The organism is Streptomyces sp. NPDC043427 (assembly GCF_056436655.1).
Genome location: NZ_JBWKCC010000022.1, coordinates 1 through 113,325 on the forward strand (window position 1 = coordinate 1; position 113,325 = coordinate 113,325).

A 113,325-nucleotide genomic window follows, 5' to 3' on the forward strand; every position below is an offset into this window, starting at 1 on the left:
TGACGGTCTGCACGGCCACGGCCCTGGGATACGTGCTGGCTCCGCCTGCCCGAGACCCGGTGCCGCTGCTGGTCGGCGGAACGGCACTGCTGAGCCTGTGGGCTCGCCAGAGGTTCCTGCCGAGCGGGAACACCGGACACGACGACTGAGTCCTCGTGCGGCTGCCCTACCGGGCAGGGCTCTTGATCGTTTACTGGGCCGGCATCCACGGTCGGCCCAACTCCGGTTCGCTGAGGTTCTCGCGCGAACCTAGCGTCTTCCACGAGAGCCGGACGTCAGCTGGACGATCGGCTGACCGCCCAGGGCCTCGGTCAGGAGGAGCGCGATGAGCGGGCTCCCGAAGAGGCGTGGCGAACAAGAACCTGCCCCGACGCACGAAGAGATTCAGGCCAGGATCGGAAAGCGCCTCGACGACGTCGCCAAGATCCTGGCCGGTGCCCTCGTCGCCGTCGCCGGCGTCATGACCCTGCTCGGCCTCAGCAGCGATGTCGTGTTCGTCGCCCTCAACAACGACTCCTGGCCCATCTATGTGGCCTCCATCTGCGCCATCCTCGCCATCGTCTGCAGCATTGTGGCTCTGCTCGTGCACCCCACACGGCGGGGCAACCTGTGGGAGACCGTGGTGCTCATTGTCGGGGTGATCTTCTACATGGTGGCTCTGGGCGTGGCGGTGATCGGCGCCGCCAAGGCTGCTGGGGGAAACGGGCGGCCGACCATCACCGACATCAAAATCGACGGTCCCCGGTCTGCTCTGAGATTGAGTTTCGACGTCCATGCCGACGGCGTCGAGACGGGGGCCAGCATCGAAGTGTATGTAAACGCTGTACGGGCCGACTTGTCCCAGCCTGTCGATGACTCGGTCGACGGTTACTCAAGTGAGCTCAGACCCAACGACAAAGGCGTGGTCGAGCAGCGGGTCAGCATGCCGATGTCCCTTCCACCGCAGGCCGCGGGCATCAGCATCGAGGCCCTCAACGCGGGCGACGGGACCCACGACGAGTGTGGCTCGCTCACACAGCGCGGGCCAGCGTGCGCGAGGTTCCGGGTTCCCTGATCACTGTTTCCGGGACGGTGATCGCGCGCTCTCCGCCGATCGGTATGGGCTATTTGCAGCAGTACGAACTTTCGCTTCCCTTATGAACCGTTTAGCGTCACCGGAGAGAGCCACCGCGGGGGTCCGTCCCCGCGCACCGTCCCGGAAGCGAGGTGTAGAGCGCGTGCACCGGACGCGACGCCTGCGGGCGCTTGCCGTACTGCCGCTGCTTGCGTCGATGCTCGCCGCGTGCGGCAGCGACGAGGGCGGCGGACGGCCCACCCTCAACTGGTACAACTTCCCGGACGACTCCGGCGCGCTCCAGAAGGCGGCCGACCGGTGCAGCAAGGCGTCCGGCGGCCGGTACCGGATCAGCTACAACAAGCTCCCGCGCGCCGCCGACGGCCAGCGTCAGCAGATGGTCCGCAGGCTCGCCGCCGAGGACGACTCGCTCGACATCCTGGGCCTGGACGTCACCTGGGCGGCGGAGTTCGCCGAGGCGCGCTGGATCCGCGAGTGGACCGGGGCGGTGAAGCAGCGGGCCATCCAGGGCACCCTGCGGGTACCGCTGCAGACCTCGACCTGGAAGGGCAGGCTGTACGCCGTCCCCTACAACACCAACACCCAACTGCTCTGGTACCGCAAGGACCTGGTCCCCACCCCGCCCAAGACCTGGGCCGAGATGATCACCATGGCCCGCGCCCTCGCCCGGCAGGGCAAGCCGCACTTCGTGGAGATCCAGGGCGCCCAGTACGAGGGCCTCACCGTCTGGTTCAACACGCTGATCAACAGCGCGGGCGGCTCCATCCTCAACCGGAGCGCGACCGAGCCCTCCCTCGGCCCGCCGGCCGTGCGGGCCGCCGGCGTCATGCGGGACCTGGCGAGATCCTCGGCCGCGGACCCCTCCCTGTCCAACCAGATGGAGGACCAGAACCGCCTCGCCATGGAGTCGGGGACGGCGGCGTTCGAACTCAACTACCCGTTCGTCTATCCGTCCATGAAGGCGAACAACCCCGACCTGTTCAAGAACTTCGGCTGGGCCCTCTACCCCCGGGTCGACGCGAACCGCCCGGCCCGCCCCACGATCGGCGGCATCGACCTGGCCGTGAGCGCCTACTCCCGCCACCCCGACCTGGCCTTCGAGGCCGCCCTGTGCCTGCGCAACCGGGAGAACCAGCTCACCGCCGCGCTCGAGGGCGGACTGCCGCCCACCCTGCGCGGCCTGTACGACGAGCCGGAGTTCATGAAGGCGTACCCGTTCTCCCGGGAGGTGCTGGCCTCCTTGCAGGCGGCGAGCGTACGGCCGATCACTCCGGCCTACCAGAACATCTCGATCGCGATCTCCCACACGCTGTCCCCGCCGTCGGCGATCAATCCGGTGAGCTCGATCGAGACCATCGGGGACCAGATCGACGATGCCCTGCGATCCGAGGGTGTGATCCCGTGAGCATGCAAGCCGAACCGGCCGGAGCCCCGCAGCCCCCGGAGGCGGAGCCCTCGAAGCAGGACCGGGCGGCGGTCTCGGCAGGCGCCCGGCAGGAGCGACGGCTCGGCTGGCTGCTGTGCGCACCCGCCGTCGTCGTCATGCTCGCCGTGACCGCCTACCCCATCGGGTACGCCATCTACCTGTCCCTCCAGCGGTACGACCTGCGCTTTCCCGGGCAGGCGAAGTGGGTGGGCCTGAGCAACTACGGGGCCGTGCTGACCTCCCCGTTCTGGTGGGACGCGTTCTGGGTGACGCTGTTCATCACCGGCGTGTCCGTGGCCATCGAACTGGCCCTCGGCATGGGACTCGCGCTGGTCATGCACCGCACGATCTTCACGCGCGGTGTCGTGCGTACGTCGGTCCTCATCCCGTACGGCATCGTCACCGTGGTCGCCGCCTTCTCCTGGCAGTACGCCTGGACCCCGGACCTCGGCTACCTCGCCGGGCTGCTGCCCGAGGGAGATGCCCCGCTGACCGAGCAGTGGCCCGCCCTGTGGCTGATCGTCCTCGCAGAGGTGTGGAAGACGACGCCGTTCATGGCCCTGCTGCTGCTCGCGGGCCTCGCCCTGGTCCCCGAGGAGACTCTGAAGGCGGCCATGGTGGACGGCGCCACACCCTGGCAGCGGTTCACCAAGGTCATGGTGCCGCTGATGAAGCCGGCCATCCTGGTCGCGCTGCTCTTCCGCACCCTCGACGCGTTCCGGATCTTCGACAACATCTACGTCCTGACCGCGGGCGCCCAGGACACCGGCTCCGTGTCGATCCTCGGGTACGACAACCTGTTCACCGCGCTGAACCTCGGCATCGGGTCGGCGATCTCGGTCCTGATCTTCATCTGTGTCGGGATCATCGCCTTCACGTTCGTCAAGCTGTTCGGCGCCGCCGCACCGGGCGCGGAGGTGAAGCGCTGATGGCCGCCGTAGGAAAGACGCACGCCGCCCGATGGGCCGTCGTGAACATCGTGGTGGTGCTGTACGCCCTGTTCCCGGTGTGGTGGATCGCCGCGCTGTCGTTCAAGGACCCCAGCACCCTCACGGACGGCGACTACATCCCGAGGGACTGGACCTGGGAGAACTACTCGGGCATCTTCGCGACATCCGAGTTCACCAGGGCGCTGATCAACTCGATCGGCATCGCCCTGATCGCCACGGTCATCGCGGTGGCGCTGGGCACCATGGCCGCCTACGCAGTGGCCAGGCTGCGCTTCCCCGGCAAGCGGGTGCTCATCGGCATGTCGCTGCTGATCGCCATGTTCCCGCCGATCTCCCTGGTGTCGCCGCTGTTCAACATCGAGCGGATCATCGGGATCTTCGACACCTGGATCGGGCTGATCATCCCGTACATGACCTTCTCGCTGCCGCTGGCGATCTACACCCTGTCGGCGTTCTTCCGGGAGATCCCCTGGGACCTGGAGAAGGCCGCCAAGGTGGACGGGGCCACACCCGCGCAGGCGTTCCGGATGGTCATCGTGCCGCTCGCCGCGCCGGGCGTGTTCACCACGGCCATCCTCGTGTTCATCTTCTGCTGGAACGACTTCCTGTTCGCGATCTCGCTGACGTCCACGGAGTCCGCGCGGACGGTACCGGCCGCGATCGCGTTCTTCACCGGCAGTTCGCAGTTCCAGCAGCCGACCGGGTCGATCGCCGCCGCCGCCGTGGTGATCACCATCCCGATCATCTTGTTCGTTCTGTTCTTCCAGCGGCGGATCGTCGCCGGACTGACCTCCGGGGCCGTCAAGGGATGACCCGCAAGGCATGAGGCAAGGAGGCACCACCCATGGCCGAGATCGTCCTTGAGGGAGTCACCAAGCGTTTCCCCGACGGATCCCTCGCCGTCAAGGACGTGGACCTCGACATCGCCGACGGTGAGTTCGTGATCCTCGTCGGACCGTCGGGATGCGGCAAGTCCACCACCCTGAACATGATCGCCGGGCTCGAGGACATCACCGACGGCACGCTGCGCATCGGGGAGCGGGTCGTCAACGACCTCGCGCCCAAAGAGCGCGACGTCGCCATGGTGTTCCAGAGCTACGCCCTGTACCCGCACATGAGCGTCCGGGAGAACATGGGGTTCCCGCTGCGCCTGGCCAGGGTGGACAAGGACACCATCAACACCAAGGTCGAGGAGGCCGCGCGCGTTCTCGACCTGAGCGAGCACCTGGACCGCAAACCCGCCAACCTCTCGGGCGGGCAGCGCCAGCGCGTGGCCATGGGACGGGCGATCGTCCGTGACCCGAAGGCGTTCCTGATGGACGAACCGCTGTCCAACCTGGACGCCAAACTCCGCGTACAGATGCGCACCCAGATCTCCCGGCTGCAACGGCGCCTGGGCACCACCACGGTGTACGTCACCCACGACCAGACCGAGGCGATGACCCTGGGCGACCGTGTCGTGGTCATGCGGCAGGGGCTGGTCCAGCAGATCGGCACGCCCGCGCAGCTGTACGACCTCCCGCGCAACCTCTTCGTCGCGGGCTTCATCGGCTCCCCGGCGATGAACTTCCTGAACGCGACCCTGGAGCACGGAGCCCTGCGCTCACCGTTGGGCGAGATGCCCCTCGACAACCGCATGCGGCAGGAGCTGGAGCGGCAGAACGCACCCCGCGAGGTCATCATCGGACTGCGTCCGGAGGCCTTCGAGGACGCGGCCCTGTCCCGCGAGCGGGCAGGCGGCGGACCCGTCTTCACCGCCACCGTGGACGTGCTGGAGTCGCTGGGCTCCGACGTGTACGTCTACTTCTCCGCGGAGGGCGGCCCCGTGAAGACCGCCGAACTGGAGGAACTCGCCACCGACTCGGGCGCGCGGGACACCGGCGCCGGAGAGGGGGGCGGCCAGCAGATCGTGGCCCGCCTGGACGCCGCGACCCGCGCCCGCGAGGGCCACCAGGTGCAGCTGCAGGTCGACATGGCCAAGGCGCACGTCTTCGACCCGAGGACCGGCGTGAACCTCACGCACCCGGAGACCGCCGGCTGACCTCTTACCGGCTGATCCCGCCCCGGCCGACGCGCCGCGCCGATGCGCTCAGCGCGCTCGGCCGGGCCGGGGGGCCTCGTCCAGCGCCGGGGCGATGACCGCGAAGGCCCGGTCGGTCAGGACGACGGGATCCTCGGCGCCCTCGCTGGCGCTCCACCGGTGCAGGACCGTGTCGAACGCGGTGAGCGCCATCCCGGCGGCCAGCCGCGGATAGAGGTCGGTGTCGGAATCGAGCCCGAGCCGGTCGGCCAGTTCCGTCGACAGGTCGTCCCGCCACTGCGCCTGCCGCTCCAGGAAACGGGCGTGCAGGGCGGGCGTGCGCAGGATCAGCCGGACCACCCGCAGCGCCCTCTCGGCGTGGTCGGAGTGGTCGGCGCAGGCGGCGACGGGGACCTGGACGGTGTGCCGCAGCGCCACGGACGGGGGTTCCGCGGCGGGGCGCGCCGCCAGCTCGGCGCACATGTCGGCGCCCATCCCCGCCAGGAACTGGACGACCACGTCCTCCTTCGACGCGAAGTACCGGAAGAACGTCCGCTTGGACACCCCGGCCGCGGCCACGATCTCGTCGACGGTGACCCCGTCGAACCCCTTCAGCGCGAGCAGTTGCAGGGCAGCCTCGGTCAACTCGTCCGAGACGAGCTGGCGTTTGCGCTGGGCGAGGGTGGTGCCGGGTCGGGGGTTCACCGTTCCATCGTAGCGCGGTGTCAACGGAGGCACCAAGTGCCATCTTGACACTTTGTGTCATCAAGGGCACGGTGTGGCGCATGACCGAACGACAGCGGTGGACCGCCGAGCACATTCCGGACCAGAGTGAGCGCGTGTTCGTCGTCACCGGGGCCAACAGCGGCCTCGGCCTGGCGACCACGCGTGCACTCGCCCGCAGGGGCGGGCACGTGATCCTCGCGGTGCGCGACGAGGACAAGGGGCGGCGGGCGGCCGCGCGGATCACCGCCGGGCAGCCGGACGCCCACCTCGACGTACGCCGGATCGACCTGGCCGACCTGGACTCGGTCCGCGCCTTCGCCGACGGACTGCGTGCCGACCACGCGCGCCTGGACGTCCTCGTCAACAACGCCGGAGTGATGGCACCGCCGCGCACGCTCAGCGCGCAGGGCCACGAGGTGCAGTTCGCCGCCAACCACCTCGGGCACTTCGCCCTCACCGGCCTGCTCCTGGACCTGCTGGCCGCCGGACGCGATCCCCGGGTGGTCACGGTGAGCTCGATCAACCACCGGCAGGGGCGCCTGAACTTCGACGACCTGACCGCAGAGCGCCGCTACTCACCGATGGGCTTCTACAACCAGTCGAAGCTGGCCAACGCCGTCTTCGGCCGGGAGCTGGACCGCCGGCTCACCGAGGCCGGCAGCCCGGTGCGCAGCCTGCTCGCGCACCCCGGCTACAGCGCCACGAACCTCCAGTTCGACGGGCCGGTCGCCCTGTGGAGCGTGCTCTTCGGCCGCATCGGCGGCCCGCTGCTCGCGCAGTCCCCGGACCGGGGCGCGCTGCCGCAGCTCTACGCGGCCACCGCCTTGGACGTGGCGGGCGGCGACTTCATCGGGCCGGACGGCCTGGGTGAGCTGCGCGGTGCGCCGACGCGGGTGCGGCTGTCCCCGGCAGCCGAGGACGCCGACACCGGTCGCCGCCTGTGGGAGGTGTCGGAGAACCTGACGGGGGTGCGGTTCGTGTTTCCGACACCCGTGTGAGACGCGGGTCAGCGGCGCGCCCGGGACCGCGCCTTACGCGGCGGGCGGACGAACTGGAGCTCCAGGGTGATCGGGGGCTCGGCGAGGCCGGGGCCGCCGGCGTCGGCCCAGGCGATCAGGTCGTCCGTGCAGTCGTCGCCCATCGCGAAGCCGACCCAGACGGCACGGCCGCCGGCCAGCCGTCCGGCGGTGGAGGGCTGCACGACGACGACGTTGGCCTGGTCGCACGGGCCCAGACAGTCCGTCGTACGGACGGCGAACCGCCCGCCGGAGGCGGCCGCGCCGGCGCGCAGCCGGTCCAGCTGCCAGGCGTGGTCGGAGTCGGGGTACTTGCGGGGGTCGCCGCAGCAGCAGCCGCGGCACACCACGAGGGTGCACGGCCGCTGCCCGGCCCGTATCACCGGCACAGGTCAGGACGCCAGGCCGACGTGGGCCAGCGCCTGCCGCAGCAGGAAGCCGTGACCGCCCGGCATCTCGCTCTGCACACCCGGCGACAGGGCCTCCTGCGGGCTGAACCAGACCAGGTCGAGGGCGTCCTGCCGGGGCCGGCAGTCACCGGTCACCGGCACGATGTAGGCGAGGGACACCGCGTGCTGACGCGGGTCGTGGTACGGCGAGACGCCCTGCGTCGGGAAGTACTCCGCGACCGTGAAGGGCTGGAGGGAGGTCGGGACGCGGGGGAGGGCCACGGGACCGAGGTCCTTCTCCAGGTGGCGCAGGAGGGCGTCCCGGACGCGCTCGTGGTGCATCACCCGGCCGGAGACCAGGGTCCGGCTGACATTGCCGTCCTGTCCGATGCGCAGCAACAGTCCGATGCTGGTGACTTCGCCGCTGTCGTCGACGCGCACGGGCACCGCCTCGACGTAGAGGATGGGCATACGGGCGCGCGCCGATTCGAGCTCGTCGGACGTCAGCCAACCGGGCGTGGTTTCGGTCATGTCAGACATTGCTTGATCATACTTTCAGTCGTCTGCGGGCCAACGGTAGACCTGACGGGCGTTGTCCGCTCCCGCCCAGCGGGCGATGCGCAGCGCGTCGGGCAGACTCAGTTCGTCGTCGTCCACCCGGTCCTGGAGCAGATCGCCCAGTCCCCTGCGGAAGGCCAGCGCGCCGAGCCAGTGGAACTCGGAGACACCGTAGGCGTCGGAGCTGTACAGCAGTTTGCGGAACGGTGTGATCTCCAACGCCTCCTCCACCACCGCCCGGGCCCGGGCCGGCCCGACGTAGTGGAGGGTGAGACCGACGTCGAGGTACACCTGCTCGAACACCGCGGCCAGGTAGGCGGCCTGGCGCTGGTAGGGCCAGCAGTGCAGGAGCAGCACCGGGATCGTGCCCGCGGTCAGGTGCAGCCAGTCGGTGAGGTGGGTGGGGTCGGTCCGGTGCAGCCGGATGTCGTTGTCGCCGAAGCCGGTGTGGAGCTGGAGGGGCAGGCCCAGGTCGACGGCTGTCCACAGCAGATGCCGGACGAGCACCGGGTCGTCGAGGCGGCCGCCCCGGGCCAGCCATCGCCGGGCGGCCTGCGTGACGTCGGCCGGTGCGGGGCGGGCCGGGTCCAGCTCGAAGCCCGTGCGGTACGCGGCCACGGACTTCACCCCCACCACACCCGGCCGCGCCACGGCGTCCCGGGCGGCCCGCGTGAACGTCTCGGCGTACGCGTCCGGTTCGACGCCGACGGCCGCCACAGCCTCGGCGACGCTCTCCAGCCGGACGACTTCGTACGTCTCGTACGGTGGAGGCGTGTGACGGGGGAGCTCCGTGGGGCCGAAGCCCGTGTCGACGCAGAACACCTCCACCCCCGCGGCGGCCAGGAAGCGCCGGTTGACCTCCCGCCAGCCCAGTTCGGCCCGCCGGGCCAGGTACGCCTCGGCGGGGGCGTGGCGGGGCAGGTCGAGCAGGGGTGCGCAATGGCGGCGTACGGCCACGCCCACTGGGCTGTCGAACGGCGAGATGCCGCTGCCGGGCCACCTCTCACCCTCGGTGATCAGGGACTCGAAGCCGGCCCGGTCCAGGTCTTCGGTGGCCACGCCGTGGCAGTGGTGGTCGACCAGCGGCAGCGCGTCGAGGGTGTCGTGGACCGCCCCCATGTCAGTACTTCCAGCGGTACGCCGCCGCCACCCGCTCGTCGTCCAGGCCGTGCACCGCGGCGATCTCCCCTTCGCGTACGGCGACGACGGCGTCGGCGAGGACCGGTCCCAGCGCGCCGCGCAGCAGAGCGTCCGCGCGGAACTGCTCGACGGACTCCGCCAGCGAGGTGGGCAGCCGGCGCACTCCCCGGGCGGCCGCCTCCTCGGCGGCGAGCCCGGCCGGATCGCCGGAGACCTCCTCGGGCAGAGACACGCCCGACGCCAGGCCGTCCAGGCCCGCGGCGATCAGGCAGCCGAGGGCGAGATACGGGTTGGCGGCCAGGTCCACGGGCTTCACCTCCAGGTTCGCCTGCTGGTCGCGCAGCCCCGCCGTGCCGGTGACGACCCGGATCGCGGTCTCGCGCGTCTCCAGGCCCCAGCAGGCGAACACCCCGGCCCACTGGGAGGGCTTGAGGCGCAGATGGCTGGCCGGGCTCGGTGCGGTCACCGCGGTCAGGGCCGGGAGGCGGGCGAGCACGCCGGCCGCGAAGGACTCGGCGTCGGCCGTCATGCCGTGGCGGCCCCCGCCACCGGAGTGCAGGTTCCGCCCGTCGCGCCAGGCGGAGAGATGGACGTGGCCGCCGTTGCCGACGCCCCGCGCGAGGACGGCGGGGGAGAAGGAGACCCTCAGCCCGTGGCGCCGCGCCACCGCCCGGACGGTCTGCCGCACCAGCACACTGCGGTCGGCCGCCGCCACCGGATCGAGCGCCCCCACCGACACCTCGAACTGCCCCGCCGCGTACTCGGGATGGATCTGGTCGACGTCCACGCCCTGCGCGACGAGGGCGGCCAGCAGCTCGGCCAGGTAGTCGCTCAGCTCCACCTGCCGGGTGGCACCGTACGCAGGACCGGACGTTGCGGGCACGAACTCCGTGTCGGGGGCCGAGTCCAGCCCCACCGCCCACTCGATCTCGATGCCCGCGCGGAAGGTGAGCCCGTGCTCGCGGGTCGCGTCCGCGACGATCCGGCGCAGGAAGGTGCGGGAGCACCCCGGGTGACGGTCGCCGTCCTGCGTGATCCGGTCGACGGGCGCCCAGGCCCAGCCGGGCTGTCCGGCCAGCACCACCAGCTGGTCGAGGTCGGGGTAGAGACGCAGGTCGCCGTCCGGGGAGCCGAGCACATCGGTGGTGACGATGTGGTCGTTGGCCAGGAACGTGTCGAACACCGGGGACATGCCGACACCCCAGGCCACCGCCGAGGCCAGCTTGGCGGTCGGGACCGTCTTCACCCGCCCGATCCCCGCGGTGTCGACGTACGCCAGCACGATCCCGTGCACGCCCTGCCCGGCGAGGCTCTCACCGAGCGAGGTGGCTCGGTCGACGTCACCAGGGCGTCCGCCGGGGACGGGATCGGCAAGGGTGGTCATACGTCCTCCACAATCGACGTCCGCCGGTTCGGCATGTCCGTCCGGCTCGGCATGTCGTCCGTCAGGGTTTCACGGCCACCGCGCCGAACTGCGGTACCACGGCCGGAGAGCCGGGCTCCGCCCGCCACCGCGAACACGACACGAGCCCGGGTTCGAGCAGCTCCAGTCCCTCGAAGAACGCGGCGACGTCCGCGCCGCTGCGGGCGGTGATCGGCGGAGTGGCGTTCTCGTTCCAGAACTCCATCGCCGGGATCTGGCCCTCGCCGCCCAGATCGGGCTCGAAAGTGGGGTGGGTGAGGACCAGGAAGCTGCCGGAGGGGACCGCGGCCATGACCCGCCGTACGATCTCCCGCGCCTTTTCCGTGTCCAGCACGAAATTGAGAATGCCGAGGAACATGACCGCGACGGGTCGGCTCAGGTCGAGGGTGCCCGCGGCGCGTTCGAGGATGGCGTCCGGGTCGTGCACGTCCGCGTCGACGTAGTCGGTGACGCCCTCGGACGTCCCGGTCAGCAGGGTGCGGGCGTGCGCCAGCACGATCGGGTCGTTGTCGACGTACACGATCCGCGACTCAGGCGCGATCCGCTGCGCGATCTCATGCGTGTTGTCCCCGGTCGGCAGCCCCGTCCCGATGTCCAGGAACTGCCGCACCCCGTGTTCCTCCGTCAGAAACCGCACCGCCCGGCCCAGGAACCACCGGTCGGCGCGAGCGATGTCCCGGATCAACGGGAACATCCCGGCCACGTGCGCACCGACCTGCCGGTCGACCTCGTAGTTGTCCTCGCCGCCGATCCAGTAGTTCCAGACCCGCGCGTTGTGCGCCACACCGGTGTTGAGCCGCGCCTTGTCGGTCACGATCGGTCTCCTCCAGGTCCGGGCCGACGTAGTCGTCATTGTGCCGTCAGATGATCAGCATGTCCCGGGTTAGGGTGACAATCGGCCCGCCCCCCTACAGAAAGCAGGACATGCCCTACTCGCCCTCGCCCCTCGCCACGCCCGATTCCACCGCCCCCGCCTCCGCCGACATCCGGCTGGTCGTCACCGACATGGACGGCACGTTGTTGGACGACGACAAGCGGGCCCCGGAGGCGCTGCGGGAGGTGTTGGGGTGGCTGCGGGAGCGGGGCGTGTTGTTCAGCCCGGCCAGTGGGCGGCAGTACGCCACGCTGGCGCGGGAGTTCGCGGATGTGGCCGAGGGCATGGTGTTCATCGCGGAGAACGGCACGTACGTGGTGCGCGACGGGGTGGAGCTGAGCTCCGATCCGCTGGCACCCGGGGTCGCCGCCCGAGTCGCGGCGTCCGTACGGCAGTTGGTGGCGGACGGCGTCGACGTCGGGGCCGTCGTGTGCGGGAAGCGGTCCGCGTACGTGGAGCGGACCGACGAGGCGTTCCTGGCCGAGGTGCGCAGGTACTACGTCGAGCACCGGATCGTCGAGGACGTCGCCGCCGTCGACGACGAGGTCATCAAGGTGGCCCTGTTCGACTTCGGGTCGGCGGAGCGGACCACCGCGCCCGCTCTGACGGACTTCGCCGCGACCCACAAGGTGGTCGTCTCCGGCGAGCACTGGGTCGACGTGATGAACCGCACCGCCAACAAGGGCGCCGCCCTGCGCCGGCTCCAGCGGGAGCTCGGCATCACGCCCGCGCAGACCCTGGTGTTCGGCGACTACCTCAACGACCTGGAGATGCTGGACGCCGCCGAGTGGTCTTTCGCCATGGCCAACGCCCATCCTGACGTCGTCCGCCGGGCCCGCCACATCGCCCCCTCCAACAACGACAACGGCGTCCTGCGTACCGTCGCACGCCTTCTCGACCTGCCGGTGAAGGGCCTTTGATCCGTCCGACCCGTCGCCTCACGGACGGGGCTGCGCGTGCCCGTGCTGCCAGGCCCAGGCCGCGATCTCGACGCGGTTGCGGGCGGCCAGCTTGATCTGAACGCTGGACAGGTGCGTCTTCACCGTGGAGAGGGAGACGTACAGTTCGGCGGCGATCTCCGCGTTGGTACGGCCGAGCGCGACCAGGCGGACCACGTCGAGCTCACGGTCGGTGAGAGCTTCGGTGAGCCGTGCCGGGCGGGGTGCCGCGGCGGCCGCCTGTGGTGCCGTGAGGTGCTTGAGCAGGCGGACGGTGATCGACGGGGAGACCAGGGAGTCTCCGGCCGCCGCGGCCCGGACCGCCTCCGCGAGCAGCGCCGGGCCGGCGTCCTTGAGCAGGAACCCGCAGGCGCCGCCGCGCAGCGCGCCGTAGACGTACTCGTCGAGGTCGAAGGTGGTCACCACGACCACCCGCATCGGGTCGGCCACCTCGGGCCCGGCCAGCAGCCGGGTCGCCTCCAGGCCGTCCAGCTTCGGCATCCGGATGTCCAGCAGGCACACGTCCGGCCGCACCCGGCGGGCCAGCGCCACCGCTTCCTCGCCGTCGACGGCCTCGGCGATCACGGTGATGTCGGGCTGCGCGTCCAGGAAGAAGCGGAAGCCGGTGCGGACCATGTCCTGGTCGTCGGCGATGAGGACACGGATGGGAGCGGCGCCGGAAGCGGGGGTGGGCGTGGGCGCTGGGGTGGTCATGGCTCGATCATGCCTCAGGATCGAGTGGTGGGGAGGACGGGGCATCGAAGGAGCGGCCCCGTGGGGGCCGCTCCTTCTGGTCGTGTCCCTGCCGCCTCTCGGTCGTGCGGTCCGGTGGGCGGCCCCGTCCGCAGGTCGTGTCGGTGCTGTGGTCAGTCCGCCGATTGCGCCGGGTCCGCGGTCACCCTGCGCAGCAGGGGCCTGCTCGCGCTGATCGCCGCGAACATGGCCAGGGCGCCGAGGAGTACGCAGGCGAGCAGGTGCAGGGTGCCGGTGGTGTCGATCGTGGAGCCCAGCGCCTTGTTGAGCTTGAAGGAGCCGTAGACGCCCATGGCGGTGGTTCCGCCGGCCAGCACGACGAGGGGGAGCACCGTCTCGCGGAGCCTGGCCCGGTCCAGCTCCTTCAGCGGGGTGCCGGCCAGCCGCAGCAGGCCGTAGACGCGGCGCCGGTCGAGGACGTTCGCCGCCGCGGTCAGACCGGCCGAGGCGGTCGCCACGAGGAAGCTCAGGGCCAGTGTGGCGGTGCTGACCTCGGCGATGCGGCCGATGACCGTGCGGTCGACCGCGGTCGCGTAGTCCTGGGTGTACGGCGCGCCGATCGCGGAGACGGACGTGAGGGCGGTGACGGCGGTGTCGATCTGTTCCGGACCGCCGGAGACACGGGCGACCACGCCCGGGCTGCCGCCCAGCAGACCGTCGTAGTCGTCCTCGCGCCCGACGGTGACGGTCGCGGTGACGCCCGCCCGGTCCAGCAGCGTACGGGCCTCGGTGGCGGCGTGCCGGGCGCCGGCCGCGTCGGCGGTCACCACGGCGACCTGGTCCCGGTACTGCGAGCCTTCGGTACCCAGCTGGCTGACGGAGAAGAAGCCGGCCGCGAACCCGGCGAGCACCAGCCCGCTGACGGTACGCCAGGCCCCGCGCGGGTCGTCGCTGAGCCTGCGGGCCGCCAGCAGGGTCGCCGGGCGGCGCGCGAAGAGGCCCACGATCCGGCCCAGCCGGTCCACGACCCACGGACCGAACAGCCAGAACGCCCCGTAGAACAGCAGCAGGAGGGCGAGCGCCTGACGGCTCGACAGTTCGCCGGCGCTGAACTGGAAGACGCACAGGAGGGCCACCACGAAGAGCACCATCCGGATCATCCGGGTGCGGCGCGGGTTCGCCTGCTGGGCGACCCCCAGCGGCGAGGACGCCACCTGGCGCAGCATCGACACCGCGCTGACGGTGATGAGCGCGGTGACCGCCGCGACCACGGCCGCGAACCAGGGCAGACCCACCCACAACTGGTGGGTGTACCAGCTGCCCACGCCGTACGGCACCTGCGCCAGCAGCGGCAGCAGCGCCACGTAGGCGAGCGCGCCCGCGAGGGCGCCGGTCGCGCCGACGGCCGTGGCCTCGGCGGCGGTCATGGCGATGATCTGCCGCGGGGTCGCCCCGGCCAACCGGAGCGCGGCGAGTCGCTGCTCGCGGCGGGCCGCGCCGAGCCGCCCGGCCGCCGAGGACAGCACGACCACGGGCATCGCGAGGAGCACGACCCCCACCAGCGCCGTCACCTGGTCCGTGGCCGTGAACATGCTCGCCTTCGTCCCGGAGAACCCGGAGATCTCGGCCCGCGCGGCCTGCCCCATGGCGAACCAGTTGCCGGCGTCCTCCACCGCCTTCGACATCGGCGGGTCGGTCGGCGCCCGGCCCACCACGGCCACCAGCTCGTCCGGTGAGGCGAGTCCGGCGGCGCCGATCGTGCCGTACGACGTGCCCTTGGCGGATGGGGGGAAGCGGTCGGCCAGTTGGCCCGGGGGCAGCTCATGGACCAGCTCGGCGAGGGCGGGGGAGAGGTACAGCTCGCCCTTCTTCGGGAAGGCGTCGAGGCCGGGCGGTGCGGGGGTCTGCGCGCGGCCGGGCAACTGGGCCAGCGAGACGACGGTGACGGGTTCGTGGCGGACGTAGGTCGTGGCGAGCGCCTGGACGGCGGTGCCGTGCTTCGCGGGCTCGGGGGTGCGCCAGGCGGTGCGGTCGGCGCGGGCACCCGAGCCGAGGCTCGCGGCGATCAACACCAGCATCACGAACGCGCCGACAGCGGCGGCCCCGGCCGCGAGCAGCTGACTCTGCAGGCCGCGACGGCCGGAGGACCGGGCGAGGTGCCAGGTCAGGGGCAGGACGGGGGAACGCATGGGGTCTCCGGGGCTCTGGGTGCGGGGCCGGGGCGGGCGGCGAAACGCGGGGTGGGTTTGGCGTGAGCGCGGGCCGGCGGCGGTGTGCCGGGTGTGCGGGCCGGGGCGGGCGAGCCGCTCTGTTCGGCTGGGGCGGGCGGTGGTGTGTGGTGTGGGTTCGGCTGGGTCAGGCGGTGAGGTGTGGTGTCGTGTGGGAGGGCCGGGTCAGGCAGTGAGTGGGGTGTGGGAGGGCTGGGGCGGGCGGTGGTGTGGGTTGGGCCGGTCTGGACGGCGGTGTGTGGTGTGGGCTGGGCAGCGGTGAGTCGGGTGTGGGTGGGCTGGCGCGGGCCGCGGTGTGTGGTGTGGGTTGGGCCGGTCCGGACGGCGACTTGCGGGTCGGGGCAGGCGGTGATGTGCCCCCGTGGGCGTGGCCGCGGCACGCGATGTCGTGTCAGGTCGGCGGGGCCCGGGCGCGCGGCGGCCCGTCGGGTGTGCGGGGCCAGGGCACGCGGACGACGTGTCGGCGCGGGTGCCGACCGAGCGCTCAGCTGACCGTGTACTGCGTGTGGCCGCTGATCCGGCCGTCGCGGACTTGGAGGATGCGGTCGCAGTGGGCGGCGACGTCGGCGTCGTGGGTGACCATGACCAGGGCGGCGCCCTGCGCGCGGGTGACGGAGGTCAGCAGCCGGACGACCTCCTCGCTGGTGGCCTGGTCCAGCGCGCCGGTGGGCTCGTCGGCGAAGACCACGTCCGGCTCCACGGCCAGGGCACGGGCGATCGCCACCCGCTGGGCCTGGCCGCCGGAGAGCTGACCGGGGCGGCGCCCCTCCAGGCCGTCGAGGCCCAGCGGCGCGAACCAGCGGCGGGCCCGCTCGACGGCTGTCCTGCGCGGGGTGCCCTCCAGCATCAGCGGCAGGGCGACGTTCTCCTCAGCGGGCAACTCGGGCAGCAGCTGACCGAACTGGAAGACGAACCCGAACCGCTTGCGGCGCAGCGCGCTGAGCCGGTTCTCGCCCAGCGCGTCGATGCGCTCGCCGCGCAGCAGGACCTGCCCGCCCTCGGGCCGGACGATTCCGGCCAGGGCGTGCAGCAGGGTGGACTTGCCGGACCCCGAAGGACCCATGATCGCCAACGAGTCGCGCTCGCCGACCTCGACGTCCACCCCGGCCAGCGCGGTGGTGGAGCCGTACTTTTTGACGAGGCCGTGACCGGCCAGGACGGTGCTCATGATCTGCCGTGACTCCTTCTTCAGTGCGCCAGTGCGCCCAGTGCGCTCAGCGCTCTCAGCGGTCGAACTTCCACGTGACGGAGGAGTCCGTCGCCCTGGTCACGGCCACGCGGATGTCGATGGTCTTCCCGTCGCTCGTCCTGCCGGTGCACGTGAGGGTGGCGCCCGCCACCGCCTTCAGCCCGGTCGGGCAGGCCACGTCCTGGACCTTCCGCCCGACCCAGGGCAGCGGGTGGTACTTGCCCTGCGTACGGCTCGCGACGATGTCGGGGGCCAGCGCCTCGTGTCCGCCGACCAGCACCGTGCTGTGTTCGTCCAGCTCGGTGGTCGACTCGGTGTCGGCGATGAGATGGGTGACGAGCGTGCCGAGGGCGACCACCACGGTGGCACCCCCGACCACCCCCACGACGAACCTGCTGGGCTGCATCACGTGCTCCCGAAAGGCTGATGGGCAAAAGGGCTGGGAAGTGGCTCCACCCTCGCCCGCGCGGCGCCGCGCGCGCCTCGGCCATACGGCCAGGGTTCACGGACCGGCCCCTCGACCGTTCGGCCGATCCGGCCGCCCGGGGGCTCGCATACGGTGACCGGCATGAGATCCGTTGCCGGCCGGGGCTGCGCCCGGGGAGTCGCCGTGGGCGCCCTGCTCGGTGCCTCCGTCTACGACGTGGCCATCGCCGGCGCCAACTCCCAGGCGCTGTGGCCGCCCGTCCTGGTGCTGCTCGCCGGCCTCGCCGCCGTGCTCTGGCCCGCCCCGCGACGGCCGCGATGGCTCACCCCGCAGCTGCGCACCGCCGTGCCCGCTCTGCTGTCCGTGGCGTACACGGCGGTGGCGCTCCTCACCGACCGGCCGACGTTGTTCGGGCCGGCCGAGGTGGTCGTCCTGCTGTGCCTGCTGTTCATCGCCGTACGGCACTGCCCGCAGCCCTGGGCCGTGGTGTGCGGTGTCCTGGACGGCGCGGCTCTCCTCGCCCTGTCGGTGCGCTACTTCCAGTCGGTCCGGGCCGGCGAGGCACAGGGCGGGATGGTCGTGGGTCTCGCGCTCATCGGCCTGGTCGGCGGGCTCGCCGGCTATCTGCGCTCCCTGGACTACCGTCGCGAGGTGGCGGTCGGTGAGACGCGCCGGGAGGAGCGCCTGGCCATCGCCGCGGACCTGCACGACTTCGTCGCCCACCATGTCACCGGCATCCTCGTGCAGACCCAGATGGCCCGCATGATGGCGACCACACAGCCGCAGGACCTGGACCCGGTCCTGGCCGGCATCGAACGGGCCGCCACGGAGGCGCTGGCCTCCATGCGCCGTACGGTCGGCGTGCTGCGGGACACCGGCCCGGACGCCGCCGACCGCCGCCCGGTCGGCGATCTGGCGGGCATCGCCGAACTGACCGAGGGCTTCGCGACCCCGGGCCAGCGCGTCACCCTCCACCGCGACCCCGCCGTCTCCGACCACCTCCCGCACGAGGTGCAGGCGGCGGCCTTCCGGGTGGTCCAGGAGGCGTTGACGAACGTACGGCGGCACGCGGCCGACGCCGGCGAGGTCGCCGTTTGGCTGCGGCGCGACGGGGACCGGCTGGAGGCGGCGGTGACCGACGACGGCCGCGGCGGCACCCAGCTCCCCGACGCCGCCCACGGCGGCGGCTTCGGCCTCGTCGGCCTGAAGGAACGGGTGACCGCGATCGGCGGCGAACTGCACGCGGGGCCGCGGACCGGACACGGGTGGGAGGTACGGGCGGTGTTTCCGGTGGGGAAGCACGAGAGCTGAGGGACGTGGTCTGCCCGTGCGAACGGGATCGGCCGGGGATGGGCATTCCCGGCAGCCGGGCGGGCACGCGCTGAACGAAGCGGCGTACCGTGCGGCCGTGTCGAGCAGAGGGACCCCAGCGTGGTCGAGGAGAGGGAAGCAGCATGAGTGAACCGGCCGTCGTCGCCCGTCTCACCCAGGACCTGGCCGCCGGGCTGAAGACCGGCGACCTGGAGGACTTCTACCGCGACCTGCACCGCCACCCCGAGCTCTCCTTCCAGGAACACCGCACCGCGGCCAGGCTCGCCGGACGGCTGCGCGCGGCCGGGTACGAGGTGACGGAGGGCGTGGCCGGTACCGGGGTCGTCGGGGTGCTCGCGAACGGGGAAGGGCCGGTGGTGTGGCTGCGCGCCGACATGGACGCGCTGCCGGTGCGGGAGGCCACCGGCCTCGACCACGCCTCCACCGTCGACGGCGTCATGCACGCCTGCGGCCACGACCTGCACGTCGCCTGGCTGGTCGGCGCCGCCGAGGCGCTCGCCGCCGCCCGTGCGACCTGGTCGGGCACGCTGGTCGTGGTCGGGCAGCCCGCGGAGGAGGCCGGCGGCGGAGCGGGGGCGATGGTCGCGGACGGCGTCCACGAGCGCTTCCCGCGCCCCGACGTGGTGTTCGGGCAGCACGTCGCGCCCGGGCTCGCCGGTTTCACTTCCCACACCTCGGGCCTGGTCATGTCGGCGTCCGACGACATCGACGTCGTGGTGCACGGCGTCGGCGGCCACGGCTCGCGCCCGGAGTCGACCGTGGACCCGGTCGTGACGGCCGCGTACGTCGTCACCCGGTTGCAGTCCGTCATCTCGCGGGAGGTCGCGGCCAAGGAGGCGGCGGTGCTGACGGTCGGTCAGTTCCACGCCGGGACCAAGAACAACGTCATTCCCGCCGAGGCCCGGCTCGCGTTGAACCTGCGCACCCAGTCGTCCTGGACACGCGAACGTCTTCTCGCCGCGGTCCGGCGGGTCGTCGAGGGCGAGTGCCTGGCCGCGGGCTGCCCGGTGCCGCCGGAGGTCACCGTACTGCCCGGCTACCCGAACACCGTCAACGACACCGCTCTCGACCGGGAGATCGCCGCCGTGCACCGCGAACTCCTCGGCGCGGACAGGGTGCTGGACTTCGGCCCGGTGATGGGCAGCGAGGACTTCTCCCTCCTCGCTCCCCAAGGCGTGCCCTACGACTACTGGTTCGTGACCTCGACCCCGGCCGACGTGTGGGAGGCGGCGCCGGGCGAGGACCTGCCGGGGAAGCTCGACAACGTGCCCGGCAACCACAGTCCGCTGTTCGCCCCCGACCTGTCGGTGCTCGTCCCGGGCGTACGGACGCTGGTGTCGGCCGCGTTGAGCCGCCTCACCTGAACACGCCGTCACCGCCGGTCAGTCAGACCTTGCGGCCGACCGCCCCGTACAGCGACACCGGCCCCGGGCCGAGGGCCGACTCGCCCTCCGCGAGCTCGGGGCGCCAGTCCGCCACGGAGACGATCCCCGGTTCGACGAGGTCGAGTCCCTTGAAGAAGCGGCCCACTTCCGCCTGCGAGCGGGCCACCAGGGTCACGCCCCCGGCCGCGTACGCGGCGATGCCCTGCCGTACCTCCTCCGGCTCGAAGTCGGCGGTCATCGCGGACAGCACCAGACAACTGCCCGGGGCCAGCGCGTCGACCAGTGTCTCCACCACGTCGTACGCGCCGTCCTCGTCGGCGATGAAGTGCAGCAGGGCGATGAGCGACAGGGCGACCGGGCGGTCGAAGTCCAGGACTTGGGCGGCCTGTTCGAGGATGGCGCGGGGATCACGCGCGTCGGCCTGGACGTACTCCGTGGCGCCTTCCGGTGTGCCGTGCAGCAGAGCGGCCGCGTGGGCGAGGACGATCGGGTCGTTGTCGACGTAGACGACCCGCGCGTCCGGCGCGGCGGACTGGGCGATCTGGTGGAGGTTCGGCTCGGTCGGGATGCCCGAGCCGATGTCGAGGAACTGGCGGATTCCCGCCTCCCGGGCGAGCAGGCGCGTGGTGCGGTGCATGAACCAGCGGTTGGCGCGGGCGGCCCGGGGCGCTCCCGCCTCCATCTGCCGCCCGAGTTCCTCGTCGACCGGGTAGTTGTCCTTGCCGCCGAGGAACCAGTCGTACACCCGGGCCGGATGCGGCCGACTCGTGTCGATCCGTCGGCCGGCCGACTCGGTCCCGGTCACACGCTGCTCCTCTGCTCGATGGCTGGACACGCCGTACGAGACGTACAAGCCGTACGGGTGTGCGATGCGTTCGAGCAGTCTTACATGATCACGCGGCCCGGCGGAGACTGTCTTCGGCCACGTCCTTGTCCAGGGCCGCACGCACCAACGCGGCCGCGAGCACGGCCGGTTCGGTGTCGCCCGCGAGCGTGACCAGGCGGTCGGGATCCTTCGGCAGCCCGAGCCGCTCCGCGCCCGACAGCGCCTTGGGGTCCAGACGGGGCGCGACCTCCGGCCACACCCGCTGCACCTCGCGCAGGAAGATGTCGGCGCCGGCCGGGCCCATCCCGGGGATCTCCTGGAGCAGCCTGTGCAGCGCGGCGACGTCACCGTCCGCTTCCGCGCGCAGCCGTCGCAGATCACCGCCCCACCGCTCCGTCAACAGCGTGGCGCCGTCGCCGAGTTGTGTGGCCGTCCGCTCGTCGTAGCGCCGGTAGCCGCCCCGGCCCAGCGCGTCCACCCGCCGCTGCCAGTCGGCCTCGGCCATCCGGCGTGGATCACGCAGGCCCGCCTCGTACAGGGCCCGCGCCGCGGCGACCGCGACGGAGGCGCGGATGCGGGCGCTGAGCAGCACGGCCAGCACCAGCAGTCGGTACAGCGGCTGCGGGGTATCCCGCAGCCGGATGCCCGCATCCTCCGCGTACGTCCGCCCGTGTGCGCCGACGAGAGCCCGTACGACGCGCTCCTGGTCGCTCATGGCTTCTCGCTCACGGCTTCTCGCTCATGGCCTGAGCGGGTCGTGCCCGATGGTCATCAGCCGGTGGCGCCGCCGGGTCTCCTCCGGCTCGGGCTCGTTCTCCACGTCCGCCTGGGCGGTGACCGTGTCGACGACCCGGTACATCACCCGGATGTCGTCGTCGGTGAGGTCGGTGCGCCGCTTCTGGAGGATCGCCAGGACGTGCTGCCCGGTGGGCGAGCCGGCCTCCTCGGGCAGCGGCTCCGCGTTCTCGTCGGCGTCGCGGACCCGCAGCCAGGCGGCGAGCTCCTGCGAGGTCATGTTCACCGCGCGGTGGAAGTCCTCCCACAGCGCGTCGAGTTCGAGGGCGTCGGTCATGGGTGCCCCTTCTCTGTGTGGGCCTTCTCTGCGTGGGTCTTGTCTCGGCCCCGCCCGGTCAGCTGTCCGGCGACGCGTTCTCGGCCTCGAACATCCACCGCTGCTTCTCCAGATCGGCGGTGATGCCGATGAGCAGGTCCTGGGTGACCGGATCAGCCTTCTCGGTCGCGTCGATCCGCTCGCGCAGCCGTCCGATGGCCGCGTTCAGCGTCTCGGCGATCACCTGGACGACGTCCGAGTCACGCAGCCAGCCGTCCTTCGGACTCGGCAGGGTGAACGCCGAGGCGATCGTCTCGGGGCGACCGTCCGGCGGCAGACCGAGCGCCGAGGAACGTTCGGCGACCGTGTCGGCGTACGACCGGGCCGTCGAGACCACCTCGTCGAGCTGGAGGTGGATCGAGCGGAACCGCGGACCCACGATGTTCCAGTGCGCCTGCTTCCCGATCAAGGAGAGCCCGAGGAGATCCACGAGAGTGCTCTGCAGCGCGTCCCCGGTGACCTGACGGGCCTCTTCGGGAAGCGGGCTCTTCACGACGGTCATACCGTGCTTCTCCTTTGTTTCCGTTGCCTCGCGGTACGGAGCAGTTCCGCGCGCTCCTCCTCGCAGGTCCCGCCCCACACGCCCGAGGCCTGTCCGCTGCTCAGGGCGAAGGCGAGACATTCGGTGATCACCGGGCAGCGGGCGCAGACGCGCTTGGCAGCCGCGATGTCCCGCAGACTCGGTCCTGTCGAGCCAACGGGGAAGAACAACTCGGGGTCCTCTCCCACGCAGGCGGCACTGCGCAACCACTCCATGGGGGCGCGGGTGCCCCTGGCGAACCGGTGCAAACAGGCCTGTGCGGCGGGCTCGTTCTTCCCCGTGCCCGTACGTCGGTCTATAGTCTAAAACTAGCAGCGCTAATTAACGTGGTCGTCCCCCGTGATCAGGAGTCCTGTCGTGCGCCCCGTCCACTTCGCGGCCGCCCGCCGCACCCCCATCGGCAAGCTCCGCGGCGCTCTCTCCGGCGTGCGGCCGGACGATCTCGCCGCCGCCGTGATCCGTGGCCTGGTCTCCGACGTGCCCGCGCTCGACCCGGCTCGCGTCGACGATGTCTACTGGGGTGCCGCCAACCAGGCCGGCGAGGACAACCGCAACGTCGCCCGCATGGCCGCGCTCCTCGCCGGCCTCCCCGAGTCCGTGCCGGGCGCCACGGTCAACCGGCTGTGCGCCTCCGGCCTGGAGGCCGTCACCACGGCCGCCCGTACCATCGCCGCCGGCGAGGCCGACATCGTGATCGCGGGCGGCTCCGAGTCGATGAGCCGCGCCCCCTTCGTCCTGGCCCGCCCCGACGAGGCCCTCCCGCACCGCGTCGAGACCGTCGACACCCGGCTCGGCTGGCGCCTGGTCAACCCGGCGATGAGGGAACTCCACGGTCTGCTCTCCATGGGTGAGACGGCGGAAGAGGTCGCCGCCCGGTACGGCATCCCCCGCGAACGCCAGGACGAGTTCGCCCTGCGCAGCCACCAGCGCGCCGCCCTCGCCCGCAAGAACGGCCACTTCGACGACGAGCTCCTGCCCGTGGAGCGACCGGACGGCGTCGTCGTCGCCGCCGACGAATGCGTACGCGAGGACACCTCGCACGAGAAGCTGGCCAGTCTGAAGCCCGTCTTCCGCGAGGGCGGCACGGTCACCGCGGGCAACGCCTCCCCCATGAACGACGGCGCCGCCGGCCTCCTCCTCGTCAGCGAGGAGGCCCTCAACCACTTGGGCCTCGAGTCCCTCGGCCGCTACGTCGCCGGCGCCTCCGCCGGCGTCCACCCCGACGTCATGGGCATCGGCCCGGTCCCCGCCACCCACAAGGCGCTCGCCCGCGCCCAGTGGAACGTCGCCGACCTCCAGGAGGCCGAGTTCAACGAGGCCTTCGCCGCCCAGGCCCTCGCCTGCGTCGACCAGCTCGGCATCGACCCCGACCTCGTCAACCCCAGTGGCGGAGCGATCGCCCTCGGACACCCGCTGGGCTGCTCGGGCGCGCGCATCCTGACGACACTGCTGCACCGGATGCGGCGCACGGGGTCGGAGCGGGGGCTGGCGACGATGTGCGTGGGGGTGGGGCAGGGGAGCGCGGTGCTGGTGGAGAGGCACTGAGGAGCGCTTCGTACGCGCCGGCCGCGATGCCGTCGGCGGCAAGCCGGGCGACGTCGTCGGGGGGGGGCGGTCCAGCGCCGGTCGAGATCCGCTGAGGGGGGCGGCAGCCCCCGGCGAGGCCCACAGCAACACCGGCAACCACCAGGCGAGACGGCGCTTACAACCCCCGCTCACCTGCGCTTAGCATCAGAACCCGCATGGACACGATCACACACCTCACCGCCTGGAACTTCGCCGCCCTCGCCTTCGCCGCCCTCCTCGTCGGCTTCTCCAAGACCGCCGTCAGCGGCGCCAACACCGTCAGCCTGGCGATCTTCGCGGCGGTCCTCCCCGCCCGCGCCTCCACGGGCGTCCTGCTGCCGATCCTGATCGCCGGTGACGTCCTGGCCGTCCTCACCTACCGTCGGCACGCCCACTGGCCCACCCTGTGGCGTCTGTTCCCGGCGGTTGCCGCCGGTGTGGTCGTCGGGGCGGTGTTCCTGATGTGGGCCGACGACGAGATCGTACGGACGTCGATCGGTGCGATCCTGCTGCTGATGGCGGCGGTCACGCTGTGGCGGCGACGGACGGCCGACGCCGAGGACGAGCCGGACTCGGTCAGCACCCGCACGGGCCGCGTCAAGGCCCGCTCCTACGGCGTCCTCGGCGGCTTCACCACGATGGTCGCCAACGCGGGCGGCCCGGTGATGTCGATGTACCTGCTGTCGGCGGGCTTCCGGAAGCTCGGCTTCCTGGGCACGTCGGCGTTCTTCTTCCTGATCGTGAACATCTCCAAGGTGCCCTTCAGTGTCGGCCTCGGCCTGATCGACGGCCCCTCGCTGCTCCTGGACGCCGCGCTCGTCGCGTTCGTCGTTGCCGGGGCACTGTTCGGCAAGTGGGCCGTGAACCGGATCAACCAGCGCCTGTTCGAGCAGTTGGTGATCGCGGCGACGGTGGTGGGCGGCGTACAGCTGCTACTTCGCTAGGGCCCTTCTGATGGATCTCCGCGGGAGAAGGAGCGGCGTCCGGTGCGTGCTCTCGGCGTGCCGTGCGGAAGCCCTCGTACTGGGCGTACTCGGGCTTTCGCACGGGGCGGCGAGAGTGCGTGCCGGGCGTCGCGACGCCGCGGAGATCCATCAGAAGGGCCCTAGCCCCAGGAGGGCGGGCAGATCGGCGAAGGAGTCGACCACGTGATCAGGCGTGCCGCCGGCCGTTTGATGGGTCTTCGGCAGGTACTTGCCCGTCTTCACCAGTACCCCCGTGATCCCGGCCCGCTGCGCCGCCAGTACGTCGGACTCGATGTCGTCGCCCACCATCAGCGCCTCGTCCGCGCCGACCCCGAGATGCCCCAGCGCGGCGGCGAAGAACGCCGGCGACGGCTTCCCGGTGACCTCGGCCTCGACCCGCGCGGCCGCCTCCAGGCCCGCCAGGAACGCCCCCGAGTCGAGCTGGAGCCCGGCGTCGGTACGCCAGTACAGGTTCCGGTGCATGGCCACCAGCCGCGCACCCCGCTGGAGATGCCCGAAGGCCCGGTTCAGCGCCTCGTAGCCGAACTCGGGCCCGGCACCGCCGACGATGACGACATCCACGTCCACGTCACCGGCGCTGTTGCCGCCGCCGTCGTCGTCGACCACCGTGACCCCGGCCAGATCCTCCGCGATGTCACCGCCGATGCCACCGCCACTGTTCAGCAGCACGCAGCGCGCTCCCGGGGCCCGGTCGGCGAGGTGTGCGGCGGTCACGGCGGGCGCCGTGAGGATGTCGTCGGCGGTCACCGGGAAGCCCGCGTCCTCCAGCGTGCCGGCGATCGACGCGCGCGTGCGGGAGGTGGTGTTGGTGACCAGCACGACGGCGAGCCCGGCGTCCCGGATCTCGCGCAGCGCGTCCACCGCGCCAGGCAACGGCTGCCACGAGACCGTCAGCACCCCGTCGATGTCGATCAGTACGGCCCGCACTGCGTCCATGCCGGGACGATAACGCGGCGCCGGGCGCCCCGCAGGGCGCCCTCGCGGGCCGCTGGGAACCCGCCCCGGATCCCTCGGCTGCCGTGACGCCTCGTACGCTCGAGGCCATGTCCCCGCACGTCCTCGTCCTCGGCGGCACCACCGAGGCCCGCCGCCTCGCCGCCGAGCTGGCCGCGCGTCCCGGCGTACGGGTGACGACGTCGCTGGCCGGACGGGTGTCACGGCCGGGGGCGTTGGAAGGGGACGTACGCGTCGGCGGTTTCGGCGGGGCGGAAGGGCTGGCCGAGTGGCTGCGCGAGTACGGCGTGGACGCGCTGGTCGACGCCACGCACCCCTTCGCCGCCGGCATCACGGCCAACGCGGCACGGGCCGCGACGGCGACGGGACTGCCGCTGCTGGTGCTGCGCCGACCGGGCTGGCAGCCGGGCCCCGGCGACCGCTGGCACTTCGTCGACTCCCTCGCCGCCGCCGCGGAGCTGCTCCCGCGGATCGGCCGCCGAGTCCTCCTCACCACGGGCCGTCTGGGGCTCGCCGCCTTCGCCGGTCTCACCGACCTCCACTTCGTCGCCCGCTCCGTGGAACCGCCCGAGCCTCCCATGCCCCCGCACCTCGAGGTGCTGCTGGCGCGCGGCCCGTTCACCGTGGCCGACGAGTCGGCGCTGCTGCGGGAGCACCGCGTGGACGTCGTGGTGACGAAGGACAGCGGGGGAGAGGCGACAGCGGCGAAACTCTCGGCGGCCCGGCACCTGGGCCTACCGGTCGTGGTCGTACGACGCCCACCGCTCCCTGAGGGCGTGACCACGGTCCCCGACGTACTCGCTGCGCTGGCTGGGCTGGGGTTCAGCCCGCAGTGAGCGGGGCCTGGGGATCAGCCCGCGGTGAGGGCGATACGCGGGTCCGGTCGACGGTGCGAACGTGCCCCACACCCTGGTGATCACCGCGGCCTCGCGGGCACCCGCCTACGACGGTCGCGAGGTCACGGTCACACCGGTGGAGCGGCCCCGCATGCGGGGACGGTCCGCGAGCGTGCGGCGTGCGTGTCAGGCCCCGCCGTGCGCCTTACGCGTCCTTCGGGTTCCGCCGCAGCAGATATGTGTCCATGATCCACCCCTTGCGCTCGCGCGCCTCCGCACGCAGCCGCTCGATGCGGGGCGCCGCCTCGGCGATCGGGCCGGAGTCGAGGATCTCGTCCGGGGTGCCTATGTAGGCGCCCCAGTAGATGTCGATGTCCTGGTCGGCGTACTGCCGGAAGGTCTGGTGCGCGTCCAACATCACGACGATGTCGTCCACTCCCTGCGGGAACCCCTCGGCCAGCCGCCGCCCCGTGGTGATCTGCACCGGGCGGGCCACCCGGTTCAGTCCCGTGCGGTGCCGGGCGACGAGCGCCGAGACACTGCTGATCCCGGGCACGACGTCGTAATCGAAGGCCACAGTGCCGCGCTCCAGCACCTCCTGGAGGATCCCGAGCGTGCTGTCGTACAGCGCGGGATCGCCCCACACCAGGAACGCCCCGCTCTCGTCCTCGCCCAGCTCCTCGGCGATCAGCCGCTCGTAGATGTCGGCGCGGGCACTGCGCCAGTCCCCGACGGCCGGTGAGTACGCGGCACCGCCCGCCTTCCGGTCCCGCTCCGGGTCGCGCGCCTGCACCAGGCGGTACGTCCCCTGCGGTATGTGCGCGTCGAGCATGTCCCGGCGCAGCTGGGTGAGGTCGCTCTTCACCTCGCCCTTGTCCAGGACGAAGAACACGTCCGTGCCGCGCAGCGCCCGGACCGCCTGCAGGGTCAGCTGCTCGGGGTCGCCCGCCCCGATCCCGATGACATGAATCTTTCGCACGCCACGAGTCTGCCGTACGCCACTGACAACGCGTGCACCGCGTCCGCCCGCGCTACGGATCGCGCGGCCGGGGTGCCCGCTCCTAGGGCTCCCGCAGCCGGGGTGCCCGCTCCCGCGCGTCCACCGGTCGGCCGTCGCGCTCGACCGTCTCCGCCAGTTCGCGCGCCCAGGCGACCAGGCCGGCGAGATCCATGCCGTACGGCTGCCACAGCGCGCGCGCCGACGCCCACTCCTCCACGGCCCCCGCGCCGCGCCGCAGCAGCCGGACCCCGCCCGTGACGTTGCCGCGGGCCGTGTGCGTGAGCCCCACCGCGAGCTGGGCGAGCCCCCGCCACAGGGCCCGCTCCTCCTCGGGCCCCGACTTCCAGGCGTCCTCGAAGACCTCGTGCGCGTGGAACGGCTTCCCCTCGTCCAGCAGCGCCTGCGCCTCGGTGACACTCGCGTCCGGGGTCCGTACGACCCCCTCGGGCTGCCGGCCCACCCCCTCCGCCCCGTACGGCAGCGGCCGCCCGAGCCCGTCACGCGGCCGCGCGTTCCGTGCCCGCCCCTCGCTGTCCCGATCCCGCGCACCGACTCGCCGAGCCGGGGAGGTGCCGCCCGTCCGCCCTGTGTCGCTCATCCCTCGATTGTCCCGCGTCCCATGCCCGCTTCGGCGCGACGCCCGACGTGAGGTAAAGTGCTGTCCGAGCGATCACGCGGGTCACCCCGAGTGCGCGCGACGGGACGTGGCGCAGCTTGGTAGCGCACTTGACTGGGGGTCAAGGGGTCGCAGGTTCAAATCCTGTCGTCCCGACAGTTCGATGAACTGTCATCGTAGGTCAGGGCCTTGTATCACTACGGTGATCCAAGGCCCTTGCCCATTTCTTGAGTCCTTGGCGCTGGTACGAGAACCGACGCAGTCGGGCTCACCCACTGCGTTGACGGCCGCCCGCCCAAGCACGGCCCCGGACCGGCCGGCGCCGACCGCGCCCCCTTCGTCGCTCACCGAAGCCGACCGTCACGAGTTCTGCGTTTGACGACAGTCCGGCACGGGGCTGCACTGGATTCATGGACGCTGCGGCGACTCCGTCCTAGGGAGAGCAGCGATGACAATCATGGAGAGTTTCGACCTTCTGCAGCCGTACAAGATCGCCGAGGAGACGTTCGTCATCCCGTGGGCCCTTGAGGCCCCGCCGGTCGGCCACTTCCCGATGAACTCGATGGTGATCCGGGGAACCGAACCGGTCCTCGTGGACACCGGGGCGCCCGCAGTGCGCTCCCAGTGGCTGGAGGCAGCCTGGTCCGTCGTGGATCCCCTGGACGTACGGTGGATCTTCCTCACCCACGACGACCGCGACCACGCCGGCAACCTCCTGGCGGTCCTCGCGGAATGCCCGAACGCGACCCTGCTGACGACATGGTTCTCCATCGGCCGCATGGCCGAGGAGTGGGAGACCCCCGTCAACCGGTGCCGCTTCATGACCGACGGCGACACGATCGACGCGGGTGATCGCACCCTGGTCGCCAAGCGACCGCCCCTGTACGACAACCCCACAACCCGCGCCCTCTTCGACCCGAAGGCCAACGTCCTGTGGGCCGTAGACACCTTCGCCACGAACGTGCCGACCCCTATGCCCGAAATGGCGGCGCTGTCGCCAGACGAATTCCGCGACGGCCAGTTCTTCGGCGGAAGCCTGGTCTCCCCCTGGGTCGCCATGCTGGACGCCCAAAAGTTCGGGACGGTCGTCACCGACTTCCAACACCTGAACGCCGAGGTCATCGCCGGCTGCCACTGCCCGGTCCTCCGCGGAGCCCAGATCCCCGAGGCCTACGACCTCCTCCGCCAGCTCCCCGGAATCCCACCGTGGGCAGAATTCACCCAGACCGACCTGGACCAGTGGATGGCGGTTGCCGAGAGCTCGGTTCCGCCGGAGCAGCCGCGGCCGTCGGGGACGTGAGCGGCGCTGCCGCGCGGCGTCGGGATCTGCTGCACTCCGGCGCCTACGACGACATGTTGGCGCAGCCGCTGCCATACCCCGGCCCTGTTGAAAATGAAGCCTGCCTACTCGTTCCTCTGTCCGGCCCAACCCCGGGTCGCTGGGGTTCTCGCGCGAAACTAGCGTCCCCCTAGGGTCTTTCGTTTGGATCAGGCCGGATCAGGGAGCGGGGTCCGGTGCCGTGCATCGCAAGGCGGAGGAGGGCGGCAGGGCGGAGCCCTGCCGACCGACGACAACGCGGCGAGGTGCGGTGCCGGGGCCCACGAGCCCGGCATGATCCAAACATGTGGCTCGCTCACACAGCGCGGGCCGACGTGCGCGAGGTTCCGGGTTCCCTGAGTCCGGTGCTTCGCGGCACCCAGGCTCAAGAAATAGTGCTCCTTTACCTTGTGCTCATCACTCGGCACACGTCCTGGACGTCAGCGCAAGCATGAGCATGCCACCGAGAACCGGGGGCGGCTACGTTCCGGCCCGGTATCCCCGCAGCTTCCGGTAGAGCGTGGCGCGGGCGATGCCCAGGGCCGCTGCCGCGTGGGTCTTGTTGCCGCCGTGGCGGCTGAGGGCCTCCAGGATGGCGGTGCGTTCGGCGTGCTCCATGGGGCTGAGGCGCCGGCTCGCGGGTCCCTCGCGTACCGGGTCGGGGAGTTCGGCGCGCCTGATCGGGCCGGTCGCGCGTCGGTGTTCGGACAACGCGCGTACGAGGTGGGCGAGTTCGGTCACATTGCCGGGCCATGGGTGCTGCTCCAGCGCGCGCAGCGCGTCCAGGGTCCAGGTGAGCGGGGGGCATCCCGGCGCGGGTCTGGGAGTCAGGGCGGTGAGCAACTCCCTGATGTCCTCGGGGCGTTCGCGCAGCGCGGGGAGAGTGACCGAGCGTGCGGCCAGGGTGTCCAAAAGCCTTTGGAGGCAGGGGCCCGCAGGTGCTTCGGGGGTGAAGGTGAGCAGCAGGGGTGCGCCTGCATGTGTGTCGAGCAGCGCGTTGAGGGTCGCCACGTCGGGCTGGGAGAGGCGCTCGGCGTGGCGGATGAGGAGGGGATGACCGGTCGTCAGCTCACCGAGCACAGCGCCGAGTTCGCCTTCTGCCGCGTCCACGGTCAACGGATCCGTGAGCAGTTCCCGGGCGAGCGTCGTCTTCCCGGTGCCGCGCTCGCCGATGAGGAGCAGCGGCTCGGGGGACCGGGCCAACTCCGTCGCGCGGCCCACCGCGTGCCGCCAGGGCACCGATCGACCGGCCAGCCCTACGGCGACCCCGCCTGTCGACGTGACGGCCGCCGGGCCCAGTGGCTCCAGCACGGCGACCACTGCGATGACCGAGCCGAGGTGCGGGACGGGTGTGACCGTCGCCGAACAGCCCGCGCCGTCGGGGAGTCGGATGCCGTAGGAGGTTGGAGGCGTCGTGTCCCGCAGGAGTGCGACCGCGCTCCGCTCCAGTGCCTCCAGCCCCTCCGGTGACAGCAAGCGTCCCGCGGACTCGCTGACCAGACGGTTGCGGCCGTCGACGGCGACGACCGCGTGCCCCTGGTCCCGCACAGCGCGCAAGTAGGCGTCCAGCAGGACCCGTTCCGCCGCCTGTGACCGCGCCAGGAGTTCCGCCTCCACGGCGCTCGCCGCGGCCTCGGCGAGCGAGGCACCCGGATGCGGCCGGTAGTCGGGGCACAGCCCGCTGACCACCGTCACCGTGCCCAGCGTCCGGCCGGTCTCCGGCGCCCGTACCGGCACGCTGACCGCGGAGACGTCCTGCCACAGGTCGAGGAAGTGCTCGGGGCCGTGCACCTCGGCGCGGCAGCGGGTGTGCAGTGCGAGGGCCGCGCTGTTGTGGCCGACCAACTGTTCGGAGAGGTCGCGGCGGTAGGGGGCGTCCGGCGCGTACCCGCTCGCCCACAGCACCCGCAGCCGTTCGTCGGTGAGGACGAGCGCCGTCCGCTCAGTGCCGAGCGATGGGGCGATGCGGTCGAGTACGGGGCGGGCCGCGGTCAGCAGGGTGGACTCGGCCGGTCGTGCACAGGGCTCCGGCGGATTGGTCTCGTCATGCCGTACGCCGAAGAAACGGGCACGCCTCCATGCCGCGACGACTTCCTCGGGTACGTCGTCCGGCAGTTGGCGCCCCAGCAGGAACAGCTCGCGGGCCCTGCGCAGGGAGGCGAGCACGGGGCGGGCGGAGAGGTGCTCCGCGGTCGGTTGCTCTGTGGTGGTCACGGCTCGCATACCGTACCGTGCGAGGTTGAACAAGTAACCAACCGGCCCCATGGATGCCACGCCGACTGTCTCGAATTGAGACGCCCGCGGTCCCGCACCGCCCTCCATGATCTTGGACGGCCGGTGCCCTGTTCTCATTCCCTGGAGCGTCTCCCGTGCACACCGTCGAGCCCGATGTCGTGACCGACGTACTGATCGTAGGCAGCGGCCCCGCGGGCGCCTCCGCCGCGCTCGCCCTGAGCACGTACGGCGTCCCGAACATCGTCGTCACCCGCTACGCGAGCCTCGCCGACACGCCCCGGGCGCACATCACCAACCAGCGCACCATGGAAGTGCTGCGCGACCTCGGCGTCGAGGACGAGGTCGTCGCGAAGGCCACCCCGCAGCACCTGATGGGCAACACGACGTTCTGCACCAGCCTCGCCGGTGAGGAACTGGGGCGGGTCCGCTCCTGGGGCAACGACCCCCTCGTGCAGGCCGCGCACGAACTCGCCAGCCCCACCCACATGTGCGACATGCCCCAGCACCTCATGGAGCCCGTGCTCGTCGACGCGGCCGTCGCTCGCGGCACGAACCTGCGCTTCAGCACGGTCTACAAGTCCTTCGTCCAGGACGCCGACGGTGTGACCGTCACCGTCGAGGACCGGCTGCGCGGCGACACGTACACCATCCGCGCCAAGTACCTCATCGGCGCCGACGGCGGCCGCTCGCAGGTCGCCGAGGACGCGGGACTGCCGATGGGCGGCCAGATGGGCGTGGCCGGCAGCATCAACATCGTCTTCGACGCGGATCTGAGCAAGTACACCGCCCATCGGCCCTCCACTCTCTACTGGGTGCTGGCGCCCGGAGCGACGGTGGGCGGCATCGGTGCCGGACTCGTCCGCTGCGTCCGGCCCTGGAACGAGTGGCTGATCGTCTGGGGCTACGACGTCACCGCCGGCGCCCCCGACCTGACCACCGAGTACGCCGAGTCGATCGTCCGCCAACTGGTCGGCGACGACGAGATCCCGGTGACCATCAAGTCGTCCTCGGCCTGGACCGTCAACGAGATGTACGCCGAGACATACAGCGCCGGTCGTGTGTTCTGCGCCGGGGACGCCACCCACCGCCATCCGCCGTCCAACGGACTCGGCTCCAACACCTCCATCCAGGACGCCCACAACCTGGCCTGGAAGCTCAAGCTCGTCCTCGACGGCACGGCCTCCCCGAAGCTGCTGGACTCCTACACCGCCGAGCGCGCCCCGATCGGCAGGCAGATCGTCACCCGCGCCAACAAGTCCATCGGCGAGACCGCCCCCATCTTCGAGGCGCTCGACGGGCTCTCCCCGCAGACCCCCGAGCAGCTGTGGGCCAACATCGCCGCCCGCAAGGAGGACACCGAGGCGGCACAGAAGCAGCGGGCGAAGCTGCGCGAGGCGATCGCGTTCAAGGTGTACGAGTTCAACGCGCACGGCGTCGACCTCAACCAGCGCTACGCCTCCGACGCCATCGTCCCCGACGGCACCCCCGACCCCGGTTTCGACCGCGACCCCGAGCTGTATCACCAGCCCACCTCCCGCCCCGGCGCCAAGCTCCCGCACGCCTGGATCACCTCGGGCACGCGCACCCTGTCGACCCTCGACACCGTCGGACGGGGCCGCTTCACCCTGGTCACCGGCATCGGCGGGGAGTACTGGCTGCGGGCGGCCGCCGCCCAGGACGTGGAGATCGCCACCGTCGTCATCGGACCCGGCCAGGAGTACGAGGACCCGTACGGCGACTGGGCGCGGCTCAGCGAGGTGGCCGACGGGGGAGCCCTGCTGGTCAGGCCGGACGGATACGTCGCCTTCCGGCACGCGACGGCGGCCGCCTCCGGCGAGGACGCGGAACGGTTGCTGACCGGCGCGGTGCGACGGATCCTCGGACATGGCTGACGGGAAGGACCCCGGACATGACTCCCGAATTCACCACCCGCATCACCGAGGCGGTCGTCGACAGCCTCGACGGCACGGCCGACCCCCGGCTGCGCGAACTGCTCGCCGCCCTCACCCGCCACCTCCACGCCTTCGTCCGTGAGACGGAGCCGACCATGGCGGAGTGGGAGAGAGCCGTCGACTTCCTGACGGCGACGGGGCAGACCTGCACGGACACCCGACAGGAGTTCGTCCTCCTGTCCGACGTGCTCGGCATCTCGATGCTCGTGGAGACCATCAACAGCAACGGCAACGGTGACGTGACGGAGTCGACGGTGCTCGGCCCCTTCCACATGACCGAGTCCCCGGTCCGCGCGCTCGGCGCGAACATCGACCTGATCGGCGGCGGTGAGCCGTGCGTGATCAGCGGGCGCGTGCTGTCCCGGAACGGCACCCCGCTGCCCGGCGCCGTCCTGGACGTCTGGCAGGCGAACGCCGAGGGGTACTACGACGTGCAGCAGCCGGACGTCCAGCCGCCGGGCAACGGGCGGGGCCTGTTCACGGCCGACGCCGAGGGCCGCTTCTGGTTCCGCACCTGTGTGCCGAGCCCGTACCCGATCCCCACGGACGGCCCCGTCGGGGACCTCCTCCGCGCGACCGGCAGGCACCCCTACCGCCCCGCCCACATCCACTTCATCGCCTCGGCCGAAGGGCATGTGCCGGTCACCACGCACATCTTCGTTGCGGGCAGCGAGCACCTCGACTCCGACGCGGTGTTCGCGGTCAAGGAGAGCCTCGTCCAGGACTTCGCCGAGACCGACGACCCGGCCCTGGCACGGGAGTTCGGCATCCCGAACCCGTTCCGGCACGCGCGCTTCGACCTCGTACTGAACTCGGAGCGGCCGTGATGGAGTTCGTGCACGAGTCCCAGCCCATGCGGGTCGTCCTGCGGCCCGGGGCTTCCGTCACCGCCGTGCCGGGCGAGGCCGAACGGCTCGGGCTGCGACGGCTGTTGGTGGTCTGCGGGCCGCGGGGCGCGGAGACGGCCCGGGACGTCGCGGCGGCGCTGGGCGACGCCTGTGCCGGGCTCCACGCCGAGGCTCGTATGCATGTGCCGGTGGAGGTCGCCGACCGGGCCGTCGAGGTGGTGCGCGCCGCGGGCGCCGACGGCTGTGTGGCCGTCGGAGGCGGCTCCGCGATCGGCCTCGGCAAGGCGATCGCGCTGCGCACCGGTCTGCCGTTGATCGCCGTGCCGACGACGTACGCCGGTTCGGAGATGACCCCCGTCTGGGGCCTCACCGAGCACGGGGCCAAGCGCACCGGCCGCGACCCCGCGGTCCTGCCGCGCAGCGTCGTCTACGACCCCGAGCTCACCCTGTCGCTCCCCGTCGCCCTGTCCGTGACCAGCGGTGTCAACGCGGTCGCGCACGCGGCCGAGGCCCTGTACGCGCCGGACGCCTCGCCGCTGGTGTCGCTGACGGCCGAGGAGGGCGTACGGGCCATGGCGGGCGCCCTGCCCGGTCTCGCGGCTGATCCCCGGGACGTGGACGCCCGGAGCCGCGCCCTCTACGGGGCCTGGCTCTGCGGTGCCGCGCTCGGCGCGACCACCATGGGCCTGCACCACAAGCTGTGCCACGTCCTGGGCGGCAGCTTCGGCCTGTCGCACGCCGAGACCCACACGGTCGTCCTGCCGCACGTCCTCGCCCACAACGCGCCCGCCGCGCCCGCGGCCCTCACCGCGCTCGGCCGGGCCCTGGACACCGACGACGCTCCATACGCCCTGTGGGAGCTGTCCGGCCGCCTCGGGGCGCCCCGCTCCCTGGCCGAGCTCGGCCTCAAGGAAGCCGACCTGGCGGTGGCGGCGGGCGAGGCGGCAGGTCAGGCGTACCCCAACCCGCGCGAGGTCACCGTGGCGGGCGTACGGGAGATTCTGCGGGCGGCGTACGAGGGCGACCGGCCCCCACCGACGTTACTGCCCCCACTGACATGAGTGTCCCCACCGGCGTGACAGCCCCCTCGGCATGACCGCCTCCACCCACGTGACCGGCCACCACCGACGTGCCGGAAGAACCGAACGAACAACCAAGAGCGAAAGGTGAACCCTATGCCCCTCGGACTGCTCCGGCGGCGATTCGCGCGTGCCTCCGGCGGCGCCGCGGGCCCCGTGTTTCCCGTCCCGGCCGGCGCGGGTGTCGTCGTGCGCGAGGTCCTGGACCCCGTGAACCAGCCCATGGGCGCGGCCGACGTGACGGTGATGGAACTGCGCGGCCACCAGATCGCGGCACGCGGCACCACGGACCCGTACGGCTTTTTCACGGCCGTCCTGCCGCCGGGTGTCTACAGCCTGATGATCGCGGCCGAGGGGCTGGAGCCGCACCGGGAGACCATAGAGGTCCACGCGGACACGGGACCGGCCCCGGAGCGGGTGTGGCTCCAGTCCGCCCGGGCGCTCGAACTCCCGGTTCCCGGCACCTGGCTCTTCGACCCGCCCCACACGGCGATCCGCTTCATCGCCAAGCACGTCGGCATGGCCCATGTGCACGGCCGTTTCGAACGGTTCGAGGGCGGGCTCCAGGTCGCCCAGGACATGTCCCAGTCCCGTGTCCACGTGCGCATCGACGCGTCGAGCATCACCACGGGCAACAACACCCGGGACACGCACCTGCGTTCCGCCGACTTCCTCGACGTCGACCGCTTCCCGTACATCGACTTCGTGAGCAACCGGTTCGCCTACCGGGGCGGCAGCAAGTGGACGCTGCTGGGCAGCCTGACCATGCACGGCGTGAGCCGGTCGGTGTCGCTCGACACGACGTACCTGGGCATGGTCAACGGCGGTTACGGCGAGGAGTTGCGCTGCGCGGCCATGGCCAAGGCGGAGCTGCACCGCGAGGACTACACGCTCAACTGGCGCTCGATGCTGGCGCGCGGCATCGCGGTGGTCGGCCCGACGGTCCAACTGGAGCTGGACGTCCAGGCGATGTACCGCACGCACGACACGCCGACGCCGCCGGAGTAGAGACGTACGGCTTCAGCGTCGGCCGCGGGCCCTTTCGATCGCCTCCCTGAACGCGGGCTGGTGCAGCGAGCGCACCTGGCGTTCGAACTCCGTGTCGACCACTCGGGTGAAGTCGGTTTCGGCGCCGCTCTCCAGCAGGGTCTGCTTGATCGTGCGCAGCAGCGTCGGGTCGGTGCTCGCGGCTCGTGCGGCGAGGGCGACCGCCTCCTCGACCAGGTCGGCGTCGCCGGGGACGCAGCGCAGGGCCAGCCCGGTGTCGGCGGCCTCCGGTCCTTTGACGGGCTGGGAGAGCAGCAGCATGGCGGTGGCCCGCTGGTGGCCCACCGCGCGGGTGAGCATCCAGGTGTGACCGCCGCCCGGGTGCAGCCCGAGCCGGGCGAACCGGCAGTCGAACAGTGACTCTTCGGCGGCGAGCCGGATGTCGCAGGCGAGGGCGAGATTGAAACCGGCCCCGACCGCGGGCCCGTTGACCGCGGCGATCGTCGGCAGCCGGCACGAGGCGACCGCCAGGAAACCGGCGTACACCTCGCGCAGCCGGTGTTCCTCGCCCTCCGCGGCGGCCAACAGGTTGTCCAGCTCCGCGCCGGCGCAGAAGGCCGGTCCCGCGCCCGTGAGCACGATGGCGCTCACCGCGTCGTCCCGCTCGCACGCCTCGACGGCGTCGACCAGGTCCCGCACCATGCGCGGCGACAGCACGTTGCGGCGGTCCGGATCGTCCAGGCGGAGCACCGCCACGGTGTCCCGGGTCTCCCGGTGGACGAGCGGCCGGGAGGACTGCGGCTCGGGCATGGTGGGCCTTTCTCTCGACGGGCGGTGCCTGACGAGATCATGCCTCGTCCCGTGCACCGCGTGTCAGGAGCCGTCCATCAGCTCGCGCACCTCGGGAGGCAGCGTCCTGCCGGAGTCGACGACGAGGAGGTATGTCTCGTCGGGCGTGTCCCCCACGGCGATGGCGACGGACGGGTCGAGGCCCTCGACGGCGTAGGCGGTCGAGGAGTGGACGGAGGCGTCGTCGTCGTTCCGGGTGTCGTCGCAGGGCGGGGAGGTGACGGTCCCGAGCCTCCTGCCGGGCTCGTGGTCGACGCCCGCCACCTGCTCGTACGTATGCCCTTTGTAGATCATGAGGAAGGCACAGGACCCGGCGCTCTCACCGCCGCCGTCCAGGACGCTGCAGGCGGCGGCGAACGCCACGACGGCCCCTGCGAGCAACATCCGGGCCGCTCGTCGGCGCCCGGTCCGCCATGTGGTGTTCATCGGCCGGTGTCTCCCTCTCGTCGTGGTCACAGGCGTGCTGACCTACGACGTGGGGGACGCCGTATTCGTTCGAACGCCGGGCGGGGTTCGTGCGTCACAGGAGCAGCACGGCGCCAAGTTCGTGCCACGCCAGTTCCTGGGGGACCCATGCGCACGCAGCTCGCACGCACCGTCCAGTTGGCCGTCGCCGTCGCCCTGTTCGCCGCGGGCACCGGCTGCGGCAGTGAGAAGAGCGTCGACGGCCACAACGCCCGGGAACGGGCCGTCGAGCAGGACCCGAAAGCGGCGGCCCGTGCCCGCCAGGTCGCCGACGCCTGGGACGGCTCCGAGGCGGCCGAGGTGTGGCGCAAGGGCTACTTCCCGATGGGGGACGCGGTCGAGCTGCCCGAGAACGCCTTCCGCAGCGAAGCGGACAAGAAGGCGTACGCGACACAGAACTTCGTCCTGCGCGGCTCCCTGCCCGCCGCCGCGCGCAAGGACGGGCGGGTGAGGTGGGAGTGGGGAGGCTCGCTGACGCTGCCGCTGATGGGAGCGCGGAAGGCCTACGAGAGCGTGGCGCGGGGCCGTAACGACGGGCCGCACCTCACGGTGACCGGCGCGAAGCTCGGCGAGACGACCGTGGCGACCAGCCGGGGCCCGGCCACCGTCCCGGCGTGGCTGTTCACCCTGGAGGGCTACGACACCCCGCTCAAGAGGGTCGCCCTCGGCCCGTCGAAGCCGCCCCGGCCGCCGATCCGGCCGGTCGCGGAGACCAGCGACGAACTGTGGCCGCTGCGCGGGCTGGTCCGGGTGGCCGGGAAGGACGGCCGGTCGGTCACCGTCATGGCCGAGCACGGGGCCTGCGACGACGGTCCCGCCGTGGACGTGCTGGAGACGGACGGCAGTGTGGTGCTGTCCGCCTCGGTCGTCGGCACCGACGACGGCCCCTGCACCGCCCAGGCGATCGGCGAGGAGGTGACGGTGACGCTGGACCGGCCGCTCGGCGACCGTGTCCCCCTCGATGCCTTCACGGGCCGGCCGGTGCCGTACATGCAGCGGCCCTGAAGAGGGCGTCCCCACCGGAGAGGAGAACGGGGCAGGAACCTGGCCCCTGCCCCGCTTCGCGCTGAACCGTTCAGCCGATCACCGCATCGGTGATCTCAGGAGTACTGCGAGATCGTGACGGTCCGGGCGTTGCCCCAGGGGCAGTAGACGTAGACCGTTCCCCTGCCCGACATCATGTCGCTCGTGCTGGAAGCGCCCAGGGTGCACCAGACAGTCGCGGTCCACAGGCCGGTGCCGGTGCACGATGCCTTGCCCCACGTCTGCCCCGTCGACTTGTTGCAGCTCACCGACTGCGCACCGGCATCCGTGGCGTGCGCAGCTCCGGCGCCGAACACTCCGGTAGACGCCGCCAGTGCCCGGGCTGCCCGAACATCTTGCCCATGTTGCGCATACATCTCACCGAGGCGGACCTACGTCAGATCACCTTCGCCCCCGTCCCCAGCGCACTGCTGGAATGCGCACTCAGCGTGCGCTACTTGGTCCTGCGCAACGCCGGCCTCATCACCACCACCGACACCGGCATCGCAGTCCGTCACACCCTCACTCCGCTGGGAGCAGCCTTGCTGCGCGGCGACAGCGCCCGCGGGGGTTCTTGACTTGAAGCGCACTTCAAGCTGAAGACTCCCCATCGAGCCGGGAAGTACCGGCCCGAAAGGGAGGACCCACCATGAAGTACCGCACCATCGGCACCGATCCGGCGACCCGCCGCGAGGTGAGCGTGCTCGCGCTCGGCGCGATGCTGTTCGGCTCGCAGACGGACGAGGAGACGTCGTTCGCCGTCCTCGACCGCTATGTGGAGGCGGGCGGCACCTTCATCGACACGTCCGACAACTACGCGTTCTGGGTGGACGGCAGCCAGGGCGGGCAGAGCGAGGAACTGCTCGGCCGGTGGCGGCGCAGCCGCGGGATCGGCGGCGAGATCGTCATCGCCACCAAGCTGGGCGCCCGGCCCCTGGCCCCCGGCACCAGCTTCGTCGACAACGCCGAGGGACTGTCGGCGAAGGTGATCCGCGAGGCGGCCGAGCGCAGCCGCGAGCGGCTCGGCGTGGAGAAGCTGGACGTGCTGTACGCGCACATAGAGGACCAGACCGTCCCCCTCCAGGAGACCGTCGAGGGCTTAGCCGCACTGGTCGCGGAGGGCACGGTCGGTCTGCTCGGCGTGAGCAACCACGCCGTCTGGCGGGTGGAGCGGGCCCGCGCCCTCGCGGCGGCGGCCGGCCTGCCGGGCTACGAGGTGCTCCAGTACCAGCACAGCCACCTGCGCCCCCGTACCGACGTGCCCAGCGAGCTCTTCCCGGACGGCAGCCTCGGCGGGGTGGGCGGGGAACTGCTGAGCTATCTGCGCGCCGAACCGGGGCTGACCCTGGTCGCCTACTCGCCGCTGCTCAAGGGCGCGTACACCGGCAAGCCGCTGCCGGCCGACTACGACCACCCGGGCACCGCGGTCCGGCTCGCCGCGCTGCGTGACGTGGCCCGCGAGACCGGCGCGACCGTCAACCAGGTGGTCCTCGCCTGGCAGCTGGGCGGCGACCTGCCCGTCGTCCCGCTGGTCGGGGCGTCCTCCGTGGCGCAGCTGGAGGAGAACCTGGCCGCCGTCGACCTGGAGCTGACGGAGGATCAGCGCGCCCGGCTGGACGCGGCGCACTGAGCCGACGGGCCTGACGGGGCCTGTGCCGGGGCGCGGGAGGCGGGGGAGTGGCAGGGTGGAGGAGTAACGAGGAGCGCCCGCGCCCGAGGGGGGCCCGCACGGTTCTCCCGTCGCCCCGGAAGGAGCACCGGCCATGACCGCACACCCCGCCGCCCGGTCCCTCCGCACCACCCCGGAGGGCCTCCTGTGGGAGCCCAGCGACCGCTGGGTGCGAGGACGCAAGGGCGACGTCACCGTCGTCGACAGCAGGCACCCGCTCCTCGTGTGGGAGCCGACCCTGCCCGTACCGCAGTACGCCTTCCCGCGCGAGGACGTCCGCACGGACCTGCTCCGCCCGGCGAGGCAGCCCCGGCCCGGCACCCACAGCGGCTCCACGGTCTTCTACGACCTCGAGGTCGACGGTGAGACCATGGCGAACGCGGCCTGGACGTTCCCCGCCGACGACCTGGCCGGTCACATCGCCTTCGAGTGGTTCCGGCGCAGGTCCCTCGACCACTGGTACGAGGAAGAGGAGGAGATCTTCATCCACCCCCGGGACCCGTACAAGCGGGTCGACGCGCTGCCGAGCACCCGGCACGTGCGGGTGGAGATCGACGGCACGGTCGTCGCCGACACGCACCGCCCCGTGCTGCTGTTCGAGACGTCCCTGCCCACCCGCTACTACATCCCCCGCGAGGACGTCCGCCTCGACCTGTTCGAACCCACCGACCACAGCACCGGCTGCCCGTACAAGGGGACCGCCCAGTACTGGTCCTGGCGCGGCGGGGTGGACGTCCCGCCCAACGTCGTCTGGAGCTACCCGGACCCGCTGCCCGCGACCACCGCCATCCAGGGACGGCTCGCCTTCTTCAACGAGGTCGTCGACATCATCGTGGACGGCGAACGCCAGGAGCGCCCGGACACTCCGTTCAGCGCGATGCTCAGGGCGCGACCGGCGTCCTGACGTCCGCGGGAACCGACGTCCACACGAACCGACGTCCACGCGAACCCCATGGCCTCCACGCCGAGTTCGGTGCCCAGGCGGCGCGTGCTCAGGGCCGAGAGCCCTGCGCGGTCGACCAGTTCCAGGGCCGCGGTCAGGGACTCTGCGCCAACGTCCTCCGAGGTCGAGCGCCATCGGCGGCCGGCATCAGGTCCGCACCAGCAGCTGGAAGTCGAACGCGTACCGCGAGGCCCGGTAGACGTGCTGCCCGTACTCCACCGCCCGCCCGGTGTCGTCGTACGCCGTGCGCTGCATGGTGAGCAGCGCCGCGCCCTCCGTCTCGTCGAGGAGCGCGGCCTCCTCGGCGTTCGCGCTGCGGGCACCGATGGTCTGGCGGGCGCTGTGCAGGCTGATCCCGGCCGAACGCATCATCTGGTAGAGCCCGGTCGACTCCAGCCGGTCGGTGGGCAGGTCCAAAAGGGTGGCCGGCAGGTGGTTGCTCAGGAACGCCACCGGCTGACCGTGGGTGCGCCGCAGCCGCTCCAGGACGACGACCTCGGCGCCCTCCGCGATACCGAGCGCGGCGGCCACCTCGGCGGTGGCCGACGCGGTCTCGTTGCGCAGCACGTGCGTGGTGGGCCCCTGCCCGGCCGCCGCCAGGTCGTCGTAGAGGCTGCTGAGCTCCAGGGGGCGCTTGACCTGGCTGTGCACCACCTGGGTGCCCACCCCGCGGCGGCGGACCAGCAGGCCCTTGTCGACCAGGTTCTGTATCGCCTGGCGGACCGTGGGCCGGGACAGGCCGAGCCGTACCGAGAGGTCGATCTCGTTGCCCAGCAGGTTGCCCGGGGCGAGGGCGCCGTGCTCGATCGCCGACTCCAGCTGCTGGGCGAGCTGGTAGTACAGCGGCACCGGACTGCCCCGGTCCAGGGCGAAGGGCACGGAGTCCAGCGCGGAACCGGGCACGGCACGGGAGCGGTCGCCTGTCGCCACGGGGGCACCTCCTCGGGGGCGTCGGGGCACTGCGGTCACAGGTGCCTGCGGCGGCCGGCGACCTCGTTGTCGTAGCGCTCGCGCGCCTCTACGGCGGCCGCGCGGGACGCGGTCTCGGCGACCGGTACGTCCCACCAGGCCTGCGCGGGAGGAGCGGTGGCCGTGGGGCCGTCCACGTCAGTCTCCACGTACACACAGGTCGGCCGGTCGGAGGCACGGGCCGCCACCAGCGCCGCGCGCAGCTCGCCCAAGGTCTTCGCGCGCAGCACCTCCATGCCGAGGCTGGCCGCGTTGGCAGCGAGGTCGACGGGGAGCGGGGCGCCGGTGAAGGTGCCGTCGGCGGCGCGGTGGCGGTAGGCGGTGCCGAAGCGCTCGCCGCCCACCGACTCCGACAGACCGCCGATGGAGGCGTAGCCGTGGTTCTGGACCAGGACCAGGTTGATCGGCAGGCCCTCCTGGACGGCGGTGACGATCTCGGTCGGCATCATCAGGTACGTGCCGTCGCCGACCAGCGCCCACACCGGCGTGCCGGGCGCGGCCTGCTGGACGCCGATCGCGGCCGGGATCTCGTAGCCCATGCAGGAGTAGCCGTACTCCAGGTGGTACTGGCGCCGTGAGCGGGCCCGCCACAGTTTGTGCAGGTCGCCGGGGAGCGAGCCGGCCGCGTTGATCACCACGTCGTCGTCGCCCACGACGGCGTCGAGGGCGCCGAGCAGCTGGGTCTGGGTGGGCACGGCGTGCTCGTCGTCGGCGCGGTAGGCGGCCGCCACGATCCGCTCCCAGCGCTCCTTGCCGGCCCGGTACTCGGCCTCGTAGGCGGCGTCGACGTGGTGGCCGTCCAGCACCTCCAGCAGCTTTTCGAGGCCGGCCCTTGCGTCGCAGACCAGCGTGCGCGCGGCCAGCTTGTGCGCGTCGAAGCCGGTGATGTTCAGGTTGAGGAAGCGCACATCCGGATGCTGGAAGAGCGTGCCGGAGGCGGTGGTGAAGTCCGAGTAGCGGGTGCCGACGCCGATGACCAGGTCGGCGGTGCGCGCGAGGTCGTCGGCGACGGCGGTCCCGGTGTGGCCGATGCCGCCCAGGTCGGCGGGGTGGTCGTGGCGCAGGGCGCCCTTGCCGGCCTGGGTGACGGCCACGGGGACGCCGGTGGCGTCGACGAACGCCCTCAGTGCCTCCTCGGCCCGGCTGTGGTGGACCCCGCCGCCCGCGACGAGCAGCGGGCGCCGGGCGGTGCGGATCGCCCGGACGGCCTCGGCGAGCTCGACCGGGTCCGGGACGGGACGCCGTACGCGCCACACGCGCTCGGCGAAGAACTCCTCCGGCCAGTCGTACGCCTCCGCCTGCACGTCCTGCGGCAGCGCGAGGGTGACGGCGCCGGTCTCGGCGGGGTCGGCGAGGACCCGCATGGCCTGGAGAGCGGCCGGGATCAGCGCCTCGGGGCGGTTGATCCGGTCGAAGTACCTCGACACCGGGCGCAGGGTGTCGTTGACCGACACGTCGGCCTCCGTCGGGTGCTCCAGCTGCTGGAGCAGCGGGTCGGCGGGGCGCGTGGCGAAGTAGTCGCCGGGCAGGAGCAGCACCGGGAGGCGGTTGACCGTCGCGAGGGCGGCGCCGGTGACGAGGTTGGTGGCGCCGGGCCCGATGGACGTGGTGACCGCCTGAGCGGACAGGCGGTCCAGGTGCCGGGCGTGGCCGACGGCCGCGTGCACCATCGCCTGCTCGTTGCGGCCCTGGTGGTACGGCATCACGTCCGCGTGTTCCAGGAGCGCCTGGCCGATCCCGGCGACGTTGCCGTGGCCGAAGATGCCCCAGGTCCCGGAGATCAGCCGGTGCCGCTCGCCGTCCCGCTCGGTGTACTGGACGGACAGGAAGCGGACCAGCGCCTGGGCGACGGTCAGGCGGATGATCGGCCGGCTCATGGGATGCCCTCTCAGAGTACGGGTGCAGGGGGTGGGGGCCGGTCAGCCGCGGGCGAGGAGGGCCTCGACCTCGGACTCGGTGGGCATCGCGCGGGAGTCGGCGGGGCGGGAGGCGACGAGGGCGCCGGCCGCGGCGGCGTGGCGCAGCGTCTTCTTCAGCTCCCAGCCGGACAGCAGCCCGTGGACGAGACAGCCGCCGAACGCCTCGCCCGCGCCGTGGCCGTCGACCGCCTCGACGCTCACCGCGGGGGCCTCGACGAATGTGCCGTCGCGGTGAGCCGCGAGCACGCCCTCGGGTCCCTGCTTGACGACGGCCAGCTCGGCGCCCGCGGCCAGCAACTCCTCGGCGCAGGCGCGTGGTTCACGCAGACCGGTGGCGACCTCGCATTCGTCGAGGGTGCCGACCGCGACGGTGGCGTGCCGCAGCGCCTCCGCGTAGTAGGGGCGGGCCTCCTCGGGGTCCCGCCAGAGCGCGGGACGCCAGTCCAGGTCGAACACGGTCGTGCCCGCCCGGTCGCGTGCCTTGAGGGCGGCGAGGGTGGCCGAGCGGCCGGGCTCCTCGCTCAGAGCGGTGCCGGCGATCCACAGGACGCGGGCCGCGCGGATCGCGAAGTAGTCCAGCTCGCCGGTGTCGCCGGCGCATGTGAGCACGGCGGTGCTGTGGCCCAGACGAGCGGCGGCGGCCGCCACGTTTGTGGCGGAACCGTCGAAGATCTTCGCAGAGGTCGCCACCTGGGCCAGTGGTAGGCCAGACTGGGGACAGAGATCGACTCCGGTGTGCCCCATCGTGATCAGATCGAAGGAACGGGCTGACTCGGCCATGGGCGACGCTCCTCGTCGAGCTGGTCTGGGGCCTTTTGGCCTCCCAGGTGTAGGTCGCGAAGGGTGCCCCTGTCAATACTTTGTACTTACATTCGGACCTGATCGTGCAAGGATGTCTTAACAAAGTATTGACACTGGCACGCCGGGGGAGTTTGATCCCGTCCCAGCGCAACTGCCGTGTTCGGGACGTCCGAACACCGCATCGGATCCCAGTGATCATCACCCTCCCTTCCCTTTCCCCCGTCGCACAGTGAGGTGCAGGAAAGATGGACCGCTCTTCGCACTCCCGCTCCCGCAGACTGGCCCCCGTGGTGGCCGTGGCCGCTGTGGCAGCACTGACCCTCGCAGGCTGCTCCAGCAGCTCTGGCGGCAAGAAGTCCGAGGAGGGAGGCGGCAACGCTTCCGCGGGCAAGGCCACCACGCCCCGGATGACGGTCGCCCTGGTCACCCACCAGTCGCCCGGCGACACGTTCTGGGACATCGTCCGCAAGGGCGCCGAGGCCGCCGCGGCCAAGGACAACGTCAAGCTGATCTACTCCGCCGACCCCAACGCCGGCAACCAGGCCAACCTGGTCCAGAACGCCATCGACCAGAAGGTCGACGGCATAGCCATCACCCTCGCCAAGCCCGATGCCCTCAAGGACGTCGTGAGCAAGGCGAAGGCGGCGAACATACCCGTCGTCGGTCTCAACTCCGGTGTGAGCGAGTGGAAGAAGCTCGGCCTCATGGAGTTCTTCGGACAGGACGAGACCGTGGCGGGCGAGGCGCTCGGCAAGCGGCTCAACGAGTCCGGCGCCAAGAAGGCCGTCTGTGTCGTCCAGGAGCAGGGCAACATCGGCCTCACCCAGCGCTGCGACGGTGTGAAGAAGACCTTCTCGGGCAGCACGGAGACCCTGTACGTCAACGGCACCGACATGCCGTCGGTCAAGTCGACGATCACCGCCAAGCTCAAGCAGGACAGCGCCATCGACTACGTCGTCACCCTCGGCGCCCCGTTCGCGCTGACCGCCACGCAGTCGATCTCAGAGTCCGGCAGCAAGGCCAAGGTCGCCACCTTCGACCTCAACAAGGAACTGACGAGTGCCATCGACAAGGGCTCCATCCAGTTCGCGGTCGACCAGCAGCCCTACCTCCAGGGCTACCTGGCGATCGACTCCCTGTGGCTCTACAAGAACAACGGCAACTACATGGGCGGCGGTGAGGCGCCGGTGCTGACCGGTCCTGCGTTCGTCGACAAGTCCAACGTCGACGCCGTCGCCGAGTTCGCCGCGAAGGGCACTCGGTGATCGGTATGACCCAGCAGGCTGCGCCGGCGGTGACCCCACCGCCGGCCTCCGGCCCCAAGGAGTCGGACGGACGGACCACGCGGCGCCCCCTGGCGCTGCGCCTGCTCGCCCGGCCCGAGGTGGGCGTCTTCCTCGGTGCCGTCGCGGTGTACGTGTTCTTCCTCGCCGCGGCACCGCCGGTGCGCGACGGCGACTCGATGGCCAACATCCTCTACCAGTCGTCGACCATCGGGATCATGGCCCTCCCGGTCGCGCTGCTGATGATCGGCGGCGAGTTCGACCTCTCGGCCGGCGTCGCGGTCATCTCCTCGGCGCTCACCGCGAGCATGCTGAGCTACCAGCTGACCCTGAACGTCTGGGTCGGCGTCGTGGTCGCACTGCTCGTGTCGCTGGGCATCGGCTTCTTCAACGGCTGGATGGTGGTCAAGACCGGCCTGCCCAGCTTCCTGATCACCCTGGGCACCTTCCTGATCCTCCAGGGCGTGAACCTCGCGGTGACCAAGCTGATCACCGAGAACGTGGCCACCGACGACATCAGCGACATGGACGGCTTCGGCCAGGCCAAGAAGATCTTCGCCTCGACCTTCCGGATCGGCGGCGTCAACGTCAAGATCACCATCGTGTACTGGCTGGTCTTCGCCGCGATCGCCACCTGGGTGCTGCTGCGCACCAAGTACGGCAACTGGATCTTCGCCGTCGGCGGCAACAAGGAGAGCGCGCGGGCCGTCGGTGTCCCCGTGACCTTCACGAAGATCTCGCTGTTCATGCTGGTCGGCTTCGGCGCCTGGTTCGTCGGCATGCACCAGCTCTTCACCTTCAACACCGTGCAGTCCGGCGAGGGTGTCGGCCAGGAGCTGATCTACATCTCCGCGGCCGTCATCGGCGGCTGTCTGCTGACCGGCGGCGCAGGCAGCGCGATCGGCCCGGTCTTCGGCGCGTTCATGTTCGGCATGGTGCAGCAGGGCATCGTCTACGCCGGCTGGAACCCGGACTGGTTCAAGGCCTTCCTCGGCGTGATGCTGCTCGGCGCCGTCCTGATCAATCTGTGGGTCAGCCGTACGGCGACCCGGAGGTGACCCCATGACATCCACCAACGGAACCGGCACGCACGGGGCCATCATCGCGGACACCGTCCCCGGCACGGGGGACGGGGCGATCGTCGAACTGCGCAACGCCGGCAAATCCTACGGCAACATCCGCGCCCTGCACGGCGTCGACCTGAGGGTCCACCCCAACCGGGTCACCTGTGTGCTGGGTGACAACGGCGCCGGCAAGTCCACCCTGATCAAGATCATCTCTGGGCTGCACCAGCACACCGAGGGCGAGTTCCTCGTCGACGGCGTACCCGTACGCTTCTCCACCCCGCGCGAGGCCCTCGACAAGGGCATCGCCACGGTCTACCAGGATCTCGCGACCGTCCCCCTGATGCCGGTCTGGCGCAACTTCTTCCTCGGCTCGGAGATGACCAAGGGCCCCTGGCCGGTCCGCCGCCTCGACATCGACCGCATGAAGAAGACGGCCGACGAGGAACTGCGCAACATGGGCATCATCCTCGACGACCTCGAACAGCCCATCGGGACACTGTCCGGCGGCCAGCGCCAGTGCGTCGCCATCGCCCGCGCCGTCTACTTCGGCGCCCGCGTCCTCATCCTCGACGAGCCGACCGCCGCCCTCGGCGTCAAGCAGTCCGGCGTGGTCCTGAAGTACATCGCCGCCGCCCGCGAGCGTGGTCTGGGCGTCATCTTCATCACCCACAACCCCCACCACGCCTACATGGTCGGCGACCACTTCAGCGTCCTGCGCCTGGGCACCATGGAACTCTCCGCCTCCCGCGACCAGGTCAGCCTGGAAGAACTCACCAACCACATGGCGGGCGGCACCGAACTCGCCGCCCTGAAGCACGAGTTGTCACAGGTGCGCGGAGTCGACGTCGAGGAGCTCCCCGAGGCGCAGGACCTCACCGCACCGGTGGCGAAGACCGGGGAAGGGACCACCTGACATGGCCGGCAGCCTGGATCGCATCCGGGTCGGCTCGGCCCCCGACTCCTGGGGCGTCTGGTTCCCCGACGACCCCCGGCAGGTGCCCTGGGAACGCTTCCTGGACGAGGTCGCCGAAGCGGGCTACTCCTGGATCGAGCTGGGCCCCTACGGCTACCTCCCGACCGACCCGGCGCGCCTCACCGACGAGGTGAACAAGCGGAACCTGAAGGTCTCGGCGGGCACGGTCTTCACCGGCCTGCACCGCGGCCCGTCCGTCTGGGAAGCCACCTGGGAGCACGTCGGCCAGGTCGCCGCGCTCACGCGGGCGATGGGCGCGAAGCACCTGGTGGTCATCCCGTCCTTCTGGCGCGACGACAAGACCGCCGAGATCCTCGAGCCTGAGGAGCTCACGCTCGAGCAGTGGACGCACCTCACCAAGGGCATGGAGCGGCTCGGGCACGAGGTGAAGGAGGCGTACGGCCTGGACATCGTGGTCCACCCGCACGCCGACACGCACATCGACACCGAGGACCACGTCGAGCGGTTCCTCGACTCGACCGACTCCGAACTGGTCAACCTCTGCCTCGACACCGGCCACTACGCCTACTGCGGCGGCGACAGCGTCAAGCTGATCGAGACGTACGGCGAACGCATCGGCTATCTCCACCTCAAGCAGGTCGACCCGGAGATCCTCGCCGACGTGGTGGCGGGCGGGGTACCGTTCGGGCCGGCGGTGCAGCGCGGGGTGATGTGCGAACCCCCGTCCGGGGTACCGGAGTTGGAGCCGGTTCTGGTCGCGGCGCAGAAGCTCGGTGTGGAGCTGTTCGCGATCGTCGAGCAGGACATGTACCCGTGCGAGCCGGGCAAGCCGCTGCCCATCGCGGTGCGCACCCGGAAGTTCCTGCGGTCCTGCGGGGCCTGACGGTTCGGGCTCCTCGCAGCCGTTCGACGCCTGGGGGGCGGGCCCGGACAGGGCCCGCCCCCAGGCCTTCTGTCAGGCGGTGCGCACCTCCGCGATCGTCACCGGGCGGTGCTCGTGCAGCGACAGCGTGCACGCCTCCGCGATCCAGCCCGCCTCCAGGGCGTCCGCGATCGTGCAGGGCGAGGGCCGGGTGCCGGCCACGACCTCGGTGAACGCGGCGAGTTCGGCGCGGTAGGCGGCGGTGAAGCGGTCCATGAAGAAGTCGTGCGGGGTGCCGGCCGGGAAGGTCACACCGGGCTCCACCGACCGGAGCGGCAGCTTGTCCTCCAGGCCGACCGCGATCGAGTCCTGGAAGCCGTGGATCTCCATGCGGACGTCGTAACCCCGGGCGTTGTGCCGGGAGTTGGAGACCACCGCGATCGTGCCGTCGTCGAGGGTGAGGATCGCGCCGGTGGTGTCGGCGTCACCCGCCTCCTTGATGTAGTCGGCGCCCCGGTTGCCGCCGACGGCGTACACCTCGGTGACCTCGTGGCCCGTCACCCAGCGGATGATGTCGAAGTCGTGCACCGAACAGTCCCGGAAGATCCCCCCGGAGGCGGCGACGTACGCGGCGGGCGGCGGCGCCGGGTCCAGCGTGGTCGACCGCACGGTGTGCAGCTTGCCCAGCTCGCCGCCCTGCACCGCCGCGCGGGCGGCGGCGAAGCCGGTGTCGAAGCGGCGGTTGTAGCCGATCTGGATCGGCACGTCCCTGCCCTCCACGGCCTTCAGCACCTCGACGCCCTCGCTCATGGCCTTGGCGACGGGCTTCTCGCAGAAGACGGGGACGCCGGCCTCGACGGCGGCGAGGATCAGCCCCGGGTGCGCGTCGGTCGCGGCGGCGATCACCACGCCGTCCACTCCGGCGGCCAGGACCGCCTCGGGGGAGTCGGCGACCTCGGCGCCGAACCGCTCGGCGGCGGCCTTGGCAGCCTGCGCGAAGGGGTCGGCGACGACGAGCGACTCGACGGCGTCGAGTCCGGACAGTGTCTCGGCGTGGAAGGCGCCGATGCGGCCGAGGCCGAGGATTCCGATACGCATGGGGGCTGACGCTCCTTGGGTGCGGTCGTGCGGGTTGCGCGGGTTGTGCGGGCTGGTGCGGCGGACCGAGGGGGCTGGAGGGGACTAGTCGAGGCCGCCGAGGACGTTCTGGTCCCAGTCGATCACCGAGCCGGTGACCACTCCCGAACGGTCGGACAGCAGGAAGACCACGAAGTCGGCGATTTCGTCCGGCTGGCCGAGCTTGCCCATCGGCAGCCGGGCCGCCGCCTGCTCGCGCCAGTCGTCGTCGGCGGCGTGGAACGTCTTCTGCGTCGCGTCCTCGCCCTCGGTCGCCGTCCAGCCGATGTTCAGGCCGTTGATGCGGACGCGGTCGAAGCGGTGGGCGTGCGCGGCGTTGCGGGTCAGGCCGATCAGCCCGGCCTTCGCGGCGACGTACGGCGCGAGGAACGGCTGCCCGCCGTGCGCCGAGGACGTGATGATGTTGACGATCGTGCCGGGGGCGCCCCGCGCCACCATGTCCGCGACCGCCGCCTGCATGGCGAAGAACGGGCCCTTGAGGTTGATCGCCACATGCGCGTCGAACAGCTCGGGCGTGGTGTCCAGCAGGGTGCCCCGGGAGGTGAGCCCGGCGGAGTTCACCAGGCAGTCGATCCGGCCGAAGGTCTCCACCACCCGGGCCACGGAGGACTTCGCCTGCTCGCAGTCCGCGAGGTCGGCCCGTACGAAGAGCGCCTTGCCGCCTGCCTCGGCCAGCCCGGCGAGCTCGGCCACGAGGGCCTCGCCGGGCTCGGGGCGGCGGCCGGTGACGGCCACCAGTGCCCCCTCCCGGACCGCGGCCCGCGCGACGGCCGCGCCGACACCCTGACTGCCGCCGTTGACGAGGACGACCTTGTCGTCGAGAAGTCCCATGGTGTGGTCCTTTCAGTCGCAGGTCAGTCGCAGGTCAGTCGCAGGTCAGTCGGCGCAGGTCAGTGGCAGGTCAGTGGCGCAGGTCAGTCGTAGGACAGTGGCAGGGCGACGTCGCTCTGCCATTCTTGTCAGTACAAACCCCTCGAACAACCAGCAGTGAGCCGTCAAAAACCCCTCAAGGAGCCTGCCGTGGGTCACCCCTTCCCGATCCGGGAGATCGCACGTCAGGCGGGCCTCAGCGAGGCGACCGTCGACCGGGTCCTCAACGCACGGGGCGGGGTGCGCGACAGCACCGCGCAGGAGGTGCACCGGGCCATCGCCGACCTGGACCGGCAGCGCACCCAGGTCCGGCTCGTCGGCCGCACCTTCATGGTCGACATCGTGATGCAGGCCCCGCAGCGGTTCACCTCGGCCGTGCGCGCCGCCCTGGAGGCCGAGCTGCCCGCCCTGCACCCGGCCGTGCTGCGCTCCCGCTTCCACTTCCGTGAGACCGGGCCGGTGCGGGAGCTGGTCGCCACCCTGGACCGGGTGGCGCGGCGCGGCTCCCAGGGCGTGATCCTCAAGGCACCGGACGTCCCCGAGGTCACCGCCGCGATCGGCCGGCTGGTGGCCGCCGGCATCCCCCTCGTCACCCTGGTGACGGACCTGCCCGCGAGCGCGCGGCTCGCCTGCGTAGGCATCGACGACCGGGCGGCGGGCGCGACCGCCGCGTACCTCATGGGCCAGTGGCTGGGCGACCGGCCCGGCCATGTGCTCACCAGCCTCAGCAGCGGTTTCTTCCGCAACGAGGAGGAGCGCGAGATGGGCTTCCGCAGCGTCATGCGCGCCCGTCACCCGGAGCGCTCCCTCGTCGAGATCGCCGAGGGGCAGGGCCTGGACGCCACCCAGTACGACCTCGTCCGCGCCGCCCTCGAACGCGACCCCGACATCCGCGCCGTGTACTCGATCGGCGGCGGCAACATCGCCACCCTGCGGGCCTTCGCCGACCTCGGCCGCGCTTGCGACGTGTTCGTCGCGCACGACCTCGACGAGGACAACACGAGCCTGCTGCGCGAGCACCGCCTGTCGGCAGTGCTCCACCACGACCTCCGTCACGACCTGCGCGAGGCCTGCCACATCCTCATGCGGGAACACGGCGCCCTGCCGCCCGCCGGGCCGACGCTGCCGTCGGCGATCCAGGTGGTGACGCCGTACAACATGCCGCCCCGGGGGGCGGCCGGCTGACGCGGGCCGCCACCCGGGGCGGATGCTCGCAGGCGCCTTTCGCCCGCCTCAGCTCTGCGGCGCCGGGGAGGCGGCCGCCGGGACGACGCGGCCCGCGCTGCGGTACGCCGTGACGCCCAGGGCCAGCAGCCAGTAGCTGAGGACGGCGCCCATCAGCGCGGTCGTGCCCCAGCCGTTCGCCGCGTAGAAGAACGCGGGGTCGTTGCCGAAGAACAGCGACGGCACGAACGCGAGGTTGATGCCCGCCAGGACGTGGGCGGAGCGGCCGGTCCAGCGCGGCAGCAGCCCGGTCCGGGCGACGGCCTGCCCGAGCGCGGTCAGGAAGATCGCCAGCATGAGGCGCGAGATCGACCCGTAGAGGATGTAGGTGCCGCTGACCTCGATCGTCGGGTCGATCGGGTGGTCGACGGCGATCACGGCACCCGCCTCCAGCCCCATCGAGACCAGCGTGACCGTGGCGTAGACGAGCCCCGTGGCGAACGCGATCGAGCCGATCCATTCGTGGGCGGGGGAGACGCGCCTGACCAGTTCCCTGAACGCCGTCACGAACACGACGAGGGACGCCAGCGCGACGATCCCGATCAGCAGCCGGGACAGGACGTTGCCGTCCGGCGGTGGGCCCGCATGGACGAAGTAGAGCGGTACCTGGACGATGAGGGCGACGGCGGCGACGACGGCGGCGAGGCCGGTCAGGCGCCGGGCGGCGGCTTCGGACATGGGTGTCCCCCGAGTTCTCGGCGAGGCGGATGCGGCGCCGGCGGCTTGCCTCGGTTTCGCCGGCCCTTGAAGCCTGCCGTCCCCGGCGCGCGCCGTCGCTGGGCCTGGGCGCCAAACCGGGGGTGGTCCTACCACCACCCCTACGGGTGCACGTCCACCCAGGATCCGCTCCCCGCGGAGCGCGACATCGCCTCCAGCACGGTCGCGCTGTGCACGGCGTCCGCGAGCGTCGCCCCGTACGGGGTGCCCTCGGCGACCGAGCGCAGGAAGCGGTAGGCCTCGACCACCTTCAGGTCGTCGTAGCCCATGCTGTTGGCGGCGCCCGGCTGGAAGGCGCCGTACTCGCCCGCGCCCGGGCCGACGTACACCGTGCTGACGGGCTGGTCCTGGTACGTGGTGCCGCGGCTGACGCCCAGCTCGTTCATGCGGCGGAAGTCCCAGAAGACGGCGCCCTTGGTGCCGTGGACCTCGAAGCCGTAGTTGTTCTGCTCGCCGACGGAGATACGGCAGGCCTCCAGGACACCCCGGGCGCCGGAGGCGAACCGCAACAGGCAGTTGACGTAGTCCTCGTTCTCGACGGGCCCGAGCTCGCCGCCGGTGGCGAGGGTGTGTCCGGCGGTGGCGCCGGTGGGGCGGGCCCTTTCGGGTACGAAGATCGCGGTGTCGGCGGTGAGGGAGGTGATGTCGCCGAGGAGGAAGCGGGCCAGGTCGGCCCCGTGCGAGGCCAGGTCGCCGAGGACTCCGCTGCCGCCGCGCTCCCGCTCGTACCGCCAGGTCAGGGCGCCGTCGGGGTGCGCCGCGTAGTCGCTGAAGAGACGCACGCGCGCGTGCGTGACCGTGCCGATCTCGCCGGAGACGATCAGCTCGCGGGCCACCTCCACGGCAGGCGCGTTGCGGTAGTTGAAGCCGACCGCTCCCTGTACGCCCGCCCGGGCGACGGCGTCGGCCACCGCGCGGGCGTCGCCGGCGGTCAGGCCGACCGGCTTCTCGATCCAGATGTGCTTGCCCGCCTCAGCCATCGCGACGCCGATCTCCCGGTGCAGGAAGTTCGGGGCGGTGATGCTGACGGCCCGCACGCGCGGGTCGGCGGCGACCTCGCGCCAGTCGCGGGTCGCCGTGGCGAACCCGTAGCGCTCGGCGGCCTCCTCGGCCCGGCCGGGCACCTCCTCGGCGACCGTCACCAGCTCCGGGCGCACGTTCAGCTGCGGGAAGTGGTGCGGCACGCGCGCGTACGCCTGGGTGTGCACCCGGCCCATCCAGCCGAACCCGACGACGGCGACACCCAGCACATCCACCATGACAGCCCCTCTTTGGACCGGTCCATCTCCTGTTCAGGCCACCCTGAAGGCGTGTTCCACGAGGTGTCAACCCTTTGACAACGCGAGGCAGCTCATGGAACGGTCCAAGGCATGAGACCGCCGACGATCCGTGACGTGGCCGAACGGGCCGGGGTGTCCAAGTCGCTGGTCTCCCTGGTGCTGCGCGGTTCCGATCAGGTGAGCGCCGAGAAGCGCGCGGCCGTCCTGCGCGCCGCGCACGAGCTCGGCTACCGGCCCAACGCGGCCGCGCGCAGCCTCAGCGAACAGCGCACCAGGACCATCGGCGTGCTCCTGCACGACCTGCGCAACCCCTGGTTCGTCGACCTGCTCGACGGCCTGAACTCGCTGCTGCACGCGGCAGGACTGCACATGCTGCTCGCCGACGCCCGCCTCAACCGCCGTATGGGCCACGACCTCACCGGCCCGTTCCTCGACCTCCAGGCCGATGGCCTGGTCGTGGTGGGCACCCTGCCCGACCCGGCCGCGCTCGGCGCTGTCGCCGCCCGCATCCCGGTGGTCGTCGCGGGCGCCCGCGAGCCGGTGCCGCCCGGCGTGGACGTCGTCGCGGGCGACGACGAGCGGGGCGCCCGCATGGTCACCGAGCACCTCATCGGGCTCGGCCACCGCCGCATCGCGCACATCGCGGGCTACGGCGCCGTCGGCGAGCTGCGCCGGCGCAGCTTCGAGGCGACGATGCGGGCGCACGGGCTGGCGGACCTGGCGTCCGTCGAGGCCGGCGACATGACCGAGGAGGGCGGCTACCGCGGCACCGTACGGCTGCTCGGCCGTCCCGAGCGGCCCACCGCCGTGTTCGCCGTCAACGACATCACCTGCGTCGGCGCCCTGTCCGCGGCCGAGGAACTGGGCCTGCGCGTCCCGCGCGACCTGTCCGTGGTCGGCTACGACAACACGAGCGTCTCCCGGCTGCGCCACCTGTGGCTGACCACCGTCGACAACGCGGGCCACGAGGTCGGCCGGCGCGCCGCCCGCTGTCTCCTCGACCGCCTGCGCGCCCCCGGGGGAGAGAGCAGCGTGCACCTGACCACGCCCACGCTGGAGATCCGGGGGACGACAGCGCCCCCTGGGTGAACTGGCGGTGCTCACGGCCCCGGGTGATCGTTGAAAGACCGTCCCCGTCCGTCCGCCAGGAGGGCCGTTCATGTCGGAGACCACGGCGACCGTGCCCGCGTCGCGTCGCCGCGACACCCGCGAGACGCTGCTGTTCGGCGGGGTCTACGGTGCCGTCCTGGCCAGCTCCCTGGTCGCCGCGCTCGGCGAGTACGGCCACACCTCCCGCGCCGACCGCGGTGAGGACGCCCTGTGGGTACTGGTGACCGCGTTCGCCTCCGCCCTCGCGCACGGCTACGCCCACGTCATCGCCGAACGCGGACCCCACCGCCGCTGGGAGGCCCTGCGCGTACTCCTCGACGAGTGGCCGCTCGTCGCGGCCGTACTCCCGTCCGTGCTGGTGCTCGCGGGCGCGGCGTGGGGATGGTGGCCGGCGGACGGCGTGGAGGGCCCGGCGTTCGTGCTGAACATCGCGCTGCTGTTCGTGCTGGGCGTGGTGACGGCGCGGGGGTCGGGACGGTCCTGGATGAGGTCGCTGTTCCTCGGGCTGGCGGACTCGCTGCTCGGGGTGGTCGTGGTGATCGCGAACGCGCTCATCCACTAGGGCGGCTTTCTTCACCCCTGACCTGGACGCCGGCGTCGCCTTCTGCCGGGCCCCCGACGAGCTCAGGCCCGCGTTCAAGAACCAGCCGCGGGCCAAGCCCGACCGGGGCGTGGGGGTACGGCGTCCGGACCACGTCAACTTCCCCGCCGCCGACGTGCTCGCCAACGCCGAGTTCCAGCAACAGCTCCCTGGGCGCCCGGCCCACCGAGCAGATCCGGCTCGACAGCGGGAGGATCGCGGCGCGCCGGCTGACGTAATGGTCGATGCCTCCATGGTCTTCGTCAGCGTCGCCGCGCTGCGCGGCTCACGGACGGCCGGGGAGAGCAGTGCGCGGCCCGCAGGCCCGCAAGCCGCTCTCAGGTGGCGTGGGCCTGCCGGACGTACCCGGCGATGAGGGCGTAGACCTCGCGGGCCTTCTCCTCGTCCTTGCCGTCGTAACCGTGGTCGACGCCCGCCACGTCGTGATGGGCGACCAGGGCGTTCGCGGCACGCAGACGCTCGGCGTAGCGGACGCCCTCGGCGCGCAGGAGGTCGTGGGCCGCGGTGACGAGCAGGGCCGGGGCGATGCCCTTGAGGTCGGCCTTGTCCGACGGGTGGGCCGGGGAGACCAGCGGGTCGGTGCGCCGCTGCGGGTCCGGGACGTACGACGTGTCGAAGACCTCGGCCATCCAGGGCCGCAGCACGGGCTTGGCGACGGCGGCCCGCTTGTCCCTGGCCTGTGTCGCGAGGTCCAGTGGCGCGTAGTGCAGGACCTGCAGCGCGATCGACGGGCCGCCTTCCTCCCTTGCCTGGCGCGCCACCGCCGCCGCGAGCCCGCCGCCGGCGCTCTGCCCGCCGACGGTGAGCCGGGCACCGTCCCAGCCGTGTTCCGCGCCGTGCTCGGCGATCCAGCGCACCACCTCGAAGGCCTGGCGTGGCGGGGCCGGGAAGGGGTGCTGCGGGGCGACCACGTAGTCGACGTTGATCACGACCACGCCCGCCTCGGCGGCGACGAACCGGCAGAACGGATCGTCGATCTCCGTCATCGCCAGGACGTAACCGCCGCCGTGGAAGTTGACGTGCACCGGCGGATTCGGCTTGTCGGTCGCGGGCCGGTACACCGTCACCGGGGCCGGTGCGACCGACGTCGGAACCGTCAACTCGCTGACGTCACGCGGGTACTCGGGCAAACGGGCGTGCCAGGAGGCCCGGGAGCCCGGCCCGCTCGCCCGTCGGTCGGCCAGTCGGGTGACACGTTGCATCGACTTGGCGACGAAGGCGGCCACCGCCGGCCTGGCCAGGAGGGACATGCGGTTCCGATCGTCGAGCCCGGGCGCCGTACCAGCCGTACTGGTTGACGTCACCCATCATCAGGTTTCCTGCTGATGGGGTGAGCAGAAGCTAGCACGATCAATCGCGCCTGGCCACGATCCGATAGGCATTCGACAGGCCCAGCCGATGCGCCAGGGGCCGTACCGCGAACCGGTCGAGGAGGGTGCCCACGATCAGCGCGGGTATCCCGGCGACGAGCAGCGCGCCGCGCGCCGTGCGGCGCAGGGCGCCCGGCCGCTCGGGCAGCCACGGTGCGTCGTCGCGCGGGGCCGTGTGGTCCAGCGCCAGCCATACGGCGGCCAGCAGGTCCACCGGGTCGTGCGGCTCGGCGTGCTGCTCGGCGACGACGGTGAAGCCGAGCTCCGTGAGCCGGCGCCGCAGGTTCGCGACCGGGACGAAGTGCAGGTGCTGCGGCTGGAGCCAGGGCAGCCACCAGCGGCCGAGGAGACGCGCGTAACGGCTCTGCGGGTCCGGAACCTCGATGAGCAGGTGACCGCCGGGGCGCACGGCCTGCCACGCGGCCCGTAGCTCCCGGTCGGGGTCGGTGCTGTGCTCCAGGTAGTGGAACATGCTCACCACGTCGTAGCCGGCGGCCAGCTCGGGCGCCAGTTCGGGGAAGCTGCCCCGGTGGCCGCGCTCCACCCGGCCCTCGCGTTCGGCGAGTTCGACGCCGTCGGTGAAGTCGAGCCCGTCGAAGACGGTGTCGGGCAGGACGTCGCGGGCGGCGGCGCAGAAGTGGCCGTGGCCGGTGCCGACGTCCAGCCAGTTCTTCGGCGTGGGATCGTGCGGCAGCATCGACTCGGCGCGGCCGCGGTACATCTTCGTACGGCCGCCGAAGGTGTCACCGAGCTTCTTCTCGCCCAGGCCGTCGTAGAAGTCGCGGTAGTAGAACTCCAGACCCGCCTCGTTCAGGCGCGGGTTCTGAAAGGTGTGCCCGCACCCCTCGCACCGGTCCAGGACGAAGCGGCCGGGTTTGTGCTGGAGCAGGTCGGTGGTGCGCAGGCGGGTGGTCAGCCGGTCCGAGCCGCACCAGGGGCAGGTGGTGGCACGGGGCTCGAAGAAGCGGTCCACGCCGTGGGCCAGGTCGGCCTGGTAGGCGGGGCGCAGTGCGGCGATCCGCGCGGCGGACCCGGCGTCACCGTGCGGCGCGGGCTCGGTGTCGTTCCGTTCGGTGGACCTGGTCTCGTCGCTCATCACAACTCCCTGGCCAGCTCGTCGAGATGGACTGCTGCGGCACGGGCCCCGCCGGCGGCGCGGAACGCCGTACGGATCCGGTCGGCCGCCGCGCGGCAGTCGGGCTCGTCCAGCACGGTGTCGAGGGCCGCGCCCAGCTTCCGCGCGGTGACCCGGCCGAACCGCACCCGCACCCCGGCGCCCGCGTCCGCCACCTGCCCGGCCACGACCGGCTGGTCGTCACGGATCGGCGCCACCACGAGCGGGACCCCGTGCCACAGCGCCTCGCACACGGTGTTGTGTCCGGCATGGCAGACCACCGCGTCAACCCCCCGCTCCAGCAGGGCGAGTTGGGGTACGGACGGCACGACCAGGATGTCCTTGTCGTCGCCCGGCGCTCGCAGTGTCCCCCCGGGATCGACGATCACCCCCTGCACCCGGTCCGCCCGCTCCCGCAGGGCGTCGCGGCACATCTGGAGGAAGCGGCCGCCGACGTCGGTGTTCGCGGTGCCGAGGGTGACCAGCACGGTGGCCCGGCCGGCGTCGAGCCACCCCCACGGGAAGTCGGACGGGGAAGGACGGTCCGCGATCGAGGGGCCGACCCAGCGGACGCCGGACACCTGCCCTGCCAACTCCGGTGTGCTGAAGGCGAGTACGAGGTGTGGTGAGAACCGGGGGTCGGCCGTGCCCGCCGGATCCCCGATCGTGGCCCGCAGGCCGGTCAGCCGCTCCTCCAGCCACTCGCGGACCTTGGGTAGCCCGGACAGCGGGTCGGTGAACTCGGCCGACGTGGTCGCGGAGGTCGTCCACGGCACCCCCAGCCGCTCCGCCACCAGCGCGCCCGCGAAGGCCTGTTGGTCGGCGACCACCACGTCAGGACGGAACTTTTCGACCGCTCCCCGCACCCCCGGCGCCATCGCCTCGGCCAGCGGCAGCAGATACCACTCCCACAGGAACCTCAGCGCCTCCGGCCCGCGCAGTTCGGGCGGCCGGCTCCCCTCCATGGCCCCGGCGCACGCGAACACCTCGGCCCCGTCACCCGCGAGCCGCCGCACCAGTCGGGGATCGGCGCACACCCAGGCCACTCGGTGCCCCCGGGCGCGCAGTTCGGCGGCCACGCCCACCGTCGGGTTGATGTGCCCGGTCAACGGCGGTACGACGAACAGGAATCCGCTCACCGCGCCGCCATCCCCGCCCGTGCGCGGGCCCGGTCGATCAGGGACAGGACGGCCCCGCCCACGACGCCCGACGCCTCCACCAGGACCGAGTGCTCGTGACCCGGCACCACCACCGTCCGGCAGTCCGGCAGCGACGACTCAAGCCGGGGCGCCAGTTCGACGAGATCGGAGTCGCCGCCGTACACACCGAGTACCGGACAGCGCACCGCCCGTATCTGATGCCCCGTCAGTACCCTGCTGGCCGGGATGTCCTGGCCGAGGGTGGTCTCACGGGCGAGTCGGGCCGCTCCCTTGGCCAGGCGCGCGGTGTTGTGACCGCGGTTCGCGGTGATCCACGCGAGGGCGTCGGGCTCGTTGTACGCCAGCTGGGTCAGCACGCGGTTCAGGATGCCGCCGAGCTTCACGGCCCAGGCCGCGGTGGCGGGTTCGGACTCGATCAGGCAGACGCTCGCGGCCCGCTCCGGGTGGCGTGCCGCGTACCCGAAGGCGATCGTGCCGCCGTAGGAGTTGCCGACCAGGTGCACCGGGCCGGTCACGTCCAGACGGTCGAGCAGCGCCTCCAGGTCGTCGATGTTGTCGTCCAGGGTGTAGCCGCGGGCAGGGCGTTCGCTGCGGCCGTGACCCCGCAGGTCGTACATGACGACGTCGAGGCCTGCCGCCGCGAACGCGGGGGCCACGGTGAAGTAGTAGCTGGCCAGGCTGTCGGTGAGCAGTCCGTGCACGAGCACCACCGTGGCGATGGGCTCGCGGCCCTCCCGGGGGCCGATCCGCTGCACGTGCAGCCGGACGGTGCCGGTGTCGACCTTCGTCATGCGTCAGCTCGCCCCCGCCGCCTTCAGGCTGGTCACGACGTACTCGACGAGCCGTCCGACCGTCAGCTCGATGATTTCCTCGAACTCCATCCCGGCCAGGAACTCGGCGAAGTTGACCTGTTCGCCGTACCGCTCCTGCAGAAGGCCGGCCAGCGCCACGAGGTCGATGCTCTCCAGCTCCAGGTCGCGGTTGAACGTGGTGGACATGCCGATCTCGACGTCGTCGAGGCCGTACTCGTCCTCCAGGAGCTTCGCGAGCATGCCGGTGATGTCGCCGAGGACGGACTCCTCGTCGGCGGTCACGGGGGTGTGGGGGCTCATCGGTCGTACTCCTTCGCTTCGGTGGGGCCCGTCGTCCAGGCCACGACATAGGCCCGCTCCGGCAGGCCGGGCGGGTTGGCGGCCGGGGTGCAGTGCACGGTGTAGGCGCGTTCCAGTCGGCCCGAGACGGTCAGCCGGTCGCCGCCCGGTGTCGCGTCGAGCACCGCGAAGTCCCTTGGCCGACCGCCGAATCCGGTGCCCTCCGCCTTGGCGACCGCCTCCTTCGCCGTCCAGAAACGGGCGAACCACAGCGCCTCGGAATCGTCGGTGGTGATCAACAAGCGCTTGAGCAACCGGAGTTCGTCCGCGTCCAGGGCGACGTCCAGGGTCTCCGGTGAGCGCTCGGTGACCTCCTCGATGTCGATGCCCGGGCCGGGCCCGGGCGTGTGCGGCCGGACGATCGCGACGCCCGCCTCCGCGCGGTGGGCCAGCGACACGTCCAGCGGGGGCAGCGTCCGACCGTGCATTCCGGTGACGTACGGGCGGCCCAACTCGTCGTTGCGCACCCGTAGCTCGGCAGGAAAGACAGGGCCCTCGCCGTGTTCCCACAGCCACCGTCGCACGGCGTCCTTGACCGCGATCCGGCCCAGGAGCCACTGCCGGCGCCCGCGCGGGGCGTGCTCGGCGTACTCCGCACGCTCCGCGCCGCCCAGTGAATTGCGCATGATCAGCTCGCGGGAGGCCAGGTCCGGCCACCGCTCGTGCAGCAGCGACCAGCCACCCGGCCGGGCCTCGGAGAGCGTGTTGCGCTCCGGGAAGCGTTCGACGGGACGGGTCTTCGGGTCGTTGTCGAAGCGGCGGTCCTGCCAGCCGTACACCTCCGCCCACACCGTGCCGTCGACCGTCAGCTGGACGTCGGCCTCCAGGACGGTGTCGGTGAGCGAGGTGATCCGCACGAGGCACGCCACCTCGGTACCCGGCGCCGGGTGCGGCCCGTGGAACCGCATCTCACGCATCCCGACCGGGAACACGACGGTCCGCTCGGTGCGGGTCGCCATGATCCAGTAGCCCAGGATCTGGCCCACGTTGTCCAGCAGGGCGCCCGGCGCGGGCGGGGTGGTGATGACGCCCCGCACCTGCCTCTCACCGATCGCGGTCAGCTCGGTGACGCCCTGGAACGCCGGGCCGTGGAACATCCACCGCTCCCCGTAGAGCTGCGCCGCGGTGTGGTCCGGGGTGCGCTCCGCGGCGGGGTCGGTGTGCCAACGGGCGGGCGTGTGCGCCGGGTACGCGGGGGCGAGTTCCACGACGGCACGGGCGCGGGGACCGAAGGAGACGGCGAGGCGGTTCGGGCCCTCCGGTCTCGCGGTGACCTCTACGTCGACGGCGGGCGTCGCGGTCAGCCACTCCTCGAACCGCGCCCCGTGCACGGCGACGGGCACGGCCCCGGGGGACGCCTCCCGCGCCGCGTCCATGAGGTGCTGCACGATCGTCGTCGCCGGAACGACGGGCCAACGGTCGGTCATGTCCGGCCAGTTGGGGCGCTGAGGGAAGAAGCAGTGGTCGAGGAGGTAGGGCATGGTGTCGGGAGAGACGTGGACGGTTGTGCGCCAGGGGGTGGGGGCGGCGGGTGCGACGGTCGGGGCGGTGGGCGCAACGGCGCGGGCGGGAGCCGGGGCTGGTGCTGGGACCCGTGCCGCGCGACGCCCGTTCGCGGTGATCAGTGCCGCTGCCGTGTCCGCCGTGTCGCGCAGGAGCGCGCTGAGTTCCGCTGCGACCGGGTGACGCCGGGCGAGTGTGTCCAGCGGTGACGGGACGGCTTCACCAAGGGTGCTCATGATGGCTCGGGCAGCGGCTGGAGCGGGGGACGACGGTGCCCGGCCCGGGTGCGTCGTGCCGAGCTCGGCGCGCAGTTCGGCGATGGCCTGTGGGGCGAGGGAGACGAGCGCGCCGCCGAGGTCGAGCTGTACGGGCGGCCGCTGTGGCCGCACGGTGGTGGGGGCGGCGGGGTGGTCGGCTCGTGCGGCGCCGGGTGCCGCCGGGGCGTGCGCGTGCTCGGGTCGTCGTAGCGCCGGAGCGACGCTCGCGCCCGCCGTCCACAGCGCGGTCGTCACCCTCAGCAGTTGGGCGAGGCCGGTGCGGTGGGGGGAGTTGGCGGGGACGACGAGGTGGTCGCGGGTGCCGAGGGTGTCGCCGATGAGCGAGCCGAGCTGTCCGGGGCCGACCTGCACGTACGTCCGGTGTCCTGCCGCGTGGAGGGCCTCCGTGAGCTGTCGGAAGCGGACGGGTTCCAGGAGGTGGCGGACGAACAGGGCCCGTATCTCCGCCTCGTCGTCGGGGAAGGGCGCGGCGGTGGTCCCGGACCACACGGGCACGGTGGGCCGGTGCAACCGGAAGCGCCGGGCGGCCTCCTTGATCGGGCCCAGGTAGGGCTCCAACATCGGTGTGTGGAAGCCGGAGCGGAACGGCAGCACCTGGCTGAGCACGCCCCGCGCGCGGAAGGACCGTACGAACTCCTCGACCGCCGCGTCCGGACCGCACACCATCGACTGGCCGGGCGCGTTGTCGTGGGACAGCACGAGCCCCGCCCCCGCCCACTCCTCCTTCAGGGCGGCGAGCACGCGCTCCGCGGAAGCGCCCAGCGCGCCGAAGGCGAGACCCGGGACGCTCACCGTGTCCGGGTCGAAGGCCGCCATGAAGGCGTCCACCTCGTCCCCGGAGTACAGCCCGGCCGCCGTCATCGCCGTCCACTCGCCGACGCTGTGCCCGGCGACCGCGTCCGGTACGACGCCCGTACGGCGCAGCGCGGCGTCCAGCAGGCGACCGACGGCGACCACACCGAAGCCGTGCCGGGCCACGTCGTCGACGCGGCCCCGTTGGACCGGCGGGCCGGGCAGCCCGAAGTGGGCCGCCACGTCGTCGACCTGCGGGGTGAACTCGCCCTCCAGGCCAGGGAAGACGAAGGCCAGCTTCCCCGCTTCGGACGCCCCGGTGCCGAGCAGCGGGCCGGGCCGGAACCAGACGTCGCTCCGGCCGTTCCAGGCCCGCCCCTTGGTGACCGCCCGACGGGCCAGGGCGAGCCGCTTGACGGTCGGCCCGACGATGCCGACCCGGGTCCGCCCCGCGTCCGGATGCGGGAGCGCGGGGTCGAGACCGGCGGCGCGTACGGAGTCGTCGTCTGCGTCGAGCAGGGCGGCGAGCCGGTCGGGACTGTCGGCGGCCAGGAGCAACACGGGCTCGGGTTCGGTGACATTGAGGGCGGGCGTCGGCGGTGGTTCGGCTGTGCGTGCGCAGGGGGTGAGGACTGCGACCCCGTGCGTCGGTCGCTCCGCAGTCCTCGGGGCCTCCTCCAGCACCACATGCGCGTTGATCCCGCCGAACCCGAAGGCGTTCACGGCGGCGCGCCGGGTCGGGCGGTCGGCGGACGTCTCCCACGGGGCCGCCCTCTCCAGCGTGCGGAACCGTGTCGCCGCCAGCGCCGGGTGGGGGTCGTCGCAGTGGAGGGTCGGAAGGAGGGTTCCGTGGTGGAGGGCGAGGGCGGCCTTGACGAGTCCGGCGACTCCGGCGGCAGGCATGGTGTGGCCGATCATCGACTTCACCGAGCCGATCACCGCACGCCCGCTGCCCTGCTCCCGGCCCGTGCTCTCCGAAGGCCCGAACACCTCCGCCAGCGTTGCCAGTTCGGCCGTGTCGCCCGCCGGTGTCGCCGTGCCGTGTGCCTCCAGCAGGCCGACGGAGCCGGGCTCGGCCGGGTCCAGTCCGGCAGCCCGCCAGGCCTGGCGCACGGCCTGTGCCTGGCCGCCGGGGTCGGGGTTGACCAGGCCCGCCGCACGTCCGTCGCTCGCCACCCCCGTGCCCCGGATCACCGCGTAGATCCGGTCGCCGTCGCGCTCGGCGTCGGCCAGCCGCTTGAGGACGACCACACCCGTGCCCTCGCCGATCAGGATGCCGTCGGCGTCCCGGTGGAAGGGCCGGATGCGTTGGCTGGGGGAGAGGGCGCGCAGTTGGGAGAACACGCTCCACAGCGTGATGTCGTGGCAGTGGTGGACGCCCCCGGCGAGCATCAGGTCGCAGCGGCCGGTGGCGAGTTCCCCCACGGCCTGGTCGACCGCGACGAGCGACGAGGCGCACGCCGCGTCCACGGTGTACGCGGGGCCGCGCAGGTCGAGCCGGTTGGCGACCCGGGAGGCGGCGAGGTTGGGCACCAGACCGATGGCGGACTCGGGGCTGTCGGGTCCCAGGCGGTCGGTGAACGCGGCGCGGACGCGGTCGAGTTGGCCGGGCGTCAGGTCGGGCAGCAACTCGCTGAGCGTCCGGACGAGTTGACCCGCCGTACGCACCCGCTGGTCCAGCCGGACCAGGCCGGGAGTGAGGTAGCCGCCCCGGCCGAGGACGACACCGACGCGCCCCCGGTCGGGGAGGCGGTCGGTGCCGCCCGCGTCGTCGAGGGCCGCGGCGGCCACGTGCAGCGCGATGAGCTGGTCGGGCTCTGTGCCGGCCACCGAGTGGGGCATGATCCCGAACCGGGTGACCTCCACCTCGGCCAGCCCGTCCACGAACCCGCCCCGCCGGGCGTACACCCGGTCCGCGACGGCCGGTTCGGAGGCGGTGCCGGGACGGTAGTAGCCGGGGTCCCAGCGCCCGTCAGGCACCTCGCCGATCGCGTCCACGCCGTCCCGCAGGTTCCGCCAGTACGCGTCCAGGTCGGCGGCGCCGGGCAGCAGCACCGCCATCCCCACGACGGCGACGGGCACTTGACGGTGCGTCACGGCGACGCTCACCAGCCCGACGCGGTGTAGACGACGGACGTGGCCGACGGATCACCCCAGGCGAGCTCCCGCAGCAGGGCCGCGGTGCCCTCCTCGGGGTCGATCAGCCGGATGCCGCGCCGGGCGTACTCGCGGGCCAGTTCCGGGCCCACCATGCCGGTATGGCCGCCGCCGGGCGCCCACGGCCCCCAGTGCACGGTCAGGGCCCGGCGTCCGGTGCGGACGGCCCACCCGGTGCCGAGGGCCTCCAGGGCGTCGTTGGCGGCCGCGTAGTCCGCCTGGCCCCGGTTGCCCAGGACGGCGGAGATGCTGCCGAACAGCACCGCGAAAGCGGGCCCCTCGGGCAGCTCCTCCAACGCCGTGAACAGGGCGCCCGCGCCCGCCGCCTTGGTGCCGTACACGCGCTGGAAGGACTCGGCCGTCTTCTCGTCGATGAGCCGGTCCTCGATCACGCCCGCCGCGTGGACCACACCGTCGAGTCGTCCGTGCTCGGCGTGGATCTCCTTGACCGCCTGGCGCACCGCCTCGGGTTCCCGGAAGTCCACCGAGCGGTAGCGGACCCGGCTGCCGAGCGCGGTGAGCTCCGCCAGCGTGGCGGTGATCTCCCGCTGTGCGAGGACGAGCGAGGCGGCACGGTTGATCTCGGCCGGTGTCAGGCCGCCCCGGGAGGCCAGTACCGCGCGCAGTTCGGCGGCGGTGCGGGCACCGGCGGTCGCCCGGTCCTCGGGCCCGTCGGGGGCGGGGGTCCGGCCGAGCAGCTCGACGCGGCACCGGGAGGCGGCGGCGAGCGCGACGGCGAACCGCGCGGTGATGCCCCGCGCCCCGCCGGCCAGCACAATCACCGAGTCGCGGTTGAGGCCGAGCGCGGCGGCCTCGGCCACCCCGTCTCCGGCCGGCCCGGCACCCGTGGTGCCCAACGTGCCGAGCGGCGTCTCCACGAGCTCCAGGCCGTGCCGTCCGGTCGCCGTGCGCAGGACCACCGGGGCCCCGTCGGGGGCGGTCAGCTCGGCGACCAGCGCCTCCGCGACGGCCCCGGGCGCGGTGTCGGCGAGGTCGACGACTCGCGCGACCATGTCCGGATACTCCCGCGCCACCGTACGGAACAGCCCGTGCAACCCCGCCGTCCCCGGGTCCGGTGCATCACCGCCGGCGGGCCGGGCGGCCAGCAGCCGGCGCGGGCCACGGGCCAACGCGGCCTTCAGCACCGGGAACGCGTCGGGCAGCACCGGCGCGCCGTCCGCTGCGAGCGGGGCGAGGTACAGCACCCCGTCAACCCCGTCAGCACCGTCCGCCTCCGTGAGCAGGTGCTCCCGAGCGCGTACGACGACATCGGCCCCGTAGGAGACCAGCTTGGCCCGCACCTCCTCGGCCACGCCCCCCGCGCCGTCGCCGAGCACCACGAACCGTGTGCCGGACAGGGTGGTGGCGGGGTCGGCGGAGCCGCCCCGGGCGAGGGGGACCGGCCGCATCAGATAGCGCTTCGGGGCGTCGCCGGTCACGTCGGCGGCGGGGGGCTCGTCCGCAGCAGAGGGGTGCGTGTCCGGGACCTGCGCCGCGGTGGCGGGCTGCTCCACCGAGGCCCTCGGTGCCGGGGCGGCGGGCGGCTGCTCCGGGGCCGCCGGACCCCCGGTCGGGCCCAGCCGTGCCGTCAGCCACCCCGTCACCGCGGCCGCCGTCCGCGCCTTCGCCAGCTCCTCCAGCTCGGCGTCGTCCAGACCGGCGAGGTCCGTGGCGTCCCCGGCGCCCAGGCGTCTGGCCAGCTCACCGGCGATCTCCGCGCGCTTGATCGAGTCGATGCTGAGGTCCGCCTCCAGGTCGAGGTCGGGCTCGATCATGTCCACGGGGTAGCCGGTGCGCTCGCTGATGATCTCCAGCACCATCCGCTCCACGTCCGTCACCCCGGGAGACTCGTGGCTCGGGACCGGCTCGGGCTCCGGTACGGCCGCGGGTGCGACCTGGGCCTCGACCGCAGTTGGTGCGACCGGCGCCGCAACCGTGGCCGGTGCGGCGATCCGCTCCCCGGGCACCGCCCCGAAGTACGTCAGCAGCACGTCCCGCTGGGCGGCGACCATCTCGCGGCTGGTGCGCAGGAACTCGGCGATCAGGGCGTCCCGGTCGGACGGGACGCCGTGTGGGGGGTTCGTCGTCACAGTCGTCTCCACGACTCGTCGGGCCGGTGCGAGCGCACCGGGCAGGAGTTCTCCGGCGGCGGTACGCACCAGCTGTCCGTCCACCGTCCAGCCGGGCCGCTTGGGCACCGGCGTACGTACCGCGTCGACGGCGTCCCGGCCGCGCAACAGCCACCCGGTGCGCACCGGCAGCCCCGCCACTGCGAGTTGGGCCAAGGCATCGAGCCAGCCGGGCAGGCCGCTGTCCGGGCGCGGCTCGCACGCCACCGCGCGGTGCGGGCGGTCGCCCAGGATCTGCCCGACCAGCCGGGTCAGCACGGACCCCGGTCCCGCCTCGACGAAGACGCGGGCGCCCGCCTCGTACATCGCCTCGACCTGCTCGACGAAGGCGACCGGGGCGCCGATCTGGGCGGCGAGTTCGGCCCGTACCGCGTCCGCGTCTGCGGTGTACGGGGCGGCGGTGCGGTTGGCCCACACCGGGAACTCGGGCGGGCGTACGGGGCGCGCCGCGAGTGCCTCGGCGAACCGGTCGGCGGCATCGGCGACCAGCGGGCTGTGGAAGGCGCACGCCACCGGGATGCGCTTGGCAGCGAACCCGGCCTCGCGCAGCAGCCGTACCGCGTCGGTGACGGCGTCCCCCGGGCCGGAGATCACCGTCTGCCGGGGCGCGTTGCGGTTGGCGACGACCACCGACTCCGGCACGCCGCCCGCCCGCAGCGCCCGTAGGACGTCCTCGGCACCGGCCGACACGGCGGCCATGGCACCCGGGTCGTCCCCGGCGGCCGCGAGGATGGCGGCAGCCCGCTCCGTGCTGAGCTCCAGCAGGGTGCCGGGGTCGAGGGCCCCGGCCGCGCACAGGGCGACCAGTTCGCCGTAGCTGTGCCCGGCCGCCATGTCGGGGCGCACTCCCGCCGTCGTGAGCAGGGCGTGCGCGGCGAGCCCGGCGATGCCGAGTGCGGGCTGCGCGGCCCGGGTGTCGGTCAGCGCCTCCAGCTGCCGGTCGCGCACGACGTCGTCGAACGGGGTCGGCGGATAGAGCACGTCGGCGTGGCCGCTCCCGAGTTCGAGGCAGTGCCGCAACTCCGGGAAGGCTACGAAGACATCGGCGAGCATCCCGACGCGCTGACTGCCCTGACCGGGGAAGAGGAACGCGACTTTGCCGGGAGCCCCCTCGGCGGCGAGACGGTGGCCCCCAGGCGTCTCCTGCCCCGGCAGGTGAATCCCTCGCGCCGGATCGTGCTCCCCGGCCAGCGCTCGCCTGAGTCGGCCGATCAGCCCCTCCACGTCGGTCGCCACGACGGCGACCCGGACCGGCTCGCGGACCGGGTCGGACCGGTCGGAGCGACGGGCGGCGCTCAGCGCGAGGTCGCGCAGCCGCCAGGGGCGGCCGTCCGCCTCGGCGGCCTTCAGCAGTTCCTCGATCGCGCGGTGCGCCGCCGCCGTGTCCCGACCACGGAAGATGAACAGCTCGGCGGGCCACGCGTCGAGGCCCTGCTCCGGCGGAACGCCGTCCGCGTGGGCGGCGAGCACCACGTGGAAGTTGGTTCCGCCGAAGCCGAACGCGCTGAGCCCCGCGAGGCGTTGCTCCGCCGGAGCCGCCCAGGGCAGGGCCTGCCGGTGGAAGACGAAGGGGCTACTGCCCTCCTCCCAGGCCTTGTTGGGCCGATCGACGTGCAGAGTGGGCGGGCGGACGCCGGTGTACAGCGCGAGCACGGTCTTGATCAGGCCCGCGAGTCCGGCGGCGCACTTGGTGTGGCCGATCTGCGACTTGACGGAACCGAGCACACACCCGCCGGGCCGCGCCCCGGCCGCGTCGAACACCTCACTCAGTACGGTGAGTTCGGTACGGTCACCCACCACGGTCCCGGTGCCGTGCGCCTCGACGAGACCGACGTCGGCAGGGGAGACGCCCGCGTTGCGGTAGGCCCGCTCCAGCGCGGTCCGCTGGCCCTCGGGACGGGGTGCCGTGAGCCCGAGCGAGCGGCCGTCACTCGCGCTGCCGACTCCCTTGATCACACCGTAGATCCGGTCGCCGTCGCGCTCGGCGTCCGCGAGCCGCTTCAGTACGACGCAGGCGACGCCCTCGCCGAGCGCGATGCCGTCCGCCGAGGAGTCGAAGGCACGGGAGCGGCCGGTGGGGGAGAGGGCGTGCACCGACGAGAAGAGGACGTAGTCGTTGATGCCGTTGTGGAGGTCGGCGCCGCCGCACAGCACGACGTCGCTGGTGCCGCCGACGAGTTCCTTGCAGGCGACGTCGACCGCGGCCAGGGACGAGGCGCAGGCCGCGTCCACCGTGTAGTTGGCACCTCCGAGGTCCAGGCGGTTGGCGATGCGTCCGGAGATGACGTTGGCGAGCATGCCGGGGAAGGAGTCCTCGGTGAGCTGGGGCAACTGCTCGTCGAGGCCGTCGGGGACCTTCCCGTAGTACGACGGCAGTACGGCACGCAGCGTCGCCGCGTTGGACAGGTCGCTGCCCGCCTCCGCGCCGAACACCACCGAGGTGCGCGAGCGGTCGAAGTCCCGTCCGCCGTCGCCGTATCCGGCGTCCTCCAGGGCGCGCCGTGCGGCCTCCAGGGACAGCAACTGGACCGGCTCGATGCCGCCGAGGGAGGCGGGCGGGATGCCGTAACGCAGCGGGTCGAAGGGGATCGGGGGGAGGAAGCCGCCCCACTTGGATGCCGTGGTGCCCTGGGCGTGGTGGACGGCCGGGTCCCAGCGCTCGGGCGGCACCTCGGTGACGGCGTCGTGGCCGCCGAGGATGTTCGCCCAGAACGCGGGCAGGTCGGGCGCCTGCGGGAACATGCAGGCCATGCCGACGACGGCGACGTCGAGCGGGGCGGGCGCCGCGGGCTCCGGGACGGTGCCGACGCCCAGGCGCGTGCGCAGGGCCTCGGCCCGCGCAGTGAGGAAGTCGGCCGCGCCCGTCGTCACCGACCGGTGCAGCGCCTCGACGGTGGTGGTCGCCGAGCGCAGTACGGCGACCTCCCCGGCCATGAACATCCCTTCGGCGAGCTGCCGTTGCTCGTCCACGGGCGCGATCGCCCCGCCCGCGTCGCGCTCGACCCCCTTGCTGGCGATGCGCAGCCGCCCGACGTTGAGCCGCTCCAACTCCTCCCAGATGCCCCGGTCGGGCACGCCGTCGGCACGCAGCCGGGCCTCGTGCTCGCGGTAGTCGGCGGTGAACGGGCTGGGCACGCAGCGGGTGGCGTGACCGGGCGCGGTCTCCAGCAACGTCGTACGGTCCGCGTCCAGCACCCGGCGCTGGAACAGGGGCCGGATCGCGCCGTGCGCCACGGCCTCCTCGGTGAACAGGTACGCCGTGCCCATGAGGACACCTACGGCCGCCCCGCGCGCGGTGAGGGGAGCGGCGAGCGCGGCCACCATCGCCGCCGACCGCTCGTCGTGGACACCGCCCGCGAAGAACACTTCGATGCCGGCCGCGGGGACGTCGGGGTGGTCCTCCAGGAAGTCCTCAAGGACCGCCGACTGCGCCTCCCACAGCGGGAAGCTGCCGCGCGGCCCGACATGCCCGCCGCACTCGGCCCCCTCGAACACGAACCGGCGCGCCCCGGCCCGCAGGAACTGCCCCAGCAGACCCGGTGAGGGCACGTGCAGGAAGGTGCGGATCCCGTCCCGCTCCAGCGCCTGAGCCTGGGACGGACGCCCGCCCGCGATGATCGCGTGCGTGGGCCGCAGTTGCCGTACCGCCTCCAGCTGCGCGGTCCGTACGTCCTCCGGTGCGAAGCCGAGCACACCCACGCCCCAGGGCCGGTCGCCCACGGCGGCCCGGGTCCGCGTGAGCATCTCCCGCGCCTGGTCACCGCTCGCCAGCGCCAGCGCGAGAAACGGCAGCGCGCCGTCCCCGGCGACGGCGGCGGCGAACGCGGCCCCGTCACTGACCCGGGTCATCGGCCCCTGGGCCACGGGCAGCCGGGTGCCGAGCGCCCGGCTCATCGCCGAGTCCGACCGCAGCGCCCCGGCCGGAACCTCGTCGCGTACGGCGTCCCGCACCGCGTCCCTCAGGGCGCGCACCGTGCGCCCGACGTCACCCCAGCGGTCGGCGAAGCGGGCGGCGAGGAAGCCGTCCTGACCCACCGGCAGCAGCTGGCTGCCCGGGTCCTGCGCGCCCAGTGCCGCCGCCACCGCCTCCGGGTCGTCGGCCGGGATCCGCGGGGCATCCGGGCCGCGGCGGAGCAGCGCGCGGTGACCGGCCAGGACGACGGTCTCCGAGCCGTCCATGGAGCGCAGCGCCGCCGCGGCAGACTCCGGCAGCGCGGACTCGGCCAGCAGCGCGAGCTGGGTGTCCAGGACGACGCCGGCCGCCCCGCCCGCCACTGCGGCGGCGGCCGTCCGGGGGCCGATACCACCGCAGGCCCACACCGGGAGCTCCACATCGGGCGCGGCGAGCAGCTGCTGCAGCAGAACGAAGGTGCCGAGCTCGCCGATGCGGCCGCCGCACTCGCTGCCGCGAGCGATCAGCCCGTGCGCCCCGGCACGGACCGCCTCGCGCGCGCCGTCCAGGTCCGTGACCTCCACCAGCACGCGGTACCGCGCGGCCACGTCCCGCACCCGCCACGCGGCGTCCGGGGCGAGGACGACCGTACGGAGGCCGCTGCGGGGGCGCGGGGCACCGGGCTCGGGGGTGCTTGGTTCGTGGGGGTCTGGTTCGGAGGGGCGAGGGTCGGGGGGGAGGTCCGCAGGGTTCAGGCGGCAGCGTGGGCCGATGCGGACTCCGAAGTGGCGCCCGGGTCCCATGCGGCGGAGGCGCGCCAGGGCCTCCCGGGCTCTTCGGTCGCCGGTCGCCAGGTCCAGTACGCCGAGCCCGCCGGCGCGGGCGACCGCCGCGGCGAGCCTGGGGTCGGGCTCACCGAACGGGGTGATGCCGATGATCATGTCCTGGGAGCGCACAGCGGGCGTCATGATTCTCCGAATCAGGTGAAACCGCACGGTGGGGGGGCGGGACAACAAAAACGGCGAATCGGAATCCGCCGGGAGGGCATGAGGGGCCGGAGCGCGTGCTGTTGTTACTCGCGGGTCAATGTTGAACGACTGCGGCAGTGTGGCGCCGTCGTGATCCGGTCAATCATCGCCGTGGCTCCGAGGGTCGGAAAACGGCCCAATCCCCTTACTTGACGCACCAGTTCACGCCCATCTCACATCGGCGAAACATGGTTGGCCCAGGGGTGGGGAGCCGTTGGTGCGGCATGTCCGAATAGGGGTGCACTTCGCCGCCCCGCGGCGGTCACCGAGGAGTTTCCGTTCTTGACGACCTCGCCGGAGGGTGAGAGGCGGGCCGCCCCCGGCGCTCGGCGCGGTCCGCGTCGGTGCCTCCCGCACCGGCCGCGGAGGCGGGCAGTGCTGCGGAAGGAACGCGGGGGAGGGGTGACGCGGTTGTCGGGGCACGGCGGGGCGTGCGGTAGGGTTTACCTGCGTGTTCACGCGGTCCGCCGCGAGACGCGCAACGGGACGTGGCGCAGCTTGGTAGCGCACTTGACTGGGGGTCAAGGGGTCGCAGGTTCAAATCCTGTCGTCCCGACTGGAGACAGTCGCAGGTCAGGGCCGGTTTCGGAGACATCCGGAACCGGCCCTTGACCATTGTTGGGGACCAGTTGGGGACCGGCGTCCTTGACCGAGGTCAGCGGGTCACGACGATCGGACTCGGCAGTGAGCGTGGTGCGCGCAGCACGCTGAGGTGCGCGGAGAGCGCCGCCCCGGCGGCCGTGATCTTGTGTACGTCCGGGTGCAGGTAGCGCTGAGTGGTGGTCAGGGATCCGTGGCCGGCGATGCGTCGCAGGACGTGGACCTGCACGCCTGCGTCGGCGAACCAGGTCAGTCCGGTGTGCCGGAGGTCGTGGCGGCGCAGGTGCTCGTAGCCGAGCTTGGTGACCACGTCGTCCCAGTGTGTGGCGTCGCGCAGGACGGCGGTGGAGATGCGTCCGCCGCGCGGGCCGGTGAACAGGCGGGCGTCGGGATTCGGGCCGGCGGACAGGATGCGCTGGGCGACGAGGGGGCGGATCTCATCGACGATGGGAACCTTGCGGGCCCGCTTGCCCTTGGTGCTCTTGTCGGTCAGTCCGCCGGGCGCGGGTGTGGTCTGGCGTCGAACGGTCCAGATCCACTGGGTGGTGTCGATGTCTCCGACGCGGCAGCCTGAGACCTCGCCGATCCGTGCGGCAGTGCACGCGGCGAAGATGACCACGTCTCCCCAGCCTCGGTACTGGTCGTGGGAGGCGGCCACGAGCGCGTCGGTCAGCGCGAGGAGGGTCTCCCAGTCGGGTAGGGCCAGCGCGCGTGGGTCGAGGAGTTCGTCCTCGGCCTGCTTGTAGCAGCTTCTGCCAGCCGGTCACCCGGGCGGGGTTGACCTTGATGATGCCGTCACGTACTGCCTGCTCCATGACGCGGACCAGGACGGCGATGGTGTTCTTCACCGTCGAGCGGCTGTGCTCATCGGCGATCCAGTTCTGCACGGTGCGGTCGACGGCACCATTGGTGATCATCCGCACCGCGAGGTGGCCCAGAGCGGGGACCACACGCATCCGTCTCGGCGTTCCCTTCTCGCCCACTCGCGTTCCCCTTGCCGCGCATATCCAGCCCGTGATTACCAGGAAACGGGACAGAACCGGCAGTGACGGGAGGCGGGCGCGATGCCTGAACGGCGGCGTGGCGCGAGGTTTCCCTGCAAGGAGGTACGGCGCCCCGAAGGGGAGGCGGGCGGCACGGAACCCGGCGGTGTGATCGACGCGGCCCTCTACCGCGACGGCTTCCGCGTCTCCTCCCCCGCCATCCTCGCCGACACCTACCGCGAACTGCGCGAACAGCCCGACAGCATGGCCTGGATCGGCCTCGCCCGCCCCGCGGAGTCCGAACTCCACTCCCTGGCGACCGAGTTCGACCTGCACCCCCTCGCCGTCGAGGACGCGAACGAGGCCCACCAGCGCCCCAAGCTCGAACGCTACGGCGACACCCTCTCCGCCGTACGCCTGCGCATGGAGGAGACGGCATGAACTTCACACACATGCCGGAGCTGCGCTGGGCGTTCGGGTACCCGTTCGCCATCGCGCTGATGGGCGTGGTGTGCGTGAGCCTGTACGTCGTCTTCAAGCGCCGCGACTGGCTCTGAGCCGTCCGCCCGGCGGCCGGCACATGGCTCGTACCCGTCCGTGTCATGGCGTGTTCAGTGCGTCACTTGATCGGCACTGTTTCAGCACCTGCCCCGCCGTACGATCGACCGCCCGTCAAGTGACCGTCGAAAGGCAAGAGCCCCCGGCATGGCGTACACAGCTCAAGAGCAACAAACCGCGTCCCTGGCAGATCTGTCGTTCGAGGCTTTCGGTGTGATGACGGCTCGGCGCGGGGCCGAGCAGGTGCCTCTCGGTCCGCCACGGCACCGGGCCGTGCTGGGACTGCTGCTGATCCGGCTGGGCCAGGTGGTGCCCGCCGATCAGCTCGTCGACGAACTGTGGGGCGACAGCCTCCCCAGACGCCCGCAGGCCACCCTGCAGACGTACCTGTCCCACCTGCGGCGGGTGCTGACGGGGAGGCACGGGCCGATCGCCCCGCTGCGCTACCAGGCCCCCGGGTACGTCCTGACGGTGGAGCCGGGCACGTTCGACCTGTCCCGGTTCGAGAGCCTCGTCTCCCAGGGGCAGCGCCATGTGGCCGACAGCCGGCTCCAGGACGCCCGCGACGTGTTCGACAAGGCGCTGCGGTTATGGCGGGCAGACCCCTTCCTGGACCTCGCGGCCTACACCCCGCTCGCGGAGGAGGCCGCCCGCCTGAGCCTCCTGCGGACCACCGCCGTCGCGGCCCACGCCGACACGCTCCTCGCGCTCGGCGAGGCCGGTGACGCCGTCGCCCTGCTGCGCCGCGAGGTGTCCCTCCAGCCCACCGACGAACGCCTGGTCGGCAGCCTCATGACGGGCCTGTACCGCCTGGGCCGGCAGGCCGAGGCGCTCCAGCTGTACGACCGGACGCGCGCCTACCTCTCCGAGGAACTCGGGGTCGCCCCGGCCCGCGAGCTCCAGCGCGTCCACCTCGCCCTGCTGCGCCACGAGCTCGACGACCAGACGCCCGCCCCGGCCGCCGTCGAGGTACGCGTCCGGCCCGGCACCGTGGCCGAGCGGGAGGCGGAGGGGCCCGCGCCGGCGGACGGTCCGGCGGCCGTCCCCGAGGCCGGACAGCGGGGTACGGCACCGGCGGCCTGGTCCGCCTTCCCCTGCCGCGACGACGCCCTCGACGCTCTGCGGTCGTCCATCACCGGCGCCCTGCGCGGCAGCGGGCACACCACCGCCGTCGTCGGCGAGGCGGGCGTCGGCAAGACCGAACTGGTGGCGCGGGCCACGGATCAGGCGCAGCCGCCGCACCCGCAGGCGGAGGTGATCCGCGTCAACTGCCGCGGCAGCGAGGGGATGCCCGTCGGCTGGGTGTGGCAGCAGGTGCTGCGCCGGCTCGAAATCCTGTACGGGGTGTCCTTCGACGACCTGCGCAAGCAGTGCGCCGAACGGCATCCGATGACAACGCTGTCGGGACCCCCCTCGGACCAGATGGACTTCCTCGCCCAGGACGTGCTGTGCGAGGCGATCCTCCAGTGCGCCGACGACAGCCCGCTCCTGCTCGTCCTCGAAGACGTGCACCGGGCGGACCGGCTCACGCTCGACGTGCTGGGACTGTTCAGCAGCCGCACACAGGGGCGGCCCGTCAGCGTGGTGATCACGGTCCGCGAACCCGGTCTCGGGGCCGGGCCCGACACCGACGGCCCGCTCGTCGACCTCCTGGCCGACTCCCGCACCAAGGTCGTGCACCTGGACAACCTCACCGAGGACTACGTCCGGGCCGCGGTCACGGCCCAGGCCGGGCCCGGCGTCGACGCGTCCGTCGTACGGGCGCTGTACGAGCGCAGCGCCGGCAACCCCTACCTCCTCGACCAGTTGCTCGCCGACGCCGGCGGGGCGCGGCGCCTGCGCGACCCCCGTGCCGCCGACGTCGTCCGCGCCGGGATCCCGACGGGCGTCCGCAGCATGCTGCGCCGGCGGTTCGCCGAGCTGCCCCCGCGCGTCCTGCACCTCCTCCAGTGCTGCGCCGTGCTCGGCGGCGAGGCGACGCTGGCCTCGCTGACCGCCATGCTGGACGACGGCGGCGCCGGCCACGACGTCCTGGAAGAGGTCCTGGGCACCGGGCTCATGCGCAGCGACCCCGACGACCCGCACCGGCTCGTCTTCCGCTACGGCCTCATCCGCGACGTCCTCCTGGTGGAGATGCGCCGCCAGGAGCGGGCGGCCCTGCACGCGCGCGCCGTCGGTGTGCTCGGCGCCCGCCACGGCAGCTCCCCCGAGGCGAGCGAGCAGATGGCCGAGCACGCCTGGCAGGCCGCGCTGGCCCTGCCGGCCGAGGACGTGCTGCCGCACCTCAGGCGCGCCGGCGAACAGGCCATCGGCGACGGCGACTACCGGCGCGCGCAGACCTGGTTCGAGCGCGCGCACACCTTGCTCTGCGCCTCGCCCCGGGACGGTGACGCGGCATCCGAGCAGACGCTGGACCTGCGCGCCACGCTCCTCTACACGGCGAGCATCACCCGCGGTTACGGCGACCGGCAGGTGGAGGCCGAGGCCGGGCGCATCCGGAAGCTGTCCGCCGCCACGGCGGGCCGGACCACCGAGGAGGGCGCCATGCTGCTGCAGCAGTTCGCGGCCGAACTGGTCACCGGCCGGCACGCCGAGGGCGTCCGGCACGTGGAGCAGCTGCGCGCCCTCGCCGAGCGGTCCGGCGCCCCGGAGATCCGGTTCTACGAGCGGATCGCGCGCGGGCTGCTCCAGCTGCCCGGCGAGACCGCCGACGCGCTCACCTCCCTGACCGAGGCGGAGCGAATGGCCGAGAAGCTGACCCCCGAACAGCGGGAGGGCATGATCCGCCGCTCCCCGCACGACCCGCGGTTCCTGGCCACGAACCATCGCGTCCTCACCCTGTGGCTGCTCGGCGCCACCGACGAGGCGCGGGCGCTGTGCGAGGAGCTGCTCGTGGCCGCCGGCCGGGACGGCACGCCGGTCGACCAGGCGAGCGCGTACTACTTCCACTCCCTGATAGCGGCCCTGGGCGAGGACCCCCACGGGGCGGCGGCCTCCAGTGGCCGGGGCCTGGACATCGCCCGCGCCCACGGGCTGAGCCACTGGACCCCCATGCTCCAGGTGTGCCGGAGCTGGGCACTCCAGCAGAGCGGCGAGGCCGCCGCGCTCGACAGCCTGGAGTCGGCCATCGCCGAGCTGCGCGAGCGGCGGCTGCTCATCCGGCTGCCGCTCCACCTGGGCCTGCTGGCCCACGCCCAGCACAGCAGCGGGGCGGCCGAGGACGCCAGGCGGACGCTGCGGTCGTCGGCCGCGGAGGCCAGGTCCCGCGGGGAGTTCGCCTATGTGAGCCGCACTCTGCCGTTCACCCGGCTGTGTCCCCTGACGTCCGCTTCGTAGCGGCCGGGTCGTCGGTTCCTTCGCCTCTCAGCCGGGCGCGGGCCTGGCCGGCCTCGGGGTGGCCGAGTCCGTCGAGGATCCGCACCGCCTCCCGCCACAGGGGCAGGGCGGCGGCGCGGTCTCCGCGGGCCTCGTGGGTGTCTCCCATGTGCAGGAGGGTGTCGGCCTCCAGATAGCGGTCGTTCATGTGCTGGTAGAGCTTCAGGGCGCGCTCGTAGCAGCGGAGGGCTTCCTCGTGGTGGCCCAGGTGGTGGTGGGCGTAGCCGAGGCTGTCCCAGGCCGCGGCCTGGCCGTTGGTGTCGCCGCTCCCCTGGTGCAGGGCCACCGCCTGGGCGCACACGGCCACGGCCTGCTGGTAGGCGCCGTTCAGGATGTGGGTCCATCCCGTCTCGTTGAGGACGAGCGCCTGTCCGGTGAGGTTGCCGGCCGCCCGGTACAGGTCGAGGGCCTGCGCGTAGTGGCGCAGGGCCGCGTCGTGGTCCTCGCGGCCGTTGGCCAGGAAGGCCAGCGACCGGTGCGTGCGGGCCTGGCCGCCCTGATCGCCGAGTGCGGTGAACAGGGCCATCGCTTCCTGGAGTTCGGTGTGGGCCCGGTCGTCCTGGGTGAGGCGCCCGTACGCGAAGCCCAGGGCCCGGCGGGCCTTCGCCTCGCGGCGCCGGTCCTGGAGAGCGAGGGCGGCGTTCACGGCGATGGACTGGATGTCGATCTGGTCCTGCCAGCGGCCCCTGCGGTCCAGGTACAGCTCCAGGGTCTGGGCCAGCAACCAGGCGCGGTCCGGGTAGCCCGTGCTCCCGGCCCGCTCCACGGCGGCCAGCAGCACGGGCAGTTCCCGCTCCAGCCAGGCCGCGGCCGAGGCGGGGTCGGTGAGGGGCTCCAGTTCGACGCCCGGTTCTGCGGGGGTGTCGGGGGCGGCGTCGATGCGGTCGGGCGTCAGCGCGGTCGTGGCGGCGTGGGCGCCGTGGACGTAGTGATCGAGCAGCCGCCGTACGGCTGCTGCGCGCGTGTCGGCGTCGTCGTGGTCCTGGAGCTGCTCGGACGCGTAGATCTTGAGCATGTCGTGGAAGACGAAGCGGTTCGGCAGCGGCCGGATCATCAGGTGGGCGTCGGCGAGCTTGGCCAGCAGCGTCGTGGTCCGGCGCGGCGGCAGCGCGGCCAGGCTCGCCGCGGCCGAGGCGGACAGGTCTGGTCCGGGGTGCAGGGACAGCAGCCGCAGGAGCCTGGCCGCCTCGGGGCCGAGGCCGTCGAGGGACCAGGAGAAGACGGTGCGCAGGTCGGTGTAGGGGTCGTCGTCGGCGAAGGCGTCGAGGCTGTCGTGGTCGGCCCGGAGTTCGGCGGCGATGGAGGCGAGGGAGAAGCCGGGCAGGGTGGCCGCGCGCGCCGCGATGACCGCGAGGGCGAGGGGCAGGCGGTGGCAGAACTCCACGATCGCGTCGACGGCCTCGGGTTCGGCGGCGGTGCGGTCCTGGCCCAGGTGGCGCGCGAGGACCTCACGGGACTCCGCCTCGCTGAGCGGGCCGAGGATCAGGGGGGCGGCTCCGTGGGTGGCGACGAGGCCGCGCAGCTGGGTGCGGCTGGTGATGACGACGAGGCAGGTGCAGCTGCCCGGCAGCAGGGGGCGTACGTGCTGCGAGTCGCGGGCGTTGTCGAGGACGATCAAAACCCGGCGGTCCGCGAGGATGCTCCGGTAGAGGGCCACCTGGGAGTCGAGGTCGGCGGGCAGGTGGCGGGCGGAGACGCCGAGGGCGATGAGGAACGAGCGCAGGGCCTCGGCGGCGGTGACGCAGGGTCCGCTCGCGTCGAAGCCGCGGAGGTTGACGTAGAGCTGGCCGTCGGGGAACCGGGGCGCGAGGCGGTGGGCGAGGTGCACGGCGAGGGCCGTCTTGCCCACGCCGGCCATTCCCTCGATGGTGTTGATCACCGCCGAGCTGGTCGCGGAGGCTTCGTCGAGCTTGTCGAGGGCGCTGGTGATCCGGGCCAGTTCGTCCCGGCGGCCGACGAAGGTACGTAGGTCCAGCGGGAGTTGGGTGGGACGGACCGTACCCGGCGCGTTCGGCGGCGCGGGGTTCTCCGCCGGCGGGGCTTCCCGGCGCTCGTCCTTCGGTGTCGCGGCCTGTTCCGAGCTGCGCAGGCTCGCGTGGGCGAGGCGGAGCTCGCGGCCCGGCTCGATGCCGAGCTCGTTCTTCAGCCGCAGGCTCATCTCCTGGAACAGGCCGAACGCCTCCGCCTGACGCCCCGTCCGGGCGAGCGCCTGGATCAGCCGGGCGTGCACCGCCTCGTCCAGCGGGTACTGCGCGATCGCCCGGTGCAGCATGGGCAGGACCGGGGCGGGTGTGCCCAGCGCCAGCATCAGGTCGGCGCCCTCGCGCAGGGCCGCCAGGTGTTCGCTGTCGACGGCGGAGAACAGGGGGTGCACCCGGATGTCCGGGGAGACTCCCTGCGCTGCTTCTCCGCGCCAGAGGGAGAGGGCCTGGGTGTAGAGCTCGGCGGCGGCGCTCACCTCGCCGTCGTCGGCGGCGTCGCGGGCGCGGGCGAGAAGTTCACGGAAGCGCAGCAGGTCGAGGGTGGTGGCGTCGGCGTCGATGCCGTACCCGCCGGCGCGGCGCACCAGCACGGCGCCCGGGGCGCGGGGCGGGAGGTCGGGCTCCAGCAGTTTCCGCAAGGAGCCGATGTGGCGGTGGACGACGTTCACGGCGCTGTTCGGAGGGTCGCCGTGCCACAGGACGTCGACGATCTGGCTCAGGCCGACGGTCTGTCCGGCATGCAGCAGGAGCAACGCCAGCAAGGCGCGCTGCTTCGGTGGTCCGAGGGGTAACTCGGCGCCTGCCCGCCACACTTTGACCGACCCCAGGACCGCGAACCGCACATGATGATCCTGGTCTTCTCTCATCTTCACTGGTCCCGGTAGGAGGATCTTGAACGCTCCAACCCTAGTTCGTGATCTTCCTCGCCGTGCGGCCCGTCAACGAGGGTGGCTGGTCCGGGACGGGTGGTCGTAGCGCCGTTCGTTGTAACTGAGCATGCCGAGGAGGCCCCGGGCGGTGAGCCGCTGCCGGTTCCCGGCCAGATCGCGCGCCCGGGGAATCGGCACCCCTGCGGGGTCGGCCCAGGTGAGCCGGCCACGGTCGTCGATGCGGGCCCGGCAGCGGTTCGCGTTGTCCTGGTGCAGGCAGAACGGGATGTCGAGGTGCCCGAGGGCGAACGCGCGGACGAGCGCCTTTCCGACATCGCTGCCGAGGGTCAGCGTGTGCGTGATGATCGCCTGGGCCTCCTCGTAGATCCCGGAGTCCGGAATTCCGGCCGGTTCGGCCACCGCCTCCCGCTCGGCCGCCCTCGCGGCGCGTTCCAGGGCGTCGACGTTCTCCGTGATCGACGGGATTCTGCTGGCCTCCACCGCGGTCTTGACGATCAGCCGCTCGGTCCCGGATCTGGCGGCGAGCCTCGCACTCGCTTCGAGCAGCCCGTACGCCCCCTGTCGGCTGCGGGGATAAACGCCCATGTAGGTGTACAGGACGGCGTGCCAGTCGGTGTCTCCGAGCCATTCCTTCGCCAGGGCGCGCAGGGCGTGGATCGCCTCGATGTCCTGTTGCTGATTCGTCTGCTGGGCGTAGCTGACGGAAATGTCCCGCAGTCCGTGTTCGCGGAAGAACAAGCCTTCCAGAATGCTCAGGGAGATCAGCAGGCTCGGCGGGCACAACTGTCCCAGCATGCAGCCGCCGAAACTCTCCAGATGCACCGGTTCGCTGATTCCCGCGAGCATCTCGCAGCATTCCGCCCAGGCGTCGACGGCTTGTGCCAGAGGGACGCGGCTGTACGGCAGACAGTAGGAGACAGGGCCGCCTTCGGTGGCGTCGGCGCCGGCCGCCACCAGTCCCTCGAACAACTCGCGGGGCAACGCCGAGCCGTGCCTCACCTGCACCGGGAAGTCGTCGCCCGCGATCCCGGCGAGCACCTCGCGGGTCACCGCCGCGCCATGGGCCACCAGCGGGAACCCGTTGAGGTCCGCGCCCTTCTCCAGAGCGAGAAGGGCCGAGGCGTGATCGTTCACCCGTGTGTAGCTGTCGACGGTGATGGTGCCCACCGTGGCCGCGTCGACGTTCCTGACCGCATCGAGTCCCGCGCGCATCTGCTCGACCGTGCCGAACCCCATGCGCGGCTGGACGACCAGTTTCCCTTCGCTCGACGCCCGCCGGACGAACCGGGTGAAGCGTCCGGGTCCGGTAGGAGGTGCCATCAGGTACTCCGGATTTCCGTAGAGGCGACGCGTTTCGGCGTGGGCGTGCCCAGTCCGAGGCAGTCGAGGAACCGGTCGAGATCGGCGTCCGCCTCGAACACCGCGTCGAAGCCGTTCGCGACCAGTTCCGCCCGGGACCCCGCGTGCCGGGAACCGTGGACGCCGAGCTTTCCCCCGATGACGACTTTCATGGAGGCGAGCCCCGAATGCCCGCGAATCTTTCTGATCAGCCGTAGGCCGTCGATATGGCCGTGCCCGTTGACCGTGCTGATGACCAAGGCGTCCGGACGGATTCTGAGGCATTCGGACATGACCAGTTCGTCCGGAGTGCACGCGCCGAGGTTGACCACCTGTCCGCCGTTCTCCTCAAGCAATAACTGGAGAAAAACGAGGTTCCACATGTGGGAATCCGACGAAACACTGGTCACGACGAATGTCCTTCCGTTTCCACGGGAAACAGAATTCACGGGCGGTTCATCTCGGCCGCTGCCAGGAACGCGTCATTGTCCTCCGCGGTTCCTGTCGTCACGCGCACGCCGTCACCCGGATAGGGCCGTACGTCGACTCCGGCCGACGCGCACGCGGCGGCGAACTCCTGGGCACGAGCGCCGAGCGGCAGCCAGAGGAAGTTCGCCTCCGAGGGCGGCACGTCGAATCCCAGGGCGAGCAGCGCGGCGCGGACGCGGTCCCGTTCGGCGGCCGTGTCCTGGACGCGGCCGAGGAGCTCCTTCTCCGCCGCCAGCGACGCGACGGCGGCGGCCTGGGCGACGTCGCTGACGCTCAACGGCATGACCATGCGCTGGACGCTGGAGATCAGGCCGGGCTCCGCGAGCAGGTAGCCGACGCGCAGGCCGGCGAGGCCGTACGCCTTGGAGAAGGTGCGGGCGACGATCAGGTTCGGCCACGAGGTGAGCAGGCGGGCACCGAGGCCGGGGTCCCGCGCGTATTCGCAGTACGCCTCGTCGAGCACGACCAGGCACGTGCGCGGGACGGCGTCGAGGAACCGCAGGAGGTCGGCCTCGCCCGACGCGGTGCCGGTGGGGTTGTTGGGGTTGCAGAGCAGCACCAGGCGGGTGTGCTCGTCGACCGCCGCGGCCAGGGCGTCGAGGTCGTGCCCGTCCTCGGCCAGCGGGACGCGTACCGTGCGGAATCCGGCGAGGTCCGCGAGCACCTCGTAGCCGTCGAAGGACGGCCACGAGTAGGCGACGACTGCTCCCGGTTCGGCGGTCACCGTGAGCAGTGCCTGGAGGAGCGTGATCGATCCGGCGCCCACCGCGACGCGGTCCGGGGAGAGGTCGTAGTGCCGGGCGAGTGCGGCGCGCAGCGCTCCGCAGGCCGGGTCCGGGTACCGGTTGGCCTCGGCGGCGGCGCGGGTGATCGCGTCCAGCACGGACTCGGGGGGCTGGAACGGGGTTTCGTTGCGGGCGAGTTGGTGGGCGGGGGCGGGGCGGTCGGGGTGGAAGCCGTCCTCGCCGCCGAGCAGCCGGGCGAGCCCGGCGTCCTGGGGAGCTCCCCCTCCGGTGCGCTTCTCCAGGAACTCGGCGATGTCCGCCAGCGTCCTGAGGCCGAACAGGTCCTCGTCGGCGATGGTGACGCCGAGGCGCTGGCTGAGCGCCAGGGAGAGTTCGAAGGTGGCGAGGGAGTCCAGGCCCGCGTCCTCGCGGCTCGCGTCCGGGGACACCTGGTCGGCCTCCACCTCCAGCTCCTCGATCATGATCGTCTTCAGCAGTTCGTACACGGGTCCTCCGGTCCGATCGCCGGGCCGCTACGCGTCGGCCGGCTTCCTTCGGGGCGTCTTCCAGCGCTCGGGCACCGCGTTGGTCCGGTGCTCCCAGACGACGTTGTCGTCCCACCACTCCTCGATCCGCCGCAGCTCCGCCCCGGTGTCCGGCTCGGTGAGCCGGAAGACCATCTCGGCGACGGGCCGGCCGAGTCCGGGGGAGCTGCCGTAGAGGCGTCCGACGTCGCCGCAGGGCCGGTAGCTCACCGTCCCCGGCAGCGGGCACGTGTCGGGCAGCGCGCGCAGGACTCCCTTGGCCGGCGGGAACCAGACGAAGCCGAGCCGTTCGCCGGTCGGGCGGATCTCGACCTGGTCACCGCGTCCGGCCTGGCCGAGCAGGCTCGCGCCGTAGAAGTTCATGCCCAGCACGGCTTCGTGGACGTCGGTGACGAGGGCCGCGCCCGCCCGGCAGGCGATCTCGCAGACGACCACGCGGTCGTCGGCGGTGTGGAACAGTTCGAGGTGGAAGGCGCACAGGTCGGGTACGGCGGGCAGCGCGGCCACGACCTGCCGCGCGGTGCCGCGCAGCCGCTCGGACAGGGGGTGCTCGTCGGGCATCATCCCCGTCATGGTCGGGGCGTCGTAGGCGACCGAGAACCAGTCGGAGTACAGGTTGCGGGAGGGCACCGCCAGCACCACCTCGCCGTCCTTCATAAGGCCGTTGACGTGGTAGAAGTCGCCCTCGACCCAGGCTTCGGCCAGCCGGGGGGTTCCGGTGGCACGCTCCGGGAGGGCGCGCAGGTCCTCTTCGTCCATCAGGACCACGGTGCCGTTCGACGCGCCGGAGTCGAGTTCCTTGACGACGACCGGGAAGCCGACCTTCCACGTGAACTCGGCGAGTTCGTCGTTGGACCGGAACTTGCGCATGGGGGCGACGTCGATGCCCGCCGCCGCCAGGGTCGACTTCATGACGTGCTTGTCCCGGTACGCCGTGGCCGAGGCGAGGCTCTGGCCGGGCAGGCCGAGTTCGGCCCGCATGCGCGCCGCGCGCAGCACCTCGCGCTCGCCGAGCGACAGGATCCGGCGTACGCCGAACCGCCGGGCGAGGTCCAGGAGTTCGTCGTCCGGCAGCTCCCAGAGGTTGGGCACCACCTCCAGGTGGAGGAAGCGCTGTGCGTACGCGGCGATGTCGGCGGAGGGGATGTCCGCTCTCGTGGTCACCACGACCAGCTCCCGCGCGGCGTCGGGGAACCACTCGTGCAGGCGCGAGACGATCTCCTTGGTGTTCAGCAGGAGAAACGGCCCCTGTTCGGCCTTCATGTGCATCCTTCGATCAGTCGTCGTTTCACGGTCTTCCAGGCCGGTCGGGGAAGCCGGCCGCGCACGCGTCAGGCGTCCGTGCCGAAGTAGCGGTCTCCGAAGTCGCCGATGCCGGGCAGCATCCACGCGTCCTCGGTCAGCCGCTCCTCGATGGCGGAGGTCACGATCCGCACCCGCGGGTACTGCTCGCTGACGGCGGTGATGCCCTCGGGGACGGTGATGAAGTTGACGAAGACGATGTTCTCCTCGGGCACGCCGAGGTCCGTCAGCACCCGCAGCGCCGCCAGCGCGGTCCCGCCGGTCGCCATGACCGGGTCGAGCAGCAGGACGTGCCGCCGGGCGATGTCGGCGGGCAGGGCGGTGTAGTAGAGGCGGGCCTCTTTGGTCGTCTCGTCCCGCTGGATGAGGATCTTCCCGATCCTGATCCCCGGGCAGACGTCCCGCAGTTCGCCCTCCATGCTCTCCCCGGCGCGCACCACGGTGACCCCGCACAGCCCGGAGGCGAAGCGCAGCCCCTGGTAGGCGGCGCCGGTCGGGGTGCGGACCTCGTGCGGCTCGAAGGGCAGCAGGTCCATGCCCGCCTCGATCAGCAGGCGGATGATCCGGCGCGCGTAGCGGACGAAGTCCTCGCGGCGGGCGTCCCGGTCGCGGATCGCGGTGTGCAGGGCGCACAGTTGGTCGGTCTGGGGCAGCAGACGGACGTTGGTGCCGAGGTACTTGTCGATCGAGGGGGCGGTCGGCGCGGTCATGGGGCAGCTCTCCTCAGGCCCTCGGAACGAATTTCACGGGAAGCGAGTCGAACCCCCACAGCAGGTTCGAGCGCAGGCGGCGGACCTGGCCGGCGAGTTCGGCGACCTCGACCCGCGCCAGGAGTTCCTCGAACATCACCGTGAGTTCGAGCTTGGCGAGCGAGGAGCCGATGCAGTAGTGGTTGCCCTGGATGAAGCCCAGATGGCGGTTGGGTTCGCGCTCGATGTCGAAGCGGTCGGGGTCGTCGAAGACCTTCTCGTCGCGGTTGGCCGAGGGCAGCCACGCGACGACGTGGTCCCCGGCGCTGATCAGCTCGCCGCCGAACTCGACGTCCTCGGTCGCGGTGCGCAGCGCGTGCATGACGGGCGAGGTGTAGCGCACGATCTCCTGGATCGCCGAGGGCATGAGGGCGGGCTCGTCGCGCAGGCGGTGCCACTGGTCCGGGTTGTCGATGAGGGCGAGCAGTCCGCCGACAGTGGCGTGCCGGGTCGTCTCGTTGCCGCCGGAGACCAGGGCGTCGCAGTTGTAGAGGATCTCCTGGTCGGTCAGCGGGGCGCCGTCGATCTCGCCGCACACCAGGGCGCTCATGAGGTCGTCCTTCGGCTCCCGCCTGCGCTGCGCGGCGAGGTCCTGGAAGTGGAGCAGGATCTCGGTGTGGGCCTGGATCTTGCGCGCCTCCTCGGCCTCGTCGAGGGCGGTGGAGCTCCAGGCGAAGCGGGTGCGCTCGACCATGAAGTCCCAGTCGGCGGGCGCGACGCCGAGCATGTCGCAGATGACCGAGACCGGCAGTTTCTGGGCGACGCGCGTGAACTCGCACTCCCCTGCGGCCAGCGCCTCGTCGATGGCCTTGGCGGCCGTCTCGCGCATGGTGGCCTCCAGGCGGCTCACCATGCGCGGGGTGAACGCCGAGCTGACGACCTTGCGGATCTTGTCGTGCCGGGGCGGGTCGGTGATGTTGAGCATCTTGCCGGCCGCGGCGGCGAGGACCTGCGGGTCGGAGTCGAGGCGCATCCCGTTCTGGGAGCTGAACACGCGGGGGTCGGTCAGCATGTCCGTGCACAGGCCGTGGGTCATCACCGCCCAGAAGTGCTCCCCGTTGGCCCGCTCGTTGCGGTAAACGGGGTGTTCGGCGCGCAACCGCGACCAGACCGGTCCGGGGTCGGAGTCCCGGTACAGGAGCGGGTCGGACAGGTCAACGTTCATCAGCTCTCCCGGTGTCGATCGTGGTGGCGGGACGGAGGACCTCGCGCAGGGCGTGCAGGACGTCGTCCGGGTGTTCTCCCAGGTAGAAGTGGCCGCCGGGGAAGGTGCGGAGCGTGAAGCGGCCCCGGGTCGCGCCGGCCCAGGCGCCCGCGTCGCCGACGCCGACCGCCTCGTCCTGGCGGCCCACGAACGCGGTGACGTCGGTCCGCAGGGGCGGGCCGCCGGCGCGCGGGACGTAGGACTGGACGATGCGGTAGTCGTCGCGGACCGCCGGCAGGAAGGCAGAGCGCATGTCCGGGTCGTCCAGCAGGCCCGCGTTGCCGGAGCCCAGCTCCTTGAGGAGGGCCACGAGCCGGTCGTCGTCCAGGAGGTGGGCGCCTTCCTGTCCGGCGAAGGGGCGCACCCGGTGGGGGGCGCCGCACCCCGAGACCACGAGGTGGCGTACGGCGCCGCCCCGGCTGCCGGCCGTGAGGCGGCGCAGGACCTCGTAGCCGACGACGGCGCCCATGCTGTGCCCGAAGAAGACGGCGGGCCGGTCGAGGAGTCCGCGCAGCTCCTCGGTGACCTGGTCGGCGAGGGTGTGCAGGTCGGGCGGGAACTCCTCCCGGATCCGGTTCTCGCGGCCCGGGTACTGGACGGCCCACACCTCGGCCCCGGCGAGGTCCCGGCCGCCCCAGTCCCGGAAGTAGCTGGCCGCGCCCCCGGCGTGCGGGAAGCACACGAGCCGGGCCGGGGCCGAAGGCTCCGGCGGCCCGAAGGTGCGCAGCCAGGGGCTGTCGGGCCGCGCGGCGGTGATCTGTCGCGTTGCCACCGCCGGTCAGCTCCGCCCGGCGCGGTCCGCCGCGCCGTCGCCGGTCGCCCGGGTGACGGCTTCGGCGAGCCCGGCGATGGTCGGGGACTCGAACAGCACGCGGGCCGTCATGGCGACGTCGAACCGGGCGCGGATGCGGGCGATGAGGCTCGCGGCGAGCAGGGAGTGTCCGCCCACCTGGAAGAAGTCGGCGTCGACGCTGATGCCGCGGCGGCCGAGGATGTCCTCCCAGATGTCCGCCAGGACCGCTTCCACGGGGGTGCGCGGCGCGATGTGGACGGCCTCGCCGTCGTCGTCGGGTTCGAGGGCGAGCAGGGCGGTCCGGTCGATCTTCCCGTTGGGGGTCATGGGGAAGGCGTCCAGGACGTGGACGGCCGTCGGGATCATGTACCAGGGCAGCCGGCTCCGCAGGTGGGCGATCAGTTCGGCGGCCGGCGGTGCGGTCCGCTCGTCGGCGGTCACGAAGCACACGAGGGTGCTGTCGGGGCCGTCGCCGGTCACCTGGGCGACGCACGACCGGACGTCCCGGTGCTCGGCGAGCACGGTCTCGATCTCGCCGAGTTCGATGCGGTAGCCGCGCAGTTTCACCTGGTGGTCCCGGCGGCCGAGGAACTCCAGGCAGCCGTCGGCGTCCGCGCGCACCAGGTCCCCGGTGCGGTAGAGCCGGCTGCCGGGCACGCCGGAGAAGGGGTCGGGCAGGAACCGCTCGGCGGTGGTCTGCGGCGCGTTGAGGTAGCCGACGGCCACGCCCGCCCCGCCGATGAACAGCTCGCCCGGCGTTCCCGCCGGGACCGGCCGCAGGGCGTCGTCGAGGACGTACGTGCGGACGTTGTCGATGGGGCGGCCGATCGGGACGGAGCCGTACTCGCCGGCCTCCCAGTCGGCGCCCGGCTCGTGGACCGTCGTGGTGATGGTGCCCTCGGTGGGGCCGTAGACGTTGAACCAGCGGATGTCCTCGCCGACCCGTTTCTTCCAGGTCAGCAGCGCCTGGCGGGCCGCCTTCTCGCCGGCCACGATCATCGTGCGCAGCGCGGACTCCGTGGCCAGCCGCAGCAGACAGTCCTCCTCCGCGACCCAGCTGTGCCAGAAGGCCGTGGGCACGCTCAGGAAGGTCGTGCCGGTGTCGATGACCTGCTGGGTCAGGGCCCGGAACGTCTGGCGCAGGGGGTCGCTGCCGAGGACGAGGGCCGCGCCGTGCAGGAGCGGCGGGAAGATTTCCTCGGCGGCGGCGTCGAAGCTCAGCGGCCTGCACTGCAGGACGCGGTCGCCGGGGGCGAACGCGAAGTGCCGGTTCACGGCGGAGCTGTGGTTCGCCAGGGAGCGGTGCGTCACCAGGACGCCCTTGGGGCGGCCCGTGGAGCCGGAGGTGTGGATGACGTAGGCGGCGTCCGCAGGAACCGGGACGGGGCTGTCCGGCGCGGGCGCGGTGGGCAGGGCGTCGATGTCCTGCCGGTGCTGGTCGAGGCAGACGATCTCGCCGTCGTAGTCCGGGAAGAGCGGGCGAAGCGGCTCCTGGGTCAGGAGCAGGCGTGCGCCCGTGTCGGACAGGACGTACCGCAGCCGCTCGGCCGGGTACTCGGGGTCGAGGGGCACGTAGGCGGCGCCGGTCTTCAGGACGCCGAGCAGGGCCGTGATCATCTGAGGCGACCGCTCGACGCACAGGCCCACGAACGCGCCGGGCCCGACGCCGCGCTGCCGCAGGTGTGCGGCCAACTTGCTGGAATCGTCGTCGAGTTGACGGTACGTCAGCTCCTGGTCCCGCCAGATCAGGGCCGGCGCCTCGGGGGTGCGCGCGGCCTGGGCGGCGAACAGGTCGTGCAGGCAGGCGCCCGCGTCCTTCCCGGCGTCCGGGAGTCTCGCGGGCCGGATGTCCGGCCAGTGGGCGCCGATGTACTCCAGGCACTCCCGGCGGCTCGCCGCCCGGTGCGCGACGCGCCAGCCCGGCGGTACGTCGAGGCCGCCGGCCCACAGAGCGTGCCGGTTCTCGCTGTTCACCAGGACCAGAGAGACACCGTTGTCGTCATGAATCGGGTTGACCACGGCTCGCAGTCCCCTTCGGATGCTAAAGGTGCGGCGTACGGACTGGCGTTGTAGCGGGGGAAGCCCCCCGGGGTGGTGCCCGCACAGCATGTCGCTGCGTCCCTGCAAGGACCTCGCCGCCTCGCTTGCCCCGCCCGCGGCGGCGACCGGTCAGCGCGACGGCGAGCCGTCGGCAAGGCCCCGGTTCCAGGCTGGGCCGCGTAGGGACCACCGCGGCCGGCCTCCGCGGGCGGTCCCAGGGCGGATCACGCCGCACCTTGACGGAAAGGCGACCGTACATGCAAGCAACTGGACGGCTGTCCGTATCGGTCCTCGGCGCCGGACTCATCGGTATGGACCTGGCGACCAAGATCATGCGCTCAGACTGTCTCGACCTGCGGCTCGTCGCGGGGCGGCACGACGCCGCCGAGCTGCGGCGGGCGGCCCGGCGCGGGCTGCCGGTGGCGACCGGGGGCATCCAGTCCCTCGTCGACGCCGAGGAGGACTTCGACGTGGTGTTCGACGCCACCAACGCGTCGTTCCACGCCGAGCACGCGGAGAAGCTCGCGGCGTCCGGGGCGATGATCGTCGACCTGACGCCCAGCAGAGTCGGGCAGATGATCGTCCCGACCGTCAACCGGGAGGACATCGGCTCCCACCGCGACATCAGCATGGTGACCTGCGGCGGGCAGGCGTGCGTACCGATCCTGCACGCGATCGCGAGAGTGCACGAGATCGACTGCGTCGAGGTCGTGACCACGGCCGCCACCCTGAGCGTGGGCCGCGCCTCGCGCCTGAACCTCGACGAGTACGTGCAGACCACGCAGGACGCGATCCGCTGGTTCACCGGCGTCGAGGACGTGAAGGCGCTCGTCAACATCAGCCCCGCCCGGCCCGCGGCCACCTTCAGGGTCGCCATGTACCTGCGGGGCCGGGACCTCACCACCGACTCGGTGCGCGCGCTGGTGACGAGAGCGGCTGACGAGATCCGTACGTACGTCAAGGGATTCGGCGTCAGCGTGTGCACCGTCAACGACTCCACGGCCTTCGTCTCCGTGGAGGTCACCTCGTCCGGCGACCGGCTGCCGCACTACGCCGGGAATCTCGACATCATCAATTCCGCCGCGATCCAGGCCGCCGAGTGTTACGCGGCGGACCGGCTCGCACTGGCAGGCAGGGAGACGGCATGAGCCAGGAAGCGGGCAGGCCGGTCCAGATCCACGACCCGACGCTGCGCGACGGCCAGCACGCCGTGCGGCACAGCCTCGGCGCGGAGCAGTTCCGCGCCTATCTGAAGGCCGCGGACGCCGCGGCCGTCCCGGTCGTCGAGGTCGGCCACGGCAACGGGCTGGCCGCCTCGTCCCTCCAGGTCGGCCGGGCCCGGCTGAGCGACGACGAGATGATGTCGATCGCCCGGGAGACCCTGACGACCAGCAAGCTCGGGGTCCTCATGTTCCCGGGCTGGGCCACCACCCAGGACATCAAGAACGCCCTCGCGTACGAGGTCGACCTGGTGCGCATCGCGACGCACTGCACCGAGGCCAGCGTGGCCGAGCGGCACCTCGGCTTCCTGCGCGACGAGGGCGTGGAGGCGCACGGCATCCTCCTGATGACGCACATGGCGAGCCCCGACCAGCTCGCCGAGGAGTGCGCGCGCCTGGTCGGGTACGGCGCCACTGGCGTGGGCATCCTCGACTCCTCGGGGCACTTCCTGCCCTCGGACGTCACGGCCCGCATCGGGGCCATCTGCGCCGCCGTCGACGTGCCGGTGATGTTCCACGGGCACAACAACCTCGGCATGGCCGTGGCGAACTCGATCGCGGCGGCTCAGGCGGGGGCCGGCATCCTCGACGCGTGTGCCCGGGGCTTCGGCGCCGGCGCCGGCAACACCCAGCTGGAGGTCCTGGTGCCGGTGCTGGAACGGCTGGGGTTCCGGACGGGCATCGACCTGTACCGGCTCCTGGACGCCGCGGACATCGCCGGGCGGGAGCTGATGCCGGCGCCGCCCACCATCGACTCCGTCTCCATCGTCAGCGGGCTGGCCGGCGTGTTCTCCGGGTTCAAGAAACCGGTGCTCGACATCGCAGCGCGGGAAGGGGTCGACCCGCGCGACGTCTTCTTCGAACTCGGCAGGCGTCAGGTGGTCGCGGGCCAGGAGGACCTGATCGTGGAGGTGGCGCTGGCCCTGCGCGCCGCCCGGGACGGGGGAAGCCCGGCGGGCCGTGGGACCGGCTCATGCTGACCGTGAACGAGAACTCCCGGTACTTCGTGCCGGCCCCCGCTGTGGGAAGCATCCTCGGGGAGGCCGAGCTGGCCGCGCTGGGCGAGGTCGTCCGCTCCGGCGAGAGCCTCTCGCAAGGGCGGTGGCGGGACGCGTTCGAGCAGGCGATGCGCGAGCACGTCGGCAGCCGGTACGCGATGACCGTCACCAGCGGAACCGTCGCCGTCGCGCTCGCCGTGCACCTGCTGGACCTCGCCCCCGGTGACGAGGTGATCGTGACCCCGCAGACCTTCAAGGCCACCGCCGACCCCTTGCTGGCCCACGACGTGACGGTCCGCTTCTGCGACGTGGAGCCGGACACCCTGAACGTGGACGTCGACTCGTTCGAGTCGCTGATCACCCCGCGGACCCGGGCCCTGATCCTGGTCCACTACGGCGGTCGGCCGGCCCGCATGGACGAGATCATGCGGGTGGCCCGCCGGCACGGCGTCCGGGTGATCGAGGACTGCGCGCACGCGCTGGGCGCCCTCTACCGCGGCCGGCGGCCGGGCGTGCTCGGCGACATCGGGTGCTTCAGCTTCCACTCCAGCAAGAACATCACGACGCTCGGCGAGGGCGGCATGCTCACCTTCGACGACCCCGAGTGGGCCGAGCGCGTCGACCGCATCCGCTCCAACGCCGCCGACGGGGTCCTCGTGCCGTCACCGCTGCTGGCCGGGCCGTACGACCGCTCGGAGCCCTGGATGATGTGGGCGGGGGACTCGTACGAGAAGGAGTGCCTGCGTATCCGGCACCCCGGGAGCAACGCCACGCTCAGCGAGGCCGGGGCGGCCGTGGGGCTCGTCCAGCTGGAGCGTCTCGGGGAGCTGGCCGGGCGGCGGCGGTGGATCGCCGGGCGCCTCGCCCAGACGCTGGCGGAGTTCCCGCAGGCGCGGCTGGCCGACGTGCCCGAGGACATCCACCACCCCTACCACCTGTTCACCTTCTTCGTCCGGCCGGGGCAAGGGGTGAGCCGCGACGAGGTGATCCACGCCCTCGAAGACGCCGGGGTCCAGGTGCAGGTGCGCTATTTCCCCCTGCACCTGAGCCCCGAGTGGCGGGGCCGGGGCCACCGGCTCGGCGAGTGTCCGGTCACCGAGCGGCTCTGGTTCCACGAGCAGGTCAACCTGCCCTGCTACCCGTCGATGACCGACGGCCAGGTCGAGCACTTGGTGCTGGCCCTGAAGTCCGCGCTCACCGAACGGCGGGACACCGGCAAGGGCGGCACGTCGAGTTACGAGGAGGCCCGGGCATGACGGAGTCCTATGACGTGGTGGTCGTGGGAGGCGGGCCCGTGGGCCTGGCCACCGCCTGGCAGGTCGCCGAGCGCGGCCACCGGGTGCTGGTCCTGGAGCGGCACACGTTCTTCAACGAGAGCGGGGGCACCAGCGGCGCCGAGCGGCACTGGCGGCTCCAGTACACCCAGGAGGACCTGTTCCGCCTGACGCTGGAGACCCTTCCGCTGTGGCGCGCGCTGGAGAGCCGCTGCGAGCGCCGCCTCATCCACGAGATCGGCAGCCTCTGGTTCGGGGACACCGACGTGGTCACCAACGAGGGCCAGATCTCGGGGACCGCCGCGATGATGGACAAGCTCTCGGTGCGCTACGAGTGGCTCAAGGCCACCGACATCGAGCGGCGGTTCGGGTTCCGCGGCCTGCCCCGGGACTACGAGGGGTTCCTCCAGCCGGACGGCGGGACGATCGACGTCAGGGGAACGCTGGCGGCGCTCTTCACCCTCGCCCAGGCGGCCGGCAGCACCCTGCGTGCCGGGGAGACGGTGACGGAACTCGTGCCGGACGCGGACGGGGTGAGCGTCACCACCGACCGGGGCGCCTACCGGGCCGGCAAGGTGGTGCTGGCCTGCGGCCCCTACACCAACGACCTGCTGGAACCGCTGGGCGCGCGCCTCGCGTACTCGGTGTACGAGATGGCCATCGCGGCCTACCGGCAGGCCACGCCGGTGGACGAGGCGCCGTTCTGGTTCGCCTTCCAGCAGCCGACGCCGGAGGACACCAACCTGTTCTACGGGTTCGGCCACAACCCGTGGGCGCCCGGGGAGTTCGTGCGCTGCGGGCCGATCTTCGAGGTGGACCCGCTCGACCACCCCTCGGCGGCCACCGGCGTCGCCGACCGGCGCCAGATGGACCGGCTCTCGGGCTGGCTGCGGGACCACCTGCCCACGGTCGACCCCGACCCGGTGCGGACCTCGACCTGCCTGGCCGTGCTGCCCACGGACCCCGAACGGCAGTTCTTCCTCGGCACCGCGCGGGACCTGATGACGCACGGGGAGAAGCTCGTCGTCTACGGGGCGGGCTGGGCGTTCAAGTTCGTCCCGCTGTTCGGCCGGATCTGCGCCGACCTGGCCGTGGAGGACTCCACCGCGTACGACATCTCACGGCTCGCCCCGCAGTCGGCTCTCTGACGTGGCCGCGAGAAAGGAAGGTGACAGGGCGTGAGTTCATTCCGTCCCGAGGATCCCGGCCTCCCGAGGATTCCGCCGGATCGCGCGCGGGAGTACCGCGACCGCGGGTGGTGGCGTCCCGAGCGGGTCGACCGGCTGGTGCTGCGGCACGTGGACGAGGATCCCGAGAAGGAGGCCGTCCGCGGCCCCGGCGGCCGGCTGACCCGGCGCGAGCTGGCGGACGCGGTCGCCGGCGCCGCCGCCCGGCTGGCCGGCCTCGGGATCGCGCGCGGGGACCGGGTCCTGGTCCAGCTCCCCAACGACCTGGAGCTGGTCGTCCTGCCGCTGGCGCTGATGCGGCTGGGCGCCCACCCGGTGATGGCGGTGCCCACGCTGCGCCGTCGCGAGCTGCTGGCGGTCGTGGCGGCCACCCGGCCCACGGCCGTGGCCGTACCGCGCCGCTGGCAGCGCTTCGACCATGTCGCGCTGGCGAGGGAACTGCGGGAGAGCTGCCCGAGTATCCGGCGCATCCTGGTCGCCGACCGCACGTCGGACGCCGTTCCCGAAGGCACCGAGGACCTGGTCGAGCTGTGCCGTCCCGATCCCGGGGCGAGGCCCCTGCCCGATCTGGGGCCGCCGCTGGCCGACGAGCCCGCCGTCTTCCTGCTGTCCAGCGGGACCACCGGCCCACCGAAGGCGATCGCGCGCGCCCACGAGGGCTACGGCTACATGATCCGCACGGCCGCCCGGTGGGCCGGGCTGTCGCCGGACACGGTGTACCTCGCCGTCATGTCGGGGGCGCACGGGTTCGTCCTCAACTGCCCCGGCATATTCGGCGTCCTGGCCTTCGGCGGCCGGGTGGTCCTGGGCTCGCCGGGAGATCCCGGGGCGGCGCTCGACCTCATCGACCGGGAGGGGGTGACGCACACGACGCTGGTGCCCGCGCTGGTCACCCAGTGGCTGGGCGAGGTCGGGCAGCGGGGCCGCGGGCCGACGTCGCTGCGCGTGCTCCAGGCCGGCGGCGCCCGGCTGGAGCCCGCCCCGGCGGCCGAGGCGCACAAGCTGCTCGGCTGTACGGTGCAGCAGTGCTACGGCATGAGCGAGGGGCTGCTGACCTACACCGCGCTGGACGACCCCGGTGACGTCATCGCCCACACCCAGGGGCGGCCCGCCTCACCCGGCGACGAGATCCGCATCGCGGCCGAGGACGGCACCGAAGTGGCACCCGGCGAGGTGGGAGAAGTGCTGACCAGGGGCCCGTACACGGTCGCCGGGTACTACGCGGCGCCGGACGCCGACGCGCGCGCCTTCACCGACGACGGCTTCTACCGCACCGGCGACCTGGCGCGCCTCCACCCGTCGGGCGGGCTGGTGGTGGAGGGCCGGGTCGGCGACGTCATCAACCGCGGCGGGGAGAAGATCTCCGCCGGGGAGATCGAATCGCTGCTCGCCGAGCACCCCTTGCTGCGGGCGGTCGCGGCGGTCGCGATGCCGCACCCGGTGTGGGGGCAGACGGTCTGCGTCTTCGCCGTCCCCTCCGACCCGGAGAAGCAGCCGACGCTGCTCGGCCTGCGCCGCTTCCTCACGGAGCGCGGAATCGCCACGTACAAACTGCCCGAGGAAATAAGGGTGGTCGACGCCCTCCCGATGATCGGTGTCGGCAAGATCAACCGGGTCGCGCTCCGTGCGGCGGCAGCGAACCGGCAGGCCCGAGAGGAACGGGAACCCATCCCATGACCGAGACGCTCGACCACGACATTCCGTCGTTCCCCATGGCCCGCGAGTGCCCCATGCACCCGCCCGCCGAGTACCGGGAGCTGCGCGGGCGGGAGCCGGTCAGCCGGGTCCGCATGCCCGACGGCCAGGTGGCCTGGCTGGTCACCAAGCACGAGCTGGCCCGCAAGCTGCTCGCCGACCCGCGGGTCAGCGCCGACCGCCTGCACCCGGCGTTCCCGGGCCGGCTGACCGCCGAGCAGCGCGCGGCGACCGAGCGCGTCCGCCGGCTCAGCACCCGGCGGTCCATGATCCACCTGGACGGGGCCGAGCACGGGGCTCACCGCAAGATCCTGACCGGCGAGTTCTCGCTGCGCCGGATCGCCGCGCTGCGCCCGCGTGTCCAGGAGATCGTCGACCGGAGCATCGACGAGATGCTGGCCGCGCCGCAGCCGGCCGACCTCGTCGAGCACGTGTCGCAGGCGGTGCCGTCGCTGGTGATCTGCGAGCTGCTGGGCGTGCCCCACGAGCAGCGCCGCGACTTCCACGAGTGGGCGGGCATGCTGGTCAGCCGGTCCGTCTCGATACGGGAGCGCGCCGCGGCCTCCGACGCGCTCAACGACTTCCTGGAGGACCTCGTCACCGAGAAGGAGCGGGGCGAGCCCACCGACGACCTGATCGGCCGGCTCATCGCGCGCAACCGGCAGACGCCGGTGATGACGCACGACGAGATCGTCGGCACCGCCGTCATGCTGCTGATCGCCGGGCACCAGACCACCGCGAACATGATCTCGCTGGGCGTGGTCGCGCTGCTGGAGAACCCGGAGCACAAGGCGCGGATCGCGGCCGACCCCGCGCTGCTGTCCCCGGCGATCGAGGAGATGCTGCGCTACTTCAGCGTCGTGGAGAACGCGCCCGCCCGGGTCGCCACCGAGGACATCGAGATCGGCGGCGTCACGATCCGCAAGGACGAGGGCATCGTCGTGTCCGGGCTCGCCGCCGACTGGGACGACGAGGTCTTCGAGCACCCGGACCGGCTCGACTTCGAGCGCGGCGCGCGCCACCACGTCGCCTTCGGGTACGGGGTCCACCAGTGCCTCGGGCAGAACCTGGCCCGGGTGGAGCTGGAGGTCGTGTTCGAGACGCTGCTGCGCCGGGTGCCGGGCCTGTCGCTGGCCGTGCCGGCCGAGGAACTGCCGTACAAGGACGACGCCGGGATCTACGGCATCTACCGGGTGCCGGTGAACTGCTGAGGAAAGGGGCACGCCCGTGCACATCACCGCGGACAGGGAGCGGTGCGTCGGCGCCGCCCAGTGCGTCCTGGCGGCGCCCGCCGTCTTCGACCAGGACGAGGAGGGGCTGGTCGCGCCGCTGACGGTGGATCCGGCCGGGGCGGACGGGCCGGCCGTCCGTCAGGCGGTCCACCTGTGCCCGTCGTCGGCCATCCGGATCGACGAGGAGTGACCGGGAGGAGCGAGGGGCTCCACCGACGGAAGCCGCCGCCCGAGACAGCTCGGGCGGCGGCTTCCGTCGGTGTTTGGCTGTCGGTGTCCGGCCGGGGTTCGTCGGCTACTCGAAGAAGCCCATGGTGACCGACCGCCGCACCAGGCCCCGCCCCGCGGTGACCGGCGCCATCTGGTGCCAGGACGAGGGCGACGCCGAGTAGAACCAGGCGGTGCCTCCCGTCGGGGGCATCGTCGAGGCGGGGCCGGCCGACCTGTCCGGGCCGGACCAGTACTCCTGTTCTCCGCCGCCGTCGGCCGGCCAGTGCTCGTTGGTGTGCAGTTCGAAGGCGAGTCTCTTGTGCTGTTTGCCGACGTTGAGGTCCTCGAAGTCGCCGTCGTAGTGGTGGTAGAGCTCGGCCCGGCGGTGGAGCCCGGTGGTGTCCACCCCGGTCTCGCGGCGCAGCCAGTCGGTGAACTCCTCGGACAGCAGGTCGGTGACCAGTTCGCGCCAGGGCGCCGCCAGGGGGATCTCATCGGGGGTGAGGCCGGTCTTGTTGTCGGAGATCGGCAGGACGGACGAGCGGTAGCGGCGCCGTACGTCACCGGTCGAGGTGTCGATCCGCTGGAACAGGCCCGCGTCCGGCGCGGTGGCGCCGAGGTCGGCCAGGTCGCGCGCGGAGAGCAGACCGGCGCCGCGGAAGTGCCGGAAGGGGTGGTCCCACGTTTCGAGCCGGACGTCCAGGTTGATCAAGACTCGCACCTCTCAGCGGCCGGCGTGTGCACCGGTTCGGGTATCAGGGCTGCCCCGCCAGTGTCACCGTCCCGCTTGCCGTGCGATGGCGCGCCGGTTTGCGAAGACCTTGCCGATCCCCGGCAGCGGCCGGGCAGCGAACCGACAAGGGGTCGGCAGGGGCCCGCGGACAGGCTGTGGCCAGGTCGGGCCCGGGCCGTCCCGGGACCCCCGTATCGACCCCAAGGAGACACCGTGGTGCTGACGCTCGACTCGGCGCTGGAGGAACGTACCCAGCCGTTCCAGCTCTTCCGCGGCCGTGACCTGCTCGACGACGGGCAACTGAAGGAGTTGCTCGCCACCATGCCGACCGCCGACGTCGCGAAGATCGCGGTCGAGGACCCGAAGCACGAGAAGCAGTACCGGATGAACCTCGTGGACCTCATCGTCCTCGAAAAGGAAGCCCCGGTCTTCCCCCGCCTGCCCGCGATCTGGCGCGACCTCGTGGAGGACCTGCGCGGCGCCGAGTTCACCGCCTGGCTGGAGAAGTCGACCGGGATCGAACTGGCCGGCCTGCAGCGCAGCATCGGCCTCTACACCCACCGCAACGGCGACTACCTGTCGGTGCACAAGGACAAGCCGACCAAGGCGATCACCGTGATCCTCTACCTGAACCGTGACTGGCCCGTCGAGGCGGGCGGGCAGTTCCAGATCTTCGCGTCCCCCAAGGAGGGTCCGACGGAGGAGATCAGCCCGGTCGGCGGTCAGCTGCTCGCCTTCCCGCCCACCGACAAGTCGTGGCACGCGGTCTCGAAGATCGAGCACCCGGAGGGGACCGAGCGGATCACGGTCCAGATCGAGTACTGGCTGACCACCGGGCTCGCCGGCTCCGCGTACCGGCCGCAGAACTGACCGTCCGGCGCCCGGCACCGAAAGGACCCCCATGGGAAAGATTGTGGACGAACCCCGGAAGATCCTCGTGATCTGGCCGCCGCAGGTGCTCAGCTACTTCAACGCGGGGCACCACCTCGCGCTCTACCAGGTCGCCGGTCACCTGCGCGCCGTCTACCCGGGCGCCCAGGTCACCGCGATCGACGCCAGTGTCGAGCGGCTGACGTGGAAGGACCTCGGCAGCAGGCTCTTCCAGGAGCGGTACGACGCGATCGCCGTGATGAACGAGTTCGACGGCATCGACGGGCTGCGCCGGCTCGTCTCCTACGCGCGGGCGCTGAACCCGGACGCCCCGATCGTCACGTTCGGCAGGCTGTCCGGGGTCAACCCCCGCTTCTTCGAGCGCTTCGACATCGACGCGATCGTGGAGAACGGCGACTTCGAGTCCGGCGTCGTCGCCGCGATCGAGACCTTCCGGGGCCGGGCGGCCGACGCGGCGGGGGTGCACCTGCGCCGCGACGGCTCCTGGGCCGCTCCGAAGCGCCGCGGCGACCTGCTCCCGGCGGAGGACTGGTACCTGCCGACGCCCGCCGAGATCCCGTACGGGCACTACGACGCCCTCTACTTCGACGACGCGAACAAGTTCTGCGGCATCCCGCGCCGCCGCGAACTGGTCGTACCGGCGGCTCGTGGGTGCCCGGTCGGCTGCTCCTACTGCGAGGTGCCGCTGATCTACACGCGGAAGGAACGGCGGCTCACGGTCGAGCGGACGCTCCAGTACATCGAGGAGTCGTTCGCCGCGGCGCCGTTCGAGTACGTGGCGTTCTACGCGCCGACGTTCACGCTGGACAAGAAGTGGATGGAGGAGCTCTGCCGGGAGCTGACCGGCCGCGGTTCCCCGTACCCGTGGAAGTGCGCGACGACGGTCCACCACCTCAGCGAGGGGATGATCCGGTCGATGGGGGCGGCCGGCTGCGTCCGGATCAGCGTCGGTCTGGAGACGCTCGACCCGCAGGAGGGCGCGTTGCTGCCCCGGGCGAAGCAGAAGTCCGCGATGGACCTCGACCGGCTCTCGGCCTGGTGCAAGGAGTCGGGCATCGAGCTGAACTGCTTCGTCATCGTCGGGCTGCCCGGCACCACGATCGAGGGGGCCGAGCGGACCATCGAGGCCGTCCAGGAGCGCGGGGGCCGGGCCCGGCCGACCGTGTACGCCCCCTGGGAGCTCGCGGGCCCAGACCTGCTCGACCACGAGATGGCCGCGTTCAACCGGCAGTTGTTCGTGCCGGGCACCCACGCGCTGACCGACGACGAGCTGGCCCGCGGCTACGACATCGTCTTCGGCAGCCAGCCGGACGTCACGCAGGTGTTCGAGAACATCCCCGCCCGCGCCGCCGGCCCGGCCCTGCGCCCGGCATGAGGGACGAGACGCTCGTGCCGGCGCGGGAAAAGGCGGGCTCCCCCTTCCTGCGGGAGAGCGCCGGCCGGTTCCGCAACCGGCGCGTCCGGGTCCCCGACGAGATCAACCTGAAGAACTGCGGGCTGCTGGACAGCCGGGCGGCGGCGGTGCACCGGGCCACGCTGGCGGAGTTGGACCCGAACGACGTGCTGACCTACCCCATCCTCCAGCCGGTCTACGGCATGCTGGCCGACCGGTTCGGGGTGGACACCGACTCCCTCGTCCTGACCGCGGGCAGCGATCCCGGGCTGAACCTGCTGACCCGGGCGTTCCCGGAGGTGTCGCGGATCGTCCTGCACCAGCCGAACTTCGACGGCTGGGCGAAGTTCGCGGCGATCTCGGGCTGTGTCCTGGACCCCGTGGCCCCGGACCCCGAGACCGGCCTGTTCGACCTCCGTGACCTGGCGCGGCGGCTGCGCGCGGGTGCGCCGGCGTTCGTCGTCGTCACCACCCCGCACAGCTTCACCGGGCAGGTGCACGGAAGGGAGGAGCTGGCCGAGCTGGCGGACGCGGTGGCGGAGCACGGCAGTCTCCTGGTCGTGGACACCGCCTACCTGGCGTTCACCGAGGGCGGCGAGGAGCTGGTGCGCGGGCTCGCCGGTCTGCGGCACGTCGTCCGCGTCAACACGTTCTCCAAGTCCTACGGGCTGTCGGGCGCCCGGATCGCGGTGACGGTAGCGCACCCGGCGACCGCCCGCCACCTGTTCGACCTGGACCCGGAGGGCTCGGTCTCCGCTCCGGCGGTCGCGCTGCTGCGGCGTTCACTGGAGGCGCAGGCCGTCTTCACCGGGATCTGGGCCGACGTGCGGCGGCTGCGGGAGCGGTTCGCGGCCGAGGTCGAGCGCGCGGTGCCCGGCTGGCACGCCCGGCCGAGCGGCGGGAACTTCGTCACCTGGGACGTCCCCGACCCGGCGGACGCCGGGGCCGCGAGCCGGCACCTCCTGGAGCGGGGGATCGTCGTACGGGACCTGTCCGGCGCGCCGGGGCTGCCGGCCGCCGTCCGTATCGCGGTCGCGAACGAGGCCGTCGTCCGTCAGGTCGTCGCCGCCCTGGGCGACCGGTACCGCGAAGGGGTGGCATGAACACCCGGAGGATCATGGTTCCGGGCCTGCCCAACGTGCGCGATCTGGGCGGGCTGCGCGGTCCCGGCGGGGGGTACCTGCGGCGGGGGCTCCTCGTCCGGGGGCCGGCGCCGTCTCCGGAGACGGCGCCGGCGCTCGGCGGCCTGGGCATCCGTACCGTCGTCGACCTGCGCCTGGAGGAGGAACGCCGGCAGTACCGGGGGCCCGAGTGCACGGGCGCGACCGTGCTGTCCCGGCCCGTGGCCGGCGACATGAGCCGTATCCGGGGCAATGTGCGGCCCCGGCCCAGCGACTACCTCGCGAACTACCGCGACATGCTGACGAGGGCGGCGCCGGTCGCGGCGGAGATCGTGGACCTGCTCGCCGACGGGGCGGAGGTCCCCGTCTACATCTGCTGCGCGATGGGCAAGGACCGCACCGGCGTCGTCAGCGCCCTGGTCCTGCGGGCGCTCGGGGTGCGGACGGCGGACGTCGCCCGGGACTACGCCCTGACCGCCCGCGCCTACCGCGCCCTGCGCAGCGCCGACGCCCGCCCGAACTGGACCCGCGAGGACACCCTCGCGCAGCTGCGGCTGCGGACCTCCACGCCGGCGGCGACGATGCGCTCACTGATCGCCGGGATCGAAGCCGAACACGGCAGCGTCGCCCGGCTGCTCACGCTCCACGGCCTCCGGGAGGAGACCCGGCTGCGCACGGTCGCCGGCGCGTTCACCCACCCCGTCCACCTGTAAGGAAGAAGACGTGTCCCTCGTCGACATCGAGACCATCAGCCGGGCCGAGCTGGAACAGGACCCGTTCGGCCACGCCGTGATCCCCCGCTCGTTCGTCACGGATGCCGTCGCCGAGAACCTGCGCGGCGAGTTCAGCGACGACGGCTTCGAGGAGTCCGAGCGCACCGACCTGAACCGGTCCGACAAGCAGTACCGGATGTTCAACCGCAACCTCGTCACCGCCGGCGCGGTCGACGAGGACCAAGTGCGCACGCTCCCCGCGAACTGGCAGCAGCTCGTCGCGGACGTCGTCTCCCAGCCCTACCGCGAGGCGCTGTCCGCGCTCACCGGCGTGGACCTGGAGCGGTGCCTGGTCGAGGCCCGCATGACCCGCTACGCCCGGGGCTGCTGGATCGAGCCGCACACCGACCGCCCGGACAAGGCGGTGACCCACCTCTTCTACTTCAACGACGGGTGGGACCCGGAGTGGAGCGGTGACCTGCGGCTGCTGCGCAGCGCCGACATGGACGACTGCGCGAAGCGGGTGGCGCCGACCACCGGGACGTCCGTCGTGCTCGTCCGCTCGGACCGGTCCTGGCACGGCGTCCCGCCGGTCGCCGACACCTGCCCCGTGGACCGGCGGGCGCTGCTCGTGCACTTCGTCCGCCCGTGACCCCGTTCCGGATCGGCCGGGGGCGGGAGACGCCCGGGAAGCGCACCTACCTGGTGGCGCTGACCGTCGACTGCGTGGGCAACGGCCTGTGGACGCCGGTCGCGCTGATCTTCTTCACCCGGGGGCAGCACCTCCCCCTGGCGCACGTCGGTGCCGCGCTGACGGTCGGCGGGCTCCTCGGCCTGCTGGCGGGACCGGTGAACGGCCTGCTGGTGGACCGGTGGGGTCCGGCGAACGGGGCGGCCCTGAGCTACGCCGTGCGCACCGGGGCGTTCGCGCTGTTCCCCTTCGTCTCCGCCACGTGGCAGGTCGGCGCGCTCGCCGTCGTCGCGGCCGCCGCGGACCGGCTGTTCTGGACGGCCAGCACACCGCTGCTGGCCCGGCTGGTCCCGGCCGAGGCGCTCATCGGCGTGCTGAGCACGGCGAGCGTGCTGAAAGTCAGCGGGTGGGCGGCGGGCGGCGCGATCGGCGCGACCGCCGGGGGCCTGCTGATCGACAGCGGTACGGGACTGCACCTGGTCGCCTACGCCAACGGCCTCACCTACGCGGCGGCCATGGTCCTGGTGCTCACGGTGCGTCGGCACGTCCGGCCCTCCCCCGCGGCCGAGCCTCCGGCCGACGGGCGGGCGTGGCGGTGGCGCGACCTGCGTGACGACCCCGGCTTCCTGCGGCTGTGCCTGCTGACGCTGTTGCTGGCGTTCGTCTCCGACTGCCTGACGGCGATGCTCCCGGTGGTCGCCATCGTGGTGCTCGGGCAGCCGTCGTGGGTGCCCGGGGTGGTGATCGCCGTCGCCTGCGTGTCGATGGCCGTGGCCCGGCGCCCCACGGTCGCCTACGCGCGGCGTGTCCCCGCCCCGCGGGTGCTGCGCCTGGCGTGCTGCTTCCTCACCCTGGCGGTCCTCGTCATGGCGCCGTCCGGCTGGGCGGGGCCGGCCACCACCGCGGTCGTCCTGTGCGCGGCGCTGATCGGCACGCTCGGCGACGCGCTGTTCGCCCCGGTCGTCACCACGACGGCGAACGCCGCCGCGCCGCCCGGTCTGGAGGGCCGCTACAACGCGACCTTCCAGACGTCCTTCGGGATCGCGGGCGCCGTCGCCCCGGCGGCCGGGACGGCGCTGCTGGCCCACGGGAACACCGTCCTGTGGCTCGGCCTGGCCGTCGTCTGCGCGGGGACGGCCCTGTCGGTCGGGTTCCTCACGCGGCCCACCCGGCCGGTAGCGGCGCCCGCACCCGCGCCGCTGCGGCGGATCGTCGTCGGCGGGATCTCCGGCGCGGGCAAGACCACGCTGGCCGCCGCCCTCGCCGGGGCGCTGGACATCCGGCACATCGAGATGGACGCGCTCTACCACGGGCCCGGGTGGACCCACCGGGCGGAGTTCGCGGACGACGTGGAGCGCGCCACGCGAACACCGGCGTGGATCTGTGACGCCCAGTACCACTGGGTCGTCGGCGACCTGCTCGGCGAGCGCGCCGACACGTTCGTCTGGCTCGACCTGCCCCGCCGGACCGTCATGAGCCGCGTGCTGCGGCGCTCGGTGGTCCGGGCCGCCACCGGCCGCGAGCTGTGGCACGGCAACCGGGAGACCTGGCGGTCGATGCTGCGCAACCCGCGCCACCCGCTGCGCTGGGCCTGGTCCCAGCACGCCACCCGGCGCGCCGAGACGGCCGCTTTCCTCGGCTTGCACCCCGGCCTCGCCGTCGTCCACCTGACCAGTGCGAGTCAAGCGCGGCAGTGGCTGCGTTCGATCGAGCACCGGCCCCTTTCGCCCGCCCCGTCACCACTCAGCGCAGGAGGTACCCCCATGCAGGACCGTCGGCGAGAACCCGCTCCCCCGGGCGAGCCGCTGCTGGAGATCCACGGCGGGAACCGGCTCTCCGGGTCCGTCCGCACCTCCGGGTTCAAGCACTCCCTGGTCACCACGGTGGCCGCCGCGGCCACCGCGAGCGCGCCGGTGCGCATCGGAAACTGCCCGGACATCGTCGAGACGACGGTGCTGGGCGAGATCTTCCGCGCGGCGGGCGCGCACGCGCACTACGACGGGCCGGCCGAGACGTTCACCGTCGACGCGTCCGCCTGGGACCGCGCGGAGCTGCCGGCCGATCTCGTCGGCCGCATCCACGGCTCGCTCTACTTGCTGCCCGCCCTCGTCTCGCGCCACGGCGTGGCCCGGCTGCCCGCGAGCGGCGGCTGCACGATCGGCGAAGGCCCGCGCGGCAGGCCAGTCGAGCACATGCTGGACGTGATGGGGCGGTTCGGGGTCACCACCCGCCTGACGGCGGACGGCTCCGTGGACCTCACCGCGCAGCGGCTCACGCCGTGCACCATCGACATGCTCGACTACACGCGCAACAAGGCGCTCATGAGCGGGCCCTGCTACAGCGGTGCGGTCAAGACCGCGCTGCTGATGGGCGCGGTCACGCAGGGGACGACCACGCTGCACCACCCGTACCTCAAGCCCGACGTGACCGACATGGTCACCGTGCTCCGTGACCTCGGCGCCGACATCGAGTTCGCCGGGCCCGAGACGTGGGTGATCCACGGGCGGGGCCCTCAGGCGCTGGACCGGCCCGCCGACGTCACGCTGATCCCCGACCTGATCGAGGTGGTCACCTGGATCTGCGCCGGCGTCCTGCTGGCGGACGAGCCACTGCGGATCACCGGCCCGGGCATCGACCGCGCGGTCCACGCGCTCGCGCCCGAGTTCGACCTGCTGGACCGCATGGGGGTGCGCGTCGACGTCGGCGCCGACGAGGTGACCGCGCACCCGCTGGCGAAGCCGTTGCGGCCGGTGGAGTTCACCGCCATGTCGCGCGGCGTGTTCAGCGACAGCCAGCCCTTCTTCGCCCTGCTGGCGGCGTACGCCGAAGGCCCCACCCACATCAGGGAGGCCGTCTGGGAGCACCGCTTCGGCTTCGCCCCGGAGCTGGAGGCGCTCGGCATGCGGACGGCGGTCGACGACACGGTCCTGCGCGTCGACGGCCCCTGCCCGCCGTACCGGCCCGGCACCGACCTCCACGCCACCGACCTGCGCGCCGCCGCGGTCCTGCTGCTCGCCGCGCTCGCGGTACCGGGCCGGACCACGCTGCGCAACCACCACCACCTGGCCCGCGGTTACCGCGACCTGGTCGAGGACCTGGTGAAGCTGGGCGCCGACATCCGGCACACGACGGCGCCCGACGTCCGGCCGAAGCTCACGGCGGGGGCCGGTGCGGACCCGGCCTGACGTCCTGAGCCGCGACCGCGACCGGGCCCTGCTGGAGTAAGGAGGCCCTGGGCGCGCTCGCCACCACCGCCCGTCCGGGCGGGCGCGTCCCAGCCTCATGAGTCCAGGAACCGCTTCTCCACGTACTCGCCGGGCGCCGGGGTCGGGGGGACGTACGCGAGCGCCGACGCACGGTGTTCCGTGTACGGCTGCAGGTCGTCCCTCGTCGTGAGGCGTTCCTGGACCCGGGTGAAGAGGGTGGGGTCGTGCGTGTAGGCGAGGAAGGGGAGGCCCTGGTCGGCGGCTCCGTTGTCGTACGTGCAGCCCCGGCGGAGCATGCGCGCGCCGCCGTCGTAGCGGGGGCTGGCGGCGCGGACGTGGGCGTGCAGGGGGGTCGTGTAGCGGCCTTCGGGGGTTTTGGAGAAGACGTCCACGTCGTCGTGTTCGTGCCGGAGTCCAAGGGGCGCGCCGGAGCCCCGGTGCCGGCCGATCGTCTGTTCCTGGACGGTGAGGGGGAGGCTCGTGAACTCCTTCACCTTCAGGTGGATACGGCGGACCACCAGGTACGTCGCGTCGTCCGCCCAGACCCAGCGTTCGCACTCCTCGGGGTGGGGTTCTCCGTGCCGTCCTTGAATCCGAGGAGGTTGCGGGGGGTCTGGCCGGGGCGTGTCGGGGGGAGGTGGGCGGGCTGGCGCCAGCGGGTACGGAGGGTGCCGGCCTTGGCGGTGAGGGCCTCGGGGGGCAGAGCTGGAGGACCAGGTCGGGGGTCTTGTGGGTGAGGTTGTCGCCGGGGAACGGGGGAAGTTCCCGCAGCGGCTCGGGGGCTGTACGGCCCAGCGCGGGGGGAAACCGGGGCCGAACCCGAGGGTCGCGGTGAGCGCGGGGTCCTCGGGGTGCTGGAGGAGGGGGTCCAGCGGGTGAGGGTTCGGACGAGGGCCTCGGTGGCCGCTCTGCCGGTCAGGTGGGGGGACTGCAAATAGAACGGCCCTGTCTCACTTTCAGTGGTGACGGAGGGTGGCGCTATCCGAGGAGGATGCGGTGGCGGAGGAGGGTGAAGCCTGCTCGACCGTGCATCTGGCGCGCGATTCGCTTGGTCTTGGTGTTGACACCTTCGGCGGGGCCGTTGCTGTACGGAAGTGTGAGTGCGGCGTCCACGGCGTCGCGGTCTCGGTCCAGGCCCCGGGTGAAGGCGTGCAGATGAGGCAGATCGGCTGAGCGAACCTCGACGATCCAACGCGAGAGCCCGTCGGCATTTCCTGAGCAAGGCGTCGGGAGTTTGGCGAAGCTCCGGACAACGGCGGCCAGTTGGGTCATCTCGGGGCAGACGGCGGTGAGCCGTGCGAGAAGATCGTGATGTTCGGCCTTGAGGTTGTCGGGCCTGGTGAGGATCATCCGGGCGAGCCGGCGCGGGGAGATGTGGCTGCGGGCGGCGTCCGCGCGGCCCTGGTTGATGTACTTGTGCAGGAGGTTCAGGCAGTCGGCGAACCCGAGGGCCTTGATCTCTTCGAAGAGGTGCTGGACGGGCACGGCGGGATCTTCGGCCCGGCATTTGCGCAGGTGCTCGCGGTAGGGGTCGACGAGGCTGGCGCGGTATTTGGGGACGCGGAGCATCCGCTCGGGCCGGTCCGCCCGCGCGTAGCGTTTGACGGTGTTCAGGGCCAACTGCAGTCGGCGGGCGCACTCGAGCAGGCCCACGCCCTTCTCGAGCAGGTTGTGGACCTGGTGCCAGCGTTCCATGGTCGTCTGCGCGCGGGGCCCATCGTAGATGGGCGCGTCCAGCACGGCGGCCCAGCAGGTGCTGTGTGCCTTCATCTTGCTCAGGGCGGCTTCGCAGAGGTTGTGCCACAGGTGCCACCGGTCGGCGACCTGGACTGCGTCGGGCAGGGCCCGGCGGACGGCCTCGGCGTAGGTGGCTGGGCCGTCTCGGCACACGATCTTGATGCCCGGATGCCCGCGCAGCCATGCTTCCAGCGTGTCGGCAGTGCGGTCGGGAGGTACGTCGATCCGTTCATGGGTCTCGGCGTCCGTCACCACGGTGGCGTAGCGGTGCCGCCGGCGCAGGGCGAAATCGTCGACGCCGATCACGCGGGGCGCCCGTCCGGTGGGCAACGGGATGCGTAGAAGGGTGCGCAGGGCCGTGTGACGCGACAGGCCCACTGCGAGTATCGCCAGCAGACGCGATCCAGCCCGGCCCGCTAACAGTGCGGCGCTGGTATCGCTCCAGCACCCCGGGCATCTGCTCACGGAAGGTCTGCTGGCAGCTGCGCGTGGGACACACCAGGCGCCGCACTCGCACACGAACCACCACCCGGCGGTCGTCCACCGGCACGTCGGCGACGGTCCGCCAGTGGTAGCCGTGCACCCGCCCCGTCGGCGCCCCGCACACCGGACAGATCGCGGTGCCTTGCGGAGTCCGCGCCCGCACCACGATCCGCTCACCCTCGTCGGCCACATCCTCGATGACCAGCGGGAACAGTCCCGAAAACACTATCTGCACAAGCTCGTTGACGTCCTTCACACGAAGGTCAACGACCCTCACGACTCTCCATCACCACCGAATGTGAGACAGGGCCAATAGAACGGTGTAACTCCGATCATGGAGGATTGCACCTGTGACCAGCGAAAACATAGCGGATTGAAGAGACCGGGACCGTGGCCGTGCAGACGGCTCCGTCAACGGCCGCGGATGACGGCTTCATCGAGGAACTCGTCGCCCGGGCTCAGGCCGACGGGCTGCAGTTGACCGGCGAGGGCGGCTTGTTGCAGCAGCTGACGAAGCGGCTGTTGGAGTCCGCGCTCGACGGTGAGATGACCGACCACCTCGGCTATGACAAGCACAGCTCGCCGTTCCGGGAGGGCCAGGGTGGAACAGGAATTCTGACGCGCGTGCTCACAGCAACACTCCACGGTTCCCGTGGACGGCCCTCGGCACCATGCTGACCTGCGAGCTCACCGGCATCACAGAGCTATCGGTTTCGGCCGGAACGAACCTCATCAGCGTCCCGTACCGACATCAGCCCCCGTCAGGGCAGACAGGAAGCACCTCGGCGCGCGCCACGGCATTTACCACGCCCCCGGCGCGCACCGAAGGTGCGCTGGGTCGCTGACCTGCAAAAACGCCCTCCCGAAGGAGGGCGGAGCGTGGGCGCCCCCGGCAGGACTCGAACTTGCGGCCAAGCGCTTAGAAGGCGCCTGGTGCGTAGCGTGCCACGCCCTGGCTGACCTGCTTCTCTTATCGTGCAGTGCGCGTCATCGTCTGGACTTCGACACGCATTCGACGCGGCCCGGACTACTCGTACGTCGTCGCTGCTTGCAGAGCTTGCGCGAAGAAGGCCCAGTCACCGTCAGGCGGCAAATTCCGGCCGGTGTTGCGGTACCAGCCGTCCGCGTCATCCATCCAGGCGGCCAGAGCGTCCAGGAAGCTCGGAAGGTCCGCGTTCTCCCATGAGCTTCCGTCCTCGGCGTGACTGCGACGCAAGGAGCGAACGAAGGCTGCCAGGTCTTCTCTGCTGTCGACGTGATCAGGAGAAGTGGTCATGCCTGGGGAGCCTACTTGGCACGCCTAGCCGGAGTTGCCCTGTGAGCGGAGCTAGTGCTGTGACCGCATAGGTTCGCCGGGTTGGTCGTCGTGGCGGTTGGATGTGCGGTGACGTCCGATCGTCCTGCACCGTCCGCTCACGCATCGCTCACGCATCTATTGACGCGGCGCCGTTGCCGCCGAACTGCGGCTTCTCGGTGCTCACGGATCCGCGCGCCAAGGGTGAGCCGGACGCGCGGGCGGCACGCCGCCTGTTGGGCGAGCACACTGCTGCACTCGAGATCCTCACCGCGGGTCCGGGGAGCGAGCGGGTCCGACCAGGGATCGTGCCATTGTTGATCCCGTTGATGACCGGTTGGCGCGAGGGGAACGGCGTGCGGCTGTCGCGGGACATCACCGGGTGGGCGTTCATGGTGGAGGTGGACGGTGTTCGGCGTGCCGGACTGGCGGTAGGACTGGCCGGCATCAGCCCGTTCACCGCCGGTGGCGGGGCCGGAGGCAGCCTGTTCACCCGCGCGAACGGCTGGTGGGGCCTCCCGGTGCTCCTCTCGCTGAACGAACTGCCCCTCGGCCACCCTGTCGATCACAGGTGGTGTGTTACGCAGGACGACGGAGGCGTGCTGTCCGTCCTCAGCCCGGACGGCGCGTACTTTGTGCACGACCTCCGCCTGGAGGAGCCGCTGGGCTGGCGCGAGACGGCGATCGCCTCGGGGACGGTCATGCTGGTCGTCTCCCACGTGCTGCCTGTCACGGATGATCCGATCGGCGCGCTCGACTTCGAGACGCGGCAGGGCATGGTGTGTGCCGGCCCCGTGCGCTTCGGCGAGCCGGGCTGCGAACCGCGTGATGAGGAGGACGGCGCGCCGACGGTCAGGTTCCTCATCGATCCGGTCGGCACGCTGATGGAGTTGGCACATTACGCGTGCGACCGCATCCTGTCGTTGTCCCAGGCGAAGCAACAGGCGCGCGAACTGGAGAAGACGCGACAAGCCCTGGCGGAACACACGGACCAAGCGCTGCCCGCCGAGGCGATGGTGGAACTGCTGTTCCGGGACGAGTTCCTCGACCACCGCGGTCTGGTCGAGCTCATGTACGTCTACTGGAGGCTGGTCGCCGAAGTCGCCGACACCTGCGGGGCGGAGGACGCCTGGCGGGACGCGGCGCTCCGTACCGTCGAGTCGGCCGTCCACCTGGTGGCGGACCGGTGCGATCGCGCGGTGTTCGAGGAAGCCGACGCGGTGGTGTCACGGCTGATCGACAAGCTGAGCGATCCCGCCGAACTGGAAGCCGCGTTGCTGGCCGCCGCCCGGTTGCGGTTGGCCACCCGGGGAGCGGAGGACTTCGCCGCCGACCACTACGCCCGCGGGATGCGTACCATCTGGTCCGCTCGGCTGGACGCGGACCTGTACCGCACGTGGTTCACCGACGAGGAGCCCTTCCAAGCCGAGTCCCACCGGCTGGTGGCGGAGGCGGGACACCTGGTGGTGCGCGCGCTGGAGCTGGACGGCGGGACCCGAAAGACCCGGCTCCTGGCGTCGTTGGCGCAGATCCTCGCGGACGAGGAGGGAGTTCACCGGGATGCCGCCGGCGCCGCTCTGTCGGCATGGCTCGACTCGTCCACCGCCGACGATCCGGATGTCGCCCTGTTCCTGCTCAGAGTGGTGGACGGGGTTCCCCCGGCCCTGGCCGACGGGTTGCCCAGGGCGGTCTTCGAGTCGCCCATGGCCGATTTCGTCGCCGCCCATGGCAGCGACGTAACCGCGAAGGTGATCAGCCAGGGCGTCAACCTGGCCCGGGAACGCGCCGACCGGCCGCTGCTGCGCACCGCGCTGGACTGGGCGGAGCAACTCGGCGTCCGCTGGGACCCCGCCCACCGCAGGCAGTTGACCGAGGCACGGCTCCACGTGCTGCCCGACGACCCCACCGACTGCCCGGGTCCCGACCATCCGCTCGCGGCGTCGTTTCCGCAATCCCCGCAATCCTGGACCCCTACGCAACGGTCGGCGGCGCTGCTGCATGCGGCCGCACATGCCCGCGACCTGCGGCAGCCGGCGCTGGGGCTGACCCTCCTGAGGCAGGCGGGCGACGTACGGAGCGAGGAAGCCCGGCTGCTGACGGCGGACCTGTACTACCAGTCGGCCCAGGCGGGCGAGCCGGTCTCCAGCAGCCCTGTCCCGTTCCCGTGGGGTTACTACGCGTATGCGGCACTCGGCTACGCCTCGCTGGGCTTCGAGGAACTGGCGCGGGCGAGCCTGGTGCCGTTCGTGCAGCAGGTGGGCAACCTCCACGGCGAGGAACTCAAGGCAGCGCTGTTCGCGATCATCGTGGACGTGCCGAACTTCGACACGAGCCGCGCGCCCGAACTCGGCGGGGTACTGCGCGACCTCGTGCACTCGGCGGTCTGGCAGCTCACGGCGGAATCCGAGACGCTGCCGATGGGTCTGATGCTCGGTCTGCACCAGGCGGGCAAGGGACCGGAGCTGGGCGCATGGTGGCGGATCGACGGTCCGCTCGCGCTGCCCGCGCACATCCAGCACCTTCTCGGCAAGCTGCACGATCTGGAGGAGCCCGCGGCCTCCCTCGGTGCGTCTGGCGCGTCGCCGCACCTGCTGAACGTACTGGACTCCGACCGCCGTCCCGGCGGCCACGACGCCCAGCAGATCGCCCGGAACGTGCGGTGGCGCATCTCGTCGCTCATCGACGACGAGCTGAGCCGCCGCGCGGCACCGCTCATCGACGACCAGCGCCTCT

93 protein-coding genes, 3 tRNA genes and 5 pseudogenes (1 of these 101 only partly in view) are annotated in these 113,325 nt (G+C 72.1%); 49 read left to right on the plus strand and 52 right to left on the minus strand.

Annotation, left to right across the window (positions count from 1 at the left end):
• Positions 1-325 precede the first annotated feature (325 nt).
• The 5 genes from AC067M_RS29515 (at position 326) to AC067M_RS29535 (ending at position 5,492) form a co-directional block, all read left to right on the plus strand.
• A complete protein-coding gene (locus AC067M_RS29515; RefSeq protein WP_478700085.1) occupies positions 326-1,054 on the plus strand; it encodes a hypothetical protein in 729 nt (242 codons plus the stop codon).
• A 163-nt stretch (positions 1,055-1,217) separates the two neighbouring features.
• Positions 1,218-2,480 carry an ABC transporter substrate-binding protein gene (locus AC067M_RS29520; protein ID WP_478700086.1) on the plus strand — a complete coding sequence of 421 codons (1,263 nt, stop codon included), beginning with the start codon at positions 1,218-1,220 and terminating at the stop codon, positions 2,478-2,480.
• 2 nt (positions 2,481-2,482) lie between these two features.
• Positions 2,483-3,430 carry a carbohydrate ABC transporter permease gene (locus AC067M_RS29525; RefSeq protein ID WP_478700210.1) on the plus strand — a complete coding sequence of 316 codons (948 nt, stop codon included), beginning with the start codon at positions 2,483-2,485 and terminating at the stop codon, positions 3,428-3,430.
• Positions 3,430-4,263, plus strand: coding sequence for a carbohydrate ABC transporter permease (locus AC067M_RS29530; protein ID WP_478700087.1), 834 nt, complete (start codon positions 3,430-3,432; stop codon positions 4,261-4,263). The genes AC067M_RS29525 and AC067M_RS29530 overlap by 1 nt, the downstream gene beginning before the upstream one ends.
• Positions 4,264-4,295: 32 nt before the next feature.
• On the plus strand, positions 4,296-5,492 hold the full coding sequence (locus tag AC067M_RS29535; RefSeq protein WP_478700088.1) for an ABC transporter ATP-binding protein: 1,197 nt from the start codon (positions 4,296-4,298) through the stop codon (positions 5,490-5,492).
• 48 nt (positions 5,493-5,540) lie between these two features.
• Here the strand turns inward: AC067M_RS29535 and AC067M_RS29540 are convergent, their stop codons facing one another.
• Entirely contained in the window at positions 5,541-6,176 is a 636-nt protein-coding gene (locus AC067M_RS29540; RefSeq protein WP_478700089.1) for a TetR family transcriptional regulator, read from the minus strand.
• Between the two features lie 80 nt (positions 6,177-6,256).
• On the opposite strand from AC067M_RS29540, the gene AC067M_RS29545 reads away from it, so the two are divergent.
• Entirely contained in the window at positions 6,257-7,195 is a 939-nt protein-coding gene (locus tag AC067M_RS29545; protein WP_478700090.1) for an oxidoreductase, read from the plus strand.
• 8 nt (positions 7,196-7,203) lie between these two features.
• Here AC067M_RS29545 and AC067M_RS29550 read toward each other — a convergent pair whose 3' ends face one another.
• From AC067M_RS29550 to AC067M_RS29570, 5 genes are all read right to left on the minus strand, one after another.
• Positions 7,204-7,602 (minus strand): (2Fe-2S) ferredoxin domain-containing protein, encoded by a 399-nt coding sequence (locus tag AC067M_RS29550; RefSeq protein ID WP_478700091.1) that lies wholly within the window; start codon positions 7,600-7,602, stop codon positions 7,204-7,206.
• A gap of 3 nt (positions 7,603-7,605) precedes the next feature.
• The gene (locus AC067M_RS29555) at positions 7,606-8,133 is read right to left on the minus strand and encodes an NUDIX hydrolase family protein (RefSeq protein ID WP_478700211.1); all 528 of its coding nucleotides are present in this window, start codon (positions 8,131-8,133) and stop codon (positions 7,606-7,608) included.
• A 24-nt stretch (positions 8,134-8,157) separates the two neighbouring features.
• Positions 8,158-9,279, minus strand: a complete 1,122-nt coding sequence (locus AC067M_RS29560; RefSeq protein WP_478700092.1) for an amidohydrolase family protein — start codon at positions 9,277-9,279, stop codon at positions 8,158-8,160.
• 1 nt (position 9,280) lies between these two features.
• Positions 9,281-10,684, minus strand: a complete 1,404-nt coding sequence (locus tag AC067M_RS29565; protein ID WP_478700093.1) for a type I glutamate--ammonia ligase — start codon at positions 10,682-10,684, stop codon at positions 9,281-9,283.
• 61 nt (positions 10,685-10,745) lie between these two features.
• Positions 10,746-11,537, minus strand: coding sequence for an SAM-dependent methyltransferase (locus tag AC067M_RS29570; protein ID WP_478700094.1), 792 nt, complete (start codon positions 11,535-11,537; stop codon positions 10,746-10,748).
• A 110-nt stretch (positions 11,538-11,647) separates the two neighbouring features.
• On the opposite strand from AC067M_RS29570, the gene AC067M_RS29575 reads away from it, so the two are divergent.
• Positions 11,648-12,517, plus strand: a complete 870-nt coding sequence (locus AC067M_RS29575; protein ID WP_478700095.1) for a Cof-type HAD-IIB family hydrolase — start codon at positions 11,648-11,650, stop codon at positions 12,515-12,517.
• Positions 12,518-12,535: 18 nt separating this feature from the next.
• Here the strand turns inward: AC067M_RS29575 and AC067M_RS29580 are convergent, their stop codons facing one another.
• From AC067M_RS29580 to AC067M_RS29595, 4 genes are all read right to left on the minus strand, one after another.
• Positions 12,536-13,249: a response regulator gene (locus tag AC067M_RS29580; RefSeq protein ID WP_478700096.1), complete on the minus strand. Its 714-nt coding sequence runs from the start codon at positions 13,247-13,249 to the stop codon at positions 12,536-12,538.
• 152 nt (positions 13,250-13,401) lie between these two features.
• Positions 13,402-15,417 (minus strand): FtsX-like permease family protein, encoded by a 2,016-nt coding sequence (locus AC067M_RS29585; RefSeq protein ID WP_478700097.1) that lies wholly within the window; start codon positions 15,415-15,417, stop codon positions 13,402-13,404.
• 523 nt (positions 15,418-15,940) lie between these two features.
• Positions 15,941-16,624 carry an ABC transporter ATP-binding protein gene (locus AC067M_RS29590; protein ID WP_478700098.1) on the minus strand — a complete coding sequence of 228 codons (684 nt, stop codon included), beginning with the start codon at positions 16,622-16,624 and terminating at the stop codon, positions 15,941-15,943.
• 55 nt (positions 16,625-16,679) lie between these two features.
• A complete protein-coding gene (locus tag AC067M_RS29595) occupies positions 16,680-17,051 on the minus strand; it encodes a DUF4333 domain-containing protein (protein WP_478700099.1) in 372 nt (123 codons plus the stop codon).
• Positions 17,052-17,213: 162 nt separating this feature from the next.
• Between AC067M_RS29595 and AC067M_RS29600 the strand changes: the two genes are divergently transcribed.
• Both AC067M_RS29600 and AC067M_RS29605 read left to right on the plus strand, forming a co-directional pair.
• Positions 17,214-18,383, plus strand: coding sequence for a sensor histidine kinase (locus AC067M_RS29600; protein ID WP_478700100.1), 1,170 nt, complete (start codon positions 17,214-17,216; stop codon positions 18,381-18,383).
• 143 nt (positions 18,384-18,526) lie between these two features.
• A complete protein-coding gene (locus tag AC067M_RS29605) occupies positions 18,527-19,768 on the plus strand; it encodes an amidohydrolase (RefSeq protein WP_478700101.1) in 1,242 nt (413 codons plus the stop codon).
• A 22-nt stretch (positions 19,769-19,790) separates the two neighbouring features.
• On the opposite strand, the gene AC067M_RS29610 is transcribed toward AC067M_RS29605, so the two are convergent.
• From AC067M_RS29610 to AC067M_RS29630, 5 genes are all read right to left on the minus strand, one after another.
• Entirely contained in the window at positions 19,791-20,594 is an 804-nt protein-coding gene (locus tag AC067M_RS29610; RefSeq protein WP_478700102.1) for an SAM-dependent methyltransferase, read from the minus strand.
• Between the two features lie 88 nt (positions 20,595-20,682).
• Positions 20,683-21,330: an endonuclease gene (locus tag AC067M_RS29615; protein ID WP_478700103.1), complete on the minus strand. Its 648-nt coding sequence runs from the start codon at positions 21,328-21,330 to the stop codon at positions 20,683-20,685.
• A gap of 24 nt (positions 21,331-21,354) precedes the next feature.
• Positions 21,355-21,687 (minus strand): DUF3140 domain-containing protein, encoded by a 333-nt coding sequence (locus AC067M_RS29620; RefSeq protein WP_478700104.1) that lies wholly within the window; start codon positions 21,685-21,687, stop codon positions 21,355-21,357.
• Between the two features lie 58 nt (positions 21,688-21,745).
• On the minus strand, positions 21,746-22,228 hold the full coding sequence (locus tag AC067M_RS29625; protein WP_478700105.1) for a Dps family protein: 483 nt from the start codon (positions 22,226-22,228) through the stop codon (positions 21,746-21,748).
• Positions 22,225-22,482, minus strand: a complete 258-nt coding sequence (locus tag AC067M_RS29630) for a WhiB family transcriptional regulator (RefSeq protein WP_478700106.1) — start codon at positions 22,480-22,482, stop codon at positions 22,225-22,227. Before AC067M_RS29630 ends, AC067M_RS29625 begins: the two co-directional genes overlap by 4 nt.
• A gap of 142 nt (positions 22,483-22,624) precedes the next feature.
• On the opposite strand from AC067M_RS29630, the gene AC067M_RS29635 reads away from it, so the two are divergent.
• Positions 22,625-23,812 carry a thiolase family protein gene (locus AC067M_RS29635; RefSeq protein ID WP_478700107.1) on the plus strand — a complete coding sequence of 396 codons (1,188 nt, stop codon included), beginning with the start codon at positions 22,625-22,627 and terminating at the stop codon, positions 23,810-23,812.
• A 197-nt stretch (positions 23,813-24,009) separates the two neighbouring features.
• Positions 24,010-24,777, plus strand: coding sequence for a sulfite exporter TauE/SafE family protein (locus AC067M_RS29640; RefSeq protein WP_478700108.1), 768 nt, complete (start codon positions 24,010-24,012; stop codon positions 24,775-24,777).
• Between the two features lie 150 nt (positions 24,778-24,927).
• Here AC067M_RS29640 and AC067M_RS29645 read toward each other — a convergent pair whose 3' ends face one another.
• Positions 24,928-25,755, minus strand: coding sequence for an HAD-IIA family hydrolase (locus AC067M_RS29645; RefSeq protein ID WP_478700109.1), 828 nt, complete (start codon positions 25,753-25,755; stop codon positions 24,928-24,930).
• Between the two features lie 107 nt (positions 25,756-25,862).
• Here AC067M_RS29645 and AC067M_RS29650 point away from each other — a divergent pair, with 107 nt between their 5' ends.
• Positions 25,863-26,609 carry a cobalt-precorrin-6A reductase gene (locus AC067M_RS29650; RefSeq protein ID WP_478700110.1) on the plus strand — a complete coding sequence of 249 codons (747 nt, stop codon included), beginning with the start codon at positions 25,863-25,865 and terminating at the stop codon, positions 26,607-26,609.
• A gap of 205 nt (positions 26,610-26,814) precedes the next feature.
• On the opposite strand, the gene cobF is transcribed toward AC067M_RS29650, so the two are convergent.
• Positions 26,815-27,588 carry a precorrin-6A synthase (deacetylating) gene (gene cobF / locus AC067M_RS29655; RefSeq protein WP_478700111.1) on the minus strand — a complete coding sequence of 258 codons (774 nt, stop codon included), beginning with the start codon at positions 27,586-27,588 and terminating at the stop codon, positions 26,815-26,817.
• A gap of 82 nt (positions 27,589-27,670) precedes the next feature.
• Positions 27,671-28,207 carry a DUF309 domain-containing protein gene (locus AC067M_RS29660; protein WP_478700112.1) on the minus strand — a complete coding sequence of 179 codons (537 nt, stop codon included), beginning with the start codon at positions 28,205-28,207 and terminating at the stop codon, positions 27,671-27,673.
• A 100-nt stretch (positions 28,208-28,307) separates the two neighbouring features.
• Between AC067M_RS29660 and AC067M_RS29665 the strand changes: the two genes are divergently transcribed.
• Both AC067M_RS29665 and AC067M_RS29670 read left to right on the plus strand, forming a co-directional pair.
• A tRNA-Pro gene (locus tag AC067M_RS29665) sits at positions 28,308-28,381 on the plus strand.
• 292 nt (positions 28,382-28,673) lie between these two features.
• Positions 28,674-29,525, plus strand: a complete 852-nt coding sequence (locus AC067M_RS29670; RefSeq protein ID WP_478700113.1) for an MBL fold metallo-hydrolase — start codon at positions 28,674-28,676, stop codon at positions 29,523-29,525.
• 498 nt (positions 29,526-30,023) lie between these two features.
• On the opposite strand, the gene AC067M_RS29675 is transcribed toward AC067M_RS29670, so the two are convergent.
• Entirely contained in the window at positions 30,024-31,757 is a 1,734-nt protein-coding gene (locus AC067M_RS29675; RefSeq protein ID WP_478700114.1) for a helix-turn-helix domain-containing protein, read from the minus strand.
• Between the two features lie 155 nt (positions 31,758-31,912).
• On the opposite strand from AC067M_RS29675, the gene AC067M_RS29680 reads away from it, so the two are divergent.
• From AC067M_RS29680 to AC067M_RS29695, 4 genes are all read left to right on the plus strand, one after another.
• Entirely contained in the window at positions 31,913-33,670 is a 1,758-nt protein-coding gene (locus tag AC067M_RS29680) for an FAD-dependent oxidoreductase (RefSeq protein ID WP_478700115.1), read from the plus strand.
• 17 nt (positions 33,671-33,687) lie between these two features.
• Positions 33,688-34,557, plus strand: a complete 870-nt coding sequence (locus AC067M_RS29685; RefSeq protein ID WP_478700116.1) for an intradiol ring-cleavage dioxygenase — start codon at positions 33,688-33,690, stop codon at positions 34,555-34,557.
• Positions 34,557-35,639, plus strand: a complete 1,083-nt coding sequence (locus AC067M_RS29690) for a maleylacetate reductase (RefSeq protein WP_478700117.1) — start codon at positions 34,557-34,559, stop codon at positions 35,637-35,639. The genes AC067M_RS29685 and AC067M_RS29690 overlap by 1 nt, the downstream gene beginning before the upstream one ends.
• Positions 35,640-35,753: 114 nt before the next feature.
• Positions 35,754-36,665: a YceI family protein gene (locus AC067M_RS29695; protein ID WP_478700118.1), complete on the plus strand. Its 912-nt coding sequence runs from the start codon at positions 35,754-35,756 to the stop codon at positions 36,663-36,665.
• A 12-nt stretch (positions 36,666-36,677) separates the two neighbouring features.
• Here the strand turns inward: AC067M_RS29695 and AC067M_RS29700 are convergent, their stop codons facing one another.
• On the minus strand, positions 36,678-37,454 hold the full coding sequence (locus AC067M_RS29700) for an enoyl-CoA hydratase (RefSeq protein ID WP_478700119.1): 777 nt from the start codon (positions 37,452-37,454) through the stop codon (positions 36,678-36,680).
• A 63-nt stretch (positions 37,455-37,517) separates the two neighbouring features.
• The gene (locus AC067M_RS29705) at positions 37,518-37,919 is read right to left on the minus strand and encodes a DUF6281 family protein (protein WP_478700120.1); all 402 of its coding nucleotides are present in this window, start codon (positions 37,917-37,919) and stop codon (positions 37,518-37,520) included.
• Positions 37,920-38,066: 147 nt separating this feature from the next.
• Between AC067M_RS29705 and AC067M_RS29710 the strand changes: the two genes are divergently transcribed.
• Positions 38,067-38,963, plus strand: coding sequence for a hypothetical protein (locus AC067M_RS29710; protein ID WP_478700121.1), 897 nt, complete (start codon positions 38,067-38,069; stop codon positions 38,961-38,963).
• Positions 38,964-39,058: 95 nt separating this feature from the next.
• On the opposite strand, the gene AC067M_RS29715 is transcribed toward AC067M_RS29710, so the two are convergent.
• The gene (locus AC067M_RS29715; protein ID WP_478700122.1) at positions 39,059-39,250 is read right to left on the minus strand and encodes a hypothetical protein; all 192 of its coding nucleotides are present in this window, start codon (positions 39,248-39,250) and stop codon (positions 39,059-39,061) included.
• A 93-nt stretch (positions 39,251-39,343) separates the two neighbouring features.
• On the opposite strand from AC067M_RS29715, the gene AC067M_RS29720 reads away from it, so the two are divergent.
• From AC067M_RS29720 to AC067M_RS29730, 3 genes are all read left to right on the plus strand, one after another.
• Positions 39,344-39,559, plus strand: a complete 216-nt coding sequence (locus AC067M_RS29720; RefSeq protein ID WP_478700123.1) for a hypothetical protein — start codon at positions 39,344-39,346, stop codon at positions 39,557-39,559.
• Positions 39,560-39,630: 71 nt separating this feature from the next.
• Positions 39,631-40,611 (plus strand): aldo/keto reductase, encoded by a 981-nt coding sequence (locus AC067M_RS29725; RefSeq protein WP_478700124.1) that lies wholly within the window; start codon positions 39,631-39,633, stop codon positions 40,609-40,611.
• A gap of 133 nt (positions 40,612-40,744) precedes the next feature.
• Positions 40,745-41,554: a DUF427 domain-containing protein gene (locus AC067M_RS29730; protein ID WP_478700125.1), complete on the plus strand. Its 810-nt coding sequence runs from the start codon at positions 40,745-40,747 to the stop codon at positions 41,552-41,554.
• 186 nt (positions 41,555-41,740) lie between these two features.
• Here the strand turns inward: AC067M_RS29730 and AC067M_RS29735 are convergent, their stop codons facing one another.
• Genes AC067M_RS29735 through AC067M_RS29745 form a run of 3 tightly spaced genes read right to left on the minus strand, consistent with a single transcriptional unit; the run spans position 41,741 to position 45,261 of the window.
• Positions 41,741-42,523: a GntR family transcriptional regulator gene (locus tag AC067M_RS29735; RefSeq protein ID WP_478700126.1), complete on the minus strand. Its 783-nt coding sequence runs from the start codon at positions 42,521-42,523 to the stop codon at positions 41,741-41,743.
• 35 nt (positions 42,524-42,558) lie between these two features.
• Positions 42,559-44,439: a 3D-(3,5/4)-trihydroxycyclohexane-1,2-dione acylhydrolase (decyclizing) gene (iolD, locus tag AC067M_RS29740; RefSeq protein WP_478700127.1), complete on the minus strand. Its 1,881-nt coding sequence runs from the start codon at positions 44,437-44,439 to the stop codon at positions 42,559-42,561.
• A 42-nt stretch (positions 44,440-44,481) separates the two neighbouring features.
• On the minus strand, positions 44,482-45,261 hold the full coding sequence (locus AC067M_RS29745; RefSeq protein WP_478700128.1) for a PfkB family carbohydrate kinase: 780 nt from the start codon (positions 45,259-45,261) through the stop codon (positions 44,482-44,484).
• Between the two features lie 266 nt (positions 45,262-45,527).
• On the opposite strand from AC067M_RS29745, the gene AC067M_RS29750 reads away from it, so the two are divergent.
• From AC067M_RS29750 to AC067M_RS29765, 4 genes are read left to right on the plus strand one after another with little or no spacing between them, the layout of a single operon-like run.
• The gene (locus AC067M_RS29750; RefSeq protein ID WP_478700129.1) at positions 45,528-46,547 is read left to right on the plus strand and encodes a sugar ABC transporter substrate-binding protein; all 1,020 of its coding nucleotides are present in this window, start codon (positions 45,528-45,530) and stop codon (positions 46,545-46,547) included.
• The gene (locus tag AC067M_RS29755) at positions 46,547-47,623 is read left to right on the plus strand and encodes an ABC transporter permease (protein WP_478700212.1); all 1,077 of its coding nucleotides are present in this window, start codon (positions 46,547-46,549) and stop codon (positions 47,621-47,623) included. Before AC067M_RS29750 ends, AC067M_RS29755 begins: the two co-directional genes overlap by 1 nt.
• A 4-nt stretch (positions 47,624-47,627) precedes the next feature.
• A complete protein-coding gene (locus tag AC067M_RS29760; protein ID WP_478700130.1) occupies positions 47,628-48,545 on the plus strand; it encodes an ATP-binding cassette domain-containing protein in 918 nt (305 codons plus the stop codon).
• A gap of 1 nt (position 48,546) precedes the next feature.
• Positions 48,547-49,449 (plus strand): sugar phosphate isomerase/epimerase family protein, encoded by a 903-nt coding sequence (locus tag AC067M_RS29765; RefSeq protein WP_478700131.1) that lies wholly within the window; start codon positions 48,547-48,549, stop codon positions 49,447-49,449.
• 72 nt (positions 49,450-49,521) lie between these two features.
• Here AC067M_RS29765 and AC067M_RS29770 read toward each other — a convergent pair whose 3' ends face one another.
• Together AC067M_RS29770 and AC067M_RS29775 are read right to left on the minus strand one after the other, a co-directional pair.
• Positions 49,522-50,526, minus strand: coding sequence for a Gfo/Idh/MocA family protein (locus tag AC067M_RS29770; RefSeq protein ID WP_478700132.1), 1,005 nt, complete (start codon positions 50,524-50,526; stop codon positions 49,522-49,524).
• 84 nt (positions 50,527-50,610) lie between these two features.
• Positions 50,611-51,396, minus strand: a complete 786-nt coding sequence (locus AC067M_RS29775; RefSeq protein WP_478700133.1) for an SDR family oxidoreductase — start codon at positions 51,394-51,396, stop codon at positions 50,611-50,613.
• Positions 51,397-51,585: 189 nt separating this feature from the next.
• Between AC067M_RS29775 and AC067M_RS29780 the strand changes: the two genes are divergently transcribed.
• Positions 51,586-52,620: a LacI family DNA-binding transcriptional regulator gene (locus tag AC067M_RS29780; protein ID WP_478700134.1), complete on the plus strand. Its 1,035-nt coding sequence runs from the start codon at positions 51,586-51,588 to the stop codon at positions 52,618-52,620.
• Between the two features lie 48 nt (positions 52,621-52,668).
• Here AC067M_RS29780 and AC067M_RS29785 read toward each other — a convergent pair whose 3' ends face one another.
• Positions 52,669-53,337: a hypothetical protein gene (locus AC067M_RS29785; protein WP_478700135.1), complete on the minus strand. Its 669-nt coding sequence runs from the start codon at positions 53,335-53,337 to the stop codon at positions 52,669-52,671.
• A 140-nt stretch (positions 53,338-53,477) separates the two neighbouring features.
• Positions 53,478-54,635 (minus strand): Gfo/Idh/MocA family protein, encoded by a 1,158-nt coding sequence (locus AC067M_RS29790; RefSeq protein WP_478700136.1) that lies wholly within the window; start codon positions 54,633-54,635, stop codon positions 53,478-53,480.
• Positions 54,636-54,746: 111 nt separating this feature from the next.
• Between AC067M_RS29790 and AC067M_RS29795 the strand changes: the two genes are divergently transcribed.
• From AC067M_RS29795 to AC067M_RS29805, 3 genes and pseudogenes are all read left to right on the plus strand, one after another.
• A complete protein-coding gene (locus tag AC067M_RS29795; RefSeq protein ID WP_478700137.1) occupies positions 54,747-55,745 on the plus strand; it encodes a LacI family DNA-binding transcriptional regulator in 999 nt (332 codons plus the stop codon).
• 70 nt (positions 55,746-55,815) lie between these two features.
• The gene (locus tag AC067M_RS29800) at positions 55,816-56,328 is read left to right on the plus strand and encodes a hypothetical protein (protein WP_478700138.1); all 513 of its coding nucleotides are present in this window, start codon (positions 55,816-55,818) and stop codon (positions 56,326-56,328) included.
• A gap of 46 nt (positions 56,329-56,374) precedes the next feature.
• A pseudogene (locus AC067M_RS29805) lies at positions 56,375-56,582 on the plus strand (catechol 2,3-dioxygenase); the annotation flags it as partial.
• Positions 56,583-56,684: 102 nt separating this feature from the next.
• Here the strand turns inward: AC067M_RS29805 and AC067M_RS29810 are convergent.
• The 7 genes from AC067M_RS29810 to AC067M_RS29840 form a co-directional block, all read right to left on the minus strand.
• A complete protein-coding gene (locus AC067M_RS29810) occupies positions 56,685-57,617 on the minus strand; it encodes an alpha/beta hydrolase fold domain-containing protein (RefSeq protein ID WP_478700139.1) in 933 nt (310 codons plus the stop codon).
• Between the two features lie 100 nt (positions 57,618-57,717).
• A complete protein-coding gene (locus AC067M_RS29815; protein WP_478700213.1) occupies positions 57,718-58,755 on the minus strand; it encodes a class I SAM-dependent methyltransferase in 1,038 nt (345 codons plus the stop codon).
• A 77-nt stretch (positions 58,756-58,832) separates the two neighbouring features.
• A complete protein-coding gene (locus tag AC067M_RS29820) occupies positions 58,833-59,990 on the minus strand; it encodes a glycosyltransferase (protein ID WP_478700140.1) in 1,158 nt (385 codons plus the stop codon).
• Entirely contained in the window at positions 59,987-60,802 is an 816-nt protein-coding gene (locus AC067M_RS29825; RefSeq protein ID WP_478700141.1) for an alpha/beta fold hydrolase, read from the minus strand. The genes AC067M_RS29820 and AC067M_RS29825 overlap by 4 nt, the downstream gene beginning before the upstream one ends.
• A gap of 3 nt (positions 60,803-60,805) precedes the next feature.
• The gene (locus AC067M_RS29830) at positions 60,806-61,123 is read right to left on the minus strand and encodes an acyl carrier protein (protein WP_478700142.1); all 318 of its coding nucleotides are present in this window, start codon (positions 61,121-61,123) and stop codon (positions 60,806-60,808) included.
• On the minus strand, positions 61,120-65,832 hold the full coding sequence (locus AC067M_RS29835) for a beta-ketoacyl synthase N-terminal-like domain-containing protein (protein ID WP_478700143.1): 4,713 nt from the start codon (positions 65,830-65,832) through the stop codon (positions 61,120-61,122). Before AC067M_RS29835 ends, AC067M_RS29830 begins: the two co-directional genes overlap by 4 nt.
• Before the next feature lie 8 nt (positions 65,833-65,840).
• Complete coding sequence (locus AC067M_RS29840) at positions 65,841-72,881, minus strand: SDR family oxidoreductase (protein WP_478700144.1); 7,041 nt, start codon at positions 72,879-72,881, stop codon at positions 65,841-65,843.
• Between the two features lie 542 nt (positions 72,882-73,423).
• Here AC067M_RS29840 and AC067M_RS29845 point away from each other — a divergent pair.
• Positions 73,424-73,497 (plus strand) — tRNA-Pro (locus AC067M_RS29845).
• A 99-nt stretch (positions 73,498-73,596) separates the two neighbouring features.
• Here AC067M_RS29845 and AC067M_RS29850 read toward each other — a convergent pair.
• Positions 73,597-74,560: pseudogene (locus AC067M_RS29850) on the minus strand (tyrosine-type recombinase/integrase).
• Between the two features lie 132 nt (positions 74,561-74,692).
• Here AC067M_RS29850 and AC067M_RS29855 point away from each other — a divergent pair.
• The 3 genes and pseudogenes from AC067M_RS29855 to AC067M_RS29865 form a co-directional block, all read left to right on the plus strand.
• Positions 74,693-74,938 (plus strand): annotated as a pseudogene (locus tag AC067M_RS29855) (CorA family divalent cation transporter); the annotation flags it as partial.
• 23 nt (positions 74,939-74,961) lie between these two features.
• Positions 74,962-75,081, plus strand: a complete 120-nt coding sequence (locus AC067M_RS29860) for a CorA family divalent cation transporter (RefSeq protein WP_453412118.1) — start codon at positions 74,962-74,964, stop codon at positions 75,079-75,081.
• A gap of 217 nt (positions 75,082-75,298) precedes the next feature.
• The gene (locus AC067M_RS29865) at positions 75,299-78,418 is read left to right on the plus strand and encodes a BTAD domain-containing putative transcriptional regulator (protein ID WP_478700145.1); all 3,120 of its coding nucleotides are present in this window, start codon (positions 75,299-75,301) and stop codon (positions 78,416-78,418) included.
• Here AC067M_RS29865 and AC067M_RS29870 read toward each other — a convergent pair.
• The 9 genes from AC067M_RS29870 to AC067M_RS29910 all read right to left on the minus strand — a co-directional run bounded on the left by AC067M_RS29870 (position 78,384) and on the right by AC067M_RS29910 (position 90,493).
• Positions 78,384-81,305, minus strand: coding sequence for an AfsR/SARP family transcriptional regulator (locus AC067M_RS29870; protein WP_478700146.1), 2,922 nt, complete (start codon positions 81,303-81,305; stop codon positions 78,384-78,386). The genes AC067M_RS29865 and AC067M_RS29870 overlap by 35 nt on opposite strands.
• 72 nt (positions 81,306-81,377) lie before the next feature.
• Positions 81,378-82,649, minus strand: a complete 1,272-nt coding sequence (locus AC067M_RS29875) for a methylaspartate mutase (RefSeq protein WP_478700147.1) — start codon at positions 82,647-82,649, stop codon at positions 81,378-81,380.
• Positions 82,649-83,077, minus strand: coding sequence for a cobalamin B12-binding domain-containing protein (locus AC067M_RS29880; RefSeq protein WP_478700148.1), 429 nt, complete (start codon positions 83,075-83,077; stop codon positions 82,649-82,651). The genes AC067M_RS29875 and AC067M_RS29880 overlap by 1 nt, the downstream gene beginning before the upstream one ends.
• A 35-nt stretch (positions 83,078-83,112) precedes the next feature.
• The gene (locus AC067M_RS29885; RefSeq protein ID WP_478700149.1) at positions 83,113-84,387 is read right to left on the minus strand and encodes a histidinol-phosphate transaminase; all 1,275 of its coding nucleotides are present in this window, start codon (positions 84,385-84,387) and stop codon (positions 83,113-83,115) included.
• 27 nt (positions 84,388-84,414) lie between these two features.
• Positions 84,415-85,689 carry an ATP-grasp domain-containing protein gene (locus AC067M_RS29890; protein WP_478700150.1) on the minus strand — a complete coding sequence of 425 codons (1,275 nt, stop codon included), beginning with the start codon at positions 85,687-85,689 and terminating at the stop codon, positions 84,415-84,417.
• A 68-nt stretch (positions 85,690-85,757) separates the two neighbouring features.
• Complete coding sequence (upp, locus tag AC067M_RS29895; protein WP_478700151.1) at positions 85,758-86,438, minus strand: uracil phosphoribosyltransferase; 681 nt, start codon at positions 86,436-86,438, stop codon at positions 85,758-85,760.
• Between the two features lie 13 nt (positions 86,439-86,451).
• Positions 86,452-87,642, minus strand: a complete 1,191-nt coding sequence (locus AC067M_RS29900) for a cytochrome P450 (protein ID WP_478700152.1) — start codon at positions 87,640-87,642, stop codon at positions 86,452-86,454.
• Positions 87,632-88,453 (minus strand): thioesterase II family protein, encoded by an 822-nt coding sequence (locus tag AC067M_RS29905; protein WP_478700153.1) that lies wholly within the window; start codon positions 88,451-88,453, stop codon positions 87,632-87,634. Before AC067M_RS29905 ends, AC067M_RS29900 begins: the two co-directional genes overlap by 11 nt.
• Before the next feature lie 6 nt (positions 88,454-88,459).
• The gene (locus AC067M_RS29910) at positions 88,460-90,493 is read right to left on the minus strand and encodes an amino acid adenylation domain-containing protein (protein WP_478700154.1); all 2,034 of its coding nucleotides are present in this window, start codon (positions 90,491-90,493) and stop codon (positions 88,460-88,462) included.
• 278 nt (positions 90,494-90,771) lie between these two features.
• Between AC067M_RS29910 and AC067M_RS29915 the strand changes: the two genes are divergently transcribed.
• Genes AC067M_RS29915 through AC067M_RS29945 form a run of 7 tightly spaced genes read left to right on the plus strand, consistent with a single transcriptional unit; the run spans position 90,772 to position 98,310 of the window.
• Positions 90,772-91,662 carry an acetaldehyde dehydrogenase (acetylating) gene (locus tag AC067M_RS29915; protein ID WP_453412108.1) on the plus strand — a complete coding sequence of 297 codons (891 nt, stop codon included), beginning with the start codon at positions 90,772-90,774 and terminating at the stop codon, positions 91,660-91,662.
• Positions 91,659-92,714 (plus strand): 4-hydroxy-2-oxovalerate aldolase, encoded by a 1,056-nt coding sequence (dmpG, locus tag AC067M_RS29920; RefSeq protein WP_266529219.1) that lies wholly within the window; start codon positions 91,659-91,661, stop codon positions 92,712-92,714. The genes AC067M_RS29915 and dmpG overlap by 4 nt, the downstream gene beginning before the upstream one ends.
• On the plus strand, positions 92,708-93,988 hold the full coding sequence (locus tag AC067M_RS29925; protein WP_478700155.1) for a DegT/DnrJ/EryC1/StrS aminotransferase family protein: 1,281 nt from the start codon (positions 92,708-92,710) through the stop codon (positions 93,986-93,988). Before dmpG ends, AC067M_RS29925 begins: the two co-directional genes overlap by 7 nt.
• Positions 93,985-95,154 carry an FAD-dependent oxidoreductase gene (locus AC067M_RS29930; RefSeq protein ID WP_478700156.1) on the plus strand — a complete coding sequence of 390 codons (1,170 nt, stop codon included), beginning with the start codon at positions 93,985-93,987 and terminating at the stop codon, positions 95,152-95,154. The genes AC067M_RS29925 and AC067M_RS29930 overlap by 4 nt, the downstream gene beginning before the upstream one ends.
• A gap of 30 nt (positions 95,155-95,184) precedes the next feature.
• Positions 95,185-96,870, plus strand: a complete 1,686-nt coding sequence (locus AC067M_RS29935; RefSeq protein ID WP_478700157.1) for an AMP-binding protein — start codon at positions 95,185-95,187, stop codon at positions 96,868-96,870.
• The gene (locus AC067M_RS29940) at positions 96,867-98,099 is read left to right on the plus strand and encodes a cytochrome P450 (RefSeq protein ID WP_478700158.1); all 1,233 of its coding nucleotides are present in this window, start codon (positions 96,867-96,869) and stop codon (positions 98,097-98,099) included. Before AC067M_RS29935 ends, AC067M_RS29940 begins: the two co-directional genes overlap by 4 nt.
• A 16-nt stretch (positions 98,100-98,115) precedes the next feature.
• Positions 98,116-98,310: a ferredoxin gene (locus tag AC067M_RS29945; RefSeq protein ID WP_351801595.1), complete on the plus strand. Its 195-nt coding sequence runs from the start codon at positions 98,116-98,118 to the stop codon at positions 98,308-98,310.
• A 105-nt stretch (positions 98,311-98,415) separates the two neighbouring features.
• Here the strand turns inward: AC067M_RS29945 and AC067M_RS29950 are convergent, their stop codons facing one another.
• The gene (locus AC067M_RS29950) at positions 98,416-99,042 is read right to left on the minus strand and encodes a 2OG-Fe(II) oxygenase (protein WP_478700159.1); all 627 of its coding nucleotides are present in this window, start codon (positions 99,040-99,042) and stop codon (positions 98,416-98,418) included.
• 234 nt (positions 99,043-99,276) lie between these two features.
• Between AC067M_RS29950 and AC067M_RS29955 the strand changes: the two genes are divergently transcribed.
• From AC067M_RS29955 to AC067M_RS29980, 6 genes are read left to right on the plus strand one after another with little or no spacing between them, the layout of a single operon-like run.
• On the plus strand, positions 99,277-99,933 hold the full coding sequence (locus AC067M_RS29955; RefSeq protein WP_478700160.1) for a prolyl hydroxylase family protein: 657 nt from the start codon (positions 99,277-99,279) through the stop codon (positions 99,931-99,933).
• Positions 99,934-99,964: 31 nt separating this feature from the next.
• Positions 99,965-101,329 (plus strand): B12-binding domain-containing radical SAM protein, encoded by a 1,365-nt coding sequence (locus tag AC067M_RS29960; protein ID WP_478700161.1) that lies wholly within the window; start codon positions 99,965-99,967, stop codon positions 101,327-101,329.
• Entirely contained in the window at positions 101,326-102,450 is a 1,125-nt protein-coding gene (locus AC067M_RS29965) for an aminotransferase class I/II-fold pyridoxal phosphate-dependent enzyme (protein ID WP_478700162.1), read from the plus strand. The genes AC067M_RS29960 and AC067M_RS29965 overlap by 4 nt, the downstream gene beginning before the upstream one ends.
• Positions 102,447-103,181 (plus strand): tyrosine-protein phosphatase, encoded by a 735-nt coding sequence (locus AC067M_RS29970; protein ID WP_478700163.1) that lies wholly within the window; start codon positions 102,447-102,449, stop codon positions 103,179-103,181. Before AC067M_RS29965 ends, AC067M_RS29970 begins: the two co-directional genes overlap by 4 nt.
• A 10-nt stretch (positions 103,182-103,191) precedes the next feature.
• Positions 103,192-103,833 carry a prolyl hydroxylase family protein gene (locus AC067M_RS29975; protein ID WP_478700164.1) on the plus strand — a complete coding sequence of 214 codons (642 nt, stop codon included), beginning with the start codon at positions 103,192-103,194 and terminating at the stop codon, positions 103,831-103,833.
• Positions 103,830-107,057 carry an MFS transporter gene (locus AC067M_RS29980; RefSeq protein ID WP_478700165.1) on the plus strand — a complete coding sequence of 1,076 codons (3,228 nt, stop codon included), beginning with the start codon at positions 103,830-103,832 and terminating at the stop codon, positions 107,055-107,057. Before AC067M_RS29975 ends, AC067M_RS29980 begins: the two co-directional genes overlap by 4 nt.
• A gap of 95 nt (positions 107,058-107,152) precedes the next feature.
• Here AC067M_RS29980 and AC067M_RS29985 read toward each other — a convergent pair whose 3' ends face one another.
• The 3 genes and pseudogenes from AC067M_RS29985 to AC067M_RS29995 form a co-directional block, all read right to left on the minus strand.
• A complete protein-coding gene (locus tag AC067M_RS29985) occupies positions 107,153-107,950 on the minus strand; it encodes a Dyp-type peroxidase (RefSeq protein WP_478700214.1) in 798 nt (265 codons plus the stop codon).
• A gap of 106 nt (positions 107,951-108,056) precedes the next feature.
• Positions 108,057-109,334: an ISL3 family transposase gene (locus AC067M_RS29990; RefSeq protein WP_478700166.1), complete on the minus strand. Its 1,278-nt coding sequence runs from the start codon at positions 109,332-109,334 to the stop codon at positions 108,057-108,059.
• Positions 109,335-109,362: 28 nt separating this feature from the next.
• Positions 109,363-109,575: pseudogene (locus AC067M_RS29995) on the minus strand (ISL3 family transposase); the annotation flags it as partial.
• 113 nt (positions 109,576-109,688) lie between these two features.
• Between AC067M_RS29995 and AC067M_RS30000 the strand changes: the two are divergent.
• Positions 109,689-109,895 (plus strand): annotated as a pseudogene (locus AC067M_RS30000) (IS256 family transposase); the annotation flags it as partial.
• 287 nt (positions 109,896-110,182) lie between these two features.
• On the opposite strand, the gene AC067M_RS30005 reads toward AC067M_RS30000, so the two are convergent.
• Positions 110,183-110,255: transfer RNA gene (locus tag AC067M_RS30005), tRNA-Arg, on the minus strand.
• A 70-nt stretch (positions 110,256-110,325) separates the two neighbouring features.
• Positions 110,326-110,574 carry a DUF7660 family protein gene (locus AC067M_RS30010; RefSeq protein ID WP_478700167.1) on the minus strand — a complete coding sequence of 83 codons (249 nt, stop codon included), beginning with the start codon at positions 110,572-110,574 and terminating at the stop codon, positions 110,326-110,328.
• A gap of 374 nt (positions 110,575-110,948) precedes the next feature.
• Between AC067M_RS30010 and AC067M_RS30015 the strand changes: the two genes are divergently transcribed.
• On the plus strand, positions 110,949-113,325 hold the 5' portion of the coding sequence (locus AC067M_RS30015; RefSeq protein WP_478700168.1) for a CHAT domain-containing protein. 1,079 nt of this gene lie beyond the right edge of the window; only the first 2,377 of its 3,456 coding nucleotides appear in the window; the start codon lies at positions 110,949-110,951; its stop codon lies beyond the right edge, outside the window.

What these genes read in the sequence shown, in the direction of transcription:
- AC067M_RS29660 (WP_478700112.1), bottom strand. Translation starts at nt 28,207, where the DNA reads ATGAGCGACACAGGGCGGACGGGCGGCACCTCCCCGGCTCGGCGAGTC.
- AC067M_RS29970 (WP_478700163.1), top strand. Translation starts at nt 102,447, where the DNA reads ATGAACACCCGGAGGATCATGGTTCCGGGCCTGCCCAACGTGCGCGAT.
- AC067M_RS29585 (WP_478700097.1), bottom strand. Translation starts at nt 15,417, where the DNA reads ATGCGTTCCCCCGTCCTGCCCCTGACCTGGCACCTCGCCCGGTCCTCC.
- AC067M_RS29545 (WP_478700090.1), top strand. Translation starts at nt 6,257, where the DNA reads ATGACCGAACGACAGCGGTGGACCGCCGAGCACATTCCGGACCAGAGT.
- AC067M_RS29810 (WP_478700139.1), bottom strand. Translation starts at nt 57,617, where the DNA reads ATGTCCCTCCTGGCCAGGCCGGCGGTGGCCGCCTTCGTCGCCAAGTCG.
- AC067M_RS29700 (WP_478700119.1), bottom strand. Translation starts at nt 37,454, where the DNA reads ATGCCCGAGCCGCAGTCCTCCCGGCCGCTCGTCCACCGGGAGACCCGG.
- AC067M_RS29890 (WP_478700150.1), bottom strand. Translation starts at nt 85,689, where the DNA reads ATGAAGGCCGAACAGGGGCCGTTTCTCCTGCTGAACACCAAGGAGATC.
- AC067M_RS29930 (WP_478700156.1), top strand. Translation starts at nt 93,985, where the DNA reads ATGACGGAGTCCTATGACGTGGTGGTCGTGGGAGGCGGGCCCGTGGGC.
- AC067M_RS29915 (WP_453412108.1), top strand. Translation starts at nt 90,772, where the DNA reads ATGCAAGCAACTGGACGGCTGTCCGTATCGGTCCTCGGCGCCGGACTC.
- AC067M_RS29625 (WP_478700105.1), bottom strand. Translation starts at nt 22,228, where the DNA reads ATGACCGTCGTGAAGAGCCCGCTTCCCGAAGAGGCCCGTCAGGTCACC.
- AC067M_RS29965 (WP_478700162.1), top strand. Translation starts at nt 101,326, where the DNA reads ATGAGGGACGAGACGCTCGTGCCGGCGCGGGAAAAGGCGGGCTCCCCC.
- AC067M_RS29760 (WP_478700130.1), top strand. Translation starts at nt 47,628, where the DNA reads ATGACATCCACCAACGGAACCGGCACGCACGGGGCCATCATCGCGGAC.
- AC067M_RS29790 (WP_478700136.1), bottom strand. Translation starts at nt 54,635, where the DNA reads ATGGTGGATGTGCTGGGTGTCGCCGTCGTCGGGTTCGGCTGGATGGGC.
- AC067M_RS29595 (WP_478700099.1), bottom strand. Translation starts at nt 17,051, where the DNA reads ATGCAGCCCAGCAGGTTCGTCGTGGGGGTGGTCGGGGGTGCCACCGTG.
- AC067M_RS30010 (WP_478700167.1), bottom strand. Translation starts at nt 110,574, where the DNA reads ATGACCACTTCTCCTGATCACGTCGACAGCAGAGAAGACCTGGCAGCC.
- AC067M_RS29730 (WP_478700125.1), top strand. Translation starts at nt 40,745, where the DNA reads ATGACCGCACACCCCGCCGCCCGGTCCCTCCGCACCACCCCGGAGGGC.
- AC067M_RS29685 (WP_478700116.1), top strand. Translation starts at nt 33,688, where the DNA reads ATGACTCCCGAATTCACCACCCGCATCACCGAGGCGGTCGTCGACAGC.
- AC067M_RS29690 (WP_478700117.1), top strand. Translation starts at nt 34,557, where the DNA reads ATGGAGTTCGTGCACGAGTCCCAGCCCATGCGGGTCGTCCTGCGGCCC.
- AC067M_RS29565 (WP_478700093.1), bottom strand. Translation starts at nt 10,684, where the DNA reads ATGACCACCCTTGCCGATCCCGTCCCCGGCGGACGCCCTGGTGACGTC.
- AC067M_RS29640 (WP_478700108.1), top strand. Translation starts at nt 24,010, where the DNA reads ATGGACACGATCACACACCTCACCGCCTGGAACTTCGCCGCCCTCGCC.
- AC067M_RS29785 (WP_478700135.1), bottom strand. Translation starts at nt 53,337, where the DNA reads ATGTCCGAAGCCGCCGCCCGGCGCCTGACCGGCCTCGCCGCCGTCGTC.
- AC067M_RS29710 (WP_478700121.1), top strand. Translation starts at nt 38,067, where the DNA reads ATGCGCACGCAGCTCGCACGCACCGTCCAGTTGGCCGTCGCCGTCGCC.
- AC067M_RS29940 (WP_478700158.1), top strand. Translation starts at nt 96,867, where the DNA reads ATGACCGAGACGCTCGACCACGACATTCCGTCGTTCCCCATGGCCCGC.
- AC067M_RS29650 (WP_478700110.1), top strand. Translation starts at nt 25,863, where the DNA reads ATGTCCCCGCACGTCCTCGTCCTCGGCGGCACCACCGAGGCCCGCCGC.
- AC067M_RS29825 (WP_478700141.1), bottom strand. Translation starts at nt 60,802, where the DNA reads ATGACGAAGGTCGACACCGGCACCGTCCGGCTGCACGTGCAGCGGATC.
- AC067M_RS29555 (WP_478700211.1), bottom strand. Translation starts at nt 8,133, where the DNA reads ATGACCGAAACCACGCCCGGTTGGCTGACGTCCGACGAGCTCGAATCG.
- AC067M_RS29535 (WP_478700088.1), top strand. Translation starts at nt 4,296, where the DNA reads ATGGCCGAGATCGTCCTTGAGGGAGTCACCAAGCGTTTCCCCGACGGA.
- AC067M_RS29765 (WP_478700131.1), top strand. Translation starts at nt 48,547, where the DNA reads ATGGCCGGCAGCCTGGATCGCATCCGGGTCGGCTCGGCCCCCGACTCC.
- AC067M_RS29575 (WP_478700095.1), top strand. Translation starts at nt 11,648, where the DNA reads ATGCCCTACTCGCCCTCGCCCCTCGCCACGCCCGATTCCACCGCCCCC.
- AC067M_RS29775 (WP_478700133.1), bottom strand. Translation starts at nt 51,396, where the DNA reads ATGGGACTTCTCGACGACAAGGTCGTCCTCGTCAACGGCGGCAGTCAG.
- AC067M_RS29620 (WP_478700104.1), bottom strand. Translation starts at nt 21,687, where the DNA reads ATGACCGACGCCCTCGAACTCGACGCGCTGTGGGAGGACTTCCACCGC.
- AC067M_RS29670 (WP_478700113.1), top strand. Translation starts at nt 28,674, where the DNA reads ATGACAATCATGGAGAGTTTCGACCTTCTGCAGCCGTACAAGATCGCC.
- AC067M_RS29830 (WP_478700142.1), bottom strand. Translation starts at nt 61,123, where the DNA reads ATGAGCCCCCACACCCCCGTGACCGCCGACGAGGAGTCCGTCCTCGGC.
- iolD (WP_478700127.1), bottom strand. Translation starts at nt 44,439, where the DNA reads ATGAGCCGGCCGATCATCCGCCTGACCGTCGCCCAGGCGCTGGTCCGC.
- AC067M_RS29515 (WP_478700085.1), top strand. Translation starts at nt 326, where the DNA reads ATGAGCGGGCTCCCGAAGAGGCGTGGCGAACAAGAACCTGCCCCGACG.
- AC067M_RS29960 (WP_478700161.1), top strand. Translation starts at nt 99,965, where the DNA reads ATGGGAAAGATTGTGGACGAACCCCGGAAGATCCTCGTGATCTGGCCG.
- AC067M_RS29695 (WP_478700118.1), top strand. Translation starts at nt 35,754, where the DNA reads ATGCCCCTCGGACTGCTCCGGCGGCGATTCGCGCGTGCCTCCGGCGGC.
- AC067M_RS29600 (WP_478700100.1), top strand. Translation starts at nt 17,214, where the DNA reads ATGAGATCCGTTGCCGGCCGGGGCTGCGCCCGGGGAGTCGCCGTGGGC.
- AC067M_RS29725 (WP_478700124.1), top strand. Translation starts at nt 39,631, where the DNA reads ATGAAGTACCGCACCATCGGCACCGATCCGGCGACCCGCCGCGAGGTG.
- AC067M_RS29900 (WP_478700152.1), bottom strand. Translation starts at nt 87,642, where the DNA reads ATGAACGTTGACCTGTCCGACCCGCTCCTGTACCGGGACTCCGACCCC.
- AC067M_RS29705 (WP_478700120.1), bottom strand. Translation starts at nt 37,919, where the DNA reads ATGAACACCACATGGCGGACCGGGCGCCGACGAGCGGCCCGGATGTTG.
- AC067M_RS29840 (WP_478700144.1), bottom strand. Translation starts at nt 72,881, where the DNA reads ATGACGCCCGCTGTGCGCTCCCAGGACATGATCATCGGCATCACCCCG.
- AC067M_RS29870 (WP_478700146.1), bottom strand. Translation starts at nt 81,305, where the DNA reads ATGAGAGAAGACCAGGATCATCATGTGCGGTTCGCGGTCCTGGGGTCG.
- AC067M_RS29615 (WP_478700103.1), bottom strand. Translation starts at nt 21,330, where the DNA reads ATGAGCGACCAGGAGCGCGTCGTACGGGCTCTCGTCGGCGCACACGGG.
- AC067M_RS29860 (WP_453412118.1), top strand. Translation starts at nt 74,962, where the DNA reads ATGAACTTCACACACATGCCGGAGCTGCGCTGGGCGTTCGGGTACCCG.
- AC067M_RS29750 (WP_478700129.1), top strand. Translation starts at nt 45,528, where the DNA reads ATGGACCGCTCTTCGCACTCCCGCTCCCGCAGACTGGCCCCCGTGGTG.
- AC067M_RS29800 (WP_478700138.1), top strand. Translation starts at nt 55,816, where the DNA reads ATGTCGGAGACCACGGCGACCGTGCCCGCGTCGCGTCGCCGCGACACC.
- AC067M_RS29875 (WP_478700147.1), bottom strand. Translation starts at nt 82,649, where the DNA reads ATGGCACCTCCTACCGGACCCGGACGCTTCACCCGGTTCGTCCGGCGG.
- AC067M_RS29590 (WP_478700098.1), bottom strand. Translation starts at nt 16,624, where the DNA reads ATGAGCACCGTCCTGGCCGGTCACGGCCTCGTCAAAAAGTACGGCTCC.
- AC067M_RS29645 (WP_478700109.1), bottom strand. Translation starts at nt 25,755, where the DNA reads ATGGACGCAGTGCGGGCCGTACTGATCGACATCGACGGGGTGCTGACG.
- AC067M_RS29560 (WP_478700092.1), bottom strand. Translation starts at nt 9,279, where the DNA reads ATGGGGGCGGTCCACGACACCCTCGACGCGCTGCCGCTGGTCGACCAC.
- AC067M_RS29795 (WP_478700137.1), top strand. Translation starts at nt 54,747, where the DNA reads ATGAGACCGCCGACGATCCGTGACGTGGCCGAACGGGCCGGGGTGTCC.
- AC067M_RS29745 (WP_478700128.1), bottom strand. Translation starts at nt 45,261, where the DNA reads ATGGCCGAGTCAGCCCGTTCCTTCGATCTGATCACGATGGGGCACACC.
- AC067M_RS29865 (WP_478700145.1), top strand. Translation starts at nt 75,299, where the DNA reads ATGACGGCTCGGCGCGGGGCCGAGCAGGTGCCTCTCGGTCCGCCACGG.
- AC067M_RS29770 (WP_478700132.1), bottom strand. Translation starts at nt 50,526, where the DNA reads ATGCGTATCGGAATCCTCGGCCTCGGCCGCATCGGCGCCTTCCACGCC.
- AC067M_RS29605 (WP_478700101.1), top strand. Translation starts at nt 18,527, where the DNA reads ATGAGTGAACCGGCCGTCGTCGCCCGTCTCACCCAGGACCTGGCCGCC.
- AC067M_RS29530 (WP_478700087.1), top strand. Translation starts at nt 3,430, where the DNA reads ATGGCCGCCGTAGGAAAGACGCACGCCGCCCGATGGGCCGTCGTGAAC.
- dmpG (WP_266529219.1), top strand. Translation starts at nt 91,659, where the DNA reads ATGAGCCAGGAAGCGGGCAGGCCGGTCCAGATCCACGACCCGACGCTG.
- AC067M_RS29525 (WP_478700210.1), top strand. Translation starts at nt 2,483, where the DNA reads ATGCAAGCCGAACCGGCCGGAGCCCCGCAGCCCCCGGAGGCGGAGCCC.
- AC067M_RS29630 (WP_478700106.1), bottom strand. Translation starts at nt 22,482, where the DNA reads ATGGAGTGGTTGCGCAGTGCCGCCTGCGTGGGAGAGGACCCCGAGTTG.
- AC067M_RS29925 (WP_478700155.1), top strand. Translation starts at nt 92,708, where the DNA reads ATGCTGACCGTGAACGAGAACTCCCGGTACTTCGTGCCGGCCCCCGCT.
- AC067M_RS29720 (WP_478700123.1), top strand. Translation starts at nt 39,344, where the DNA reads ATGTTGCGCATACATCTCACCGAGGCGGACCTACGTCAGATCACCTTC.
- upp (WP_478700151.1), bottom strand. Translation starts at nt 86,438, where the DNA reads ATGACCGCGCCGACCGCCCCCTCGATCGACAAGTACCTCGGCACCAAC.
- AC067M_RS29580 (WP_478700096.1), bottom strand. Translation starts at nt 13,249, where the DNA reads ATGACCACCCCAGCGCCCACGCCCACCCCCGCTTCCGGCGCCGCTCCC.